General features: G+C 36.1%; 112 protein-coding genes, 3 pseudogenes and 1 other annotated feature (1 of these 116 running past the window's edge). Of the genes and pseudogenes, 77 read left to right on the top strand and 38 right to left on the bottom strand.

Annotated elements, in window-relative coordinates; translation table 11 throughout:
• Window positions 1-264 (top strand): LPXTG cell wall anchor domain-containing protein (locus FS802_RS08495; RefSeq protein ID WP_144525011.1); only part of this gene is annotated, 264 nt, incomplete at its 5' end.
• A gap of 203 nt (window positions 265-467) precedes the next feature.
• Here the strand turns inward: FS802_RS08495 and FS802_RS08490 are convergent.
• Window positions 468-1,211, bottom strand: coding sequence for a transposase (locus FS802_RS08490; RefSeq protein ID WP_098654784.1), 744 nt, complete (start codon window positions 1,209-1,211; stop codon window positions 468-470).
• A gap of 254 nt (window positions 1,212-1,465) precedes the next feature.
• Between FS802_RS08490 and FS802_RS08485 the strand changes: the two genes are divergently transcribed.
• From FS802_RS08485 to FS802_RS08470, 4 genes are all read left to right on the top strand, one after another.
• Window positions 1,466-1,576, top strand: coding sequence for a YjcZ family sporulation protein (locus FS802_RS08485; RefSeq protein ID WP_000540371.1), 111 nt, complete (start codon window positions 1,466-1,468; stop codon window positions 1,574-1,576).
• A 282-nt stretch (window positions 1,577-1,858) separates the two neighbouring features.
• Window positions 1,859-2,320: a CarD family transcriptional regulator gene (locus tag FS802_RS08480; RefSeq protein WP_176545820.1), complete on the top strand. Its 462-nt coding sequence runs from the start codon at window positions 1,859-1,861 to the stop codon at window positions 2,318-2,320.
• A gap of 552 nt (window positions 2,321-2,872) precedes the next feature.
• Window positions 2,873-3,019 carry a BC1881 family protein gene (locus FS802_RS08475; RefSeq protein ID WP_000738547.1) on the top strand — a complete coding sequence of 49 codons (147 nt, stop codon included), beginning with the start codon at window positions 2,873-2,875 and terminating at the stop codon, window positions 3,017-3,019.
• A gap of 265 nt (window positions 3,020-3,284) precedes the next feature.
• A complete protein-coding gene (locus FS802_RS08470) occupies window positions 3,285-3,518 on the top strand; it encodes a hypothetical protein (RefSeq protein WP_000340042.1) in 234 nt (77 codons plus the stop codon).
• A gap of 345 nt (window positions 3,519-3,863) precedes the next feature.
• Here FS802_RS08470 and FS802_RS08465 read toward each other — a convergent pair whose 3' ends face one another.
• The gene (locus FS802_RS08465) at window positions 3,864-4,139 is read right to left on the bottom strand and encodes a hypothetical protein (protein ID WP_001087727.1); all 276 of its coding nucleotides are present in this window, start codon (window positions 4,137-4,139) and stop codon (window positions 3,864-3,866) included.
• 938 nt (window positions 4,140-5,077) lie between these two features.
• Between FS802_RS08465 and FS802_RS08460 the strand changes: the two genes are divergently transcribed.
• From FS802_RS08460 to FS802_RS08445, 4 genes are all read left to right on the top strand, one after another.
• Window positions 5,078-5,926 carry a hypothetical protein gene (locus FS802_RS08460; RefSeq protein ID WP_098654786.1) on the top strand — a complete coding sequence of 283 codons (849 nt, stop codon included), beginning with the start codon at window positions 5,078-5,080 and terminating at the stop codon, window positions 5,924-5,926.
• 247 nt (window positions 5,927-6,173) lie between these two features.
• Entirely contained in the window at window positions 6,174-6,470 is a 297-nt protein-coding gene (locus tag FS802_RS08455; protein ID WP_098654787.1) for a protoporphyrinogen oxidase, read from the top strand.
• 74 nt (window positions 6,471-6,544) lie between these two features.
• A complete protein-coding gene (locus FS802_RS08450) occupies window positions 6,545-7,021 on the top strand; it encodes a PH domain-containing protein (protein ID WP_001182715.1) in 477 nt (158 codons plus the stop codon).
• On the top strand, window positions 7,014-8,432 hold the full coding sequence (locus FS802_RS08445; RefSeq protein WP_098654788.1) for a PH domain-containing protein: 1,419 nt from the start codon (window positions 7,014-7,016) through the stop codon (window positions 8,430-8,432). Before FS802_RS08450 ends, FS802_RS08445 begins: the two co-directional genes overlap by 8 nt.
• A gap of 110 nt (window positions 8,433-8,542) precedes the next feature.
• Here the strand turns inward: FS802_RS08445 and hmoB are convergent, their stop codons facing one another.
• A complete protein-coding gene (gene hmoB / locus FS802_RS08440; RefSeq protein WP_098654789.1) occupies window positions 8,543-9,046 on the bottom strand; it encodes a heme-degrading monooxygenase HmoB in 504 nt (167 codons plus the stop codon).
• A 127-nt stretch (window positions 9,047-9,173) separates the two neighbouring features.
• Here hmoB and FS802_RS08435 point away from each other — a divergent pair, with 127 nt between their 5' ends.
• The 4 genes from FS802_RS08435 (at window position 9,174) to hemY (ending at window position 14,919) form a co-directional block, all read left to right on the top strand.
• Complete coding sequence (locus FS802_RS08435; protein WP_098654790.1) at window positions 9,174-11,291, top strand: transglycosylase domain-containing protein; 2,118 nt, start codon at window positions 9,174-9,176, stop codon at window positions 11,289-11,291.
• A gap of 189 nt (window positions 11,292-11,480) precedes the next feature.
• Window positions 11,481-12,527 carry a uroporphyrinogen decarboxylase gene (hemE, locus tag FS802_RS08430; RefSeq protein ID WP_000252609.1) on the top strand — a complete coding sequence of 349 codons (1,047 nt, stop codon included), beginning with the start codon at window positions 11,481-11,483 and terminating at the stop codon, window positions 12,525-12,527.
• Window positions 12,528-12,541: 14 nt separating this feature from the next.
• Window positions 12,542-13,477 carry a ferrochelatase gene (hemH, locus tag FS802_RS08425; protein ID WP_144524964.1) on the top strand — a complete coding sequence of 312 codons (936 nt, stop codon included), beginning with the start codon at window positions 12,542-12,544 and terminating at the stop codon, window positions 13,475-13,477.
• A 20-nt stretch (window positions 13,478-13,497) separates the two neighbouring features.
• Complete coding sequence (gene hemY / locus FS802_RS08420; RefSeq protein WP_098720273.1) at window positions 13,498-14,919, top strand: protoporphyrinogen oxidase; 1,422 nt, start codon at window positions 13,498-13,500, stop codon at window positions 14,917-14,919.
• 39 nt (window positions 14,920-14,958) lie between these two features.
• Here hemY and FS802_RS08415 read toward each other — a convergent pair whose 3' ends face one another.
• The gene (locus tag FS802_RS08415) at window positions 14,959-16,311 is read right to left on the bottom strand and encodes a DUF4026 domain-containing protein (RefSeq protein ID WP_098654793.1); all 1,353 of its coding nucleotides are present in this window, start codon (window positions 16,309-16,311) and stop codon (window positions 14,959-14,961) included.
• 241 nt (window positions 16,312-16,552) lie between these two features.
• Between FS802_RS08415 and FS802_RS08410 the strand changes: the two genes are divergently transcribed.
• Together FS802_RS08410 and FS802_RS08405 are read left to right on the top strand one after the other, a co-directional pair.
• Window positions 16,553-18,919, top strand: coding sequence for a DUF6359 domain-containing protein (locus tag FS802_RS08410; protein WP_098654794.1), 2,367 nt, complete (start codon window positions 16,553-16,555; stop codon window positions 18,917-18,919).
• 99 nt (window positions 18,920-19,018) lie between these two features.
• The gene (locus tag FS802_RS08405; protein ID WP_016088982.1) at window positions 19,019-19,318 is read left to right on the top strand and encodes a hypothetical protein; all 300 of its coding nucleotides are present in this window, start codon (window positions 19,019-19,021) and stop codon (window positions 19,316-19,318) included.
• Between the two features lie 113 nt (window positions 19,319-19,431).
• Here the strand turns inward: FS802_RS08405 and FS802_RS08400 are convergent, their stop codons facing one another.
• Entirely contained in the window at window positions 19,432-20,286 is an 855-nt protein-coding gene (locus FS802_RS08400) for a hypothetical protein (RefSeq protein WP_098720272.1), read from the bottom strand.
• A gap of 231 nt (window positions 20,287-20,517) precedes the next feature.
• Between FS802_RS08400 and FS802_RS08395 the strand changes: the two genes are divergently transcribed.
• The 4 genes from FS802_RS08395 (at window position 20,518) to FS802_RS08380 (ending at window position 26,815) form a co-directional block, all read left to right on the top strand.
• Window positions 20,518-20,919, top strand: a complete 402-nt coding sequence (locus tag FS802_RS08395) for a BlaI/MecI/CopY family transcriptional regulator (RefSeq protein ID WP_098654795.1) — start codon at window positions 20,518-20,520, stop codon at window positions 20,917-20,919.
• A 2-nt stretch (window positions 20,920-20,921) separates the two neighbouring features.
• The gene (locus tag FS802_RS08390) at window positions 20,922-22,820 is read left to right on the top strand and encodes a M56 family metallopeptidase (protein ID WP_141545985.1); all 1,899 of its coding nucleotides are present in this window, start codon (window positions 20,922-20,924) and stop codon (window positions 22,818-22,820) included.
• 213 nt (window positions 22,821-23,033) lie between these two features.
• Window positions 23,034-23,606, top strand: coding sequence for a TetR/AcrR family transcriptional regulator (locus FS802_RS08385; RefSeq protein WP_016088979.1), 573 nt, complete (start codon window positions 23,034-23,036; stop codon window positions 23,604-23,606).
• Between the two features lie 215 nt (window positions 23,607-23,821).
• Complete coding sequence (locus FS802_RS08380; RefSeq protein ID WP_098654796.1) at window positions 23,822-26,815, top strand: YhgE/Pip domain-containing protein; 2,994 nt, start codon at window positions 23,822-23,824, stop codon at window positions 26,813-26,815.
• A 47-nt stretch (window positions 26,816-26,862) separates the two neighbouring features.
• On the opposite strand, the gene FS802_RS08375 is transcribed toward FS802_RS08380, so the two are convergent.
• Window positions 26,863-27,576 (bottom strand): hypothetical protein, encoded by a 714-nt coding sequence (locus FS802_RS08375; RefSeq protein ID WP_098654797.1) that lies wholly within the window; start codon window positions 27,574-27,576, stop codon window positions 26,863-26,865.
• 182 nt (window positions 27,577-27,758) lie between these two features.
• On the opposite strand from FS802_RS08375, the gene FS802_RS08370 reads away from it, so the two are divergent.
• Together FS802_RS08370 and FS802_RS08365 are read left to right on the top strand one after the other, a co-directional pair.
• A complete protein-coding gene (locus FS802_RS08370; RefSeq protein ID WP_002096814.1) occupies window positions 27,759-27,971 on the top strand; it encodes a hypothetical protein in 213 nt (70 codons plus the stop codon).
• A 38-nt stretch (window positions 27,972-28,009) separates the two neighbouring features.
• Window positions 28,010-28,326 (top strand): annotated as a pseudogene (locus tag FS802_RS08365) (DUF2087 domain-containing protein).
• A gap of 34 nt (window positions 28,327-28,360) precedes the next feature.
• On the opposite strand, the gene FS802_RS08360 reads toward FS802_RS08365, so the two are convergent.
• The gene (locus FS802_RS08360; protein WP_142336894.1) at window positions 28,361-28,714 is read right to left on the bottom strand and encodes a PH domain-containing protein; all 354 of its coding nucleotides are present in this window, start codon (window positions 28,712-28,714) and stop codon (window positions 28,361-28,363) included.
• Window positions 28,715-28,838: 124 nt separating this feature from the next.
• On the opposite strand from FS802_RS08360, the gene FS802_RS08355 reads away from it, so the two are divergent.
• Together FS802_RS08355 and FS802_RS08350 are read left to right on the top strand one after the other, a co-directional pair.
• Window positions 28,839-29,348 carry a GNAT family N-acetyltransferase gene (locus FS802_RS08355; RefSeq protein WP_064476871.1) on the top strand — a complete coding sequence of 170 codons (510 nt, stop codon included), beginning with the start codon at window positions 28,839-28,841 and terminating at the stop codon, window positions 29,346-29,348.
• A 237-nt stretch (window positions 29,349-29,585) separates the two neighbouring features.
• Window positions 29,586-30,602, top strand: coding sequence for a LacI family DNA-binding transcriptional regulator (locus FS802_RS08350; RefSeq protein ID WP_000103724.1), 1,017 nt, complete (start codon window positions 29,586-29,588; stop codon window positions 30,600-30,602).
• A gap of 39 nt (window positions 30,603-30,641) precedes the next feature.
• Here FS802_RS08350 and yhfH read toward each other — a convergent pair whose 3' ends face one another.
• Complete coding sequence (gene yhfH, locus FS802_RS08345; protein WP_000567010.1) at window positions 30,642-30,770, bottom strand: protein YhfH; 129 nt, start codon at window positions 30,768-30,770, stop codon at window positions 30,642-30,644.
• 179 nt (window positions 30,771-30,949) lie between these two features.
• Here yhfH and FS802_RS08340 point away from each other — a divergent pair, with 179 nt between their 5' ends.
• The 6 genes and pseudogenes from FS802_RS08340 to FS802_RS08315 form a co-directional block, all read left to right on the top strand.
• The gene (locus FS802_RS08340) at window positions 30,950-31,684 is read left to right on the top strand and encodes an MBL fold metallo-hydrolase (protein WP_098666251.1); all 735 of its coding nucleotides are present in this window, start codon (window positions 30,950-30,952) and stop codon (window positions 31,682-31,684) included.
• 9 nt (window positions 31,685-31,693) lie between these two features.
• Complete coding sequence (gene lplA / locus FS802_RS08335) at window positions 31,694-32,683, top strand: lipoate--protein ligase (protein WP_098654800.1); 990 nt, start codon at window positions 31,694-31,696, stop codon at window positions 32,681-32,683.
• A 173-nt stretch (window positions 32,684-32,856) separates the two neighbouring features.
• Window positions 32,857-33,282: a hypothetical protein gene (locus FS802_RS08330; RefSeq protein ID WP_098654801.1), complete on the top strand. Its 426-nt coding sequence runs from the start codon at window positions 32,857-32,859 to the stop codon at window positions 33,280-33,282.
• Window positions 33,283-33,443: 161 nt separating this feature from the next.
• Window positions 33,444-34,976: a fatty acid--CoA ligase family protein gene (locus tag FS802_RS08325; RefSeq protein ID WP_098654802.1), complete on the top strand. Its 1,533-nt coding sequence runs from the start codon at window positions 33,444-33,446 to the stop codon at window positions 34,974-34,976.
• A 112-nt stretch (window positions 34,977-35,088) separates the two neighbouring features.
• Entirely contained in the window at window positions 35,089-35,340 is a 252-nt protein-coding gene (locus FS802_RS08320) for a hypothetical protein (protein ID WP_144524962.1), read from the top strand.
• A 99-nt stretch (window positions 35,341-35,439) separates the two neighbouring features.
• Window positions 35,440-35,640: pseudogene (locus FS802_RS08315) on the top strand (S-layer homology domain-containing protein); the annotation flags it as partial.
• Window positions 35,641-35,712: 72 nt separating this feature from the next.
• Here the strand turns inward: FS802_RS08315 and FS802_RS08310 are convergent.
• Entirely contained in the window at window positions 35,713-36,258 is a 546-nt protein-coding gene (locus tag FS802_RS08310) for a TetR/AcrR family transcriptional regulator (protein ID WP_098720269.1), read from the bottom strand.
• Between the two features lie 168 nt (window positions 36,259-36,426).
• On the opposite strand from FS802_RS08310, the gene FS802_RS08305 reads away from it, so the two are divergent.
• Together FS802_RS08305 and FS802_RS08300 are read left to right on the top strand one after the other, a co-directional pair.
• Complete coding sequence (locus FS802_RS08305) at window positions 36,427-37,344, top strand: alpha/beta hydrolase (RefSeq protein WP_098720268.1); 918 nt, start codon at window positions 36,427-36,429, stop codon at window positions 37,342-37,344.
• Window positions 37,345-37,490: 146 nt separating this feature from the next.
• Window positions 37,491-38,597 (top strand): metallophosphoesterase, encoded by a 1,107-nt coding sequence (locus FS802_RS08300; protein WP_098720267.1) that lies wholly within the window; start codon window positions 37,491-37,493, stop codon window positions 38,595-38,597.
• 138 nt (window positions 38,598-38,735) lie between these two features.
• Here the strand turns inward: FS802_RS08300 and FS802_RS08295 are convergent, their stop codons facing one another.
• On the bottom strand, window positions 38,736-39,626 hold the full coding sequence (locus tag FS802_RS08295) for a CPBP family intramembrane glutamic endopeptidase (protein WP_098654824.1): 891 nt from the start codon (window positions 39,624-39,626) through the stop codon (window positions 38,736-38,738).
• A 181-nt stretch (window positions 39,627-39,807) separates the two neighbouring features.
• Window positions 39,808-40,161, bottom strand: a complete 354-nt coding sequence (locus FS802_RS08290; RefSeq protein ID WP_098654806.1) for a DUF5412 family protein — start codon at window positions 40,159-40,161, stop codon at window positions 39,808-39,810.
• Window positions 40,162-40,487: 326 nt separating this feature from the next.
• On the opposite strand from FS802_RS08290, the gene FS802_RS08285 reads away from it, so the two are divergent.
• The gene (locus FS802_RS08285; RefSeq protein WP_098654807.1) at window positions 40,488-41,465 is read left to right on the top strand and encodes an HD domain-containing protein; all 978 of its coding nucleotides are present in this window, start codon (window positions 40,488-40,490) and stop codon (window positions 41,463-41,465) included.
• Between the two features lie 32 nt (window positions 41,466-41,497).
• Here FS802_RS08285 and FS802_RS08280 read toward each other — a convergent pair whose 3' ends face one another.
• Together FS802_RS08280 and FS802_RS08275 are read right to left on the bottom strand one after the other, a co-directional pair.
• Window positions 41,498-42,616 carry an anti-sigma factor gene (locus FS802_RS08280; protein ID WP_098654808.1) on the bottom strand — a complete coding sequence of 373 codons (1,119 nt, stop codon included), beginning with the start codon at window positions 42,614-42,616 and terminating at the stop codon, window positions 41,498-41,500.
• Between the two features lie 5 nt (window positions 42,617-42,621).
• Complete coding sequence (locus tag FS802_RS08275) at window positions 42,622-43,107, bottom strand: RNA polymerase sigma factor (protein ID WP_098720265.1); 486 nt, start codon at window positions 43,105-43,107, stop codon at window positions 42,622-42,624.
• A 137-nt stretch (window positions 43,108-43,244) separates the two neighbouring features.
• Between FS802_RS08275 and FS802_RS08270 the strand changes: the two genes are divergently transcribed.
• Window positions 43,245-44,147 (top strand): AraC family transcriptional regulator, encoded by a 903-nt coding sequence (locus tag FS802_RS08270; protein ID WP_046956984.1) that lies wholly within the window; start codon window positions 43,245-43,247, stop codon window positions 44,145-44,147.
• 158 nt (window positions 44,148-44,305) lie between these two features.
• Here the strand turns inward: FS802_RS08270 and FS802_RS08265 are convergent, their stop codons facing one another.
• Complete coding sequence (locus FS802_RS08265) at window positions 44,306-46,048, bottom strand: sensor histidine kinase (RefSeq protein WP_144524960.1); 1,743 nt, start codon at window positions 46,046-46,048, stop codon at window positions 44,306-44,308.
• Window positions 46,049-46,057: 9 nt separating this feature from the next.
• Window positions 46,058-46,762 (bottom strand): response regulator transcription factor, encoded by a 705-nt coding sequence (locus FS802_RS08260; protein WP_098654811.1) that lies wholly within the window; start codon window positions 46,760-46,762, stop codon window positions 46,058-46,060.
• Between the two features lie 134 nt (window positions 46,763-46,896).
• Here FS802_RS08260 and FS802_RS08255 point away from each other — a divergent pair, with 134 nt between their 5' ends.
• The 12 genes from FS802_RS08255 to aceA all read left to right on the top strand — a co-directional run bounded on the left by FS802_RS08255 (window position 46,897) and on the right by aceA (window position 58,873).
• On the top strand, window positions 46,897-47,751 hold the full coding sequence (locus FS802_RS08255) for a CPBP family intramembrane glutamic endopeptidase (protein WP_098654812.1): 855 nt from the start codon (window positions 46,897-46,899) through the stop codon (window positions 47,749-47,751).
• A 1-nt stretch (window position 47,752) separates the two neighbouring features.
• Complete coding sequence (locus tag FS802_RS08250; protein WP_141545987.1) at window positions 47,753-48,109, top strand: hypothetical protein; 357 nt, start codon at window positions 47,753-47,755, stop codon at window positions 48,107-48,109.
• A 31-nt stretch (window positions 48,110-48,140) separates the two neighbouring features.
• Window positions 48,141-48,440, top strand: coding sequence for a hypothetical protein (locus tag FS802_RS08245; protein ID WP_098654813.1), 300 nt, complete (start codon window positions 48,141-48,143; stop codon window positions 48,438-48,440).
• A gap of 11 nt (window positions 48,441-48,451) precedes the next feature.
• Complete coding sequence (locus FS802_RS08240) at window positions 48,452-48,640, top strand: hypothetical protein (protein ID WP_000949426.1); 189 nt, start codon at window positions 48,452-48,454, stop codon at window positions 48,638-48,640.
• Between the two features lie 134 nt (window positions 48,641-48,774).
• A complete protein-coding gene (locus FS802_RS08235) occupies window positions 48,775-50,043 on the top strand; it encodes a M48 family metallopeptidase (RefSeq protein WP_141545988.1) in 1,269 nt (422 codons plus the stop codon).
• Between the two features lie 137 nt (window positions 50,044-50,180).
• The gene (locus tag FS802_RS08230) at window positions 50,181-51,908 is read left to right on the top strand and encodes a methyl-accepting chemotaxis protein (protein WP_098654815.1); all 1,728 of its coding nucleotides are present in this window, start codon (window positions 50,181-50,183) and stop codon (window positions 51,906-51,908) included.
• A 212-nt stretch (window positions 51,909-52,120) separates the two neighbouring features.
• Window positions 52,121-53,023 carry a DMT family transporter gene (locus tag FS802_RS08225; protein WP_098654816.1) on the top strand — a complete coding sequence of 301 codons (903 nt, stop codon included), beginning with the start codon at window positions 52,121-52,123 and terminating at the stop codon, window positions 53,021-53,023.
• A 120-nt stretch (window positions 53,024-53,143) separates the two neighbouring features.
• Window positions 53,144-53,800: an S-layer homology domain-containing protein gene (locus tag FS802_RS08220; protein ID WP_016088938.1), complete on the top strand. Its 657-nt coding sequence runs from the start codon at window positions 53,144-53,146 to the stop codon at window positions 53,798-53,800.
• A gap of 399 nt (window positions 53,801-54,199) precedes the next feature.
• On the top strand, window positions 54,200-54,856 hold the full coding sequence (locus tag FS802_RS08215) for an S-layer homology domain-containing protein (protein WP_000727108.1): 657 nt from the start codon (window positions 54,200-54,202) through the stop codon (window positions 54,854-54,856).
• 245 nt (window positions 54,857-55,101) lie between these two features.
• Window positions 55,102-55,767: an S-layer homology domain-containing protein gene (locus tag FS802_RS08210; protein ID WP_255291343.1), complete on the top strand. Its 666-nt coding sequence runs from the start codon at window positions 55,102-55,104 to the stop codon at window positions 55,765-55,767.
• A gap of 215 nt (window positions 55,768-55,982) precedes the next feature.
• A complete protein-coding gene (gene aceB, locus FS802_RS08205) occupies window positions 55,983-57,572 on the top strand; it encodes a malate synthase A (RefSeq protein ID WP_098654817.1) in 1,590 nt (529 codons plus the stop codon).
• 23 nt (window positions 57,573-57,595) lie between these two features.
• Window positions 57,596-58,873 (top strand): isocitrate lyase, encoded by a 1,278-nt coding sequence (gene aceA / locus FS802_RS08200; protein ID WP_098654818.1) that lies wholly within the window; start codon window positions 57,596-57,598, stop codon window positions 58,871-58,873.
• A gap of 91 nt (window positions 58,874-58,964) precedes the next feature.
• Here the strand turns inward: aceA and FS802_RS08195 are convergent, their stop codons facing one another.
• A complete protein-coding gene (locus FS802_RS08195; protein ID WP_098654819.1) occupies window positions 58,965-59,756 on the bottom strand; it encodes a phosphotransferase in 792 nt (263 codons plus the stop codon).
• Between the two features lie 374 nt (window positions 59,757-60,130).
• Between FS802_RS08195 and cspA the strand changes: the two genes are divergently transcribed.
• Window positions 60,131-60,334 (top strand): RNA chaperone/antiterminator CspA, encoded by a 204-nt coding sequence (gene cspA, locus FS802_RS08190; protein WP_000301522.1) that lies wholly within the window; start codon window positions 60,131-60,133, stop codon window positions 60,332-60,334.
• A gap of 251 nt (window positions 60,335-60,585) precedes the next feature.
• On the opposite strand, the gene FS802_RS08185 is transcribed toward cspA, so the two are convergent.
• A complete protein-coding gene (locus FS802_RS08185) occupies window positions 60,586-60,771 on the bottom strand; it encodes a hypothetical protein (protein ID WP_000391440.1) in 186 nt (61 codons plus the stop codon).
• A 283-nt stretch (window positions 60,772-61,054) separates the two neighbouring features.
• On the opposite strand from FS802_RS08185, the gene FS802_RS08180 reads away from it, so the two are divergent.
• The 6 genes from FS802_RS08180 to FS802_RS08150 all read left to right on the top strand — a co-directional run bounded on the left by FS802_RS08180 (window position 61,055) and on the right by FS802_RS08150 (window position 71,532).
• Window positions 61,055-61,636, top strand: coding sequence for a competence protein ComK (locus FS802_RS08180; protein ID WP_000444423.1), 582 nt, complete (start codon window positions 61,055-61,057; stop codon window positions 61,634-61,636).
• Between the two features lie 887 nt (window positions 61,637-62,523).
• Window positions 62,524-63,117 carry a TVP38/TMEM64 family protein gene (locus tag FS802_RS08170; protein ID WP_000347517.1) on the top strand — a complete coding sequence of 198 codons (594 nt, stop codon included), beginning with the start codon at window positions 62,524-62,526 and terminating at the stop codon, window positions 63,115-63,117.
• Between the two features lie 197 nt (window positions 63,118-63,314).
• Complete coding sequence (lepB, locus tag FS802_RS08165; RefSeq protein WP_000751908.1) at window positions 63,315-63,878, top strand: signal peptidase I; 564 nt, start codon at window positions 63,315-63,317, stop codon at window positions 63,876-63,878.
• A gap of 116 nt (window positions 63,879-63,994) precedes the next feature.
• The gene (addB, locus tag FS802_RS08160) at window positions 63,995-67,510 is read left to right on the top strand and encodes a helicase-exonuclease AddAB subunit AddB (RefSeq protein ID WP_000058581.1); all 3,516 of its coding nucleotides are present in this window, start codon (window positions 63,995-63,997) and stop codon (window positions 67,508-67,510) included.
• A complete protein-coding gene (gene addA, locus FS802_RS08155) occupies window positions 67,507-71,232 on the top strand; it encodes a helicase-exonuclease AddAB subunit AddA (protein ID WP_098654822.1) in 3,726 nt (1,241 codons plus the stop codon). The genes addB and addA overlap by 4 nt, the downstream gene beginning before the upstream one ends.
• Window positions 71,233-71,244: 12 nt before the next feature.
• On the top strand, window positions 71,245-71,532 hold the full coding sequence (locus FS802_RS08150; protein ID WP_000447115.1) for an RNA polymerase alpha subunit C-terminal domain-containing protein: 288 nt from the start codon (window positions 71,245-71,247) through the stop codon (window positions 71,530-71,532).
• Between the two features lie 79 nt (window positions 71,533-71,611).
• Here FS802_RS08150 and gerPF read toward each other — a convergent pair whose 3' ends face one another.
• The 7 genes from gerPF to FS802_RS08115 all read right to left on the bottom strand — a co-directional run bounded on the left by gerPF (window position 71,612) and on the right by FS802_RS08115 (window position 73,872).
• Window positions 71,612-71,827 carry a spore germination protein GerPF gene (gerPF, locus tag FS802_RS08145; RefSeq protein ID WP_001141570.1) on the bottom strand — a complete coding sequence of 72 codons (216 nt, stop codon included), beginning with the start codon at window positions 71,825-71,827 and terminating at the stop codon, window positions 71,612-71,614.
• A gap of 42 nt (window positions 71,828-71,869) precedes the next feature.
• The gene (locus FS802_RS08140) at window positions 71,870-72,256 is read right to left on the bottom strand and encodes a spore germination protein GerPE (RefSeq protein WP_000902339.1); all 387 of its coding nucleotides are present in this window, start codon (window positions 72,254-72,256) and stop codon (window positions 71,870-71,872) included.
• Window positions 72,257-72,271: 15 nt separating this feature from the next.
• Entirely contained in the window at window positions 72,272-72,466 is a 195-nt protein-coding gene (gene gerPD / locus FS802_RS08135) for a spore germination protein GerPD (RefSeq protein ID WP_001102341.1), read from the bottom strand.
• A gap of 6 nt (window positions 72,467-72,472) precedes the next feature.
• Window positions 72,473-73,087, bottom strand: coding sequence for a spore germination protein GerPC (gerPC, locus tag FS802_RS08130; protein ID WP_001070745.1), 615 nt, complete (start codon window positions 73,085-73,087; stop codon window positions 72,473-72,475).
• Window positions 73,088-73,155: 68 nt separating this feature from the next.
• Window positions 73,156-73,362, bottom strand: a complete 207-nt coding sequence (gene gerPB, locus FS802_RS08125; protein ID WP_001055456.1) for a spore germination protein GerPB — start codon at window positions 73,360-73,362, stop codon at window positions 73,156-73,158.
• A gap of 14 nt (window positions 73,363-73,376) precedes the next feature.
• On the bottom strand, window positions 73,377-73,598 hold the full coding sequence (gene gerPA / locus FS802_RS08120) for a spore germination protein GerPA (protein ID WP_001111187.1): 222 nt from the start codon (window positions 73,596-73,598) through the stop codon (window positions 73,377-73,379).
• 94 nt (window positions 73,599-73,692) lie between these two features.
• Entirely contained in the window at window positions 73,693-73,872 is a 180-nt protein-coding gene (locus tag FS802_RS08115) for an aspartyl-phosphate phosphatase Spo0E family protein (protein WP_000462847.1), read from the bottom strand.
• Window positions 73,873-74,195: 323 nt separating this feature from the next.
• Here FS802_RS08115 and FS802_RS08110 point away from each other — a divergent pair.
• Together FS802_RS08110 and FS802_RS08105 are read left to right on the top strand one after the other, a co-directional pair.
• A pseudogene (locus tag FS802_RS08110) lies at window positions 74,196-74,387 on the top strand (zinc ribbon domain-containing protein); the annotation flags it as partial.
• Between the two features lie 172 nt (window positions 74,388-74,559).
• Complete coding sequence (locus FS802_RS08105; RefSeq protein WP_176545830.1) at window positions 74,560-75,459, top strand: fumarylacetoacetate hydrolase family protein; 900 nt, start codon at window positions 74,560-74,562, stop codon at window positions 75,457-75,459.
• A 34-nt stretch (window positions 75,460-75,493) separates the two neighbouring features.
• Here FS802_RS08105 and FS802_RS08100 read toward each other — a convergent pair whose 3' ends face one another.
• Together FS802_RS08100 and rocD are read right to left on the bottom strand one after the other, a co-directional pair.
• The gene (locus FS802_RS08100; protein ID WP_098654948.1) at window positions 75,494-75,778 is read right to left on the bottom strand and encodes a hypothetical protein; all 285 of its coding nucleotides are present in this window, start codon (window positions 75,776-75,778) and stop codon (window positions 75,494-75,496) included.
• Between the two features lie 110 nt (window positions 75,779-75,888).
• Complete coding sequence (rocD, locus tag FS802_RS08095; protein ID WP_000616651.1) at window positions 75,889-77,079, bottom strand: ornithine aminotransferase; 1,191 nt, start codon at window positions 77,077-77,079, stop codon at window positions 75,889-75,891.
• A 150-nt stretch (window positions 77,080-77,229) separates the two neighbouring features.
• Here rocD and FS802_RS08090 point away from each other — a divergent pair, with 150 nt between their 5' ends.
• Window positions 77,230-77,595 carry a YisL family protein gene (locus FS802_RS08090; RefSeq protein WP_000233492.1) on the top strand — a complete coding sequence of 122 codons (366 nt, stop codon included), beginning with the start codon at window positions 77,230-77,232 and terminating at the stop codon, window positions 77,593-77,595.
• Window positions 77,596-77,724: 129 nt separating this feature from the next.
• On the opposite strand, the gene FS802_RS08085 is transcribed toward FS802_RS08090, so the two are convergent.
• Window positions 77,725-78,279, bottom strand: a complete 555-nt coding sequence (locus FS802_RS08085; protein WP_000616065.1) for a DUF2777 domain-containing protein — start codon at window positions 78,277-78,279, stop codon at window positions 77,725-77,727.
• A gap of 239 nt (window positions 78,280-78,518) precedes the next feature.
• On the opposite strand from FS802_RS08085, the gene asnB reads away from it, so the two are divergent.
• From asnB to FS802_RS08065, 4 genes are all read left to right on the top strand, one after another.
• A complete protein-coding gene (gene asnB, locus FS802_RS08080; RefSeq protein ID WP_098720264.1) occupies window positions 78,519-80,366 on the top strand; it encodes an asparagine synthase (glutamine-hydrolyzing) in 1,848 nt (615 codons plus the stop codon).
• A gap of 187 nt (window positions 80,367-80,553) precedes the next feature.
• Window positions 80,554-81,513, top strand: a complete 960-nt coding sequence (gene hemH / locus FS802_RS08075) for a ferrochelatase (protein WP_098720263.1) — start codon at window positions 80,554-80,556, stop codon at window positions 81,511-81,513.
• Between the two features lie 59 nt (window positions 81,514-81,572).
• Window positions 81,573-83,039 (top strand): catalase KatB, encoded by a 1,467-nt coding sequence (katB, locus tag FS802_RS08070; RefSeq protein ID WP_001069193.1) that lies wholly within the window; start codon window positions 81,573-81,575, stop codon window positions 83,037-83,039.
• 117 nt (window positions 83,040-83,156) lie between these two features.
• Window positions 83,157-83,465, top strand: a complete 309-nt coding sequence (locus tag FS802_RS08065) for a hypothetical protein (RefSeq protein ID WP_260989059.1) — start codon at window positions 83,157-83,159, stop codon at window positions 83,463-83,465.
• Between the two features lie 186 nt (window positions 83,466-83,651).
• On the opposite strand, the gene FS802_RS08060 is transcribed toward FS802_RS08065, so the two are convergent.
• Window positions 83,652-84,884 carry an ammonium transporter gene (locus tag FS802_RS08060; protein WP_144524957.1) on the bottom strand — a complete coding sequence of 411 codons (1,233 nt, stop codon included), beginning with the start codon at window positions 84,882-84,884 and terminating at the stop codon, window positions 83,652-83,654.
• 213 nt (window positions 84,885-85,097) lie between these two features.
• Here FS802_RS08060 and FS802_RS08050 point away from each other — a divergent pair, with 213 nt between their 5' ends.
• Window positions 85,098-86,399: an alpha-amylase family glycosyl hydrolase gene (locus tag FS802_RS08050; protein WP_098720262.1), complete on the top strand. Its 1,302-nt coding sequence runs from the start codon at window positions 85,098-85,100 to the stop codon at window positions 86,397-86,399.
• A gap of 381 nt (window positions 86,400-86,780) precedes the next feature.
• Window positions 86,781-87,668: a helix-turn-helix domain-containing protein gene (locus tag FS802_RS08040; protein ID WP_000397904.1), complete on the top strand. Its 888-nt coding sequence runs from the start codon at window positions 86,781-86,783 to the stop codon at window positions 87,666-87,668.
• A gap of 530 nt (window positions 87,669-88,198) precedes the next feature.
• On the opposite strand, the gene FS802_RS08035 is transcribed toward FS802_RS08040, so the two are convergent.
• The gene (locus FS802_RS08035) at window positions 88,199-88,690 is read right to left on the bottom strand and encodes a YajQ family cyclic di-GMP-binding protein (RefSeq protein ID WP_001040146.1); all 492 of its coding nucleotides are present in this window, start codon (window positions 88,688-88,690) and stop codon (window positions 88,199-88,201) included.
• 238 nt (window positions 88,691-88,928) lie between these two features.
• Between FS802_RS08035 and FS802_RS08030 the strand changes: the two genes are divergently transcribed.
• Window positions 88,929-89,783, top strand: a complete 855-nt coding sequence (locus FS802_RS08030; RefSeq protein ID WP_000281275.1) for a CvfB family protein — start codon at window positions 88,929-88,931, stop codon at window positions 89,781-89,783.
• Between the two features lie 52 nt (window positions 89,784-89,835).
• Here FS802_RS08030 and prsA read toward each other — a convergent pair whose 3' ends face one another.
• Window positions 89,836-90,693, bottom strand: a complete 858-nt coding sequence (prsA, locus tag FS802_RS08025) for a peptidylprolyl isomerase PrsA (RefSeq protein ID WP_098654953.1) — start codon at window positions 90,691-90,693, stop codon at window positions 89,836-89,838.
• A 130-nt stretch (window positions 90,694-90,823) separates the two neighbouring features.
• Window positions 90,824-90,955, bottom strand: a complete 132-nt coding sequence (locus tag FS802_RS08020) for a DUF3941 domain-containing protein (protein ID WP_001120852.1) — start codon at window positions 90,953-90,955, stop codon at window positions 90,824-90,826.
• Between the two features lie 100 nt (window positions 90,956-91,055).
• On the opposite strand from FS802_RS08020, the gene FS802_RS08015 reads away from it, so the two are divergent.
• Entirely contained in the window at window positions 91,056-91,913 is an 858-nt protein-coding gene (locus FS802_RS08015; RefSeq protein ID WP_141546004.1) for a YitT family protein, read from the top strand.
• Between the two features lie 25 nt (window positions 91,914-91,938).
• Here FS802_RS08015 and FS802_RS08010 read toward each other — a convergent pair whose 3' ends face one another.
• From FS802_RS08010 to FS802_RS08000, 3 genes are all read right to left on the bottom strand, one after another.
• Window positions 91,939-92,136, bottom strand: coding sequence for a DUF3813 domain-containing protein (locus FS802_RS08010; RefSeq protein WP_046957006.1), 198 nt, complete (start codon window positions 92,134-92,136; stop codon window positions 91,939-91,941).
• Entirely contained in the window at window positions 92,137-92,277 is a 141-nt protein-coding gene (locus FS802_RS08005; RefSeq protein WP_000516816.1) for a hypothetical protein, read from the bottom strand. It abuts the gene before it with no gap.
• A 104-nt stretch (window positions 92,278-92,381) separates the two neighbouring features.
• Window positions 92,382-93,191, bottom strand: coding sequence for a Cof-type HAD-IIB family hydrolase (locus FS802_RS08000; protein ID WP_098654955.1), 810 nt, complete (start codon window positions 93,189-93,191; stop codon window positions 92,382-92,384).
• Window positions 93,192-93,683: 492 nt separating this feature from the next.
• On the opposite strand from FS802_RS08000, the gene FS802_RS07995 reads away from it, so the two are divergent.
• Together FS802_RS07995 and clpB are read left to right on the top strand one after the other, a co-directional pair.
• Window positions 93,684-93,863: a YjzC family protein gene (locus FS802_RS07995; RefSeq protein ID WP_000531420.1), complete on the top strand. Its 180-nt coding sequence runs from the start codon at window positions 93,684-93,686 to the stop codon at window positions 93,861-93,863.
• 211 nt (window positions 93,864-94,074) lie between these two features.
• Complete coding sequence (clpB, locus tag FS802_RS07990; protein ID WP_098720261.1) at window positions 94,075-96,675, top strand: ATP-dependent chaperone ClpB; 2,601 nt, start codon at window positions 94,075-94,077, stop codon at window positions 96,673-96,675.
• Between the two features lie 37 nt (window positions 96,676-96,712).
• Here the strand turns inward: clpB and FS802_RS07985 are convergent, their stop codons facing one another.
• Window positions 96,713-96,895, bottom strand: a complete 183-nt coding sequence (locus tag FS802_RS07985; RefSeq protein ID WP_001211113.1) for a YjzD family protein — start codon at window positions 96,893-96,895, stop codon at window positions 96,713-96,715.
• Between the two features lie 156 nt (window positions 96,896-97,051).
• On the opposite strand from FS802_RS07985, the gene FS802_RS07980 reads away from it, so the two are divergent.
• From FS802_RS07980 to FS802_RS07950, 7 genes are all read left to right on the top strand, one after another.
• Window positions 97,052-97,786: a lipase family protein gene (locus tag FS802_RS07980; protein ID WP_000028696.1), complete on the top strand. Its 735-nt coding sequence runs from the start codon at window positions 97,052-97,054 to the stop codon at window positions 97,784-97,786.
• 29 nt (window positions 97,787-97,815) lie between these two features.
• The gene (locus FS802_RS07975) at window positions 97,816-98,688 is read left to right on the top strand and encodes an NAD-dependent epimerase/dehydratase family protein (protein WP_141546005.1); all 873 of its coding nucleotides are present in this window, start codon (window positions 97,816-97,818) and stop codon (window positions 98,686-98,688) included.
• A 53-nt stretch (window positions 98,689-98,741) separates the two neighbouring features.
• On the top strand, window positions 98,742-98,918 hold the full coding sequence (locus tag FS802_RS07970; protein ID WP_001986215.1) for a ComZ family protein: 177 nt from the start codon (window positions 98,742-98,744) through the stop codon (window positions 98,916-98,918).
• Between the two features lie 231 nt (window positions 98,919-99,149).
• Entirely contained in the window at window positions 99,150-100,082 is a 933-nt protein-coding gene (fabH, locus tag FS802_RS07965; RefSeq protein WP_001100551.1) for a beta-ketoacyl-ACP synthase III, read from the top strand.
• A gap of 31 nt (window positions 100,083-100,113) precedes the next feature.
• Entirely contained in the window at window positions 100,114-101,352 is a 1,239-nt protein-coding gene (gene fabF, locus FS802_RS07960) for a beta-ketoacyl-ACP synthase II (protein WP_000412643.1), read from the top strand.
• Between the two features lie 106 nt (window positions 101,353-101,458).
• Entirely contained in the window at window positions 101,459-102,247 is a 789-nt protein-coding gene (locus FS802_RS07955; RefSeq protein ID WP_098720260.1) for a DUF2268 domain-containing putative Zn-dependent protease, read from the top strand.
• Between the two features lie 143 nt (window positions 102,248-102,390).
• A complete protein-coding gene (locus tag FS802_RS07950) occupies window positions 102,391-103,137 on the top strand; it encodes a YjbA family protein (protein ID WP_000966120.1) in 747 nt (248 codons plus the stop codon).
• A gap of 281 nt (window positions 103,138-103,418) precedes the next feature.
• Here the strand turns inward: FS802_RS07950 and trpS are convergent, their stop codons facing one another.
• Together trpS and FS802_RS07940 are read right to left on the bottom strand one after the other, a co-directional pair.
• Complete coding sequence (trpS, locus tag FS802_RS07945) at window positions 103,419-104,408, bottom strand: tryptophan--tRNA ligase (protein WP_000110999.1); 990 nt, start codon at window positions 104,406-104,408, stop codon at window positions 103,419-103,421.
• Window positions 104,409-104,482: 74 nt separating this feature from the next.
• Window positions 104,483-104,699, bottom strand: a binding site (T-box leader).
• A 105-nt stretch (window positions 104,700-104,804) separates the two neighbouring features.
• Complete coding sequence (locus FS802_RS07940) at window positions 104,805-105,185, bottom strand: DUF3899 domain-containing protein (protein WP_087979785.1); 381 nt, start codon at window positions 105,183-105,185, stop codon at window positions 104,805-104,807.
• A gap of 319 nt (window positions 105,186-105,504) precedes the next feature.
• Between FS802_RS07940 and FS802_RS07930 the strand changes: the two genes are divergently transcribed.
• From FS802_RS07930 to FS802_RS07910, 5 genes are all read left to right on the top strand, one after another.
• Window positions 105,505-107,136 (top strand): peptide ABC transporter substrate-binding protein, encoded by a 1,632-nt coding sequence (locus FS802_RS07930; protein WP_098654958.1) that lies wholly within the window; start codon window positions 105,505-105,507, stop codon window positions 107,134-107,136.
• Window positions 107,137-107,263: 127 nt separating this feature from the next.
• Window positions 107,264-108,193, top strand: a complete 930-nt coding sequence (gene opp3b / locus FS802_RS07925) for an oligopeptide ABC transporter permease (protein ID WP_000534165.1) — start codon at window positions 107,264-107,266, stop codon at window positions 108,191-108,193.
• Window positions 108,190-109,206: an oligopeptide ABC transporter permease gene (opp3C, locus tag FS802_RS07920; protein WP_098654959.1), complete on the top strand. Its 1,017-nt coding sequence runs from the start codon at window positions 108,190-108,192 to the stop codon at window positions 109,204-109,206. The genes opp3b and opp3C overlap by 4 nt, the downstream gene beginning before the upstream one ends.
• Window positions 109,207-109,224: 18 nt before the next feature.
• Window positions 109,225-110,268, top strand: coding sequence for an ABC transporter ATP-binding protein (locus tag FS802_RS07915; RefSeq protein WP_000854346.1), 1,044 nt, complete (start codon window positions 109,225-109,227; stop codon window positions 110,266-110,268).
• Window positions 110,261-111,196: an ABC transporter ATP-binding protein gene (locus FS802_RS07910; protein WP_000166353.1), complete on the top strand. Its 936-nt coding sequence runs from the start codon at window positions 110,261-110,263 to the stop codon at window positions 111,194-111,196. Before FS802_RS07915 ends, FS802_RS07910 begins: the two co-directional genes overlap by 8 nt.
• A gap of 131 nt (window positions 111,197-111,327) precedes the next feature.
• On the opposite strand, the gene FS802_RS07905 is transcribed toward FS802_RS07910, so the two are convergent.
• Window positions 111,328-111,827, bottom strand: partial view of an MATE family efflux transporter gene (locus tag FS802_RS07905; protein WP_141546006.1) — the 3' end only. 946 nt of this gene lie beyond the right edge of the window; 500 of the gene's 1,446 nt are visible here — the last part of the coding sequence; its start codon lies beyond the right edge, outside the window; it ends in the stop codon at window positions 111,328-111,330.

The following is a 111,827-nucleotide window of genomic DNA, read 5'->3' as shown; positions in this document are numbered from 1 at the left end:
AAACCAGAAACGACGGATCCAGAGAAACCAGAAACGACGGATCCAGAGAAACCAGGAACAACGGATCCAGAGAAACCAGGAACAACGGATCCAGAGAAACCAGGAACAACGGATTCAGAGAAACCTGGAACAATGAATCCAGAGAAGCCTGAAAAAGAATTACCGAAGACAGGACAGAAAATGCCTGTGGAACCATATATGGGAGCACTTCTTATTATGATGAGTTTTGGATTGCTCATATTAGGTAGAAAACAGCAGAGATAATAAAAATGAAAAAGGTATCCTCAAAGTATTGGAGGATACCTTTTTTATTTGGCATAAAAAAACATTTAGCAAAAGGGGTAGCAGCACATGCCCATCAAGCTAATCAAGTAATTTACTAGATATGAAACGATCCTTGGTTCAAAACTAACAATTGATAGAAAAGTAGGCATACTAAAGAAGCCTATTAAAATCTGATTTTTTCGCTAGGCAGTTTGTCTATGCTTCACCGTCGTTTTATACACAATCCCTAGAATATCAAAGACGGTCATTTTCTTATACCGATGACATTTACGACCGTTCTTTTTGAGTAATAGATAAAGACGATGCAAAATTTTCAAAAGTTGTTCTGTGCCAATGGCTATCGCTTGAAACAGTAACGGAAAGTAATCTTTAATCATATAAATCGCCTTGTATTCACTTAGCTCCTGATTTGTTTTTTCAAGCAGAAACTGTCGCATTTGAAACATCGTAGAAGAACAGAGGAGAATACCGATTAGTTGTCCATATAAATGGCACTCTAGGCGCTCTCTTTTAATGTTTTTACATTCATCAATTTCAAAAAATGACTTCCACGTTTTAAACAAAATTTCAATCTGCCAACGAAGTGAATACAGTGAGTGATTTGAACAGAGTTTTTGTGTGAGAAGAGAAGTAAAGACTTCTCGAAGAAATGCGACAGCTGCTGGATTAAAGCGTTGATTCAATCCTTCTGATCTCATCAGTACTCCAGTTGAAGCTTCTAACTGACTACACAAATGTGTAAGTGATGCGCTGGCTACTTCTTGACTGATCCATACGCAAAGGGCAATGAGTTCGTTCGCTTGATACTTACTAGATCGCTGTACAAAGCCAACTTGTTTGGTGATATCTTGTAGGACTACTGAAGATAAAAAGTATTGTAGCTCTTGTGCGAAAAGATTCAGCTCATTTGAAATAATAGGATTCATTAAAAACACCATCCTTTCTCATAAACTTCTTACGATAAGCATAGCGTTTTTTTATTTTGAGGATATGATTTTAACTTCGCTTGATGGGCATGGGGTATCGCCAGCATTTTGGAAAAGGCACCTTTGGGTGTCTTTTCTTTATTTTCAAAAGGACCTGCTCAATTCATTCTTCAAAACATAAGGTAAAGTGAACCCATTAAACGTATGGAATGAACCCTAGTTTTACCCTCTGATCTAAAGGGGGCACTATTATTATGGGATATGGTGGTAGTTGCGGCGAAGGCTGCGGTTTCGCTGGAGGATTTGCTTTATTAGTTGTATTATTTATTTTATTAATCATTATCGGATGCAGTTGCTTCTGTTAAAAAACTATTGGAAAAGACACCTTTATATGGGTGTCTTTTCTTTATGGAAAAATCCCTACATAAAATGTAGAGATTTCAGAATATAAGCAGGGAAATTCCCCTTCCCTTTATGCGGAATCTGACACACTCCCTATCGTTTTTTGGGGGTCTTTTTTACTTAATTTAATTTTTTTCAAAAAAGAAATTGACTACGAAAATATTTTTATGATATTATAAAATATTTGATAAAAAAACACACATATGTTAAAGTTAAGAAGGTTACCATATATGGAGGTGGATTATATGTTTCAAATTGGCGATAACATTGTTTATCCAATGCACGGAGCAGGTATAATTGAAGCCATAGAAGAAAAAGAATTCTCAGGAAAAAAACAACAGTATTATGTTATAAAAATGTCAATCAGTAATATGAAAGTCATGATTCCTATGGGGAAAATATTAAGTTCGAGTATACGCCCAGTTACTGATATACTTGCATTAAAACACATTATACACATTTTTCAGCATGGAGAATCAGATAGATTATTACCGTGGAAACAAAGGTATAAAGTGAACACGGACAAAATAAAAACGGGTGAAATACAAGAAGGTGCTGAAGTTGTACGTGATTTAATGCGTATGAAGAAAGAAAAGGCACTTAATACAAGCGAAAAAACAATGTTGGATAACGCACATGAATTTTTGATTAGTGAACTAGGATTAATTAAAGGGATCACTGAAAATCAAATAAAAAGTTTCTGTTAGGATTCATTATAGATAATGTATTACATCCCCCGAAAATATCCTGAATTTTTTGGGAATACGATGATTATTAAAAGTAAATCATTTCAAAGACATTCAACTTCTTCAACTCACTTTTAGAGTAGGAACCTCTTTTGTTATTACTTCAATCTAATCCATTTTTATTTTTAAATTTCTTTTACGAACGTTCGAAGTTTCATCAAATAACTCGATTAAATAGTCACTTGATTTTTGCAATCCTGATTCACACTGGCACGGACAAGGATCCGTAAGGATGAAAGAGAGGTAGGGCTTTCATTGTTTTAGGTAATATATTATCTAAGTCATTATTTCTAGAAGAAAAAACAATCGATCTCACCGCTATCTCTTTAAGAGTTCCTTATATCTACTGAGACAGTGAATAGGTAATTGTTTATCTCTTCTTTACGTAAAATTGATAAACGAACTGGTAACACCATATGGTCAACTACAAAAAAATGGTTTCCAGACCAGGAAACCATTTTTAATTTCATTTACATAACAATAATAAATTAAGAAGTAAAAAGGAGTGCACACATGAAAAAAATGTTAACAAAAGAATTAAGTAATGAATTAAAGAAGCGGGAAGGGATCATTTCTATTACAGTTGAGCCTTATGAAAAAATCGAAGTTGGTGGCATTCGTGTAGATGGACCGGCTGTTATTCTAATTAATCAAGAATAGTTGAATGCATGAAGAAAAGGATCAACCTTTAAAAGAAGGGAGGATCCTTTTTGTTTGCTACTTTTATCTGATGTGTTGGAGTTAAAACGGAAGGAGAGGGTCGGGATTATCATGGTGGAAAGCTTAATATTGGTAGGATTTCTTTTTACGTTATATAAATTAGTTGATAAAAAAATAAGCTAATTATTTAAAAAGATATATTCTTTCCCTTTTAAGGGCGAGATTTATTTGATAGTGAAATGGATAATGTAAAGGAGGAATTTAGATGGATGCAAGGAAAGAACGCATAAAATACAAGAAGATGTCAAAGAACTATGAACATATTTATTTAGTTTCGTTACTACTACTAATTGTACTTGTTTGTAGTAGTGTGGTTATCATAGGAGCAACAGGGGGAACATATGGAGTGTTTTTGTTGTTAGCAATTTTACTTAACGCACGTATTACGAAAGAATCTCAAAAAAAGTATGAGCACTATTCTAATAAAGGGCGTATTTAAAATGATACATAGCCTGAAAGGAACAACCTAGATGTACATGCAAAGTATCCCTATATCATTACCTATTAACTAGTAAAAAAAGAATCGTATATAAATAATTTAGGAATAGAAAACGTAACTTATTAAAATGTTATTTTCATTCATATAATGAATTATCCTTCTAGCATATTTATAGGATTTATATCATATAGTAAGAGAAAGAATGTAAGCTAGAAAGAAGTCTTATAGAATGAGTTATTTGGAAGGAAATGACTTTAGTGAACAAAATATGGTAAGTGTACCCAATCCCTTAATTTGATTTATAACAGATTGGCGTCATAGACGACCAAATAAAAACACAGTGTTTTATCTCTGTGTTTCTTCAAATTTTCGTTTTTGAATATATGCTTGGGCATGAATAATTTCTTCCTGAAGCTCTTTTAATTCTTTTATAGATTCTGATTCAATAGCCATGTAAGTAATAACTAAACTGATCATCATATCCATCTTGTCTACTATATTTTGAATGACCTGTTCAGAATGCTCTTTTTTAGGGTGTTGTATTGCCTTTAATACATTTTCCATATAATTGTTTTTTCTTTGCTGGATATCATAAATAAACTGTTTTGTGTTTGAGTTCATTTGTTGTTCCTCCGTTTTGGATATACTTCTATTCTATCATATTTGAATAGAAAATATTGGATTCCCTTAAATTCACACCTGTCTCGTACATCTCCTCAAATATACAAACTAATTCCTTAACTTACAGGGAACAAATCAAAAGTTGTCAATTTTATGTCTAAACATACAATTTTCTTTTTTAGGTATAGTGCCCCTATTATATAATTTCACGTACTATATCAGATGTGTAAAATCTAATTCTTCAATAAGGGGTAGCACCAAAAGAACTCGATGCAAATAGAAACAAAAAGGAAGAAAAATTTCGTCCTATTTTTAATATTGTTATATTTAAAAATAGGTATATATAATGTAAAAACAAAAGGTTAAAGGCCTTCGTAATGTTTGGGTGAAAAAAGAGTTATCTATGTAATTAATTTGAGTACTTTAAGAAAGAGGGCTTTTTCCTAAAGTATCTAAAGGATGATAGTCCAATAGCAGGTGGGAGATGAAACTCGTTTTAGCACTGTATTAACACCTTAAAATATAGATAGGGGAAAATAATGTAAAAAAACTATTGTATGTTTAAAAACCTTGTGTTACATTTATGTTACAAATTGTAACTTATATTACGATTTGTTTTCTTTTGCTTTTCAACATGTTACGATTTGGAGTTCATATCCAATCAACCGAGAATATGTAAAGTTAAAAAAATAGCAACCTAAAAATAGTTTTTCTATGTGTATAAGAGTGTGTGTAGTAAAGAGTCTGGTGAGAGCTTTACGCACATTATTAAAATTCCTTTCTGTCTTAAAAGAAGAAAAACAAATACCAACTATTTAGGTGTTTTAAGTAATGATAGTAAATGAAATGTACAGTACATATTTACTTTCAGTCTAATTACTACACAGGCTTTTATACATATGCTGTTATTGTTTTAGGAACACATAGGGGGAGAAAGAATGAGGAAGTTATTAACGGTAATTGGAATTACATTTTTAATGTTAGCTGGATGTAGTAATGGGAATTTTGAAAAAGAAATGGATGCAGGGAAGACCGCGTTAACGAATAAAGAATATAAAAATGCCTTATCATCATTTGAAAAAGCGCTAGATGAGAAACAAGACAATTCAGATGTAATGGTGCTTGTAGAACAAACGAAAATAATGATTGAAGCAGTGAAGTTAAAAGAAGAAACAAAGGTAGAAGAATCAATCAAGTCATTTGAAAAAGTAGAGAACATGAAGGATGGGAATAATACACTTATAAAGCAGGCAAAGGAAGAACGAACAGCATTACTAGCTGTGTTAGAACAAAAAAAGAAGTATAGTGAGCAACTGACGAAAAGTGAAGAGTTAATAAGTAAGAAAAATTATGCAAAAGCGAAAGAGATGTTAAATAAGTTAGTTGCAGAAACAAAAGATAATAAGAACCTTGAAGAATATAATAAAAAAGCAGTAGGATTAGTTACTAAAATGAATGAAGAAGAAAAAAATGCAAAGAGTGAAGTAGCAGCGAAGGCACAAAAAACAAAAGTAGTAACAAATCAAAAGGTAGCAACAGAAAAGAACGAAAAAACTGAGACAGAAAAGAATCAAAATGCATTTACTTTTGAGAAAGCTAAAGAATATATCAAAAATGAATATAAAGAAGAATATGATTACACGCTAGAAGATACGCAAGTAGAAAATGGAAAGAAATATTATAAAATTAGAGTGCGTACGACATATAAAATAGAAGGCGCAGCTGGATCAGGATTTACTGGCGTATTCAAAGTATTCGAAGATGGTACGATTATTGAAATGCACTAAATCGATGAAAAAGGTATCCTCAAAGTATATGAGGGTACCTTTTTAGCATAAAAAAAGCATCTAGCAAAAGTACTAGATGCAAATAAAAACACAAGGGAAGATAAATATCTTCCCGTTTCCCGTAAGTAATTATATCAAAAAATTTATAAAAAACTAGCTTTATTTTTTATATAATTGAAGTGTAAAGCCATGAAAGTATAAGATTACACTATTTTCATAGTGTTTTATTAAAAAAGGAGCTGCGTATATGATTAATTTTAAACCAGAAAATTTGAACCAACTATTAAAAGTAATGTTAATTAGTGCGAATAAGTCTTATGATGCGATTAAAGATTATGAATTTACAGGAGAAGCAGTAGTATTCCGTGTAGATTTCGAATATATTGACGTTTCTCTAATGATTGTAGATATTTTAGGAGGATCTGCTTCTAAATTTAACATTTTGCCATATGCCCGTCCGAATACGAATGAAATAGATTACATTCAGTTTCAAGTGTATTCGATTAATGAAGGGAATTTTAAAGAAGTAATGGATACGATGTAGAAAACTATAATTTTACAAAAATGTATATACCAACTAATATATAATTAATAAATTCATATAATTGGAGTGATGAGATGCAGCCGTTAGAAAGGGAGATTCATTCTAATATGCTGAAAGTGTGGAGAATTCACGCTTTAATTGGGGCGGCAGTTATACTAGCAGTCGTAATTGCGTATTTCTTTTTTATGATCAATTTTAACTGGTGGGGCTGGTTGTTTGGCTTGCTAGTAACAGGAGCTATTACATTTATCCCGCTTGATTATTTTGTGTTTCCAAATTTACGTCAACGTTATTATAGTTACAGATTAAATGAAGAAGAGATTGAGATTCAAAAGGGAATGTTCGTTGTAAAACGCGTACTCATTCCGATGATGCGTGTGCAGCACGTAACGATTGAACAGGGCCCGATTATGAGAAAGTATAATTTAGCAGAATTACATATTTCAACAGCGGCAACTTCTCATAGTATTCCAGGCTTAACGAAGGAAGAAGCAGAGCAGCTGAAAAGACAAATTGGAGAACTTGCGAAAGTGAGTGATGAGGATGTATAAGAGGCAACATCCAATCACGATATTGTTAGGTATTCGAATTGCGACTTTGTTGCCTTTTATTTTTCTTGTTTTATTTCGATCTGATGGTCAAGTGAAACCTTGGTATCTCTTACATCTTGTTCTTTTATTTGTATTATTTATTATGGCAATTTTCTCAGCGATAAAATGGTATTTCAAAGTGTACTGGGTTGAAAATAATATTTTACATATTAAACACGGCGTTTTTGTAAAGAAAGAAAGTTACTTAAATAAAGAACGTGTGCAAAATATTAGTACATCTTCTAACATCATTTATCAAATACTTGGGCTTACAAAGTTAAACATAGAAGTAGCGGGCGGCGGTAGTGATCCAGAAGTGATGTTAGCTGGCATTAGAGAAGAGGAAGCGAAGGAACTGATTGCCTTATTACATAAAGAAAGAAGTGTTGTGACTGAAGAAGTACCCATGGCAGAAGAAAGTAAGACGATTTATCAGTTAACGATGAAAGAGATTTTAGCAGCTTCCATTACGTCTGGTAGATTCGGATTAGTGTTTTCAGGATTACTTCTTATTTACACAGAGTTTAATCAATTTCTTCCAGAATGGCTCATCAATAAAGTAGAAGCGTATGTGATGGATAACGGTGTATATGAATTAATCATTATGGCCGCGATTTTAATGGCGGTTTCGTGGGTCATTTCAACAGCTGGTTATGCGTTAAAATATGCGAACTTTAAAATTGAGCGAAACAGAAATGAAATTCGCATCGTGCAAGGGTTATTTGATAAGAAAGAGTTTGTTTTAAAACTACACCGCATTCAAGCAATTACAGTGAAAGAAGGAATTCTTCGCCAGCCTTTCGGTTATTGCTCTGTCGAAGTGGAAGTTATTCAAAGTATAGAAGCAGCAGGGCATGAAGTGATGTTACATCCTTTTATGAAGAAAAAAGATGTCCAGCAGTTACTTACATATTTGCAGTTGCCGTATGAAACGGAAGAGGAAATCGTTCATTTAACGAAGGCCGCATTACGTCGTTACGTAATAATGGGCTGGATTACAAGTGCCATACTCGCTGTGCCGATCGTCGGTGCGAGTATATATTTTAAACAAAATATGGCGTTATTCACTTTAATACCACTATTTATCGCATTTATGCTACTTGCATATGCCCGGTATAAAAGTGGTGGATATATGATACGAGACAATCAGTTAGTCATGGTATACCGCGGCCTTGCCAAATATACAGGAATCATGCGAAGAAGGCATGTTCAAGCAGTAGGATACAATCAATCATATTTTCAAAAGAAAGACGAGTTATGTACAGCTGTCGTATCAGTGGCGGGGCATAGATATGAAGTGAAGCATATGCGAAAAGAAGATGCACTTTGTATATATAATTGGTACAAAGAAAAAGGAGACACCGGTGCGTAATGGTGTTTCCTTTTTTCTGTCGTGATTTGTCGATAAGTCGATATATCTCAAAAATCGCTTATATAATTTCATGTACCGCATCTCTGGAGGAACTACAGTACAAAAACCCCTTAAACTAACACATCAAAAGTAGTCACAAATGACGGACGAGAGAAGATACTTTTCTGCTGTTCCGCATGTGGATGTGCCTGAGATGGAGCTTGTCCTTCTGCTTGTGCAGGGCGTTTTTTGTGAGCGTTTTCGAATGAACGTGATTCTGTCCAGTCTTTAAAGTTTTGCTCCGTTTCCCACATCGTTAAGATGACATATGTATCGTTACTTAATGGGCGTAGAACGCGGATCGCTTGGAATCCTGGTTCGTTTTCGATAAGGCCTGCGCGGTTTTTAAAACGGTTTTCAAATACTGGGCGACCTTCGTCTGTTACAGAAATGTTGTTACAAACGATGTAGCCAGGTTGTCCTCTAAATTCGCCCACAGCGTCTAGTACGTCATACTGAAGAGAACCTTCTACTGATTCTTCTGTATTTTCTTTATAAAACATATCTTTTTCATTATTTTTTGCAGTGAAATGTGCTTGTTCTAGAGGTGTTTCGTATGAAATAATAGCCTTCATTTTAATGCCCCCTTAATTGTTTGTTTCTATTATATCAACTCTCTTAAAAAACTTCGAAGATTATATACATAAAGATACTTCTTTTTCAAATAATAAATGTACCATCATTTGGAAAGAAGGCCGATGTATGAAGAAAGTAAAGTGGACTTTATTAGGTGGATTAGCAACGCTTGTATTAGCGATTGTACTTTATAAACTTATTGTGTTAGCTGGTGGCTATATGATGGATGAAAAGCAGCTCGTTTTCCACTCTTCATCACGTATCGTTGACCAGAAAGGGAAAGAAATTACGAAATTATACGTAGAAAATAGAGACCTCGTACCAATCGAGCAAATTCCAAAATACGTGCAGCAGTCATTTATTGCGGTGGAAGATTCTCGCTTTTATGAGCATCAAGGAATTGATTACCCGTCTATATTCCGGGCTCTTTATAAAGATACGTTAGCTGGAGAAAAGGTAGAGGGCGGTAGTACGATTACGCAGCAACTAGCGAAAAACGTCTTTTTAACTCGTGAAAAAACAGTTACGCGTAAATTGAAGGAAGTCGCAATTTCCCTTCAATTAGAGCAAAAATATACGAAGCAACAAATTCTTGAAATGTATATGAATCATATTTATTTTGGGCATGGGGCTTACGGTATTCAAGCAGCAGCAAAGTTGTATTTTAATAAAAATGTAGAAGATTTAACAGTAGAAGAAGGTGCAATGCTTGCAGGTCTTCCGAAGTCACCAAACGGATATTCACCTTATTTCTCTCCAGAGAAGAGCAAGGAGCGCCGTGATCTCGTATTGTCACTGATGCATAAACAAGGCTATTTGACTGCCGAAGAGAGCGTACGTTATCAAGGAAAGACCATTGCTCTTTACAAAAACTTAGATGAGAATGAACTCGCATATATGCCGTATATTGATATGGTTATAGATGAAGCAGCTCGTTTATACGGATTGTCTCATCAAGAAGTACTTCGCGGAGGATATACGTTTGTCGTTCCGATGGATGAAAAAGTTCAAAAGGTAGCGTATAACCAGTTTCAAGATGCGAGGAATTTCCCTGGTAAAGAAGAGGGGGCGCAAGGTGCTTTTTTATTAATGGATAATCGTACGGGCGGAATTAAAGCGGCGATTGGCGGAAGAAAGTATGTCCCGAGAGGCTTTAATCGTGTTTTTGCAAAAAGACAGCCGGGATCTGTGCTAAAACCACTTATTGTCTATGCACCAGCACTCGAAACGAAAAAATATAATCCGTATTCTTTATTAACGAATGAAAAAACTTCTTTTGAAGGTTATGAACCTCGAAATTACAATCGTCAATATACGAAAGAAATGACGATGTATGATGCGATTTTAGAGTCAGCAAATGTACCGGCAGTTTCTTTATTAAATGAGTTAGGGGTAGAAGAAGGAAAGCAATATTTAGAGAAAGGAAATGTTCCTATTGCCGATGCTGGTTTAAGTACAGCACTTGGCGGGCTGAAAAATGGTGTTTCAACATTTGATCTTGTGAAAATGTATCGTGCATTTTTAGCAAATGGCGCTATTATTGAGCCGCACGTGATTGATAAAGTGTTAAATAGACACGGCGCAGTCATTGGAGAATCGCCAAAAGTAGAAACGAAAATTTTCTCGAAACAAACGGCATGGTATATGACGAAAATGTTAGAAGGGGTTGTGAAGGAAGGGACAGCGAAAGCAGGCATATATAGCGGTGCATTAGCTGGGAAAACAGGTACAACTTCCTTACCAAATGACGATAATGGAGCTAGAGATATGTGGTTCGTTGGCTATACGCCAAATTTAGTAGGCGCTGTTTGGATTGGTTATGACCGTACGGATAAAGAGCATCAGTTGCAAGGAGAAAGTGCGTCAGCAACGAAATTGTTTAAGAAAATTTTAACGAAGGCAAATGTAGAACAGAAAGAGCAGTTTATGAAACCAGAAGGTGTGGAAACAATCGGTGCTCCGATTCGTTTGCGCAAGATTGAAGATGTGAAAGTGAAATTAGCGTTTAGCCCTTTCGGTTTATTTAAAGCAAAATTAAGCTGGACACCACTTCCAGATGAAAGAATTATGTATCGCATCTATAGAGTGGAAAACGGAATTCATACGCATGTAGGTACTGTAAATGGTGCCGGAGAATATGAAGAAAAGTTCGTTAACATCTTTTCAAAACCGAGTTTTTACGTTGTACCATATAACACACAAACGAATCGTGAGGGAGAAAAGTCAAAAGTAGCTAAACCATAGTTTTTCTCTGTGCTATAATAAGAATGTTGTGAAAATAGTAAGCGGTTTTACGAATGTTTGTGTCAATTTCATGAACAACGTACATAATGTTATGCATTTTGTTTTTACAAGCTGTATAGTAAAAAAAGATAAATATCGGAATAGAACGTATTTAGAGCAAAAGCATTGGCAAGGAAGGGAGCAAGGGTCTTGGTAAGAACTATAAATGAGACATTTTTAAAAGCATGTAGGGGGGAACGTACTGATTATGTACCAGCATGGTATATGCGTCAAGCAGGTCGTTCGCAGCCGGAATATAGAAAGATAAAAGAAAAGTATTCTTTATTTGAAATTACACATAATCCAGAGTTATGTGCTTACGTTACAAAGTTGCCAGTTGATCAATATAACGTAGACGCAGCAATTCTTTATAAAGATATTATGTCACCACTACCTGCAATTGGTGTGGATGTAGAAATTAAATCAGGTATTGGCCCAGTTATTGATAATCCAATTCGTTCTTTACAAGACGTAGAAAAACTAGGGGAAATCAATCCAGAAGATGACGTGCCGTACATATTAGATACGATTCGTTTATTAACGACAGAAATGTTAGACGTACCGTTAATCGGTTTTTCAGGAGCTCCATTTACACTAGCGAGCTATATGATTGAAGGCGGTCCATCTCGTAATTATCATAATACGAAAGCGTTCATGTATGCAGAGCCGAAAGCTTGGTTTGCTTTAATGGATAAGCTAGCAGATATGGTTATTACATATTTAAAAGCGCAAATTAACGCAGGAGCAAAAGCTGTTCAAATTTTCGATTCTTGGGTTGGAACAGTAAATGTAGCAGATTACCGCGTATTTATTAAACCAGCAATGGAGCGTATTTTTGCAGAAGTTCGCCCGATGGGTGTACCGATGATTATGCACGGCGTAGGAGCTGCACACTTAGTAAATGAATGGCACGACTTACCGCTTGATGTAGTAGGCTTAGATTGGCGCTTACCGATCGAAGAGGCGCGCGCGCGCGGCGTTCATAAGGCGGTACAAGGAAATATGGATCCTTCATTCTTACTTGCACCATGGTCTGTTATTGAAGAACATGTAAAAGGTATTTTAGATCAAGGGATGAAACAGCCTGGTTATATCTTTAACTTAGGACACGGTGTATTCCCAGAAGTAAATCCAGATACATTAAAACGTTTAACTACATTTATTCATGAATACTCTAAAGGGCAGTTAGCGAAGTAAAGGAGAATTGCTGTATGAAAAAGAAAATTGGTTTGCTTGTAATGGCATACGGAACGCCATATAAAGAAGAAGATATTGAACGTTACTATACACATATTCGCAGAGGAAGAAAGCCAAGTCCTGAAATGCTAGAAGATTTAACAGAGCGTTACCGTGCAATTGGTGGTATTTCTCCTTTAGCTACTATTACATTAGAGCAAGCTAAAAAGTTAGAACAGCGTTTAAATGAAGTACAAGATGAAGTAGAGTACCATATGTATCTTGGCTTAAAACATATCGAACCGTTCATTGAAGATGCAGTGAAAGATATGCATAACGACGGTATACAAGATGCAATCGCACTTGTTCTTGCGCCGCACTATTCTACATTTAGCGTGAAATCGTATGTAGGACGAGCACAAGAAGAAGCTGAGAAACTTGGAAACTTAACAATTCACGGCATTGATAGCTGGTATAAAGAACCGAAATTCATCCAGTACTGGGTTGATGCAGTGAAAGGTATATATAACGGTATGTCAGAAGCAGAGCGTGAAAAAGCAGTATTAATCGTATCTGCACATAGCTTACCAGAAAAAATTATCGCACTTGGCGATCCATATCCAGATCAATTAAATGAAACAGCTGACTATATTGTAAGAGGTGCTGAAGTAGCAAACTATGCAGTAGGTTGGCAAAGTGCAGGAAACACGCCAGATCCTTGGATTGGTCCAGATGTACAAGATTTAACGAGAGAACTAAACGAAAAGTACGGTTATACTTCATTCGTATACGCACCAGTTGGATTTGTTGCGGAACATTTAGAAGTTTTATATGACAATGACTTTGAGTGTAAAGTTGTGACAGATGAAATTGGAGCGAAATATTATCGTCCAGAAATGCCAAATGCATCGGACGCATTTATTGATTGCTTAACCGATGTTGTATTAAAGACAAAAGAATCTGTATTGTAAAAAGAAAGGGGGGAGCATGCTTGAGGAAAAAAGTTGTAGTCATCGGCGGTGGCATCACAGGATTAACAACAATGTATAACTTGCAAAAAGAAATTCATGACAAGAACTTGCCGATTGATACATTACTGATAGAAGCATCGGGTAAACTTGGCGGGAAAATTCAAACCGTTCGAAAAGATGGATTTACAATTGAACGCGGGCCGGATTCTTTCTTAGCACGAAAAGAAAGTGCAGCTAGATTAGCGCGAGAATTAGGTCTTGACGATGAACTTGTAAATAATAAGGCCGGTCAATCATTTATCCTCGTAAACAATCGGTTACATAAAATGCCGAGCGGATCGATGATGGGAATTCCAACGCAAATTACGCCGTTTCTATTTTCCAGGCTGTTCTCCCCAATTGGTAAACTAAGAGCTGGTTTTGATCTGTTAATGCCGAGATCAAAGCCAGTATCTGACCAATCACTCGGGCATTTTTTCAGACATCGCCTCGGAAACGAAGTGGTTGAAAATTTAATAGAACCATTACTATCGGGTATTTATGCAGGGGATATTGATGAAATGAGCTTAATGTCAACATTCCCGCAAATGTATCAAATTGAGCAGAAGCATCGCAGTATTTCACTCGGTATGCGTACACTTGCCCCGAAAAAAGAGACATCTGAACCGAAAAAAGGAATCTTCCAAACAGTGAAAACAGGTTTAGAATCTATCGTAGAATCTCTCGAAGTGAAGATGCATGAAGGTACGATAATAAAGGGAACACGCATTGAAAAAATTGCAAAACTTGGTGATGGCTATACGATTACTCTTAGTAACGGAAAAGAAATAGAAGCGGACGCGGTCGTAGTGGCAACATCACATAAAGTATTGCCATCTATGTTCGCGCAGTACAAGCAGTTTCGTTTCTTCCGCAACATTCCGTCCACATCAGTTGCGAATGTGGCAATGGCTTTCCCGAAATCAGCCATTCAGCGGGATATTGATGGTACAGGATTTGTCGTATCTCGAAATAGCGATTACACAATTACAGCATGTACGTGGACACATAAAAAATGGCCACATACAACGCCAGAAGGAAAAACGCTTCTTCGTTGTTACGTTGGACGACCTGGTGATGAAGCAGTTGTAGAACAAACAGAAGAGGAACTTGTTAGGCTTGTACTAGAAGACTTACGAAAGACGATGGATATTACAGAGGATCCAGAGTTTACAGTCGTAAGCCGCTGGAAAGAAGCAATACCCCAATATACAGTAGGTCATAACGAGCGAATGAAGAAACTCACAACATTTATGGAAAAAGAGTTGCCAGGAATATACTTGGCAGGTAGTTCTTACGCTGGTTCTGGTCTTCCGGACTGTATTGATCAAGGTGAGAAAGCTGCAAAGCGTGTACTATCTCATTTGGAGAAAGTAATGGATACCGAATTAATTGCACAATAAAGTGAAACGCCTTCAATCACATTGAAGGCGTTTTGTTACTTATTCACCAATAAACATATATAAATTATTTGGCTTTATAACGGTATCCCCTGCATAAATAACCCACTCTGTTAAGTTAGCAAAATCTAACTGATAACTATTTCCTTCACTCATATCTTTTATAAAATATGGTTCATTAATGAGTATTCCTTGAATGAAATCTTCCGTAATGTTTTGCATTTCAAACCACATATGTTCACTTTTTCCTTCTTCGTAGGAGACACCAAACTTAGCGAGGAAACGAAAATCTTCATTCGATTGTTCAATGTGAAAAATGTTGCTGAAATACCCAAAAGTATTTTCCGCATTGTAAGCCATACGATCGGTTTCACTATTTGTTTTATAGAACATGAGCCCTGTAGCTTCCTCGTGTTCTTTGAAAAAACTTTCAATATATTCTTCTGAAGCATTTAATTTGAATAAGAGAACGGATGGAGATTGATGGTATTCATCTCGGTCATCCATTCCGCCAAGAAATATATTTTGTGCATCTATTGGTTGTAGTTTCACTTCTTCATCCTCAATTGAAGATAATTGATCCATACTCGTTTTATGCCCAATATAAGATAATCCTTTTTCCCATGGAACAGCTACTGTATGTATAGAACCTTGCTGACTATGCGCGATCACGATAGGCTCATTCATAGGGACTTGTCCATTCTCAACGGCATTATTAGCAAATGTTTGAAAAAGATCGCCAATGCCGTAGTAGGACGAAATGCGATTTGGAATAATTAATTCTATTTCTGTTACACCTGCTCTTAAAAGGCCGTGTGTATGAAACCAATATTGCGTAGGCCCACCGTCTTTATCGTCTTCATAAACAGAATGAATAACGTACAAGTCAGGAATGTCAGGTAATAATTCATTTTCAACGTGATATTCAATATAACTTCTAGATATTACTTTCATTGCTGCACTTGAATCGATTACAAATAACAAGTCTGGAGCGAGGTTCCATAAAAACTGTAACTGCTGGAAAAAGCAGTCCAGCACATCCCCTACAAATAGTGTACGAGTGAAAATTTCAGTGCCATAAGCAGCATCTTCAAAATTACGATCTACGATTGTAGAATCTTGTCTATTGTACATTTTATATTCTTCTGGATCGCTCGTTTCATCAATATGCAGTTCATACGGTATGATTGTTTCATCCATATGTAACTCAACAATAAGGCTTGTCTCATCACTGTAAACAATTTTTAATTCATCCACTTTAGTAGAGATAGTCTCTAGCCGCTGTTTTAACTGTTCAATCGCAATTCTAGTTGGTATAACAGCAATCATATCTGAAAAATGACGTTCTAATGTTCCATTCATAGCTGCGCGGTATGTTTCTGTTTGCACTTCCATCCAATCACTCCTATTCAAGTGAATCCATTTTACATGCCAATGAAATTTCGATATTTTCTGTTTTCTCTCTCTAACATTATAGAGCGCATTCGTAGAAGGTGTAAAATTATTATTTTGTATTATAGTTTGAAAGCTTGTAAATTAAATAAATTTTTTGTAAAACTTGTCGAAATGTAGTTCTATATAACGAATCATTTGATATGATAGAAATGCTGAGAAAATATGAAATAGGGAGAGGAAAATGACTGTGAAGAAATTGTTAAGTGTCTTTTTATCATTCATACTATTGCTTTCATTTACTGGAACTTTAGTACAAGCAGAAGAAACTACTTCTATGTCAGTAGAAAAAGCAATTCAAGTATTTAAGCAGCAAGGGAAAACGAAGGGGATAGTGGAAGGATATATCGTTGGATATACGCAAAGTCCTTCTAAATACACGAAAGATCCAGCTAAGTTTGATGATACAAACGTAGCAATTGCGGATTCGCCAAATGAAACGAATCCAGACAAAATCATGCCTGTTCAGTTGCCAAAGGGTGATGTGAGAGCGGCAGTAAACGTGAAAGATCATCCTGAAAATATCGGGAAGAAAGTTAGTTTAACAGGGACGCTTGAATTATATTTTAGTAGCCCAGGTTTAAAATCGGTAACAGCTCATAAGTTTCAAGGGGAAGGACAAAACCGTGTTAGCGATGTAGTAGCTTCGCCTGGTAGTGGAGAAGTTGCGAAGGGAACAGCGGTAACATTAACAACGAATACAGAAGGAGCAACAATCTACTATACGTTAGATGGCTCTAACCCTACAAATAAGAGTGTTCGTTATAACGGACAAATTGTAGTGAATGAAAATAGTGTGATTAAAGCAATCGCAGAGAAAGAAGGGCTTACTTCTTCAGCGGTTTCAACATTTTCATTTATTATCGTAAACAATGAACCAGTTCGTATTCATGATATTCAAGGGAAATCACATGTTTCTCCTTACAAAGGGAAGAAAGTATACAATGTGGAAGGCGTTGTAACAGCACTTGATAAAAATGGTTTTTATATAGAAGATAACCAGCCGGATAATGATCCAGCTACGTCAGAAGGTATGTACGTATACAAAAAAGATGCGAATGTAGCGGTAGGAGATCTTATTCAAGTTGATGGAGAAGTAGAAGAATATGTTGGACCTGGGTATGCAGAAAGGTTTGACACAGATTTAACGACGACGGAAATTAAAGCGAGCCGCGTTGCTGTAATCGCAAAAGATCAACCTTTACCAGCACCGATTGTACTTGGAGAAAACGGTGTGAAAATCCCTGATCAAATTATCGATAATGATGCATTCGGTTTATTTGATCCAAATGAAGATGCAATCGACTTTTATGAAAGTATAGAAGGTATGCGCGTTACGATGCCAACGCCAAAAATTATTGCACCTCAGAAAAACGGAAATTTATATGTAACAGTAGAAAATGGCGGAAATAAAGTCGTAACGAAATACGGCACACCTGTATTAGATGAAAATCAATTAAACCCAGAGCGTCTTTCTGTAAAAGTACCTCGTGATTATGTAGCAAAAGTAGGAGATACTTTCACTGGAGATATAACAGGGGTAGTCGGATATGATTACGGTTCGTTCCGCATTTCGCCAATAACGGAATTACCATCTGTAGTGGACGGTGGATTTAAGCAAGTAGGCGCGAATATTCAGCCTCGTCTTGATAAGTTAACAGTTGCTACATATAACATTGAAAACTTCTCGGCGAATAAAAAAGAAACAACAGATGAAAAAGTAAAAGCGTTAGCGTATTCTATTAAATACAATTTAAAAATGCCAGATATTATCGGTGTAGAGGAAATGCAAGATAATAACGGAACGATTAATGACGGTACAACAGATGCTTCATTAAGCGCAAAACGTATCATTGATGCAGTTCTAGAAATTCGTGGACCGAAGTATGAGTATGTAGAAATTGCTCCGAATAATAATCTAGACGGAGGAGCACCAGGAGCGAATATTCGCGTCGGTTTCTTCTACAACCCATCACGCGTGAAATTAGCAGCAGTACCGAAGTTACTTGATAAAAATGTCGTTCGCATTGGAGACGAAAATCAATTATTTGAAAGTACACGTAAACCGCTTGCGGCAGAATTTACGTTCCAAGGACAAAACGTTGTTGTCGTTGCAAATCACTTAAACTCAAAAATAGGAGATGCAACGCCATTTGGAAAAGTGCAGCCGCTCGTATTAAAGAGTGAAGAAAAACGAATTCAATTAGCGCAAGAAGTAAATCAATTCGTACAAGAAATTCAGAAAAAGAAAACGAATGCACCAGTTGTTGTGTTAGGAGATATGAACGATTTTGAGTTTGCTAAACCACTAAAAGCACTAGAAGGAACAATCTTGAAAAATATGTTAAACACAGTGCCGAAAGAGAACCGCTACACGTACATTCATGAAGGAAATGCACAAGTGTTAGATCATATTTTAGTAACAAACAACATCGCACCGCACACAATTGTAGATCCAGTACACTTAAACTCAAACATTATGAAAGAACATGGACGTGTAAGTGACCACGACCCAGTACTTGCTCAAATCGATTTGAAGAAAGCTTCTTAAATAGTTGAAAAAGAGCGCTTAATATACTAAGCGTTCTTTTTCTGTAAAAATCATGTTAAAATTGATTAAAAATTCAGTTTTTTAACAAGGAGGTTAAAGATGCAAGCAGGAATAAATGGAAAGTTAATGAATCAGCTTGCAATATTTTTTAGTACAATTGTCATGCTCCAATTTGTAGCGGAGATAACAGGACTTACTCAAAATTTGGACATTACGTATAACTTAATACATACAGCATCGTCCTATGTAACATTTAGTTTGGCAGTGATTTTTACTTTAATAGGTGCAAGAAGAGAATTAAGTAAATATGCAATTATTTTATTATGTTCAGTTGTAGGTATTAAAGCGATTTATTTTGCGGCGGTCGTTATTTTATGGGGATTGGCAGGTACGCCGTAAAGGGGGGATGATTATATGAGTATTGAAAATATAAGATTGATAAATGTAAATGAGAATAAGAGCGTAATTCTCTAAGCTAAATTAGGGAATTACGCTCTTATTCATATCATCATTTAGTCTGAAATTGCTTGGAACGCTTTTCTACACCGATCTCTTTTTTGCAGTCTTCTTCTATATTTTTTTCGATCCCGTTTTACTCCTTGTATATACATAAATAAGCTAACGAGAAGGAAGAAAGTACATTGCATCGTTAAAATATACGGTGACATGCCTTGCAATGGTTGTTTCGGATCATATAAATGAAAAGGTGCTCCGCCTATTGAAGGAAGTATTGTATTTAGCAGGACGTACGGAATGGAGGCAACTGCAAATGGAAAGAGAATTGCCATATAGTCCTTTTGTGACCATACAGATGCAGCAAGTCCTAAAAGGGCCATTAAACCTGCAAATAAAAAATTAATTCCGATATATACAGTAATGTAAGTGAGAGGTGCATCAAAATATAGATTTGCGAACATTCCCTCATCATTTATGATGCCTGAACCAGCTGTAGGTTCTCCGTCTGGAATGGTTAATTTGCAAAATAATAATGATAAGATGAATGGAAGCGTATAAAGAAATCCTCCGCAAAAAAACGTAACGATATATTTCGTTACTGAATAAGTAAAGATAGAAATCCCCTTACTCACAAACGGTTTAAAACCATCTGACTTATCCGAATTGTAACTTGTACTAAAGGGAAAACTCGCAATAACTGGCATTAATAACAAATAAACGTCCATTTCATTGTCGTGAAATCCAATCCATTTCATATCTGTTGAAATAGGTCCACTCGCTGGATCTCCTAAATAACGAATTACATAATAATAGTGATAAATACAAATAAGAACGAATCCACTAAACATAATAATTAAAGAAACACGATTACAAAAAGCTTGCTTTATATTTAAACGAAGCGCACGCATCATGACTGAAAAAGCCTCCACTATTTTGATAAACTTGTCTATTTTCTATATTACTATTAAATGTAAAGATTTTCTTGGTTTTTTTATTTGATTATTTGAAAAAAGGGGAATTTGTTGTTGTTAAGTAAGGTTTAGTTGAAATTAGTTTTTTCTAAAATTTGGTTGACAATTAAGTATTACATTTGTAATCTTAGTTATAGATTACAAATGTAATACAAGGGAGTGAAATATACTATGACAAATCAATTACCTAAAATATCTGAAGCAGAATTAGAAATTATGAAAGTACTTTGGTCGAAATCTCCACAAACAGCGAATGAAATTATAGAAGAACTGGAAGATGCAATGGATTGGAAACCGAAAACAATCCGGACATTAATTAATCGGTTAGTACAAAAGGAAGCCGTTTCTTACCATCAAGATAAAGGGCGTATGTATGCTTATTATCCGTTAGTATCACAAGATAATTATTTACAAGTTGAAACGAAATCTTTGCTAAAGCGTTTTTGCGGCGCAGCGTTTAAACCATTACTTGTTAATTTCTTAAAAGAGGAAAAACTGTCTTCAGATGATATTAATGAACTGAAACGCATTTTAGATGAGAAGACTGAGGAGAACAAGAGGAAGGATAGATAACAATGATGGACGTGCTTATAAATGTATATCTTTCTCACTTTTTTGATTGGCTTATAGAAACGTCACTTATGGCCAGTATATTAGTTGGATTTATTCTATGTATAAAAGTGCTATTTAGAAATAAATTAACGCCCCGGTGGCAATATATGCTGTGGATCGTACTAATGATAAGACTTCTTTTACCATGGTCACCAGATAGCTCTTATAGCATTTATTCATTACTTTCTTATAGTTCTAGTGTGTCGGAAGTTATTCCCAAAAATACATCTTCACCTGAGAATACAGTGAATAATGAGATGAAACATACAGTGGAATTAGAACCAAATTCTAAAATTGTAACAAAAAATAGCGAGCAGAAAGTAAGTACAAATGCGGAACAACAGACTGCATTTTCTTTATACAAAATCGCTCTATATGTTTGGTTAGCTGGGGTAATCATATTAGTAGTCATAACGTTTATTACAAATAGACGGTTATATTCGTACATAAAGAAACAACCGGATATTACGGATGAACAGGTCGTTACAGTGTTTAACCGCTGTAAGCAGTCTATGAAAATGAAGAAGGCAGTTTCATTACGTTTAGCAGGAAAGATTGCGAGTCCAACTGTGTTTAGTTTCTTACGCCCAAAAGTATTACTATCAAAAAAACATATGAAAGTATTAAATGAGCAACAATTACAATATGTCTTTTATCATGAGTTAGCTCATATTAAGAGAAATGACGTAGCGATAAATTGGATGATGTATAGTTTACTCCTATTAAATTGGTTCAATCCGATTCTTTGGTACGCCTATTTCTGTATGCGAGAAGATCAAGAATTAGCCTGTGATGCATATGCGCTTACTTTTATAGATAAAGAGGAGCAAATTGCATACGGTCATACAATTATTACCCTTTTAGAACATTATTCCTATCAAGCCCCAAGTCTAGCAAGTTTAAGTAGAAATAAACGAACACTAAAAAGGAGAATCGTTATGATTAAAAAGTTCCAAAAGAAATCGTATCGTCTTTCTTTACTTGGAGTTATTGCGATAGTTGCTATAGCATCCCTTTCTTTATTCAACGCACGTGCAACGGAAGGGCAAGAAAAACAAGAGGATAAAGTAGAGCAGTCGAAAGATGCTTATCAAAGTGCAGTAGATATGTTATTTGGTACAGAAGAAAATGCGAAAAAAGAATATCGTTATTCAGCAAGAGTGTATGAACAAAAGACAGATTACTTATATTTAGCTGAAAAGGCTTTAACAAAAGATGAGTTCCAGCAGTACATAAAATTATATAAAGAAATTATTAATATACAGAAAAAAGGTGCTCCGAGAGATTCTGATTACGAGTCAATATTTTTTAGAGAAGAACGTTTAACAGAAGCTGATCGTGAAAAATTATATGCACTTTATGATCAGTCAAAACCATTTGATGACAAAGTATACGAATCTTTAAATTATACGGTAAAGGAAGCGCAACAACATGTCGATTTTCAAATTAAGAAGCCAACTTACACAATTGAAGGATACAATCTGAAGGATGAAAAGGTAAGTTATTTTATTAAGAGAAGACCTGAGTTAATTATTGAATTAGAGTATACAAACGGAAAAGGAAACTATACAACTTATCAATCACAAGTGTTTGGAGAAAGTAAAGATCCATTCCATGCTTTGTTTGCTGTAGAAGAAAACATTGAACAGTACGAATTAGAAGGTAATCAAATATTCTATGCGACCCATAACTCGGATAGTAATTTACAAGGTATGAAGCTGATCGTTCCAGCAAAAGGGAAAAATAGTGCATACCAAATCGTTATTATTAATCATAGTTTAGAGAACCCAGGAGAAGCAGTATTCGATAAGAATGTAAATAAAGAAGAGTTAGAGAAGGTTATGCTTTCTATGTTGAAATAGTAAAAAGGTGTTCTTGAGATGTATATCTCAAGAACACCTTTTCCTTTTCTCTTTTCTTCTGATACACTATGGACAGTATGATATAACTTGACTGGAATTTTTTATACTGGAAATAATAAAAAAGAGAACTTGTATAGAATGTAAGCGTGTGGTAATATCAAAGATGTACTGATTGACTATATTATCCAATTGGTCATTTTTGGAGGTGACGATGTGGCAATAGATCGAAAGCGTTCTATTATTGAAGCTGCAACAAAGTCTTTTTCAGCGTTCGGTTATAAAGCAACAACGATGGATCAAGTAGCGAAGTTAGCGAATGTAGGAAAAGGAACGATTTATACTTTTTTCAAAAATAAAGAAGAGCTATTTGGTGAAATTATTTCTAATTTAATTACAGAAATGAAGCAAGTTGCAGAACATGCAATTCGTTCAGATGTTTCATTTTTTGAAAATGTACATAGAGCATTATATAGCATATTAGAATTCAGAAAAGAACATCAGCTCATGATTAAGTTAATTCAAGAAGAGCGTGATATGGGAACGAAAGAAGTACAAGAAGTGATGCAACAAGTAGATGTGGAAATCGTTTCTGTCATTCAATCGTATTTAAAGATTGCGATTGAAAAAGGTGAAATTAGCAAATGTGATCCAGAAATTACAGCATTTATTATGCTTCGCTTATACGTATCGCTTATTTTTGATTGGGAAAAAAATCATAAACCGTTAGAAAAAGAAAAAATCGCAGAATTATTTGAACTTTATTTATTAAAAGGATTGTCAAACTAAGATAATCCTTTTATTATTATAAAAAGTGACCACTTGAACAAAATGGTCATATATTTATTTTAGGAGGGATAATAGACATATTTACTTCATAGTAAGGAACAGTTGCATAGTATAAATTCGGGGATAAGGCATATGTATGAATAAGTATAGCCTTTTTATTTGGGTGAAAATGACCAAATGAACATTTTGGTCATTTTGAAAAAGGGGGAGAAATGATGAAAGGAAATCAGTTACTTCGTAAAGAGTTCACACAAATTATAAAAAGTAAAAAAATATTAATTCCAATTATCGCGGTTTTATTCGTACCAATTTTATATGCAGGTATGTTTTTATGGGCCTTTTGGGATCCGTATAAACAGTTAGATGATTTACCAGTTGCGGTAGTCAATTTAGATAAAGGTGCAGTATTTGATGGGAAACCAATTGAGGTCGGAAAAGGGCTCGTTGATAACTTAAAAGATAATACAAGTTTTAAATGGGAATTTGTAAGTGAAAAAGAAGCGAAAAAAGGAATGGAAGGTAGAAAGTATTACATGTTAGTACGCATTCCAGATGACTTCTCAAGTAACGCTACAACGTTATTAAAAGATGATCCAAAACCATTAAACTTAGAATACATTCCAAACGAAAGTTTAAACTTCTTATCTTCACAAATTGGCGGAACAGCCATTGAAAAAATTAAAGGTGAAGTATCAAGTACGTTAACGAAAACATATGCAGAGAAAATGTTTGATTCCATTCAAGACGTCTCAAAAGGATTAGCAGATGGAGCAGAAGGGGCAAATAAACTACACGACGGATCAAGTGAGCTGCAGGATGGTTCAAGTAAAGTGACGGATGGCCTTCATACACTGCAAGGGAAGTCTGGGGAGATGAAGGATGGAGTAGGGAAACTATTTGATGGATCTGGGAAAGTGACAAATGGTTTAAATACGTTAAACAGCAAAACAGGTGAGATGCAAATAGGTATCGGAAAATTAGTAGATGGTTCCGGAAAAGTAACGGACGGTTTACATGTATTAAATAGCAATGCAGGTATCGGGAAATTAGTAGACGGATCTGGAAAAGTAACAGATGGTTTACATGCACTAAATAGCAATGCGGGTATCGGGAAATTAGTAGACGGATCCGGAAAAGTAACAGACGGTTTAAATACGTTAAATAGCAAAACAAGTGAGATGCAAACAGGTATCGGAAAATTAGTAGATGGTTCCGGAAAAATAACAGCAGGTTTAAATACGTTAAATAGCAAAACGGGTGAATTGCGTGATGGATCTGAGAAAGTGACCGGTGGCTTGAACCAATTAGTAAGTAAATCCGGTGAATTAAAAACAGGAACAACTGATTTATCAAATGGTATGGGAAAACTTGCTGAAGGGCAAAGGCAATTAGAAAAAGGATCTAAAGAAATTCAAAAGGGATTGCAAGATTTAAATAGTAACGTACAAAAATCTGCTGCAGGCTTGGAGGAAATGCAGTCGAAAGTTCCTTCTATATTGAATACAGTAAATGAGAAAATAGATGGAGCTGGGGCGAATGTAAATCAGTTAAATGAACTTACACAATCAACAGCAGGAGATGCCAAAAACGCAGCGCAAGATGTAGCGAATTTACAAAAGCAAATTGAAAGTTTACCAAAAGAATATCAAGAGCAGTTACAACCATTCATAACAAGTGCTGTAAAAAGTACAGCGACAGTTCAGCAAAAAGCTGCCGGAGTAGCAGGTGGAACAAATAAATTAAATGAAGAAGTAAAACAATTAACAGGCGAAATACATCAAACAACAAATGGAGTGCAAAAACAATTACCAAATCCAGCAGGGGTGAAAACTCTGGCGGGTGGTGTTGAGAAACTAACGAACGCACAAAATGAATTTGTTAGTAAGTTTCATGGATTTGGTGAGGGATTAGATAATGCAAAAATAGGTGCTGATAAATTAAAAGATGGATCGGTTCAATTAATTGATGGCGTAACACAATTACAAAGCGGCTCAGGAAAAGTGACAGCAGGATTAGGTCAATTATCTGCCGGAGTAAATCAATTAGCAGATGGCTCAAGCCAAGTAACAGGCGGTTTAGGTCAATTATCTGCAGGAGCAAACCAAATGGCAGGTGGAGTAAATCAATTAGCAGATGGCTCAAGCCAAGTAACAGGCGGTTTAGGTACATTATCTGTAGGCGTAACGAAATTAGCGGATGGCTCAAGCCAAGTAACAGGCGGTTTAGGCACATTATCTGGAGGCGTAACGAAATTAGCGGATGGCTCAAGCCAAGTAACAGGTGGTTTAGATACATTATCTGCAGGAGCGGGCCAAATGTCAGGCGGAATAACGCAATTAGCAGATGGATCCGGTCAAGTAACAACAGGCTTAGGTACATTATCAACTGGTTCAACCCAGCTAATCGACGGCGTAAATAAACTAGCAGACGGCTCAGGAAAAGTGACAGATGGCCTCGTAAAAGTAAACGACGGTTCAGGTGAACTTGCTGAGAAACTTGGCGAAGGGGCAGAGAAAACGGGTGAAGTAAAAGGAACCGATAAAACGTATGATATGTTTGCAAGTCCTGTAAAAGTGAAGACGGAGAAAATGGCGGAAGTTCCAAACTACGGAACAGGATTCACACCATATTTCTTATCACTCGGTTTATTCGTTGGGGCATTGCTACTATCAATCGTATATCCATTACGTGATACAGTCGGCGTTCCGAAATCAGGATTTAGCTGGTTTATTAGTAAGTTCGGTGTTTTACTATCAGTCGGTATTATTCAAGCGATAGTAGCAGATATTATATTACTATTCGGATTAGGTGTAGAAGTACAAAGTATTCCGTATTTCATACTCTTTAGCATCGTTACAAGTTTAGCGTTTATCGCATTAATTCAATGTTTAGTAACAGCATTCGGTGATGCAGGGCGTTTCATTGCCATCATCACATTAATTATTCAGCTTACAACAAGTGCTGGAACATTCCCACTAGAATTGATTCCGAAGTTTTTACAACCATTCAATGCTTGGTTGCCGATGACATACTCTGTATCAGGATTGAAAGCAGTCGTATCAAGTGGAGACTTTAACTTCATGTGGCAAAACGTAGGAATGCTCATGATTTTCATCGTGGTATTATCACTTGGAACAATCGCATCCTTAACTTGGATGCACAAACGACAATTTAGAAATATTGCGGAAAACCAATCGGTTGAAGCGTAAATAAGACCAATAAAAAAGGCACTGAAAAGGTGCCTTTTTTATCGGTTTTATTTTATTGGATGAGAAATTTTATTTGTTTTTTTATTTTTACGGAACAAGTGTATAACAACACTTATGAGGAGAATAGTAGCTACAATCCAAACAAATGGACCATATCTTTCAGCAAAAGTATATAGTTTCATGTTCCTGGCAATATCCTCTTTTGTTTTTCCTATTAGAATTTCTGAGCCACTATAGCCTTCAAGTGTATCGCCTTTTTTTATACCAAAAATAAGAGTATCTGATTTGTTTTCTATTCCTGTATATCGGTAGCCCTTACCTTTAATTGTTAATTGAGTATCATCCTTTTTTAGTGAGTAATCTTCGGCAGAAATATCTTTTCCTAACAGTGTAATTGGCTCCATTGAAAAACGGGTTTCTTTTAATGTAGGAAGAGTTTCATTGTTTAATAAGAGTTGCTTTGCAATATGCTGCTCAGTATCAATGTTTATCCAATTTGCCTTTCGGCGTTTATACGTATTAATTTCAAGGAGTGCGAATTCTTTATTTTGAAGTTTTTTTTCTGTAATAGGTTGCGCAGTAGTTAACGTCCCTTTTAATAAAATTACACCGTCTTTTGCAGATTGGAATGAAGAGACTTCTTCCGTTTTTTTTAATGTATTGATAGCACTTCTATAATCTTCTTTTCCTAAAAGAACAGCTCCTGTATGTACAGTTAAAATCAGATATAGGATGCTTAATACTATAATAGCTTTTTTCACTATGTACCCTCCAAAGTATGTATAAGTTAATTATAACATAATTTACCATATGAAATTATTGATTTGAATAATAAGTTACAAGTATAAAGATGATGAATAAATTAAAAAAGTGTGGAGGAGAGGATTAAAAGTGAAAAGGAATTACAACAATTTACAGAGAAACATAGGGTAGAGGAGCTGATATGATGAGAGGAAATCTTACTTATTATTTTATCGTAAATCCGCTAATCATCTTTCTTGTTTACGCCCTTTCACCTATCTTGTTTCACAAAGAAAAATATATAAATATGAAAGATGCACTAGGAATACTTTTAGTTTACTATGTGCTAATTAGCGGGTATTACCTTATGGATGTTATAAGTGAAAGAATGAAGAAAAACGGTAAAGACAAATAAAAAGTTTTAGTACATAAAAACAGATGGAGGATAACAAAATGACCGAAAGTGAAATGAAATTCAGGGATACGACGATTCGTAAACGATTCGTAACTTTTTCGATAAAGAGGACCGCCTAAAATCGATTCCAGGTCAAAAGAAGAAAAAACTAGTATTGTTAGAGCATTTAGTTAGCAAGTTAAATACTGAAAATCAATATACAGAAACAGAAATTAATACATTTATAAAACAATATCATGATGATTTTTGTACAATTAGACGCGAGTTTATTGTGCATGGGTTTATGGATCGAGAGGATAATATGTACCGTATAAACGGGAGAGAAGTGTGGACGAAGTGGGAGGAGTTAAAATAATGAATCAGCGGGGAAATCCCCACTGATTACGAGTTTAAGTTAGTTGTGCATTTTTTTTTAGTAAGTCTAAGAACTCTTCAATATTTAAACTTGTAATGTATCCTAACGTTATATATTCATCTTCATAGTAAAATATTATTTTTTTATCAAAGATTCTTTTCTTCGTTTCTATAGATACAATTTTTTTATACTCGAATTCGGCAATGAATGTATTTTTAGACTTTCCATAAAAGAGAAGCCTTCTATCAGTAGCCAGTAGCATGCCTGGATGCGGAACTTTATGCGTAATCATATAGCCAGTAAGTGAACAATTTAAAGTAGATATAATAACTTCGTCTTTATGTAATAGTTGTTTTGCAGCTGTTAAGATTGGATTCATTGTATGCATTCCTTTTATTTTGATATATGAATATTGTATCAAGAGTAAAAAGATTCTCAATATGTAATATTGCATATTGAGCGTTTTATAGTTGTAATATTATTTTTAAAAAGAAAAAGTACGAGGTGATTCAATGATACGGTTAGCAAAAGAGGTTGATGCAGAATCAATTATAGATATTAGAAAAGAAATTATATTATCGGAAACTACTACAAAGTTTTTCATAGTATCTCCAAAGAAATTACCAAATGATATGAATGCAGAAAGAGAAAAGATACGGAAAAGTAATGAAAAAGGTAATCTTTACATAGTTTATGAAGTAGATAAAAAAGTGGTTGGCTTTTTAATTTTCAATCGATATGAACTAGAACGCTTACGACATGCAGGTACAATGGGAATGGGGATTAGGGAGGCGTACTGTAATCAAGGCATTGGTACGAAACTAATTGAATTTCTTATTAGTTGGGCTAAAGAGCAGAAAGGTTTAGAGAAAATTTGTTTAGGCGTAGTTTCTGTTAATGATAGAGCGATTAAGGTGTACAAACGTATGGGATTTGTAGAAGAAGGAAGACAAAGAAAACAAATTAAATATGAAGATGGATCGTATGGAGATGACGTATTGATGGGTTTTTATATAGATTAAAATTTGATTTTATAAAGGACGTATTAATAAGCTGATGTATATACGTAATGTTATGTACATCTTTTTTTATGCCTACTGTAAACTTCTAAAAGTAGTATAAACTCTCCTCCCATTAACAGACTTTTCCCTATGTATAATATTAATATAGTAAAATCATAACAACCCATATTGCAGTTTCCAATAATATACTATATAATCAGTTTAAGAAAACGTTTTCATGCAAAGGGGGAGAATTTCGTGTCGACTATAGAGGACGTGGCGAAATTAGCGGGGTTATCAAGGACAACGGTTTCTAGGGTGATTAATAATCATCCATATGTTTCAGATGAGAAGAAAAAAAGGGTTCAATTAGCAATGAAGCATTTAGGTTTCGTTCCTAATTCTGCGGCGAGAAGGCTTCGTAAACAAAAGACGGAAACAATTGCGGTGCTAGTTCCAAGGATTACAAATCCTTTCTTCAGTAGATTTATCGAAGCAATTGAGATTGCTGCTTCTGAACATAAATATAAACTGATTATTTGTCAAACAAGATATTTACCGGAAAAAGAGATGGAGTATTTACAATTATTATCTACGAAACAAGTAGATGGGATTATTCTATGTTCACTAGAAAATCCTTGGGAAGATGTAGAGCCATACTTACAGCACGGTCCAATCGTGTTATGTAATGAATATATTGAGGAAGCAAATGTTCCAACAGTGAAGTTTGATCATGCGCAAGGAGCATACATAGCTGCTAAGCATGTGTTAGAACAAGGATATCGTAATCTTATTTTTTGCCGTGGTAACGAAACCAAAGTGGTTAGTCAGCAGCGAAAAATGGGCTTTTTACGTGCCATAACTGAGAAGAGCCGCCAAGTAGAAGCGATCGATTTTCTTGAAAACGCTTTCTCTTGGGATGATGGAAAGAGAATATTCCATGAAGTATTAAAGGACAAAAAAAATCCTACCGCGATTTTGGCAGGAGGCGACGAGGTTGCAGCTGGAATCATTTCAGAGGCAAAACGCCATGACTGGAGCATTCCAGATGATCTCGCTGTTATCGGTTTTGATAATCAAATATTATCACAGATTACTGAGCCAGGTATTACGACAATTGAACAGCCAATCGATGAGATGGCCCGAAAAGTTGTCGACCTGATGATGGATAAAATCCATACGAAAAATTATCGACAAAAAGAATTGTATGAGTTTGAATTGGAGCTCTTGGTGAAAGGTTCAACGATGAAGAAGGATACGATGTTATTAGCCTAGTAGACTATGTCTGCTAGGTTTTTTTATGTTCATAAATTACTATTCTTCGTGAACGCAGTCATCACATTTGTTATGGTATGCTTCGTGCTGCTCATCAATTTCTTTCCCACAGTGCGCACAAGTTTTCGTCGGTAAATTTCTGAAAAACTCCATTGGTTGATCGATCATGTCAATCCCTCCATTTCCATTTCTTACTATCATTGTATTAGTACAAAAAACAAAAGTCAACAACTGTTTTATAACAAAATGAAAATTAATGAAAAAGTTTAGGAAATGGATTATAGTTAACAATGTAGAATGTAAGTGAAACATGCATTCCTACTCGGTTTTAGAAAGGATGGATACATATGAAAATGACTGTTGTCGGCTTTTGGGGCGGCTTTCCAGAAGCGGGAGAAGCAACGTCGGGGTATTTGTTTGAACACGATGGTTTTCGTTTACTTGTCGACTGTGGTAGTGGTGTACTAGCACAGCTTCAAAAATATATAACACCATCTGATATAGATGCAGTTGTACTGTCACACTATCATCATGATCATGTTGCAGACATTGGGGTATTGCAATATGCGAGATTAATTACGAGTGCGACAAAGGGACAACTACCGGAATTACCAATATACGGTCATACGTTTGACGAGAATGGATTCCATTCTTTAACGCATGAACCACATACGAAAGGAATCGCGTACAACCCAGAAGAAACACTTCAAGTTGGACCGTTCTCGATTTCATTCTTAAAAACTGTTCATCCTGTTACATGCTTTGCGATGCGTATTACAGCTGGTAGTGACGCTGTAGTATATAGCGCTGATTCCAGTTATATTCCTGAATTTATTCCATTCACAAAAGATGCTGATCTTTTCATTTGTGAGTGTAATATGTATGCACATCAAGAAGCTGCAAAAGCAGGGCATATGAATAGTACAGAAGTAGCAAGTATTGCGAAAGATGCGAATGTAAAAGAACTTTTATTAACGCACTTACCACATACAGGCAACACATCTGATTTAGTAACAGAAGCAAAACAAATTTTCAGTGGCCACATTACGCTAGCGCATAGTGGTTACATTTGGAACTCATGAGGTGATATGATGTTATTTATTGATAATAAAGGGATTACAGATCCTAGAATAAACTTAGCAATTGAAGAATATTGTGTGAAGAATTTAGATATTAACGAAACATATTTACTGTTCTACATTAACAAACCTTCGATTATCATTGGTAAAAACCAAAACACAGTAGAAGAAATTAATGCAGATTACGTAAAAGAACAAGGAATTCATGTCGTTCGTCGTCTATCAGGCGGAGGCGCAGTATATCATGATTTAGGAAACTTAAACTTCAGCTTTATTACGAAAGATGATGGAGACAGTTTCAGCAACTTCAAAAAATTCACAGAACCTGTAACGAAAGCGCTTGGTAAATTAGGTGTAAATGCAGAACTAAGTGGTCGTAACGACATTTTAGCTGAAGGCAGAAAAATTTCAGGTAACGCGCAGTTCTCAACGAAAGGTCGTATGTTCAGTCACGGTACGTTACTATTTGATTCTGAAATCGATCACGTCGTATCAGCGTTAAAAGTAAAAATGGATAAGATTCAATCAAAAGGCATTAAATCAATCCGTAGCCGCGTTGCGAACATTACAGAATTCTTAAACGAAAAAATGACGACAGAAGAGTTTAGACAACTTCTTCTAGAAACAATTTTCGAAGGGGAAACAGAAATTCCAACGTATGAATTAACAGAAAATGATTGGAAAGAGATCCATAAACTTTCTGAAGAACGTTACCAAAATTGGGACTGGAACTACGGAAAATCTCCGAAGTTCAACTTACAACATTCACACCGCTTCCCAGTTGGACAAGTTGACGTTCGTCTTGAAGTGAGAAAAGGAACAGTAACAGAATGTAAAATTTACGGTGACTTCTTCGGATCACTAGATGTGCATGACATTGAAGAGCGTCTAACAGGCGTACAGTTTGATAAAGATGCATTCACTGTAGCTTTAGAAGGTGTAGATATCGCACGTTACTTCGGTAATATTACAACAGAAGATTTCTTACATTTATTCTTCTAAAAATAAGGGAGGCTGCCGTAACTGGCAGCCTCTTTCTTTTTGCGTAGATTGTCACGTTTTGTCGGTAAATCGATATATTCAAAAAAACATCGATATAATTTCATTCACCATAAAATCACAGGACATTTGCCCCTCGTAAAGGAATATATATATTCAAAAGGAGGCGGATCGAAATGAAAAGGGTAATGTACGTCGTATTATTGCTCAGCTTTGTCATCGGAATGACAGCTTGTAACGATGAAACGTCCTCAAGTCGAACACTTTTATCTATTGGAAAGCCTGCGAAGGATAATGTCATATATTTTACGCATACAGATAACAAACGAAAGATAGATGATATACAAACTATGTTTAAAAATAAGAAATGGAAAAGGAATGAAACGTTTAGCACTGTGAATAAAACACCAGATCTTGTCTTTTCGATAGATGACAATAAAGGGTTACCGACATTGTATGTTACATTGTTCTTTCATGAAAATGGAGCGGATGCAATCAACTTGTATGGAGAGCATACGAGCTTGAATAAAGAGGAACTAGAAAAACTTAGTGAAAAGATGAGTGCATATTATCCTGAAATGATTTTAGCCTTAGTTTCATAATGTGTAGGTGAATAGAATTCCCTTATCTTTCCAAAGTGAATCAACAGGAGGTGATCGTTGTATATGCAGTTAATGGAATATCACTTGCTACTTTAATTTTCTTTTAATATAATTAATTTAGAATTTTTAAATATTCTAAATTTTATAAAGGTGGGGTTTGTGTGAATCTCGTTCAATCTTTGGCTGAAACGGCGAAAAAGAAGGGGGATAAACCGGCTTATATATTTATGGATCAGTCGGTCTCGTATGACCAATTAAACAAAATGGTCACAAGGTTTTCTAGCAATTTAGCAGAAATGGGCATTGGAAAAGGGGACAATGTCGCATTAGTTGTTGGAAACTCACCACATTTTTTGGTCGGTTTATACGGAACAATGAAAGCTGGAGCAACTGTCATTCCAGTTAATCCAATTTATACAGCAGACGAAATGCATTATATTTTACAAAATGGAGATGTAAAAACAATCATCGTACTCGACGTCCTTCTACCTGTTATACAATCTCTTACAACAAGACTTCCTTCACTTGAAAATATCATCATATGCGAAACCTCATCAGATTTTAACCATACAGAAACCGAAAAAATGAAAACGTTTACGAGAATGATAGGGGCTGGAGATTTAACTTACGAAGGCCCAGAACTAGATGAAGAAGATGTAGCGGTTATTCTATACACTTCAGGCACGACTGGAAAACCAAAAGGTGCGATGTTAACACATAAAAATTTATATAGTAATGCGAGCGATGTGGCGTCGTATTTACAATATACGGCTGATGATCGCGTCGTTGCGGCACTGCCGATGTTCCATGTATTTTGCTTAACAGTGGCGGTCAATGCGCCAATTGTGAACGGGGCAACTATTTTAATGTTACCGAAATTTAGCCCGAAAGAAGTATTCCGTATTTGTCGCACGTACGAACCAACGATTTTTGCTGGTGTGCCGACAATGTACAATTATTTATATTTATTTGAAGAAGCAAGCGCAGAAGATGTGAAGACGCTTCGCCTTTGTATTTCAGGTGGTGCGTCAATGCCAGTTGCTCTTCTGCAAAACTTTGAAAAACGTTTTGACGTAATCGTTTCAGAAGGATACGGTTTATCAGAAGCATCACCAGTTACTTGTTTTAACCCATTAGATCGTCCGCGTAAACCTGGGTCGATCGGTACAAATATTTGGCATGTAGAAAATAAAATTGTGAACGAACTTGGGGAAGAAGTACCTGTTGGCGCAGTCGGTGAATTAATTGTTCGCGGGCCTAACGTTATGAAAGGATATTATAACGCGCCAGAAGATACAGCAGCGACATTAAAGGACGGCTGGTTGTATACAGGAGACTTAGCGAAAAGGGATGAAGAAGGTTACTTCTATATCGTTGATCGTAAAAAGGATATCGTCCTAGTTGGCGGTTATAACGTATACCCTCGTGAAGTAGAGGAAGTGTTATATACACACGAATCCGTAGCAGAAGTTGTCGTAATCGGTGTTCCTGATGAAAACTTAGGAGAAGCAGTGCGAGCTTACGTCGTTCTGAAACAAGCTAACGTAACAGAAGAAGAACTTATGCATTATTGCACGTTACATTTAGCAAAATATAAAGTGCCAATGAGTATCGAATTTTTAACAGAATTGCCGAAGAATACGACGGGTAAATTGTTAAGAAGAGCGTTAAAAGAAAAAGCGATGCAAGTTTAAAAATGGGGGCAACCATCTTTACGAAGGTGGTTGCCTTTATATTTTTTAGAATTGGTTAAGCTATAGCCCCATATATTTAAACCGTAATATGACTAATAAGGAGGAGATATACGTGGAGAAAAAGGAATTACGTTTACGGAGAGTTCAATACCTTATTTGTGACATTATGGATGAAATGAACGTTGAAAGTGAGAAGAAAAACTTAGAAATACTGCCGCAAGTAATCGATCATCTTTCAGGTGCGATAGGTGATTTAGTCGATCCATCAAGCTCGTATTCTATCGATTATTTAGAACGGAAAGTTCATACGGCACATTATTTACTGTTTAAAAATGAGCGAAAGGCGTATTTGTGTAGGAAATGATATTTTTTGTGCTTTATTGATAATTATTATCAATAAAGTGGTTGTGTTGCGTATATTCATATAAAAGTAGCTGATACATACGATGTTATTTTTAAAACTTATAAAGAGCAAACAAATGAAAATATGAAACTACCAAAAGAATTTGCTGACTTAAACAATCATTGGGGTGCGAAGTATGCCAATATTTTAATCCAAGAAAACATTTCAGTTGGAACAGATAATGGCGGGGCTCCAGATAAAGCGGTAAGCCGCGCGGAAGCAGCACAATTTATTGCGAAGACGGATAAGTTGAAGAAATAAATTAAAACGTATACTAGATTTAGCATAAATAAAAAAGGAAAATTTGAACTTCAAATTTTCCTTTTTGCATTGTTATATATTCCTCCTCATCAACTCCCCAACTTGCGTCGCAACATACTCAACATCATTATCAATCTCATCCAACACGTAAGATTCTAGAATGCCCATGACAGCTGTTCCTAAAAATTTTAAAACGATGTGTTTATCAATGTTTTTATTTACTGACGTATTCGTGTTTAGTTTTTTCTCTAGTTCCCCCATGATGAACGTTAGGAACTTCTTTTGAAATAATAATGTGCTGTTGCTTCTAAATAACGCTGCGAAAAATGGTTTATGTTCTTTGAAGTATTCAAACCATATGACAGTTCCTTCTATATAGCCTTTTGTTTGTTTTATATCGCATATTTCTCTTAATTGATTTAAATGATCGTCCACAATTTTGTCTAATAAATTGTATTTATCTAGGTAGTGTAGGTAGAAAGTTTTTCTTCCGATGTTTGCTTTTTCTGTAATGTTTTTTACTGTAATTTCGTCAAAGCCATCTTCAATTAACATTTCGATAAATGCGGATTGAATGGCGTTTTGTGATTTTATAATTCTTCTATCGATTTTCTCCATATGATGTTCCTCCGTTATTGATACACATATTTCTTTATGTGTGTATTATCGCCCAAATGTGTAAATGTGGTCATTGAAACAAGTGGTTGCTCGCTTTATTATAAATATACACGTGAGTATTAACTCTCACAAGTGTAAATTGAAAATAAAGTAAGGGTGGTTTTATATATGGCAGTTACGAAGAAAAGTGTACGTTTTTATGCAAGAGGGTTACAAGTTGCAGGTATTATAAATATCCCTGTAGGTGCGGAGGAAAAGAAACAAAATGCAGCGATTGTTTGTGTGCATCCAGGTAGTAGCTGTAAAGATCAAACAGCAGGATTGTATGCGGAGAAGTTAGCAGAACAAGGTTATGTAACGCTTGCGTTTGATGCATCGTATCAAGGTGAAAGTGAAGGTGCACCGAGATATATTGAAGAACCAGCTGCGCGCGTTGAAGATATTCGCTCAGCGGTAGATTATGTAACTACTCTTCCTTATGTAGATGAAGAACGTATCGGTGTGTTAGGTGTTTGTGCGGGCGGAGGATATGCAGTAAGTGCTGCAATGACAGAGCGCCGTATTAAAGCAGTTGGCACGGTTGTTGGTGCAAATATCGGCCGATTAAATCGTGAAGCTGATCCGATTGGGGTGTTAGAGGCGATTGGTAAACAACGTACTGCTGAAGCACGCGGAGCAGAGGCGATGATTACGAACTGGATTCCTAAAAATCAGGAGGAATTAAAGGCAGCAAGTATGACGGATATAGATATTGTAGAAGCAGTTGAGTACTATACAACACCGCGAGGGCAAAGTGTTAACTCTCCAAATAAGTTAAACTTTACGAGCATGGGATCGGTAATTGGTTTTGATGCGTTCCATTTAGCAGACACGTTATTAACACAGCCGTTGCAAATTATTGTTGGCAGCAAGCAAGGTGCATTCGGTTCTTATAAAGATGGTCATGAGCTTTATGAGAAAGCAGCATCAGAGAAAAAAGATTTACTTGTTGTGAAAGGTGCGAGTCATTACGATTTATACGACCAACCAGAACCAGTAAAAATTGCAGTTGAAAAATTAACAAGTTTCTATAACGAAAATCTGTAAAAGTAATTTTGTTTTGAATTGCACCTCTAATTGTTAGATTTGCATCTAGCAGTTAGAGGTTTTTATTGTAAAGATTGCTGTGCTTAATATTTACGTTAAACGTGCATAACAAGATATAATAGAAGAAATCAAGAAGGAGGCTATCTGTGAAGAATTTTCGTTATTTCAATATATTTACTATTTTAATTGTATACACACTACTCATGTTTTACATCGGCTGGAACGGTTGGGTTTGGCTCAGTGCGGTGTTTGGCTGGGAATCTTGGGGATATTACGCTTTCGTAGTCGGTTTTATTTCATATGCGTACATTCTCGTGCAAGTGTTTAAGTTCTTGCCATTTCTACGAACGATAGGTTCAATTTGGTTTGCGGTCATACAATATGCGCTTATGTTATTGCCGTTAGCAAATATTACGGTCTTTCTTTTACAGTTTTCAGTGGAGAAAGATGCGGCAATTATTTGGACAGGAACGGCCGTGTTACTTGCGTTTATCTTTATTTTTGCATATGGGGTATTCAACGCATATAGCCCAGTAGTTAGAAAGTACGAGGTGCACATACCGAAAAAAGTAGAGGGACGTAAAAGCTTACGCATTGCGATGGCTTCTGATATGCATTTCGGTAAATTATCTGGCGTTTCGCATTTAAAAAGACTTGTCCGTCATGTAAATGAGATGGAGCCTGATATTATTTTACTGCCAGGTGATATTATCGATGATCATCCAGGTGTGTTCATTCAAAAAAATATGGGGCCAATTATGAAACAAATGAAAGCTCCACTAGGCGTATATGGTGTGTTAGGAAACCACGAATATTACGGGCGAGCAGTTCCAGAATTTTTACAAGAGATGGATAAGATTGATATTCGTATTCTGTTAGATGAAGTGATTACAATTGAAGATCATTTTTATATCGTTGGAAGAAGAGATAAAACAGAGCGAGATCGCCAAAGTTTTGAAAGTTTAATGAGTACGGTAGATAAATCCATGCCAGTCATCGCAATGGATCACCAACCATTTGAGTTGAAACAAGCAGCGGATGCTGGCGTGGATTTACTATTATCCGGTCACACGCACCGCGGACAAATGGCGCCGAATCATATTGTAACGAGAAGAATGTACGAATTAGACTGGGGATACGCACAAAAAGGTGCATTCCACGCGATTGTTTCTTCTGGTTTCGGATTCTGGGGACCACCGCTTCGACTTGGAAGTAGATCTGAGATTGTGCAGGTGGAAGTTACGTTTGAATAGTGTTATAAAATTTTATTTAGAAGTAGAATCACACACGCATTAAGCTGAAAATTTCATCCGTTACTAGGATTTGAATTGGAAAAAAGGATTATACATGACTAATATGTATAATCCTTTTTTGTTTCGCAATCGCGCCCGTTACGTGAATGAAATTTCAATTAGTTGTAGTGGATGTGCATTAATTAGTCCATGGACAATAATAATTGCCCATACTTTACGATAACGTGCCCACAAATATCCGAGGAATAGACCTACGATACCATGGTTCACAATAACCGTAGCGGTATCAATATCCCAATGACCAGAGCCGTGTAATGCGATATGCCAGCTCGCCCATAACAATGATGTAAGAAGGATAGCCGGCCAAGTACCTAGTAATAATTCCAAACGTGTTTGCAACCAAACCCTATAAAAAAACTCTTCAAGTACACTATTTATAAGAAATCCTACAAGTAAAATTAATATTAATACCGTGGGTTCCATTCTAGCTGAAACAAAAGGTGTAGAGAATGTAGAAAAGAAGTTGAAGTAACCCCAGATTATAATGACAATAAGTGGTGTAAAACGATACCATCTATTATTCTCTATTGCTTTTACAGATTTTGGTCGTTCTTTTTTGGAGTTACTTTTATAAAACAAAAGAAGCATAAATGGGGTGAATAATAATAAAATAATTTTAAATATCATAAACCAAAATTGTAATTCCATTCCTTCAAAGTTCGTGGTGAGAAGACTAATTGTGAAGAGGGATCCGCTCAAGAACAAGACGATAGCTTGAATCATGATGCGCTTTGGTTCAAACTGTTGAAGAGGATTATAGTTTTTATGATGAAACGGTAAGAAACGGACAAGGAGTATACCGACCATAACAGGGATCCACTTGTTCCAAAAAGGCATTGTGCCCTTATGATCTCCACTATAACGAATATTTGTTTCCCCAGTCCATATAAGCCATAGAGATGAAAGCAAAATGAGAAGTACACATAATCCACCAATTAACTTCCCCATTTTTGGAAAATAACTGTCCATAGATTCCCAACCTTTCGTACTATAACTGTAAACTGCTTTACCTTTAACTCCATTCATTGCCTTACATCTATCAGTATTTAGGCAATATGATTAAATAGATTTGAATATTTTTCAAGGAAGTAATTTTATAAAGCATTGTACGTTAAAAAACGCTTCTCTAGTATTGAGTACGATTGTAAAACTAGTTTTTTCTAAAATCATACGTGTCCGTCTCTACATGTAATTTATGTTTATTAATCATCACTGTATGATCGTCTAACCATTGTACAGTTGCATCTCCTTCACGATAATTCCAGTATAGATTTTTCGTGTTCATAAATTTTTTATTATTTGCTACAAGCTCTCCTCTTATAGCAAAGCTAGTCGTTGCGCCGCCATTATGCCTGTATATATGTAAAGTATACGTTTTATCTGGTGAGTGGATAGATTGAATCTTTTCACCACCTGAAAGCCCAGATAAAGTGAAGAATTTCCAATATCCTAAACTAATTAATACAATAATGATGAATAGAATGGTGAAGAAAATTTTTCTTATGTTTCCCCTCTTTCCCTTAATAGCTATACCTGTATTAAATCAAAATAGAATAAAACTGGCAATGTTATCCTTTTTCTTGCCTGAATATGTACGTTTTTATTTCTAGCGTCCTGTTCACGATTTGGAATGAAAGTCCCCATATTTTTCAATAAAAAAAGGCTCCATATAAGGAGCACTCAATAAAAAATGAATTAAAAGAAATAACAGAAATAACAGACATGTATAATATATAATATCAATATATTTAGATCTATAATATATATTGATATCGATTTTATAAAAAAGGTACGATTAGAAGACTCTGCTGAAATAAAGGGGGATTATAAGTGGTTATATCAGATGTTATTTACGGTGAGTTTAAAGTGGATCAAGTAGTAGAAGAATTAATTTTAAGTAAGTCTGTGCAAAGATTAAAAGGTATTCATCAAAATGGCGCAAGCTACTTAATAAATGAGAAATGGAATGTAACACGCTTTGATCATTCAGTTGGTGTTATGTTGTTAGTGAAAAAACTAGGTGGTTCAGTAGAAGAGCAAATTGCAGGTTTACTGCATGACGTATCACATACTGCTTTTTCACACGTGATTGATTACGTTTTTCATAATGAGGGTGAAAGTTATCATGAAGAGATATTTAGTTCTGTCGTGAAAAACTCAGAAATTCCAGCGATTCTTTCAAAGTATGGTTATAACTATGAGGACATTTTATTAGATGATTCGAAGTGGACGTTACTGGAAAGGTCAGCACCAGAATTATGTGCAGACAGAGTGGATTATACGTTACGAGATATGTATACATATGGGTATATTTCTTTAGAAGAAGTTCACAGTTTTTTAGAAGATGTCATCGCAGTAGAGGGGAAAATGGTTCTTCAAAGTGTCGAAATGGCAGAGTGGTTTACAGAAACGTATTACAAAGAAGTAATCGATTTCTTTATGAAACCAATGAATATTTACGGAAATGATATGTTAGCGAAAACGTTAAAGTTAGCTCTTCATAAAAGGATTATTCATGCAGATGATTTTCTTCTTGAAGATGATGAGCTAATTTCGAAATTGCAGCAATGTAGTGATCCAGAAGTACATGCTTTATTAAGAAAAGTTCATCCGAATGTAAAAGTAAAAGAAGATAGAAACGATTATGATTTGTATCAGAAAAATAAAGTCCGACTCATTGATCCTCCATTACTTCGTGAAGGTGAAGTTGTTTCATCGTCTGTCGTATCAGAAAACATAAGACAGATGAGCGAAATTGCTTATGAAAAAGCGGTGAGAGGGATGTATGTGAAAGTGATTTCGGATTAAAAAAGGAGAGCATCTCGCCCTCCTTTTTCTCATTAATAATCAAACCAATTCCAAACCTCGATATCCCCAAGAGTCGCATAACGAATATGAGGTGAGTTTTGTAATTTTAATAACTCTTTTGACGGGCCAGTAATGACCATTCCGTATACTTTGACACCGTTATCTTTTACATACTGATAACGCTTATCTAAGTTCAGCTCTTTTTCATAAGTCCGAGTAGCTTCACTCACAGTTTTTTTATGTTCAGAAAGAATGCGCATCATTTCGATTACTTTATCTTCATTTGTCTTCGGTCGTTCTGCTTCACTATCAGGAAGATCTATATGTTCTCGAAATCCGATAACCTCTCCGCTATGCAAGATAAAATCGTCTTCATTTATTCTTTCTTGTCCTGTGTCTAAAGCGTACCATAAAGGAGTTGGCGGCATTTCTTGTGCTTCAAATGCGCTATATAGAATTGATTCGACTTCTTGTAAAGTGTAAGCTTTATCGAAAGATATCGCTACTTCTGCAACGGTCCCCTCATGTATCTTTCCAAGTGTATCCCAAACTTTTTTAGATGATTCTTTCAAAGAAGCTTCTTCCTTGATTTTTGGATGAACAAAGGAAAGTTTTTTTGAATAGGCTCTGTTTGCCCAAGGTTGATTTGTGATAGCTACAGATGATAAGAAACTACGCGTTGTTACTGTCCCGATTGGAAATTCTTTTTTGCCGACCGTTTTAAATAAATTCATTTCATTTTCTGTACGAAAAAAGGGTTTAACCTTCGTACTTCCTCCAGCGGAACGACTATTTGGCATTGTCGCTTCTAGAGCGAGTGCTGGAATCTCATCTACTTCAGCTAATTTTTTCATATTATAGAAGTAAAAAGAAGATGAAAAATGACCAACAAAATAGATTGCTATACAAACAGCGAGGACAAAACTAACGGTTTGCCAACGCTGTTTCCATTTTATTTTCCAAAACGGGACTTTAAGATTTTGTGGTGGTAGTCTTTTCTTTATCGGTTCACTCTTCGAAAGCAACGCATCTAAGTAAACTTCACATTCTTCACATGTCTCAATATGACTTTCTAACTGCTCTTGTTCATCATGCGTGAGCGTTCCGTTTTCGTACTTCTCCCATAGTTTTTTAAACTCTGTACAACCCATCTCTATCACTCCTTTATGATTTTCGTTTCTTTTCGTCCCCGGTGTAATTCAATTTTCACTTTCGCTAGTGAGAGACCGGTCATTTCTGCTATTTCCTTATACGAGAATCCGTAGTAATCTCGTAGTAGTAATACATTTCTTCTTTCAAGGGGAAGAGAAGATAAACTGTCTAACCAACTAGCAATCTCGTGTTTTACGAAATAAGAGTGCTCTGTACTTGGTACGTTTGGTAAATGGAATTCTGTAATTGTCGTTGTTTTATATCTTTTTTCTTTTCGATACCAATCGATAAAGGCGTTGTAGGCAATTGTAAATAACCACGGCCTAATTTCTTCTCCTTTATAATAGTCAATATGGACGAGCATTCGGTAAAATGTTTCTTGCATGAGATCTTCCGCGTAGTGGGAATCTCCGGTTAGGGAGAGAAGATAGCGAAATAAATCTTGCATATGTTCGGAGTAAATTTCTTCTAATGATTGTTTGCGTTTCACTACATTTCCCTCCCTTCATACATAACAACGAAATACATATAAAAAAGTTACAATTTTTCATGAAATTATAGTAAAAAACGTCAAGAATTGGATAGGATTCTCTTTTATCATAATACATATAAGGCGGGTGAACAGAGATGGAAAGCTATGAGACACAAATTCAAAGGTCAATTGATTATATTGAAGAAGATGTAATGGAAAAACAGACGCTGCGTAATTTAGCGCGTATTGCAGGTTTTTCTGAGTCGCATTTTCATCGTGTATTTCAGGCGTTAGTAGGTGATACAGTAATGGAGTATGTTCGAAAGAGGAGGTTAGCCCGGGCAGCTTATCAACTTTCTCATACGGATGAAAAAGTTATTGATATTGCATTTGAGCATGGCTTTCAATCTCATGAAACGTTCACGAGAGCCTTTAAAAAAATATTTCAAATGACACCGAGTGAATATCGAAAACAAGAAATTGAAACACCGATGTATTACAGCGTGAATGTAAAGCAAAGAAAATTAAATCCGTATTTAGGAGGCATACAAATGGAATATCGTATTGTAAATAAACCAGAATTTTTAGTGGCGGGTTATGAGCTGAAGACGACAAGTAAAGAAGGGAAAAACCATCAAGACATCCCAGCATTTTGGCAAGAATATTTACAGAAAGATCTTGGAACGACAATTCCGAATCGTAAAGATACGAGCCAATGGGTAGAGCTTGGATTATGTACTGATTTTAATTTAGAAACAGGGGACTTCACTTATATAATTGGAATGGAAGTTACAGGATTTGAAAATGTACCAAATGGAGTTGCGAAGCGTACTTTCCCAGCAGCGACATATGCTGTATTTACAACGCCGAAAGTCCCTCATGAAGAAATGGTATCGTCTATTCACCAAACGTGGAATGCTGTATTCTCAGAATGGTTCCCGCATTCAGGATACGAACATTGCGGTGTTAATGAGTTTGAACTATACGATGAGCGTTCCCATGCAGATAAAAGTGAGTTCGCTCAAATTGAACTTTGGATACCGGTGAAGAAGAAGTAATAGAAAGAAAAGCGAGCCACTGAGTGGTTCGCTTTTTTCATATAGGTTGCTATATTTGATGATTTTTGTCGGTAAGTCGATATATCTTGAAAATCGCTGATATAATTTCATTTACCGCTGAACTCCGCAAAAAAAAAAGACGCCACTTAGCGTCTTTTCTACGAACGAAACGGAAACACAAGTATAATCGTTGTTCCTTTTCCTAGTTCGCTATCGATAGAAATCGTTCCGTTATGAGCATGAACGAGCTGTTTCGTAATGGCGAGGCCAAGCCCCGTTCCGATGTTGCTTTCTTCTGTATTTGTTCCTCTGTAATATCGCTCAAATAGAAGTTCTTTCGTTTTGTCATCCATTCCTTTTCCGTCATCTGAAATGGAGAGTGTGAATGAAGTAGCGTTTTGGGAAAGTTTTACGATTACATTTGTTGTTTCATTATTATGTTTTACAGCGTTTACGAGTAAGTTTTCGATAATACGCTGGAACCATTTTTCTTCAATGAAATATTGAATTTTATTTGAGCTCGGTACGAATTCAATATTTTGATTTTGAAGTGTCGGATTATTAATAAATTGCAATAATACTTTTTGGACGAATTGATTCATTTCAATGTTTACGTGCTGCGCAGGAAGACTGTTATTTTTTAATTGATACGTTAAGCTTAAGTCATCAATTAATGTAGTCATATATTGAGATTTCTCTTTCATAACGCTGCCGAACTGCTGGATGTCTTGATCGGTCCAGTTGTACTGCTTTGATTCTAGTAATAATGCGTAGCCATATATAGAGCTAAGTGGTGTTTTTAAGTCGTGTGTGAGACCGGTAATCCATTCCTCGCGTGTTTGTTGCAGTACTTGCCTCATCGCATCATTTTTTTTCAGTGTAATAGAAAGGTGATCTAGTGAACTTGTAACGTCTCGAAACAAGCGGAATGACCATTTTTCTTTACCAGATCGCCGGAACCTGACAGGCTTCCCTTTTTTACTAACGGGCTCTTCGTACTTTCCACCAGCGATATTTTTAAGCCAGCGCATCGCATGTAATAACGGTTTTCCAAATTTATTACCGTACCAAATAGAAAGAATGACTAAATAAACAAATACGATAAGAAGGATTAATCCGCATCCAATTAGAAACTTTTTAGTAAATACATCGTCTATTTCATCATCTGGGTAGTAGTGCTCATTTTTTGCAGTTATAACAAGAAGATGATTGCTATTTGTGTCGTAAAAGCTAGACGTGTTTTCTTTATGATTCCACGGTTCCTTTTCGTTAAGAGCAGCTTGTATGGCAGAAAACGTTTTTTTCTTTTCGTTTGGATAGGAGAATACTTCTTCGCCGCCACTATTAAAGATTTGAAGCGTTGCTTTTTCTTTAGAAAGTAACTGTTTTTCTTCTTCTGTTAATGTGAACGTATCCGTAGATACAGAAGGGTGTTCTTTCTGGATCGTTTTCAGTAATACAGTGCTTTTTACCGTACCGCCGTAAATAACAAGTACGTTCTTTTCTTCTAATTCAATTTCCCAATATGTAAATGTATAAGGGGTTTCTATATGATTCTGTATATACGAGAATAAAGATGTTTTCGTATAAGATGTTGGTACGTCGCTAGGTGTATTAAAGTGATAGAGAACTTTTCCGTCTTCCTCTACAACTTGAATCCAATCATTTTTCTCTTTAATTAAGTCTTTTACTTCAGCTTTTAACGAAATATCGCCATCTTCTGAAGAGATATATCTGGAAATCGTAAAATTATCAGAATCTGGAATGTTCGGTTCGTATGAAGTACTCGTAACAAGAAAAAATAGATAAGTGAAAGCCGCTACTACAGCAATCAGTAATGTAACTAAAACAAATACGTGTTGCAGAATAAACTGGATAATAAGTCGTTTATTAAAGTTCATATCGTCACCCTACTTTGTAATGAACTTATAGCCAAGTCCGCGAACAGTTTTTATATATTCTGGTTTACTTGGGTCTTGTTCAATTTTTTCACGTAGTTTTCGAATGTGGACCATAACGGTATTGTCATCGCCATTGTAGGCGGGTGCTCCCCAAACTTTTTCGTATATTTCTTCTTTCGAAAATACGTAGTTCGGATTCTCGCAAAAGAAGAGTAATAGCTGAAATAGCTGGGCGGAACATTCGACAACATGTCCACCTACTGTAAGCTCTGCGGAATATCGATCAATTTCAAATCTGCCAAACGAACTGGAGTGTGCTTTTTGTTCATTTGGTACTGCTTGTTTCATATGTCTTCGGAGTTGTGCTTTCATACGGGCTACTACTTCAAGTGGATTAAATGGCTTCGTAATATAATCATCTGCACCGTGTGAAAATCCAGATATTTTATCTACATCAGATGTTTTAGCTGTGAGGAAGAAGATAGGGCAATCTGTTTTTTGGCGAATGATTGGACAAATATCAAAACCAGATTGTCCAGGAAGCATGACATCTAAAATAATTAAATCGTAATCGTTTTGCTGCGTGAGAGATAACGCCATTTCAGCTGATGTTGCAGTTGTAATATGAGAAAAACCTTCTTTTTCAAGAATGGTAGTTAATAATTGTAAAATTGCTGTTTCATCATCAACGAGCAAAATATTTGCTTCATACATAAAAATCCCTCCTAATTTCCTCGAATATCATATCACCTTTCTGTAACTTATGGAATTTTTAAGGAAATTTTAAGGTTTTCTTTCGCAAAAAATTAAGAATCAAATGATATGATAAAAGTAACATAGGGGAGGAGATGAGTGTGAATCCGTTTCAAACGATGCGAGCTAGATATTTTTTAATTGTATTTGCACTATTAACTTTAGTTGCAAGAGTCAGTAATGAATTAATAGAAAATACATTTCATATGCAAAATTCTACTTTTATAAATATTCTTATATTCTACATCCTTCCGATTACATGGATTTTTTATGAGTATAGAAAACACCGTGTTTCCTTTTCATTATTTGTTAATAAAAATGAAACATTTAACCTGGTGCAAGTTTTATACATTGCGATTATGTTATGCGTATTTAGTTACGGGTATCTTATTTTGTACATGTATAGCTTTGCGTGGATTACACCGGAATTTATTATGAACGCATTACGTGAACCGATTATAGATAGTACAGGGGGCTATGTATATCAAGTTATTATAGTCGTATTCATCGCACCAATTATTGGTGAATTTGTTTTTCGCGGATTTTTACTGCAACGCTTTGCAGCAAAATGGGGAACGAGTATAGCGATCATTGTAGTAGCGATGTTGTTTGCGTTGCTACATGTTGATTTCCTAGGCGCAGTAGTATTTAGTGTTGTACTATCAATCGTATATATTCGTACAAATAGCTTACTCATGCCAATTGCTATTCACATGTTAAACAATGCATTTGTAATCGGTGCTTCTTTTCTAATAAATAAAGAAGAGATAATGAGTTTTGCAGATTTCTCAAATTATACGACGTTCTTTCCAGGACTTATTATTTTTATGACGGGATTAAACTTAGTACTCATCTTTTTATTTGTTAACCGCAAATATTGGAGTAAAGAAATGCCAGCTATATATGTAGAGCAAGAAAAGAGTTTTTCAGACGTAGTGGGGGATAAGTAAGATGAAGAAAACGTTTGAAAAAATATTGAAAGACATTATAGAATCTACGTCTCTTACAGATATGTGTGATAAAAGCGTTTGCCATTGGTTGCAACCTGTAGTAGATACGATTGTATTTCCAGAGTATTACTTATTTTCTAGTACTCATTTAAAAGAAAATATTATTTCTCTTCTTATTGTGTTAGGGGCTTTACTAATATTTGGTTTAATTGTAGAAGAAATGATGAAGCGCATCTTCAAAAAAAATGAAGAGAAGTATATGTGGGTTCATAAAGTATTCGAGAAAGTAATAGTGGCTTTCCTTTTGTTTTATAGTATGAAAACTATCATTTACTTTATAGCTTTGAAACATCATTAATTCGAAATTTGAAAGGGATGTATAAAATTATATGAATGAAACAATATCATCAAATAAGTTTTTTTATTTGATTTTGCTTAGTATTGTGCTGATCACGACAGTCAATGTTATTCTTCGCTGGGAGGAAGCTTATTTCTTTATGTATTTAGCACTCCATTTGTTAGGAATATTATGTATAAGCGGCGGAATAGTTGCTGAAAAAAAGAGTGAAGAAGGCATAAATTATATGTGTGTGACTGGTCTTATTTTACTTTTAGCAGTGCAAGGTATTATGAAATATAGTTCTTTTTCTTTACAAGATTTTAGTTTATTAGTGGATGTACTTCCTTAAGGAGACACGTTATGTTATCTAAAAAGCAACTAGGATACGTACTAGTTTTAATTGGATTTTTTACACTTATTGTAACGACGTTATTTTTTCAGGACTATGAATATATACGCTATATAAAAGGCGCTGGTTTAATATGTTGGGTTGTAAGTACGTTTCTTATCCCAGAGTATGAACCGAAGAAAGTGTCTAAAGGTAGGTAAAACTCTTCTTTTTGTAGAAGAGTTTTTTTATATAAATAAAAGGATCTCGAGCAATTCGCGTAATAAGCTTGTTCTAATTTAGCATGTACGAACTTACAATAATAATAGACAGGCAGCATAGAGGAGGGAATAGCGTGAGGAAGGTTATTGGGTGGTCGCTTTTTTTGTACGTTGGGTTTGCGTTGCTTATATATTGGTATTTATTTGGATGGAATCATGAACTGATTCCGGAAATATATAAAGGAACAAAGGCAGATCCAGAAACGTTTATGAATGCAAGGGAGCTTACGCTAAGCCAAGATTATTCGCGCGTGAAAAACTTACTGTACTTTTTAGCGACGCCTCTTGAATGGATTATTTTATTATTTGTACTTGTGCTCGGTGTTTCAAGAAAGTTTGAGAAATGGTCGAAGGAAACGACGAAAATAAGTGTCCTGCAAGTTGCGATTTATTTCTTTTATTTATCACTACTCACAACAGTTCTAGCCCTGCCGATGCAATGGATTAGCCGAAAAGTATCCGTTGATTATGGCATTTCAACGCAAAGTACACAAAGCTGGATAAAAGATCACGTTATCGGTTTTTGGGAGAGTTATGCGACGATGTTAATCGTAGTTACTGTTCTGTTATGGCTCATTCGTAAATTCCCTAAGAGATGGTGGCTAGCGGGATGGGCACTCTCTGTTCCATTTACAATCTTTTTAACATTCATACAGCCTGTCGTTATTGATCCACTGTATAACGACTTCTCGACGCTGAAAAATAAAGAATTAGAAACGAAAATTTTAGCGATAGCAGAAAAAGCTGACATTCCAGCTAAACATGTATATGAAGTAAATATGTCGGAAAAAACGAATGCATTAAATGCATATGTAACAGGAATTGGCCCTAACGCTCGTATTGTAATGTGGGATACAACGCTTAAGCAATTAAAAGATAAAGAGATTTTATTTATAATGGCCCATGAAATGGGGCATTATGTTATGAAACATATATATTGGGGCGTTGCGAGTTATGTGTTGCTATCGTTTATAGGGATGTATCTCATTAGCCGTATTATAAATATGTGTATTCGAAAATGGGGAGATACGCTGCAAATTTCAAAAGTAGCATGTTTTTCGATTTTACCTTTATTTTTCTTAATTTCTTCTGTACTCTCTTTTGCATCACAGCCAGCAACAAACTATGTTTCTCGTATAGAAGAACGAGCGGCAGATCAATATGCTTTAGACATGACGAAGGACGGGAAATCTGGTGTAAAAACGTTTCAATATTTATCAAAAACGAGTTTAAGCCAAGTAAATCCGCCTGCGTTAGTGAAGTTTTTCTTATACACACATCCACCGATTTTCGAAAGAATTCATACGTTTGAACAATATGAGAAACAAAGCAAAAAGAAGTAGCTATTATGCTACTTCTTTTTTTTATAGAGATATAAGTTCGATATTGGGAATATTTATCATTGCTTTTTATTGCGATTTTGTAAATAATAAGCTATAAAATTCTTAAAATCTATATATAAAGGAATAAAGGTGAAAAAATGTATTTTTTAAAAAATTTAAAAGTGAAATATAAATTATTATCGCTTATTTCATTAGCAGTATTGAGCATGGTAATTATGAGCTGCGTAGCAATTAATTCTATTAACAAGATTAAGCATGATACAGAGATTGTAGTCGATGATTATCAATATTCTGCAATTTTATTAGAAGGAATGCTTCGTACACAAAATTCACTAGAATATAACTTGCTAGAATTAATTACAGCGTCACAAAATGAGGGGACAAATAAAGAAGGTATTATTGGTAATATTGAAAAGGACCTTAAAAAATATGATTCTTTATTAAAAGAATATGATGATGGCTTCAATTTAAGTAAGCAAGAGGATGAACTATTTCAGAAGATGAAGAAATCTTTGCCAAGTTATATGGAGACATATAAGAAGTTATTTGATAAAGCGAAGGTAACAAATGAATCTCAAATGGTAAACGAATTTCATAAGGAATTAAAACCGAAGGGAGTAGAGTTAGCTGGCTATGCGGTGGATCTAGAATCATATGTTTCAAACTTAGCTGATCAAGTATTTAAAGATTCTCAAAAAATGATAGATCGTTCCGTTATTACTTTTATCATTCTTGTAGTAGTTACTACAGTCATTATATGTATAGTAAGTTATATTATTAGCAGGCTTATAGTTGCTCCTTTACAAACGGTTAGTCGTATGATGGAAAGAGCAAAAGAAGGGGATTTAACTGTACATGGTGAGTATAATGCTAAAGATGAATTAGGTGTATTAGTAAGTGATTTTAATGAGATGATTACAGGGCTAAGAACAAATATGAAAGAAGTAGAGAATAATATTCAGCTTTTATTCCAACATGCAGACGGAGTAGTATCTGCATCGGAAGTATCTAGTGGTGCAGCGAAGAAAATCACTATAGATATTGAAGAAGTTGCAAATGGCGCAGAGAGTCAAATGCAAGCAATGGAACAAACTGCGGGTGCGATGGAAGAGTTGACACAAGGAATGCAGAGTATAGTGAATACATCATCCTCTGTAAATGAATTGTCTGCTCAGTCAGCATTAGATGCAGAGAGTGGTAATAAGTTAATGAAACAAATGATTCAACAGATGGATATAATCCAAAATTCAGTACATAGCGGTGTTAAACAAGTAGAGACTATGAAAGAACAATCAGAAGAAATTGTTAAAATCATTGATGTTATGCAAGGTATTGCCTCTCAGATTAACTTATTAGCATTAAATGCCGCAATTGAGGCTGCCCGTGCTGGGGAAAGTGGTAGAGGGTTTGCAATTGTGGCAGATGAAGTGCGGAAATTAGCTGAACAATCTAGTAATTCTGCAAAACAAATTGAGAAGCTTATTACTCAAGTTATGGGAACAACGAGCCACACGGTACATATGATGGGTGCAGTAGATAATGAGGTACAGGCAGGTACACAAGTGGTAATACATACAGAAAAAGTATTTGGAAAAATTACAGAAAAAGTACAGCAAGTATCTGAGCAAATTCAAACTGTATCTATGTCAACAGATGAAATTGCAGCGAGTAGTGAAGAGATTTCTGCTTCTGCAGAAGACATGGCTCAAATTTCCCAAAGATCATCTGACCGAACTGATAGGGTAAAAGAGTCTATTCAACAGCAAGAAAAATCTGTTCAAGAGATCTCGGCTTCAATTGAACATATGCATAACGCAGCAGGAGAATTAAAACAAATAGTTGCCCAATTTACTCTTCAAAAGTAGTAGTATATTTAAGTTTTAATATAGAGAAATTCTTCTCAATGAATAAAAAGATCATCCTATGTAAAAAAGGATGATTTTTTTATGGGAGTTTTGTGAGGATGCTATTTTGTATATTCTAATTTTTTACAATTTTCCAATTCTAATATATAATAATACGTAATGTTTTGGAGATTTTTCGTTTGTAAAAGGTAGGTTATAGGAGGAGAGAAAGGGTGTTCAATAAAAAATCAATGCCAGCTATAAAAATGATCCTTTCGATGTCTATTTTCGGATCAATTGGATTTTTTTCTACTCAAACAGGTTTACCGTCTTTTGAATTAGTATTCGTTCGTTGCATTTGTGCGACTATATTTTTAGCATTATGTTGGCTCGTAACAGGACAGTATAAAAGTGAGAAATGGAATAAAAAAGAAGTAATGCAAATATTAGCATGCGGTGTATTTCTCGTTTTTAACTGGGTATTTCTATTTAAAGCGTTCGAAGCTATGTCAATTACAATTGCGATTTCAGTTTACCATCTTGCACCAATTATCGTATTAATGATTGGTAGTATTGTATTTAAAGAGAGACTTACAGTATTTGCGGTTATGTCCATTGTCATTTGTTTTATCGGTACAGTTTTAGTCGCTGGAGTAGACGGTAGTATGTCGTTAGAGAAATTAATGTCATCTGGAATGGTATGGGCACTTCTTGCAGCCTTATTTTATGCTTTTACCACTTTATTAGGAAAAGGAATTCAGCATACGAGTGCATATGCGATGACATTTTTACAAACATTTTTAGGTATATTTTTATTACTACCATTCGTAGACTTTGGAAAGTTTCAAGGGTTAACAGAGATGAACTGGATGATGATCACAGCAACAGGACTTATACATACGGGATTTGTATATTACTTATTTTTTGACAGTTTAAGAGGTTTATCGACGAGATTAATTTCGGTATTAGTGTTTTTAGATCCTGCGGTTGCAATATTATTAGATACAGTCTTTACCGGCTTTAGACCGACTAGTATGCAAGTAGTAGGGATTGTACTTATATTTGTAGGGATGGCGCTAACTTTTCGCAAGGGAACAGAGAAGGAATTGTCGGTAAAGGAAAGTGCTACTTCTTAATTTTAGAAGATATCATTTTCATTTCAATAAAAAGATATTGCTATTTATTTACATGTTTTATACAATAAATTAGTAAATAAAGGGAAAAAGAGAGAAAAGAAAAAAGGGTGGATGGACGTAATGAGACAGCACGTATTAAAAGGAATCACAGCGATGACTTTATTAAGTGGAGTATTTGTGAGTGCAAATAGTACTAGTGCAGAAGAATGGCCAGTGCATGAGCCAGAAATGATTGTATTTACTGATGTAGCCGAGGATCATTGGTCGAAGGATGCAATCTATGATTTAGCATACCATAAAATCATGGTTGGTTATGGAAATGGAACATTTGGTGCTAAAGATAATGTAACACGTGAGCAAGCGGCAGCTGTAATTGCTCATGCTCTTAAAATACCAAATAATCTAGAACTATTAGACAATCCATATACAGATATCAATGAAAGCACAACAAATTTTGCTTATGAAATTAAAGCATTAACGACTCGTCGAATTTTCGCAGGATACGAAAATAACACATTTCGTCCGAAGGATCCAGTAACTCGTGCACAGCTGGCACAAATTATTGTGAACGCCTATGAATTTAAAGTGAAACAGAAGCATACATTTACAGATGTACCAGATACCCATTGGGCAACAGATGCAATTAGTGCGTTGCAATCTAATGATGTTGTTAAAGGGATGGGTAATGGACAATATGAGCCGAATACTTTTGTAACACGTGAGCAATTTGCGGTGTTTTTAAAAAATGCAATGGTAATGAAAGCATTAAATAATTAATCTAGTTTACTATTTGTGCTAGATTTGGACAAAATCGTTATTAATTCATATAGAATTACAAAAGACGCAAATATATACTATTTGCGTCTTTTTGTGTCAATAAAGTGAAATTTAAAAATGTAAAGGAGTTCACAAAGAGATTGTAGAATTTTTAATATATAGCACCTTAGATGTGACAGCTTCCTTTTTGAAATAAGAAAGAAGGAGGTATAAAGCAGAAAGGTAGTCGAAATGGTTCTTCTAGAAGATTTGCATTTTATCTTACATTCACCAACAAATTAATACTCCTGAAATAATGAGGTTCATTTTATTTGAAGATACTTCATATGTAGTATGGATAACTTCGTATTATCTATTATTTTTCTATTTAACATAAAATAGAAATAGGGAGAGAGGACAATGAAGAAAAAAATATTGGGTGTAATGATGATTGCGACAATGGTAGGCGGTATATTTGCAGGAACGAATGTGGCGCCTGTAAAAGCGGAAGAATATCCGGAAATGATTGTATTTGATGATGTTCCATACGGATTTTGGGCATATGATGCTATTTTAGACTTAGCTTATAATAAAATAATAGTTGGATACGGAAATGGAAAGTATGGTGTTGGAGACCTTACAACACGTGAACAAGTGGCTGGAGTTATTTACAAAACACTTGAAATGAAAGACGAAGGGGCAATAGCGAATCCATACAAAGATATTTCTGGCAGTTCAACTGATTTCCAAAAGGAAATTTTGGCACTAACAAAACGTGGTGTTTTTAAAGGTGATGCAAACGGAAACTTTAGACCGAAAGCACCAATTACTCGAGCTGAAATGGCAGTAGCGCTTCAAAAGGCATATGCTTTCGAAGCAAAACAAAAGCACACATTTAAAGATGTACCAAAAGGACATTGGGCAGAAGCGGCAATTAGTGCACTGCAATCTAATCAAGTTGTGACAGGAACTGGAAAAGGTATGTATGACTTAAATCGCCCTGTACCGAGAGAACAATATGCTCAATTTATAAACAATGCGATTATTAATTATCATTTGAAAGAGGATTGGAAATAGCGTGAAATAGGAAAGCACAAATAGAACTATTTGTGCTTTTTTTGTTTGCTTATAAAAGAATTATTATTCGTTTTTATGTATTTTTATTGTTGTACATGGGCTTTATAATTAACCCTGTAAAAAGGACATGATGTGTAATATGATTCACAAAACCGTCATGAAATATGTCGAAAAATATATTGTCACTATACCATTTGTTATGTATATTTTTTAAAAAAACATATACATATTGGGGAGATAATTTGATGAGCAAAAAATTATTAAAAACAGCTACGGCATTAACAATTATGGGTGGGGTGTTGTTCTCAGCAGAGAGTAACAATGTAAAAGCAGAAAGTACACCGTTACAAAATACAAATCCAATTGTATTTAAAGATGTACCAAAAGGACATTGGTCAGAAGAGGCAATTCATAATTTAGCGACAAACGAAATTATTTTTGGATATGGGGATGGAATTTTCGGTTTTGGAGATGACGTAACACGTGAGCAAGTTGCAGCTTTAATTTATCGTGTATTTGATATAGAAGAACAAGATGAATATGAAAACCCATATGGGGATATCGATGAAAACTCAACAAACTTTATTGAAGAGATATTAGCTTTAACGGAACTAGAAATTTTTATGGGAGACGAGCATGGAAACTTTAGACCGAAAGCAACGTTAACTCGTGCGGAAATGGCGCAAGTTCTTACGAATGCTTTTGATTTACAGGCGAAGGGATCTCATACGTTTAATGATGTTTCAGCAAATTCATGGGCAACAAATGCAATTAGTGCAATTCAAACAAATGGTATTACGGCGGGAATCGGAGATAATAAATTCGGCCCATCCATGAAAGTAAAAAGAGAACAATACGCACAGTTTTTATACAAAGCAATTTTGCATGATATGGAACAAGGACAGCAATAAGGTTTAACTAGTAAAGTGAAATTTGAAAAATAATACAAAAGGTCATTGTTGTATAACAGTGGCCTTTTTTGTATGGAATAAAGCGCGAAAGAAAGGCATTTTGAAAAAAAGTGAAATGAATCTTCAGAAAAAACTTCCTTTTCTGAAGATTTGTTATATAATATAAAACATAAAATCAAATCTGTTATAAAACAGTTTAAGAAGGGGATGCTAATATGTCGACGCAAACTTCACGGGTTACATTGCCCGGAGAAATGTTACCGGCGTACAACGAAATATTGACACCTGAGGCGCTTAGTTTTTTAAAGGAACTACATGAAAATTTTAATAAGCGCCGCATAGAACTTTTACAAAAGCGTGCGGAGAAACAAAAGAGAATTGATGCAGGAGAATTTCCGAAGTTTTTAGAAGAAACAAAGCGCATACGTGAAGCGGATTGGACAATTGCTCAATTGCCAAAAGATTTAGAGGATCGCCGCGTAGAGATCACAGGACCAGTAGATAGAAAGATGGTTATTAACGCTTTAAATTCAGGAGCGCATCTTTTTATGGCAGATTTCGAAGATTCGAATTCACCAACTTGGGAAAATACGATTGAAGGTCAAATAAATTTACGAGATGCAGTGCAGGGAACGATTTCACATAAAAATGAAAATGGAAAAGAATATCGTTTAAATAGTAAAACAGCAGTATTAATTGTGCGTCCAAGAGGATGGCATTTAGAAGAAAAACATATGCAAGTTGATGGGAAGAATATGTCTGGTAGCTTAGTAGATTTCGGACTTTATTTTTTCCATAATGTGAAAGCTCTTTTAGCAAAAGGAAGCGGTCCATACTTTTACTTACCGAAAATGGAAAGCCATTTAGAAGCAAGGTTATGGAATGATGTTTTCGTATTTGCTCAAAAATATATCGGTATTCCAAACGGAACGATTAAAGCGACGGTGTTACTGGAAACGATTCACGCTTCGTTTGAAATGGATGAAATTTTGTATGAGCTTAAAGATCATTCTGCTGGGTTAAATTGCGGAAGATGGGATTATATTTTCAGCTTTCTAAAGAGTTTCCGTAATCATAATAAATTTTTACTTCCAGATAGAGCGCAAGTCACGATGACGGCGCCGTTTATGCGCGCGTATTCTTTGAAAGTCATTCAAACGTGTCACCGCCGTAATGCACCAGCTATTGGAGGAATGGCAGCGCAAATTCCGATTAAAAACAATCCAGAAGCGAATGAAGCAGCTTTTGAAAAAGTGCGTGCAGATAAGGAGCGTGAAGCTTTAGACGGTCATGACGGGACTTGGGTTGCCCACCCGGGACTTGTACCAGTCGCGACGGAAGTATTTAATCACATTATGAAAACACCGAATCAAATTTTTAGAAAACGTGAAGAAATACATGTTACAGAAAAGGATTTATTAGAAGTACCAGTGGGAACGATTACAGAAGAGGGGCTGCGCCTAAATATTAGCGTAGGCATTCAATATATCGCATCTTGGTTAAGCGGACGGGGAGCGGCACCAATTTATAACTTAATGGAAGATGCGGCAACAGCGGAAATTTCTAGGGCACAAGTATGGCAATGGATTCGTCATGAAGGTGGAAAGCTAAATGACGGCCGTAATATTACGCTTGAATTGATGGAAGAGCTAAAAGAAGAAGAATTAGCAAAAATAGAAAGAGAGATTGGTAAAGAGGCCTTTAAGAAAGGGAGATTCCAAGAGGCGACAACGTTGTTTACAAATCTCGTTCGAAATGATGAGTTTGTACCATTTTTAACATTACCTGGTTATGAAATTTTATAAAAAATGAAAAGGGGATGGAACAAATGAAAAACGAAAGAATCGAGAAATTACAAGAGAGCTGGGAACTAGATACGCGTTGGAAAGGGATTACACGTCCGTATGCAGCAGAAGATGTAATTCGCCTGCGCGGGTCAATTGATATTGAACATACACTAGCGCGCCGCGGTGCTGAAAAGCTTTGGTCATCGCTTCATACGGAAGATTACATTAACGCACTTGGCGCATTAACAGGAAACCAAGCGATGCAACAAGTGAAAGCTGGGCTAAAAGCAATTTATTTAAGTGGATGGCAAGTCGCTGCGGATGCGAACCTGTCTGGACATATGTATCCAGACCAAAGTTTATATCCAGCGAACAGCGTACCTGCTGTAGTAAAACGAATTAATCAAACGCTGCAACGTGCGGATCAAATTCAGCATATGGAAGGAAGCGATGATACAGATTATTTCGTGCCGATTGTAGCAGATGCAGAAGCAGGATTTGGCGGACAATTAAACGTATTTGAACTGATGAAAGGAATGATTGAAGCAGGTGCATCAGGTGTGCACTTTGAAGATCAATTATCTTCAGAGAAAAAATGCGGCCATTTAGGCGGAAAAGTATTACTACCGACGCAAACAGCGGTACGTAATTTAATCTCGGCACGCCTTGCAGCAGACGTAATGGGAGTGTCGACAATTATTGTTGCAAGAACAGATGCGGATGCAGCAGATTTAATTACGAGCGATATCGATCCAGTTGATAAAGCATTTATTACAGGTGAAAGAACACCGGAAGGATTTTACCGTACGAAAGCAGGTCTTGATCAAGCAATTGCACGTGGTTTAGCATACGCTCCTTATGCAGATCTTGTTTGGTGTGAAACATCTGAACCAAATTTAGAAGATGCAAAACGATTTGCGGACGCAATTCATAAAGAACATCCAGGGAAATTGCTTGCATACAACTGTTCACCTTCATTTAATTGGAAACAAAAACTAGATGAGAAAACAATTGCAAGCTTCCAAAAAGAAATCGCATCTTACGGTTATAAGTTCCAGTTCGTAACACTAGCTGGATTCCACTCGTTAAACTACGGCATGTTTGAATTAGCACGCGGCTATAAAGAGCGCGGCATGGCAGCGTACTCTGAACTACAACAAGCAGAATTCGCAGCAGAAAAACACGGCTACTCTGCAACTCGTCACCAACGCGAAGTAGGAACAGGCTACTTTGATGAAGTAGCGCAAGTTATTACAGGCGGTACTTCATCAACGACAGCGCTAAAAGGATCTACAGAAGAAGCACAGTTTACGAAATAAAAGGAAGGGGCCCCTTTTTGAAGGGTGCCCCTTATTATTTTCGGAACGATTTTTCACATATATCGACTTACCGACAAAAAAGACGATATTATCAAATCCACTCAGCTCTATGATCACGAATAAACTTCATATCTTTCTCATAATGCTCTAAATGTCCTTCATCAATCATTCTTTGGAAATTCAAGTCGCCTTCTTGTGCTTTTCTTTTCATATATGTACATAATGCTTCTAATCGTAGTAACACTATTCCTAAGTAATCTTCGTCCATACTTTTACCGTAGGACTGGACAAACAATTTCACTCTTTCTTTCATACGGCTAGCATGTTGTTCCGATTCATAATGAACTGCCTCACCCGATTCTGTATAATACACTCTACTTAAAGGTACACAAGTGTAAAGCGTATAAGCGATATCCCAAATTCTTGGACCAGGAGCAGCAACATCGAAATCAATAATACCTACTGGTTTCTCGTCATGAAAAATAATGTTATATATGGCAAAATCGTTATGGCAAATAACCTCAATGTTATTTGGAGTAAGATCCATCGGTTGCCATTCATCTGATAAGGGAAAGTCACTTATCGCATCATGATAAAGGCGGAGCATCTTTGCTAGTTCCTTTAAAACATCATTAGATCGCATATATTCTTTTAAGGGATAATTCCCAGCGTCTCCTTCTATAAAAGATAAAACCTCTCTATTTTTTTCATCTACACCTAAAAACTTTGGAGCATGATGAAACCCTTTGTTTTCTAAGTGCTGTAATAATGTATGAATTTTTGCACTGCCTGGCTTTAATTCTCGCCGAACAGTATTTTCAGAACGATACACATTTGATACATTTCCCCCTGTAAGCTTTTCTTCGTTGGCGTAGTTTGACATATAATCCCCCTCCAATATAACGACTGTACGATTATATTGTAACACTTCAGAACAAGGGATGTAATCGTATTCAAATGATGTTTGTGCTCACTTCATAGTGAAATCTGCACATACTAAAATCAATTATTTACGAATGTACAATCAATTTAATTTGTCAGTTATTTTCAAAAAAGATTGTACATTTTATTTTAAGTGTGCTATGATGAAGTCAGTTGAATAGTTAAATTAAGCAATCCATATATTATCAAGTGCCGAAAAACGAACGAGAAAAAGTATGTGAGAACTAGTTTATGTTTCGTGTTTGATAATGTGTGGATTCTTTTTTTATACAGGAAGACTAAAATAAATTGTGTTTTCTTTAGGAGGAAATAATTATGGCAGTAACAGGACAAGTAAAATGGTTTAACAACGAAAAAGGATTCGGTTTCATCGAAGTTCCAGGCGAAAACGATGTATTCGTACATTTCTCTGCAATCGAAACTGAAGGTTTCAAATCTTTAGAAGAAGGTCAAAAAGTTAGCTTCGAAATCGAAGAAGGTAACCGTGGACCTCAAGCTAAAAACGTAATCAAACTATAATTTTATAGTTTATTATGGAAAAAAGGGATGGCTGCTGCCATCCCTTTTTTATTGTAATATACGAGCATAATGATTATATTTGAGGGAAAAGTATACAAATGAAGTCATACTCGATGTCCGTAGCGGGAATAAAGAAGATCTACACAATACGATTGAAGAAATCTCATTCGCTCGTTTTAGATGAATAAGAAAAAATAGTCGTTTTTTTGAGGATGAAGAAGAGTAAAAGGCTTTCCAAAATGGAAGGCCTTTTACTCTTCTTTTCCAATCTTTTTCTTTTCGCGTTTCTTACATTCAGAGCATTTCGATTTACGAAAAGGCTTTGCAAAGAATAGTAGAATGAAAAATAAGCCGAATATAATGCTGGATGAGTTTTTCACGATCACAATGCTGCTATTTTTCATCTGAATCGTTGGTTGCATTTCTTTTTCTTCCATAGTAGACCTCCATATATTGGATTTTCCTTTTAATTATAGCAAAGTTAATTGTTGTAATGATGCGAAATGAGGAAGTAGTTGTAAATATTTATCGGTAGTATAAATACATTTTGTAGAGGTTTTTATTACAAAAACACTATATTGTTATTTTTAAATTTAAAAGATGTTTGATAAATGATAAAGTATTGTAAAAAAGCGGAATCTGTAAGCAATTTCCTTTTCATAGATGCTAAAATTATATATGCAGCTGCTAATATAAATGGAAAAAAGGAGACAGTAGAATATGGAAAGTAAAGTAGAACGCTATGTCGAAAACTATGTGGTAAATAAAAATACAATGGCCTTACTTCCTGTTATTCTAAGTGAGAAGAAAATTGTTACACGAGTTGTTGAGATGGAAGATTCTTTTTTCGTATTTCAAAAGCCCCTAGATATTATAGAAAGAAGTTGCCGCAAGCATGGCTCTAGTTTCTTAGGTAGAAAAGAAGGAACGAAAGAGTTAACTCATATTACACATAAAGCACCGATTGCGATTAGTCCGGCAGATCAACTTTATTTTTTCCCTACTTATTCTTACTCTAGAAAAGAATGCTCTTGGTTGTCTCAGTTTTATATTGAAAGTAATAAAGAGTTAAAAGATGGAAATGTTATTGTTAGATTTATAAATGGCTTTGCTGTGAAATTAGAAATATCAAAAAGTAGTTTTGAAAATCAACAAAATCGTACAGCGAAATTGCGTACTGAATATGAAGATCGTAGAAAAAAACAAGGAAACCCTTGTTTTAAAGAGATTGATCAAAGGGATGAATCGACATTAAGACCAGCTTATGAGAGAGTGTATGTTGTTAGAGAAGAGGATGTGTAAAAAGGATTTTAGAAGTAGTTTAAAAAATAGTATTGAGTCTTTTAATATATGCGTCTTTCCGAAAAATACATTTCGGAAAGACGCATATATTTTTCGGAAGAATATATATATTTATAATATAATATTAAAAGAGATTATATCGATTTCAAATTATAGAATTAAAAAATAGAAAGTGGGTATTAAGTATGAAAAAAGCAGCAAGTGCAGCGGGACCAGAAGCTAAACAAGCGTTGCTAGAGTTCTTTGCTTTAGGGAGTATTTATTCTGCTTGTTTTGAATAATGATATAGGAGTGAAATATGACTATCATCAGTACGATTTTCTTCTTTAGTTTTTCAGTATTTTTTGTAATTCGTTACTTAAAATTAAAAAAGACATACGATTTATTAATGATATTTGTAAGCTTGTATGCAGGGGTTATGAGTGTGGAATTAATAAGTTTAAGTACAACGGTATCATATGTTTTAGATACCATAGTTATTGTTCTAGTAATAATTTCTGTAATTCTTTTTCTTAAAGATAAAAAGAATCATTAAATTTTATTATTAAAATTATATTGAAATTCAAAAAGAGTTTGACCTAAAAGTAGCTGAATAGCTACTTTTAGGTCAAACTCTTTTTTATTTATAGGGTGTATTGTTGATATAAAAACAGCATTATGCACAGCAAATTTATTTTTGAAAAGTACTGAGTGTCACTATGTATATTATTCCTTTCTAAATATTGTCGAATATTGATAGATTATCATAGCGTAATAATGAAGGAATTCTCATGGAAGGTATGGAAACTTAATAATTACATCTCCATATGTCGTATCTACTATTTCCTCTTTCATATAAGCAATGATACAGTAGAGGTAGTACTTAGAGTAAAGGGGTAAAGTGTAGAATGGATTTTCAGACAATCAAAGAGTATTTTTCACCAGAAAATATGGATCATATTGTTGAAAGCTATAAAGCGTTCGGACCACTTCTTGGTATTGGTTTACCGATGATAGAAGCGTTGATTCCGGCATTGCCACTCATCGTATTTGTACTGGCGAATGCTGTTGCATTTGGATTTTGGCTCGGTTTTCTTTATTCTTGGCTTGGATCAGTAATGGGCGCCTTACTTGTCTTTTTCATTATCCGCCATTTTGGTCGAAGTCGTTTCTTTTCTTTTGTAAATAAGCATGAGAGAGTACGAAAGGCAATGGGGTGGATTGAAAGGAAAGGCTTTGCGCCAATTTTCGTCATATTTTGTTTTCCGTTTACACCGTCTGCGCTTATAAATGTTGTCGCTGGTTTATCTCGCATTAGTGTAAAGCAGTTTGGACTTGCGCTCGCGTTCGGAAAGCTTGTGATGATTTTTATTTTAACGTATATCGGTCATGATTTAATGTCATTTATTCATAATCCGGTGAAATCAGTCATTGTAGCAATTGGTATTTTTATTTTATGGTATGTCGGTAAGAAAATCGAAGTAAAGTTAGAACTACATTAAGAATAGTCTTCTTTATTCAGCTATTTGAGGGCAGTAAAACTCCCACCTCAAAATTCGGTTGGATAGGTGAGAGCCTTGTTGCTCGTAAATGCTAGATTGGTGTGGCTGATAAGGAGTGGGGATGAACAAAACTCCCGCCGATTCAGTTTCACTTTATAAATGCAGGCTTCATTATTAAAGGATAAGGGGAGAAGCTGATGAAGAAAACTTTGAAAAAAGAAGGCATAGAGTGGATACGAACAATTTTAATTGGTGTATTATTAGCTGTATTTTTTCGAACGTTTTTCTTTTCAACGTATGTTGTAGAGGGGAAGTCAATGATGCCGACATTGCAAGATGGCAATATGCTCGTTGTAAATAAGGTGAGTTATCAAGTAGGGGACTTGAACAGGTTTGATGTTGTTGTGTTTCATGCGAATAAAAAAGAGGACTACGTAAAACGAATTATCGGTCTACCTGGGGATCAAATTGAATATAAGCATGATAAACTGTATATAAATGGACAATTCGTGGATGAACCTTATTTAGAGACATATAAGAAAGAGATAAATGGACGACAACTAACGGGTGATTTTAAACTAGAAGAGTTAACGAAAGAAAATTCGGTGCCGCCTGGATATATTTTTGTAGTAGGTGATAATCGCCTCGGGAGCTGGGATAGTAGACACTTTGGATTTGTAAAAGCTGATACAGTTGTCGGTAAAGTTGATTTACGATATTGGCCAATTCAAGAGGTGCAAACGAATTTTTCAAAAGGTTGATATAATAGGTAGAAGTATAGAAAAAGACAAACTACTCTGTTTGTCTTTTTTCGTGTACTATAATACAATTATAGTAGCAAACTAACGTTCGTTCTGTAAGTGAAAGGTGGGGTTACATGTCACTTCGATTTGTGATTGGTAGAGCGGGAAGTGGAAAAAGTACACTTTGTTTACACGAAGTGCAGGAAGAGTTAAAGCAACGCCCAAGAGGGAAAACAATATTATATCTTGTGCCAGAACAGATGACATTCCAAACGCAGCAGGCGTTAATCGGGAGTGAGGATGTAAGAGGTTCTATTCGGGCACAAGTTTTTAGTTTTTCACGATTAGCGTGGAAGGTGCTGCAAGAAGTCGGCGGAGCGAGTCGTCTTCACATTGATGAAGCGGGCGTACATATGTTGCTTCGTAAAATTGTTGAGTCTCGTAAAGAGGGATTATCGGTGTTCCAAAAAGCAGCGGAGCAAAACGGTTTCTTTGAACATCTTGGTAGTATGATTGCGGAGTTTAAACGTTACAATGTGACGCCATCTAACGTATATGAAATGTGGCAACAATTAGACGCACATAGTAGCAGTGCAGAACAAAAGCTATTAGCGAATAAAGTGTATGATTTACAACTATTATATGATGATTTTGAACGTGCTTTAATCGGAAAATATTTGGATTCAGAAGACTACCTACAATTGTTAGTCGAAAAGCTTCCACAGTCTGAATATGTAAATGGGGCTGAAATTTATATAGATGGATTTCATTCGTTCTCACCGCAAGAACTAGAAATTTTAAGACAGCTTATGATTTGCGGCGCGAGAGTTACGATCACGTTAACGATAGATGAAAAAACGTTAGCGCAGCCAGTAAATGAACTAGATTTATTTTATGAAACGACGTTAACGTATGAAAAAATAAAGCAAGTGGCGCGTGAAGAGAAGATAGAAATTGAAAAAACAATTCCACTTATGGAACAACCGCGCTTTCATTCGCAAGCATTAGCGCATTTAGAAACTCATTACGAAGCACGTCCAAATGAAAAGTTTCACGGAGAAGCAAGTGTAACGATTAGTACAGCAGCGAATTTACGAGCTGAAGTAGAAGGTGTTGCGCGTGAAATTCGTAGACTTGTGGCGGATGAAGACTATCGTTACCGAGATATTGCAGTCCTTCTTCGTAACGGAGAAAGTTATTACGATGTGATGCGAACGCTATTTACAGATTATAATATCCCGCACTTCATCGATGAAAAACGCCCGATGTCACATCATCCGCTAGTAGAATGCATTCGTTCTGCACTCGAGATTATTAGCGGAAATTGGCGTTATGATGCAGTGTTCCGCTGCGTGAAAACAGAGCTTTTATATCCACTAGACGTAAGAAAAGAAACGATGCGCGAAGAGATGGATGAGTTTGAAAACTACTGTTTAGCGTACGGTGTACAAGGGAAGAGATGGACTTCTGAGGATCCGTGGATGTATCGCCGCTATCGTTCTCTTGACGATACGGACGAGATGATTACAGACAGTGAACGTGAAATGGAAGAGAGAATAAATCGACTGCGCGACGTTGTAAGAACGCCTGTTATTCGTATGCAAAAAAGACTGAAGCGAGCGGGAACAGTTATGCAAATGTGCGAAGCTGTTTATTTATTTTTAGAAGAGCTAGACGTTCCAAAAAAACTAGAAGCATTACGTATTCGTGCAGAAGAGAGCGGAGATTTCTTATTTGCGACAGATCATGAGCAAGTATGGGAAGAAGTAATGAGTCTTCTTGATACATTCGTTGAGATGCTTGGCGAAGAGAAAATGTCACTTTCTATGTTCACAGATGTTATGTCGACAGGTCTTGAGGCGCTTCAATTTGCAAACATTCCGCCGTCATTAGACCAAGTGTTAATTGCTAATATTGATCGTTCAAGATTATCAAATGTGAAAGCAACATTTGTCATTGGCGTGAATGAAGGAGTTATTCCAGCAGCACCGATGGATGAAGGGATGCTTTCTGATGAAGAAAGAGATGTTCTTAGCGTTGCAGGTATCGAATTAGCACCAACGACGAGACAAACCTTATTAGAAGAACAGTTCGTTATGTACCAAATGGTAACGAGAGCAACTGAGAAATTATATATTTCATGCCCGCTTGCAGATGAAGAAGGGAAGACGTTACTTGCGTCTAGCTTTATTAAGAAAGTAAAAAGAATGTTCCCTGATGTGAAAGATACATTTATTACAAATGACGTAAATGATTTATCACGTTCGGAACAAATTTCATACGTAGCAACGCCAGAAGTAACGTTGTCATATGTTATGCAGCAACTTCAAACGTGGAAGCGATATGGATTTGAAGGGAATTTAGATTTTTGGTGGGATGTATATAACTTCTACGTAACTTCAGATGAATGGAAACAAAAAAGTAGCCGCGTATTATCAAGTTTATTCTACCGAAATCGTGCGCAAAAGCTAAGTACAGTTGTAAGTAGAGATTTATACGGAGATAAAATAAAAGGAAGCGTATCTCGTATGGAACTATTTAACCGTTGCGCATATGCTCATTTCGCGCAGCACGGTTTATCCTTAAGAGAGCGTGATATTTTCAAACTGGATGCGCCAGATATCGGGGAACTATTCCATGCAGCGCTGAAGAGAATTGCGGACAGGCTATTACGTGAAAACCGTACTTGGGCGGATTTATCAATAAAAGAGTGTGAGCATCTTTCGGCTGTAGTAATAGAAGAGATTGCACCGTTATTACAAAGACAAATTTTATTAAGTTCAAATCGTCATTTCTATTTAAAACAAAAACTACAACAAATCATTTTCCGTACATCAATCATTCTTCGTGAACATGCGAAGTCAAGCGGTTTCGTACCAGTTGATTTAGAAGTGCCATTCGGTATGGGCGGTACAGGATCGCTTCCGCCGATGGAATTCTCATTACCAAATGGTGTAAAGATGGAAGTAGTTGGTCGTATTGACCGTGTTGATAAGGCGGAAGATGAAAACGGAACGTTCCTACGTATTATTGACTATAAATCAAGCTCAAAAGCGTTAGATTTAACGGAAGTGTATTACGGATTAGCACTTCAAATGTTAACGTATTTAGATGTTGTTACTTCAAATGCACATACGTGGATGAAAAAAGGCGGCACGGCATCACCGGCTGGTGTACTGTACTTCCATATTCATAACCCGATCGTTGAGATGAAAGGTGACGCATCTGAAGCAGAAATTGAGAAAGAGATTTTAAAGAAATTTAAAATGAAAGGTCTCGTACTAGGAGACGCTGATGTTGTGCGTTTAATGGATAACAAACTTTCAACAGGAAGTTCTGATATTATTTCTGCTGGTTTGAAAAAAGACGGTAGCTTTAGTGCGCGTTCAAGCATTGCAAGTGAACAAGAGTTTAACGTACTGCAAAAATACGTACACCATACGTTTGAAAATATCGGAAAAGACATTACAGAAGGCGTTATTGATATTGCTCCTTATAAGAAGGGGAATAAAGCGGCGTGTACGTTCTGTAACTTCAAATCTGTTTGTCAGTTCGATGAATCACTTGAAGATAACCAGTTCCGTACGCTAAAAGATATGAAAGATAGCGAAGCGATGGAGAAAATTAGAGAGGAGGTTGGCGGAGAATGATTGAAAATTGGCCTAAAAAACCAGAAGGTAGTCAGTGGACAGATGACCAGTGGAAAGCGGTTGTAGCGAATGGACGTGATATTTTAGTCGCAGCAGCAGCTGGATCAGGGAAAACAGCAGTATTAGTTGAACGTATTATTAAAAAGATTATAAATGAAGAAAACCCAGTCGATGTCGACCGCCTGCTCGTTGTAACATTTACGAATGCAGCGGCGCAAGAGATGAAAAACAGAATTGGGGAAGCGCTAGAAAAAGTATTAATTGATGAGCCAGGATCGCAGCACGTAAGAAAGCAGCTTAGCTTATTAAATAAAGCTTCTATTTCGACGATCCATTCCTTTTGTTTACAAGTAATTAGAGGATACTATTACATGCTTGATGTGGATCCTCGTTTCCGCATTGCGAATCAAACGGAAAATGAACTGTTAAAAGAAGAAGTATTAGATGACATATTAGAAGAAGAGTACGGAATTGAAGATAATAGTATTTTCTTTGAACTCGTTGATCGTTATACGAGTGACCGTAGTGATGATGACTTACAGCGTATGATTTTAGCGCTTCATACAGAATCAAGAGCGCATCCAAATCCGGAAAAATGGCTCGATAAATTAGTAGAAGCATACGACGTGGAAGGAAAGACAATTGAAGATTTAGTGTATGCTTCTTACTTATTAGAAGATGTGAAATTCCAGCTTGAAACAGCAGAGGCACATATTCGTAAAGCGACTGAACTCGCAATGCTTCCTGACGGTCCGGCGCCCCGCGTTGAAACCCTGCAAGCAGATGCAGTTTTACTTGGAACGTTGTCATCAGCTGCTTGTGAGTCGTGGACAAGTGTGTATGAAGCGATGCAAAATGTATCGTGGCAAACGTTAAAGCGTATTAAGAAAAGTGATTACAACGAGGATGTTGTAAAACAAGTAGACTCTCTTCGGAATAAAGCGAAAGATGAAGTGAAGAAATTACAAGAAGAGTTATTTAGCCGCAGACCTGAAAGTTTCTTACGAGATTTTCAAGATATGCATCCTGTATTAGAAAAACTCGTACAGCTTGTAAAAGTATTTACAGAGCGTTTCCAAGCGATGAAACGAGATAAAGGAATGGTCGATTTCACAGATTTAGAGCATTTCTGTTTACAAATTTTAAGTGAACAAAGTGAAAACGGTGAAATGAAGCCGTCAGCAGTAGCGCTTCAATATCGTAATAAATTTGCTGAAGTACTAGTCGATGAATATCAAGATACGAACTTTGTGCAGGAATCCATTATTAAATTCGTAACGAAAGATTCTGAGAGTGAAGGGAACTTGTTCATGGTAGGTGACGTGAAGCAGTCAATCTATCGTTTCCGACTAGCAGAACCAGGACTATTCTTAGGAAAGTATAAACGCTTTACGCAAGAAGGATTAGGCGGCGGAATGAAGATCGATTTAGCGAAAAACTTCCGTAGTCGTCATGAAGTGTTAGCAGGTACGAACTTTATTTTCAAACAAATTATGGGCGAAGAAGTCGGAGAAATCGACTACGATGCTGACGCTGAATTAAAGTTAGGTGCTAGCTATCCAGAAGGTGAAGATGTAGCGGCTGAACTACTATGTATTCAGCAAACAGAAGAAGAAGTGCAAGACGGAGAAGAAGGTGCGGAAGTAGAAAAAGCACAACTTGAAGCTCGTCTTATGGCGCAGCGTATTAAAGCGATGGTTGATTCAGGTTATGAAGTGTATGATCGTAAAACGGATAGTATGCGCCCTGTACAATACCGTGACTTCGTTATTTTACTTCGCTCTATGCCGTGGGCGCCGCAAATTATGGAAGAGTTAAAGCTGCAAGGAATTCCAGTATACGCTGATCTTGCGACTGGTTACTTTGAAGCGACAGAAGTAAATATTATGATGAACGTATTCCGCGTGATCGATAATCCGATGCAAGATATTCCGCTTGCCGCCGTACTTCGTTCACCAATCGTTGGACTAAATGATGAAGAACTTGCGACGCTTCGTGCTCACGGAAAGAAAGGTTCGTTTTATGAAGTAATGAGCTCATTCTTAAAAGGGGCACCGCTTGAAGAAGAACAAGAATTACATGATAAATTACAGTGGTTTTATAACTTACTGCAAGGATGGCGTGAATTCGCGCGTCAACAGTCACTTTCTGATTTAATTTGGAAAGTGTACGGTGAGACAGGTTATTACGATTTTGTCGGCGGTTTACCAGCCGGAAAGCAAAGGCAAGCAAACCTGCGTGTACTTTATGACCGTGCAAGACAATATGAAGCAACATCGTTTAGAGGATTATTCCGCTTCTTACGCTTTATTGAGCGTATTTTAGAACGCGGTGATGATATGGGAACGGCGAGAGCTTTAGGTGAACAAGAAGATGTCGTTCGTATTATGACGATTCATAAAAGTAAAGGACTTGAGTTCCCAGTCGTATTTGTAGCGGGACTAGGTCGTCGTTTTAATACACAAGATTTAATGAAACGTTTCTTACTGCATAAAGACTTCGGTTTCGGTTCACAATTTATCGATCCTCGTAAACGAATTAAATATACGACATTATCGCAACTAGCAATTAAGCGTAAAATGAAAATGGAATTAATCGCGGAAGAAATGCGCGTGTTATACGTAGCGTTAACGCGTGCGAAAGAGAAGTTAATTTTAATTGGAACGGTTAAAGATGCCAATAAAGAAATGGAAAAATGGCTCGATGCAAGGGAGCATAGTGAATGGTTATTACCAGACCATATACGTGCCGGAGCGTCTTGTTATTTAGATTGGATTGCACCTTCATTATATAGACATCGTGATAGTGAAATGCTTCTTGAATTAGGGCAAGGAAGCATTCCGGGTGAAATTTATGGATATGACACGAGCTGGAAAGTAGAAGTTGTTGACGGCAAAACGTTACTTGCACCGGAACCGGTTCAAGAAGAGAAACAAGAATTGTTAGAAGCACTTCGTGAGAAAAAAGCTGTTCCGTTAGAAAGTGAACGAAAAGAAGAAGTGCATAACAGATTAATGTGGAAGTACGGATATGAGGAAGCAACATCTCACCGTGCGAAACAGTCTGTGACAGAAATAAAGAGAAACTACCAATCAGAAGAAGGTAGCGATAATGCCTTTATTAAAAAACTGCGTGCACCAATTAAAACACGTCCTCGTTTTATGGAGAAAAAAGGATTAACGTATGCTGAAAGAGGTACGGCAGTTCACGCTGTTATGCAGCATGTTGATTTGAAGAAGCCGATTACAGAAGAAGTGATTCGGGAGCAAATTAATGGCATGGTTAATAAAGAATTATTAACATTCGAACAAGCAGAAGAAATAGCAATTGAAAAAGTGATTTCATTCTTTGACAGTGACCTAGGTAAGAGGGTATTAGCGGCGAAAAGTGTTGAGCGTGAAGTACCATTTACGATGATGCTTGCAGCAGAAGAGGCGTATCAAGATTGGCAAGGTAAGAGTGATGAAACGATACTTGTCCAAGGGGTTATCGACTGCATGATTGAAGAGGAAGATGGTATCACTTTAATTGATTTTAAAACGGATACGATTGAAGGAAAGTTCCCAGGTGGATTCGATCAAGCAAAACCAATTTTAGAAGATCGATACAAAGTGCAGCTTTCGTTATATGCAAAGGCACTTGAAAAAAGCTTACAACATCCTGTGAAAGAGAAATGCTTATACTTCTTTGATGGCAATCATGTTGTAAAAGTTGAGGAATAGAGGGACTTGAAAATGGAAACGGAAAAAACGTTAAGAACGTGTGAAAAAGGACATGAATACTATAAAAGTAGCGATTGTCCAACTTGCCCAGCTTGTGAGAAAGAAAAGAAACCAACAACAGGGTTTCTTTCACTTCTTTCATCACCAGCACGAAATGCGTTGCAACATCATGGAATTCACACTATAGAAGAACTCTCAAAGTATAGTGAAAAAGAAATTTTAAAACTACATGGTATGGGACCAGCATCTTTGCCGAAGCTTAGAAAGGCTTTGGAGGAGAGCGGATTATCATTTAAATAAATGAAACAGTAAACAGTGTTTTTTTTGATAATCTTGAATGAGATAAAAGAAAAAAGTAGGAGAATATCTCCTACTTTTTTTACGCTGTTCCAATCTGATCTTGATCGGCCACATCAGAATCAAACGTATTTGTTGCACTAACGCCGCTAAAAGTGTTTACGACAAATCCAACATTGGAAGCTCCGGATCCATTATAAGCTTTCGTATTCTCTTTCGGAGACACGTTATAAAAATCCCCTAAATTGAACGAACCATTACTGTTTTGAACGACGAGATTTCCAACAACAGAAGGCATACTATCCACCCACTTTACTAAGCTTTTTAATTACTATATGAATTATTGTGCGGAAGGTTCATCCGTAATATATTGGCGGATTTGCATAATACGAGAGTTATTAAAAACATAATCAACATTTCCAATTTGAAAGCAACCAGAATTTAAAAGTGTTCGCAATTCAACATTGTTTACTTCAATAAAAGGGCATTCATTTACAATGTTTAATTTTACATCTGTCGTTCGTTTTGGGATTGTGATGTGTTCATCTGTAAAGATTTCAAATGCGTCTAAGCGGCCTTCGTCTTTTATATAACAAGGAATTTCCCTGTGGACGGCAAGAGCCCTACTTTTTAACTCCATTTGATTTGCATCTCCAACTTGAAATACAGCAGTAATCCCTAAAGAAATAATAGAAACATTTTGGACAACAGAAACATGATGTAACATAATTTCTCAGTCTCCTTAACCTGGAGTAGGAGGGACATCTGTGACTAATGGTACAAATGGACCCTCTGTAACAGTTTCAAATGGTGTATCAAGAATAGAAGATAGTATGAGGAAATTTGCATCCCCAATTAAAAAGAGTGCGGATGATGATACACCGTTCATTTTAATCTGTCCGACTTTTAACTCGCGATTTACAACGTTAACATTCATACATACTTACTCCTTTCGGAAATTGCCCGGTATGTGTTGAATAAAAGATAGAAAGGCTTTGTCGATATCATGTTTCATTGCTTGGAGAATGATATCGCGTAAATAATCTGGATTTGTTGAAGAACCTTCGTATGATTGTGCTTGTGATAAATAATAAGGAAGCCTATGCTCCATCTGTTTTTTTATGTCATCAACCATCATTTGTCGATACATTTCATCGAGCGGCGTTCTCTCTTCTTGTTCAAAATGGAGAATTCGATTATATGCTTCTTCATCTAAGTAACGATGCATTTCTTGAAGGATACCTTGGTAAAAATCAGGGTTTGTATCTGTTTCAGGATTTACTTTTAACGTTTCTGTATCCACTTGAAAATCTTCAATTTGCTGTCCTTTTGCTGAAAACGGATTTAAACCGATATTTAAAGTGCCATTTAAATTTTCTACTTTTAATTGATCGAATTTGTATTCCACTTTTCCTACAGAAGAGGAGGGGCGATTTTTTAATTCGGTAAGCTCTTCTTGTAATAGACGCACTTGATCTTCTAGATGAAGGATGGTTGCTTGTTGTGCTTGAAGAGCTTGTTGAAGTTGGTGTAAGTAAGTATATATATCTTGATTCATTTTGTGAAACCTCCTTTTCAGTAGGGAGGGTAAAAATATTCCTGCTATATATTTATGACAAGGATGTCTTAAGAAGAACTAGTTGATGGTTTGATAGAAATAATTTGTCCTTTCGCCTGCAATGGGCGAAGGGGCTCTGTAAATCCGCCAGTATTTGAGAATTTAGATAGAGCTTTAATACTTCCTGCAGTACCAATTTGGAATACAGAAGAGGTTGTAATGCTATCAATTTTAATGCTATTAATGATGATGCTTTGGTTTACATAAAGATTCAATGCAATCGCCTCCTCTAAGTTGAACCAATTATCGCTTGATCAATTACATCTGAATCATTGACAGTCGTTGCGCTTTGATAATTGTAGACAGAAACGTTATCTCCCACATTAAAAGAGCCGGCCCCGGCGAAAGCGCGTGAATAACTAATAGGCCTAATCGCAAATACATCTCCAATATGAAAAATACCACTTGATCCAATATTGACGATACGAATATGTCCGACCATAGCTGGCATACAAAACACCTTTCGTTTTTTAAATTTTCTTTTCTACTATTGTATGGGCGTTTTCAATAAAATGTGTTTTTTTTTTATAAAAGAAACACACACGTTATTGCGTGTGTGTATTGAGTGTTTGATTAGGGTGAAAATCCGTATGTACATGCCAAATTACATTTAAGAGCCTGTCCAGTTCTTGGCTGCAATCCACTGTTTTTTGAGAAGTCATTCCGTAGCGTTCAGCAAAATAAATCATTTTTTCACGTTTTTTTTCAATCGCTTGCTCAAACATTGAAATCGGCTCCATCTCTAAATGAAATTTTTAGTATATATGTAGTACATATTATACAAAAACCCCATAAAAAAGAAATACCTTCGCTAAAAAAAGTAAAATTTCTACATTTTATGCCAAATATAAAGGAGTGACGAATAGGATAGGAGAAGAATATTGTAAAAATTAGCGTGCATGAGAAGGTTTTTTTCTTATTGATGCGAATACAATTAAAGGGTAACTAACTGTTACGATTTATTTAACCAATTATAACCAAAGCTAATTAAATATATCAGTAAGCCCTGCTAGTCAAGTGATTGGCTAGTAGTGAGGGTTAACTGCGGGCAATCCCTAAAGCTGATAAATGGTTCGCCTCAAGCAAGATTTGCTCATGTTGTAGCGTTAAATACGACCGTTCAGTTCAACCAGAAGGACAGTGGAGTTTAAAAATACGTGAATGGCGTTGTGTTGGGTGCAATAGCCATCACGATAGGGATGTAAATGCTTCGATAAATTTATCAAGATGGGTAAAATAAATGCTTGATAATAGGAGGTAACGATACTGCCTCGTGTGGAGTGTTATACCCCTCGTCCCTTCGGGGTTGCGAGAACACGATGAAGCACTAACTTGTGTAAATTTGATTGAATTGTATAGATTTAGTTAAGTTTATCGTATCGATATGAGTTTTAGGATGGAGAGTGGAAATATTGCGTTTGGTAACGGCGAAAAAAGAAGAAAAGGTATTTGTAGGTGTTGTGGATGAAGAGGAAGAAAAGGTATTGCATGTAAGAGAAGCGCAAAGACAAAAAGGGGAAAAGGTTACAATTCCGATTACAATGTTAGAGTGTATTGAAAGAGGAACCGAATGCTTTGAAAAAATATGCGATATTTTAAATTGGGCGAAGGAACATGAAGGGGCAGCGTATTATCCGTTAACTGAGGTGAAAATATTAGCGCCAATTCCAAGGCCAAGGAAGAATATTCTTTGCGTTGGGAAAAATTATCGTGAGCATGCGATAGAAATGGGCGGAGTAGAGTCAATTCCAGAAAATATAATGATCTTTACGAAAGCGCCGACGACAGTTATTGGAATGGATGAAAAAATTAATAGTCATCCCCACGCAACGAATGAACTAGACTATGAAGGAGAACTAGCTATCATCATCGGTAAGCGAGGGAAACAAATAAAAAAAGAAAAAGCGCTTGAGCATGTTTTTGGTTACACCATTATAAATGATATAACTGCTCGTGACATTCAACGGAAGCATAAACAATTTTTTCTTGGAAAAAGTTTTGATACATTTTGTCCGATGGGACCGTATTTAATTCATAAATCAATGGTCAGTTCGCCAAATGCGTTACACATTGAAACGGTAGTAAATGGGGAAGTAAGGCAAACTTCAAATACAAATAAAATGATTTTTTCAATAGAAGAAATCATTTCAACGATAAGTAAAGGAATGACGTTAGAGCCAGGCGATATTATCGCAACAGGAACGCCGGCTGGTGTCGGAAAAGGTTTCACACCACCGAAGTTTTTGCATGCGGGTGATGAAGTGGTCATTACAGTAGAAGGAATTGGTACTTTGCGAAATGTAGTGAAATGAAAAAAGAGCTATCTTGTGAAAAGATAGCTCTTTTCTATGGTCTTGGATGATAGAGGTAATCGATAACCGAAAAAGTGTAAAGACCAACGAATGCAAGTGTACAAATACCAAATAGTATAACCGTAAGTGCGCTTTTTTCTCGTCCAAAACCAATGATAGTAAGAATAACAGCGGTCCAAAATGATGCTTTCAGTAGTGTGAATGTAGTAGAAGTGGAGTAGTGGCTAAGCAATTTTACGGAAATTAGGAAGCCAAAGAATGTAACTAAAATAAAAGATGTAGCTAAATAGTTAATATGTTTACCATATCGTAATAACATATTGCACCTGCTTTCTAAAATGAAAATACAGAAAATTACAATTTCATTTTAGTATAAATCAATATAAAAAGAAAGAGGTTGTCCCAACATGTAGGACAACCTCTCTATTATTACGATAATACCGCTTTAATTTTTTGGAACGCCCACTCTAAATCTTCTTCAGAGATTACTAGAGGTGGTGCGATACGAATTACATTTTCGTGTGTTTCTTTACATAATAGACCAGCTGCTTTTAGTTGTTCACAGTAAGGACGAGCTGGCTCGTTTAATTCGATACCGATGAATAAGCCTTTACCACGAATATCAGTAATCATTGGGTTATCAATTTCTTTTAATTGCCCAACTAATTTTTCGCCTAATTGAAGAGAACGCTCTGTTAATTTTTCTTCCTCTAACACTTCAAGAGCTGCGATAGAAACAGCACATGCAAGTGGGTTACCACCGAATGTAGAACCGTGAGAACCTGGCTCGAATACGCCTAAAATGTCGCGGTTTGCTGCTACGCAAGAGATTGGGAATACGCCGCCGCCAAGTGCTTTACCAAGTATGTACATGTCAGGAGTTACATTGTCCCAATCACAAGCAAATACTTTACCAGTACGGCCTAAACCTGTTTGGATTTCATCTGCTACAAATAAAACGTTTTCTTTTTTACATACTTCAAGAGCTTCTTTTAAGAAACCAGCTGGTGGGATGTTAATTCCTGCTTCACCTTGGATTGGCTCTAAAATGAATGCAGCTGTATTTGGTGTAATTGCGGCTTTTAACGCTTCTAAATCACCGTAAGGAATTACGATAATGCCAGGAAGCATTGGACCGAATCCACGCTTGTACTCTTCGTTTGAAGACATAGAAACAGCACCCATTGTACGGCCGTGGAAGTTATCTTCGCAAACGATGATTTCAGCACGGTTTGCTTCTACTTTCTTCACATCATAAGCCCAGCGGCGAGCTGTTTTAATTGCAGTTTCAACAGCTTCTGCACCTGTATTCATTGGAAGTACCATTTCTTTATTAGTTAGTTTCGCAACTTTTTCGTACCAAGGACCTAATTGATCGCTATGGAAAGCACGAGAAGTTAACGTAACACGATTAGCTTGGTCAATTAAAGCGTTAATAATTTTTGGGTGACGATGACCTTGGTTTACTGCAGAATATGCACTTAATAAGTCCATATAGCGGTTTCCTTCAGGATCTTCTACCCAAACGCCTTCTGCTTTAGAAATAACGATTGGAAGTGGGTGATAGTTATTTGCCCCGTATGTGTCTGTAAGTTCGATAATATCCTTAGTTTGAATCATGATTGTTCCCCCTTTTGTTATTACAAGAAGTTTGTAAATACTCTAAATATTATATCATTTAAATGTAAAAAAGCGAAACATTTCCTGAAAATAAATGAACATGTTATCATATAGAGTGAAAAAGTGTGAAAAGAGGAGGTAGGGGATACGATGGTACATATGCATATTACAGCATGGGCGTTAGGTTTAATTTTATTCTTCGTTGCGTATTCACTTTATTCAGCAGGAAGAAAAGGTAAAGGTGTACATATGGGGCTTCGTCTTATGTACATTATCATTATTGTGACAGGTTTCATGTTGTACATGGGTATTATGAAGACTGCAACAAGTAACATGCACATGTGGTATGGTTTAAAAATGGTAGCTGGTATTTTAGTTATCGGTGGAATGGAAATGGTTCTTGTAAAAATGAGCAAGAACAAAGCAACAGGGGCAGTTTGGGGACTATTTATTGTTGCACTAGTAGCAGTATTTTACCTTGGACTGAAATTACCGATTGGCTGGCAAGTATTCTAATAAAAAATAAAACCACCTTATAATCTCAAAGACTTGGGAGATAAGGTGGTTTTTTATTTCATCCCGTAAACACCCGATTGGTGAAGGCTAATAATCAGTGGGGGATACCCCACTGATTAAAGTTTCACTTTATGTTGCATCGATATGCAACTCTTCTCCGTTTACTTTCGTAAAACGAAACATGTTTTTATTTGACGTAGCGTGACGGACGAAATGGTGCTGTAGTGTACAAATCATTTCTTCGTTATCAAACAAAAGAATATTTACTCCTTCGCATGCTTCCTCTTTCGGTAAGAAAGATAAATAATTATGACAATACATGCAATCATATAAAGAGTAGTGAAGGGATTGCAATGATTCGGTTAATAACGTAAAGACAGAGTCAGGTAATTCCTCAAGCCATTCCGTATAGCTAAGAAGTAATTTCTTTCGAATTCGTATCATTTCTCCGTTTTGCAAATGGTGCTGTTCGTTGGCGATTTGTAATACATCTTGTTCATAGAAACGAGCTGGTAGCCAGTTGTTGTGATACAAAATCTCAAAGCCATCTTCGGCAATATCTTCTAATAAAAATGCTTCATCATTTTCATCATCAAAGAATACCCATTCATTGTTTATATATTCTACATTACCGACTGTATGAGCGCGTGGCTGGTTATATAAAATATGGTTACGTTGTATCATATATGATTTCTCCTTAATAAAAAGTAGTTATTTCTGTTATAGACAGTTCGTGCATTCTTTATAACCAGACACATCTAGACATAGGTGGGCATACAATAACACACGTTTTACTGAGTGAAAATGCTATTCCATATGTGGATAGTAGGTTATCGTCAAGTTTTTCATTTTTTTGATCCGCACCTCTAAGGTGGGGATTACTGCTCGTTTAGGAAAAGAAATAAGATGGAAGGATGATTCGTATGTGCGGGATTACAGGATGGGTGGATTATAAACGCTCATTAGAAGGAGAACGGGACGTCGTTACGAAGATGGCTGAGACGTTAGCAAAGCGTGGCCCAGACGATAATAAAGTTTGGATTAAAGGAAATGTCGCATTTGGGCATAAACGGTTAATTGTTGTTGATCCTGAGGGTGGTAAACAACCGATGACTTGTTTAAAAGACGAAACGAATTATGCAATTTGCTATAACGGTGAACTGTATAATACAGAAGATATTCGAAAGGAATTATTAAGAAGAGGATATACGTTCAAAGGTCATTCGGATACGGAGGTGCTATTAGCGTCGTATATTGAATGGAAAGAAGAATGTGTCGATCATTTAAACGGTATATATGCGTTTGCTGTATGGGATGAACAGAAAGAACAAGTATTTATTGCGCGAGATCGACTAGGTGTAAAACCGCTATTTTATAAATATGATAGTGGGCGATTACTATTTGGTTCAGAGTTAAAAGCGATATTAGCGCATCCAGATGTGAATGCGGAAGTAACGTTAGAAGGTTTATCCGAAATATTCGGTCTTGGGCCGTCTAGAACACCTGGTCATGGCATTTATGCTGGTATAAAAGAATTACGTCCAGGGCATGCGATGACATTTTCAAAGAACGGTTTATGTATATGGAGATACTGGAATGTGGAAAGCAAAAAACATGAAGACTCTTTTGAAGAAACAGTAGAGAAAACACGCTTTTTATTACAAGATGCGATTACAAGGCAGCTCGTTTCTGATGTACCACTATGTACTTTTCTATCAGGAGGTGTAGATTCGAGTGCGATTACAGCAATTGCTGCGAAAGAATACGCAAGGTCAGGAAAAGGGCAATTACACACATACTCTGTTGATTATGAAGATAATGACAAATACTTTAAAGCGAATGCGTTTCAGCCGAATTCAGATGCGCCATTTATTCATTTGATGACTGAGACGTTCCAAACAAACCATCATCGCTGCGTCATTTCAAATGAACAATTAGCACAGTATTTAACAGAAGCGGTACTCGTTCGTGATTTGCCTGGTATGGCAGATATCGATTCGTCATTATTATGGTTTTGCCGCGAAATTAAACAAGATTTTGTCGTCGGTTTATCTGGGGAATGTGCAGACGAAATATTTGGTGGTTATCCGTGGTTTTATAGAGAAGATGATTTACAATCGAGTGCATTTCCGTGGATGCGCTCTACAGAGGAGCGTGAACAACTGCTAAAGAAAGAATGGAGAAATAAATTAAACTTACAACAATATGTACAGCAACGTTATGAAGAATCTATTCAAGAAGTTCCTGTTTTAGAGGGGGAAAGCCCAATTGAAGCAAAGAGACGACAACTATTTTACTTGAATATGGTATGGTTTATGACAACATTATTAGACAGAAAAGACCGTATGAGTATGGGGGCAAGCTTAGAAGTACGTGTTCCATTTGCGGATCACCGACTTGTCGAATATGCGTGGAATATTCCTTGGGAAATGAAAATGTATAAAAACCGCGAAAAAGGTCTATTGCGTAAAGCGTTAGAAGGGTTACTTCCAAATGACATCCTATATAGAAAGAAGAGCCCATATCCGAAAACGCATAATCCGCACTATACGAAAGCAGTAACAGTATGGCTACAAGATTTATTAACGGATAAAGGCTCAATTTTGCACGAACTATTTGATAAAGAACAGCTGAGCGGATTAATTGAGTCAGGCGGTAGTGCATTTCAATCGCCTTGGTTCGGTCAATTAATGACTGGGCCGCAACTTTTAGCTCACTTAGCGCAAATTCACGTTTGGTTTAAAGAATATGGGGTAAATATTAAAGAATAGAAGAAAAGCGACTTACTTTTATGTAAGTCGCTTTTTATTAAAGAAATTGTCAAATAAAATTCAAAATTATATTAGAAACAATACTTATTTAGAATAATTATTTTGACGTACTTATTATTAGTTGTTATAATTGGAAACAAATGTTCTTGAAAAAGCTTCTCATTTATAAAATTGAGGTGTTATATAGATGACCAAGAAAAAAATAGGTTTACTCGTAATGGCGTATGGAACGCCAGAATCATTAGATGATGTAGAAGTGTACTATACACATATTCGCCACGGGCATAAACCTTCAGAAGAAGCACTCCAAGACTTAATCGGGCGCTATAAAGCGATTGGCGGAATTTCACCACTTGCAAAAATTACGAAAGAGCAAGCGCATAAATTAACAGATTCTATGAATAATATATTTACAGAGTATGAATTTACTTGTTACTTAGGATTAAAACATATAGCCCCATTTATAGAAGATGCAGTAGAAGAGATGAAGCGCGATGGAATTGAGCAAGCGATTAGTATCGTATTAGCACCGCATTATTCTACATTTAGCATTAAAGCATATAATGACCGTGCTATTCGTCTTTCGGAAGAAATCGGTGGTCCTGTTATTGAACTGATTGAACAATGGTACGATGAACCGAAGTTTATTTCGTATTGGGTAGATCAAATAAAAGAAACATTTACAAAGATTGAAGATAAAGAGAAAGCAGTCGTAATTTTTTCAGCACATAGTTTGCCAGAAAAAATTATTGCAGCAGGGGACCCTTATGTGGAGCAATTGCAGCATACAGCAGATTTAATTGCGAAGGCTGCCAATATTCAAAACTATACAACGGGTTGGCAAAGTGCTGGAAATACGCCTGACCCATGGATTGGTCCGGATGTGCAAGATTTAACGAGAGATTTATATGAAGGGCATGGATATGAATCTTTCATATATTGCCCAGTTGGCTTTGTAGCAGAGCATTTAGAAGTTTTATATGACAATGATTACGAATGTAAAGTTGTAACTGATGAATTAAATGTCGCATATTTTAGACCAAATATGCCAAATTCACAATCTGTATTCATCGATTGCTTAGCTGAAATTGTTTCCAAAAAAATGAAGGAAATGGTTGACAAGAATTTAGTTTTGAATAATAATTAGTTTATAATAATTTTAAATAAATAATGATTACTATGAAAGAAAGAGGAGGATCCCCCTAGATGAATCCAAATAATCGCTTAACAACAAACCAAGGTGCTCCAGTTGGAGACAACCAAAATTCTCGTACAGCTGGTCGCCGTGGGCCGGTATTATTAGAAGACTATCATTTAGTAGAAAAACTCGCGCACTTTGATCGTGAACGTATTCCAGAGCGTGTTGTGCATGCGCGTGGTGCAGGTGCTCACGGTGTATTCGTAACGAAAAACAGCATGAAGCGATATACGAAAGCAGCATTTTTACAAAATGAAGGAACTGAAACGCCTGTATTTGTTCGTTTCTCAACGGTTATTCATGGTCAAGGTTCTCCAGAAACAGCTCGTGACCCACGTGGGTTTGCTGTTAAATTTTATACAGAAGAAGGAAATTACGATATCGTAGGTAACCATTTACCGGTCTTCTTCATTCGTGATGCAATTAAATTCCCTGATATGGTGCATTCTTTAAAACCAGCACCTGATACAAATGTTCAAACACCAGATCGTTACTGGGATTTCATGACGTTAAGTCCGGAATCTACACATATGATGACGTGGGTATTTTCTGATTACGGTACACCAGCAAGCTATCGTGAAATGGAAGGTTTCGGTGTCCATTCATTTAAATGGATTAATGCAGAAGGTAAAATCGTCTACATTAAATATCACTGGAAACCACAGCAAAGTGTACGTAACTTAAGTGCAAAAGAGGTGCAAGAAGTACAAGGGAAAGATTTCAACCATGCAACTCGTGACTTGTTCGATGCAATCGAAAAAGGAAATTATCCGAAGTGGGATTTACACGTACAAGTGATGCAACTAGATGAAACGGATTCTTTAGACTTTGATCCGCTAGATCCAACGAAAGTATGGCCAGAAGATCGCTTCCCGTTAATTGAAGTAGGGACAATGACGTTAAATCGTAACCCAAAAAACTTCTTCGCTGAAGTAGAACAAGTGGCGTTCTCTCCAAGTGCAACTGTAAATGGTATTGAACCATCTGAAGATAAATTATTACAAGGTCGTTTATTCTCTTATCCAGATACACAGCGTTACCGTCTTGGTGCGAACTACTTACAAATTCCTGTAAACTGCCCGTACGCAGCTGTTCATAATCAACAACGTGATGGTGCGATGCAAATCAATCAAAACCCATCTACAATTAACTACGAACCGAGCCGTCATACTGAAAATCCAGTTGAAGACAAAGCTTACCGCGATTCAACTATGAAAGTAGAAGGCTATGTATCTCGTGAAAAAATTGACAAACCAAATGATTTCAAACAAGCAGGTGAGCGTTACCGTTCATTCTCTAAAGAAGAGCAAGACAATTTAATTGCAAACTTAACAAATGACTTAAAAGACGTAAATGAGCGCACGAAATTACTGGCTATTTGTAACTTCTTCCGTGCAGATCACGATTACGGAATGCGTTTAGCGCAAGCTTTAAATGTTGATATTACGCAATATGTGGGAAATGCTCCGAAATAAGTAGGAAAAGACGACTGTTAAACGGTCGTCTTTTTTTATGTGTAAAAGATGTTTTACATACAGGGTAAAAGATGTTATACTCTTGTCAAATAAGTTTTACATATATGAGGTGTATTTTTGAGGGATGTTTTGATTTTTATTATTGCGCTAAGTGTCTTTTTGTTTGTGGTGTTTGCTATTATAAAAAAGTTTATAGCAATTGGAAAACAAGGTGATGAGCGTGCTACGTTTATAAAAAATAAAGCGATGGCTGAGACATTTAAAATTGCGATGGGGCTAATGGTACTTGAGATAATCCCTTTTATTTATCATCGTTTTAATGAAACGGTAGGAACGCCGTTTAATCCGGTTCGTTTTTTAGCTGTAATAGCAATTGCGTTTCTTATTATATTAAGTTTGAATAAAAGTAAGTATGGTGATTCGTAAGTTATACCGGAGTATTCTTCAGTTTCGTCATGTCGGAATTTGTTGGTAAATCGATATATTTAAAAAATCGTCGATATATCCGGAGAATCGCCGATATATTCACCGGAATACTGGGTGGGGTATCCAATGCTAGCAAGTACAATAAAAAGAGATGCAATCTACTACTAATAGATTGCATCTCTTTTTTTAGTTCACTCGCTCTGTATACTCATAAGCTTTCTCTCCGTGCATCGAAATATCAAGTCCCATATGTTCCTCATGCTCATCTACCCTAACAGGGAGGAAGAAGTTAATCGCTTTAATAATGGCGTACGTCATTATGATTGTGAATGCGTATGTTGCGCCGATTGCTACAAGTTGTTTAAACAGTAAAGCAGCGTTTCCGTAAAATAATCCGTTCGCGCCATCAGCATTTACAGTAGTAGTTGCAAATAGTCCTGTCGCAATACCGCCCCAAGTTCCGCCGATACCGTGGCATCCGAATGCATCAAGTGTATCGTCGTATCCGAATTTTGTTTTTAAGAAAAAGACCGCTCCGAAGCATAATACGCCGCCAATTGCTCCGATAAGAAGAGCGGAGAAAGGTGTAACGAACCCACAAGCTGGTGTAATAGCGACTAGACCGGAAACTACACCACAAGCAGCTCCCATCGCAGTCGGTTTTGATTGGAATAACCATTCTGAAAGCATCCAAGTTAATGCAGAGGCAGCAGCGGCTATATTTGTATTAATAAATGCAGTTAAAGCTACGTCGTTTAAAGATAATGCACTTCCGACGTTAAAACCGAACCAGCCGAACCATAGTAAGCCTGCGCCTAACATTGTGAATGGTAAATGGTGAGGAGAAGTACCGTTTATGTTTTTTCGTTTTCCAAGGAAAATAGCTAATACAAGGCCGGCCACGCCAGATGTAATATGAACGACGTTACCACCAGCGAAGTCTAACGCGCCAAGTTCTCTTAGCCACCCGCCAACGCCCCATACCCAATGAGCGACAGGGTTGTAAACGATTGTTGTCCATAGGAGGATGAAAATAAGGAAAGCAGAAAATCGCATTCTTTCGGCGAATGCACCTGAAATTAAAGCGGGAGTTAAAATAGCGAACATGAGTTGGAACATCATAAATAAATTGTGAGGAATAGTAGATGAGTAGTCTGGATTTGGTGCGTAGGTAACTCCGTTTAAACCGAACCAATCGAGTGTACCGATAAGTCCGTGCCAATCTGGTCCGAATGATAAAGAATAGCCGATCACAATCCATTGAATCGAAACGATAGCCATTGCGCTATAACTATGCATTGTCGTACTAAGTACATTTTTACTGCGAACCATGCCCCCATAAAAAAGTGCTAATCCTGGTGTCATTAACATGACCATTACTGTCGTTACAAACATAAAAACCGTATCTCCCATATTCATTCTCTCTCCTCCTATAATGTTAGAAAAAATAACATCAACTTGTTATGTTTCATATCATATTCGAAACGAAATGAAAAATCAACTAAAAATTCAGAAAACTTTATACTTCATGTTAGAAAATCTGACATGAAGTATTTTGAGGGGAATGAAATCAACGTATGCGATTCGTTCGGAAAATTGGTATAATATTCTTACAATTAAAAAACATGGGGGATGCGTGTGGAAAAAATACGGACTAGGAAACTATTCATTTGTTTTTGTTTAGCTGTCGTTTTGTTTGTACCAATACATACGTTTGCAGATGAAAAAAGAGAGTGGCGAGACGAAGTCATATATTCCATTATGATTGATCGCTTCAATAATGGAGAACCGAAAAATGACAAACAGTTAGAAGTTGGCAATTTAGAAGGATATCAGGGCGGAGATATAAGAGGGATTATAAAAAGACTGGATTACATAAAAGAAATGGGCTTTACCGCTGTTATGCTTTCTCCGCTTTTTGAAAGTGGAAAGTATGATGGGTTAGACGTGCGTAATTTTCAAAAGGTAAATGAACATTTCGGAACAGGAAATGATGTGAAAGAACTTGTACAAGAAGCGCACGCAAAAGGAATGAAAGTTGTACTTCAATTTCCACTTGGGGAAAACGAAAAACAAGTCATCGACGCGATGAAATGGTGGATCAAAGAAGTCGATTTAGATGGAAGTTATGTGATACATAGTGAAAAAAAGTCGCGTTCTTTCTGGGATGACGTGCAAAAAGATATGCAAGTGATAAAGAAAGATTTTCGTATTATGACAAAGGAAGATAGTGAATATAACGAAAAAATAGTAGAATCGTTTTCTAAAGTGAATGTATCGGTGAAACCTTTATATGATGTGAGTAAAAAAGAAGGGGAATCCGTTACATTTTTAGATAATCAAGATACAAAAAGGTTTGCCCGTATTGCAAAAGAGAATATGAATTATCCACCATCTCGTTTGAAACTAGCCCTTACATATTTATTAACATCACCAGGTATTCCGAATTTTTATTACGGGACTGAAATTGCATTAGATGGAGGGGATACTCCGGATAATAGACGATTAATGGATTTCAAATCAGATGAAAAATTTGTGCAGCACATAACGAAACTCGGTGAGCTTAGACAAGCGAGACCATCTCTACGCCATGGAACGTTTGAGCTTTTATACGATAAAGATGGAATGAGTATACTAAAACGAAAGTATAAAGATGAAGTAACATTAGTAGCGATTAATAATACGAAAGAAACACAAAAAGTTGCTTTGCCTGTAAGTGCGATTGGTGAAAAACAAGAGTTAAGAGGATTGTTAGAAGATGAAATTATAAGAGAAGAAAACGGAAAATTTTATCTTGTTTTAAAGCGCGAAGAATCAAATGTGTATAAAATTAGCGGAGAAACAGGTGTGAATTGGTTATTTATCTCCTTAATAGTCGGTGTGAACGTATTATTTATTGCGTTTTTAATTGCGGTTAAAAAGAGACGGAAATGAGTAACGGATGTGTTGTTCTTAATAAGTACGAAAACTCCTCTAATGAGAGGGGACAGGCTAAGGAGAAGACTATCTCCCTAGCCTGTTTTTGTGTGAGAACCGATAAAAAAAGAGAAGAAGTTCCTTATGATGGATATGTATTAGTCTCTATAGAAAGATTAGTTTCGCTAAATCATTTTCTTCTTATGAGTGAGGTGACAGTTCGTTTTCATTGTATTCTACTATTTTTGTAAAGGAAGAATCTCGCCTCGAAATGCAGCTGAGCAAAGAAGTGAAAAGACCTATAGAACAAACAATAATTGCAACTATACTAATTTTACATTACATTAAAGGGTGAAAAATATTCTGTTACTCATTGAGGGCTATATTTGAGGAGGAAAAATGGAATTTTACGATTTGGGTATTACCATTAAAGAACTTAGAATGAAAAAGAATATATCACAATCTGAATTGTGTCATGGAATATGTTCGCAAAGTCAAATTAGCAAAATAGAAAAAGGTATGATTTATCCATCTAGCATATTGTTATATCAATTATCTGAAAGACTTGGTATTGATCCAAATAATATTTTCGCACTAACTCAAAACAAAAAACTAAAATATGTAGAAAATGTAAAATATGTAATGAGAGATTGTACAAAGCAAAAACAATATAGTGAACTTTATGAAATAGTGAAACAAGAGAAAAACGAAAGTAATTTCCAGTTAAAAGAAGATAAACAATTTCTAATATGGCATGAAGCAATTGCTATATTTCATGTGAATAAATCAATAAAAACTGCTTTAAATCTTTTAAATAGTGCATTAAAACTAACTGTAACGAATGGTGATTTTTTATCAGAAAGAGAAATAGATATTATGCAGTCAATGGCTATATTTTATGGGGAAAATAAAGAGTATGAAAAGAGTATTAATATACTAAGAAGATGTTTAACTAATTTTAATAAGTTAGATTTCCCTAGAGATAAAGAGATTAAATTAAAAATCATTTTTAATTTAGCCAAAATTTTAGGTCATGCAAATCAACATGAAGAGGCAATAAAATACAATGATATGGGTATCAAATTAGCTATTAATCTAAACACGTTATATTTATTAGGTGAATTATATTATGGAAAAGGTTGGAATTTACTAAAGCTGAAACAATATAATGAAGAAGATGTAGCTGATAACATGAAAAAAGCATTATTTATCTTTGAACTAACAGAAAAAGAAAATCTGATCAAAATAGTTAAAGAAAAATATTTTGAAAAACAAAATAAAAAATGACTCATAATTTCTGATGAATATCTTATTAATTTCTATAAAAAAAGGCACCTTATGGTGTCTTTTTTTATAACTTATATCATCAATTATTACATTTTATAGGTTTCTTATACCAAGCTTTGTTGATGTATTTACACTTCGCAGGTGTTGAAGTTTTAGGTGTATCCCCGGGTGTAGTTATATTATTAGAACACCCTGCAATATATAGACAGAATGTAGTTAATAAAAAACATAGTATTAATTTCTTCAAATAACCACTTCTAACTCTTGTTTAATTAGCATTTTTTCGAAAAATAAATTCCTTACTAATTTTACATTACATGAAAGGGTGGAAAATATTCTTATACTCATAAATTGTTACATTTGAGTGGGGGGAGGTTTTTTGCGCCGATTATTAAAAGGACCTTCTTCGTTTATGCATAATAATTAAATACCCATTCTAAAAATCTGATTGCTCATAAGCTTAGACTTTGTAATATTTTCTCTACAAGCTAAAAAGAAAAACACCCTCTGCACAGAGGATGTTTTTCTTTTTAGCGGTAGTTAATAAATTGTACGTCAATCGGTAAGTCAGCACTGCGAACTGCTGCGATAACTGCTTGTAAGTCATCACGGCTTTTCGCTGTAACACGTACTTGGTCATCTTGTACTTGTGTTTTTACTTTTAATTTCATTTCTTTAATGATGTTGTTAATTTTTTTCGCGTTATCTTTATCGATACCTTGTTGAAGTGTTGCGCGTTGGCGAACAGTGTTACCAGTCGCAGCTTCAACTTTTCCGTAATCCAAGTTTTTAATTGGAACGTTACGTTTTACAAGCTTAGAAATTAGAACGTCTTTTACTTGGTCTAATTTGAACTCATCGTCAGAAGTTAAAACTAGTACTTCTTTTTCTAATTTAATATCACTTTTACTTCCTTTAAAGTCATATCGGTTTTGGATTTCCTTTAATGCGATGTTAATTGCGTTTGTTACTTCAGGTAATTCTACTTTCGAAACGATGTCAAAAGAACTATCTTTTGCCATAGTTAGCACCTCCAAATAAATTTCTAATCTTTTTATGTACTGTACATACTAAAGTATAGCTGAAAACGAGTCTGGACTTAAGTGTTTTCATACTTATATTTATGTAACCTCATTTTATTATAGTGAATTTTGGGCAGTTGGACAAATAAAGGAAAAATCGTGTTATAATTAACTTTTGTTTGGAATGATAAAAAGATAAAAAAGTTAATTTTATATATATAGAAGGGAATTAAAAAATATGTATTTACAATTAGGAGCGATTGAACAGGTAACTGTTTTACGCGAAACGGAAATCGGATATATGGTTGGGAATGAAGAGGAAGAAATTTTCCTACATAAAAACGAATTAGTTGGAGAAATTGAAGAAGGCGATACGATTGATGTATTCTTATACCTTGATCATCAAAATCGTGTTTCAGCAACAATGAAGGAGCCACTTATTACAACTTTTGATTGGAACTGGGTAAAGGTTGTAGAAGTTATTCCAAGTTTGGGTGTGTTTGTTAATATTGGTGTATCAAAAGATATACTAATCCCAGCTGATGAGTTCCCGATTTATATGCCAGTATGGCCTGAAGTTGGAGACGAATTATATTGTACGTTAAAATTAACGAATCGAGATCGCCTTATCGCTCTTCCGGCAAGAGACAGTGATATGCAAGAAATTATCGTAGATGCGACGCCATCTATGCGTAATAAAAACGTAAATGGACGTGTGTATCGTTCACTTCAAGTTGGTTCATTCATACTAACTGATGAGCATTTCCGTGCTTTCTTACACCATACTGAAAGAAAAGAACAAGTCCGCATCGGTGAACGTGTAACGGGCCGTATTATTGACGTGAAAGATGACGGTACAATTAACATTTCACTTCTTCCTCGTAAAGAAGAAGGAATGGAAGATGATGCTACTGTAATTTATGCATATATGGAAGAACGAGGCGGAGCAATGCCATTTTGGGATAAGAGCAACCCAGAAGACATTAAAGAACGTTTCAACATGAGTAAAGCTGCATTTAAGCGCGCGCTTGGTAAGTTGATGAAAGAAGAAAAGATTTATCAAGAAGAAGGTTGGACGTATTTTAAGAAGTAAATTAAATAAAAAGCACCGCCTTATTTTGCTGTAAAAATAAGGCGGTGCTTTTTTAATTCCCTTGCTCATGCGCAAGAGTAAACGTATCTTCCAAGTCAATATCATTTATTTTAATATTTGCCTTTTTTAATTCCTTTTGTAGTAATTTGTGACTAAATGTAGGATCGGCAATACGTTCTTCTTCTAAGTTTTTACGAATAGAGTCTTTCACTTCATCATAGGGTTTTAACTCTTTTTTATCAGTTAATTTAATAATATGATAACCGTTTGGTGATTTAACGGGATTGCTAATTTGTCCGACCTTTAGTTTATAGGCAGCTGTTTCAAATTCAGGCGCCATTCTGCCTGAATTGAAGTATCCGAGGTCTCCGCCTTTTTCTTTTGATAGTAGATCTTGTGATTCTTGTTTTGCTAATTCTTCAAATGAAGCACCGGTATCTAATTTTTTCTTTATTTCTTTCGCTTCATTTTCGTCACTTACTAAAATATGACTCGCTTTAATTTCTGGTTTATAGTGGTCTTTCACGTCTTTTTCTGTAACACTTTTCTTGATCGCTTCATTCATAGCTAGTTTAAACTTAATTTGATTTTTGAAATCAGCTTCATCTTTTAAACGATTGTTTTCTAGTACTGCTGTGAATTGATCTCCGTATTGATTTTTCGCTTTTTGTACTTCTTTATCTACATCATCATCAGATACTTTATATTTTTTCGTGATAACGTCTTGTGCCATCATTTCGTATAACATGTCTTTTCCGTAACGATCTTTCAGCTGCTTTTCGAAGTCGCTCTTCGTAATGGTTGAGTCTGTTGCGGTAGCGACTGTAGCTGAGCTGTTTTTTTGTCCACAAGCAGCTAGCATTAATATACTTAGTAGTGCAGTAATAATGAAAATGTGTTTCCCTCTCATGCCAACACCTCATCCGAATATGTTATCGCTATTGTAGAATATAGAAGTGAACATGAAGTGAATTTTTAATGTTTTTTCCCTGTAAAATGTAAAAAAAGTACATCAACAATATTGTTGATGTACGATGGGATCAAAGGTGATCGGTCTTTTTAGAATAGGAACGCTTACCTTGCTGAATATTTTTTTGTTCTTGCTCATTTTTTTGCGTACGCTTTGCATTATTATCGCGTGCTTTTTTGTCGTTATCACTCGTATGTGGCATATGTATCAACTCCATTTCTACACGTTGTACGTTTATCATTTCCTTTTTCGTAAAGACTATGTATAGCAGTGCATTCATGAATAATAAAGGTGGATTAGAAATGGATTTGAAGTTGAATTATACCGAACTTATAAAGAAGTTAATCGTTGTAATTGTCGCAGGTTTGTTAAACGCGATTGGAATGAATTTATTTTTAACGCCAGCGAAAGTGTACGCGAGTGGCTTTGCTGGATTGTCTCAATTGTTATCACAAATATTAGGTGACTTTTTATCTATTCACATATCAACGGGGGTATTGTTTAGTTTGTTTAATATTCCCGTCGTTATTTTAGCATGGAAAAAGGTTGGAAAGGCCTTTACTTTCTTTAGTTTTCTTTGCGTTGTATTTATGACTTTGTTTCTAGAAATTATCCCGGTTAGAGCAGTCTCGAACGACATCATATTGAATGCGATTTTTGGCGGGATTATTTCGGCGATTGGAGTAGGAATTGCTTTAAAGTGGGGGGCTTCTACAGGTGGTTTAGATATTATCGCCATGATTTTATCAAAGATTAAAGACAAGCCTGTCGGTACGTATTTTTTCTTCTTTAATGCACTGATCATTATTGCGGCTGGCTATGTGTATGGATGGGAAAAAGCATTATATACTTTGGTGACTTTGTATGTGTCAACGCGAATTATCGATGCGATTCATACACGTCATGTGAAGATTACAGCATTAATCGTTACGAAGAATGGGACAGATGTACGAAAGGCGATTCATTCACGTTTAGTGAGGGGGATTACAACTATACCAGCAACAGGCGCTTATACAAATGAAAATAAGGAAATGTTAATGATTGTTATTACGCGTTATGAGTTATATGAATTAGAAAGGGTTATTAGGCAAGTGGACCCAAGTGCATTTACAAACGTATTACAGACGGTTGGGGTGTTTGGCTTGTTTCGAAAAGATTAAAGAGGACCAAAGCTGGTCCTCTTTTTTAATGTAAATTCGTAATGTTTTGCAACTGCTCCTGCATTTCACGTAGCTGAACTTTTTCAGCTGTTGAAGAGTTTGCATAAGCAGAGTGCAAAGCGTTTTTTGCTCTATATACGAGATCTTGTTGCTCAGTACCGCTTGAACAAGTGACGGCATTTGCAACGGCATCTCTAGCTTGTTGGAATAGTAAGTTCCCCATTTAAACCCCTCCAAAAGAAGAGTTACTTCTCGCTTTTTCTGCCTCAGCTAATGTACCACGGTACGGGAATCTTGCATCATGCTTCATTACAGCATCGGCTCCTTGTTGGATAAAACGTTTTGATTTGTTCTTTTTACCCATTCGAAAAACCCCCTTTATTTAGCTGAAAACAATCGACGCGATAATCCGGCGTCTAATTATAGTATGAGCGTTTGGCGAAAAACTATAAGCAGGGAATTTTTAGATTACAACCCAAGAACCTCTTCTAAATATAGCGCAATACCATCTTCTTCATTCGTTAATGTCGTATGATTTGCGAGTGATTTTAATTCAGGAATTGCATTACCCATTGCGATGCCATGACCAGCAAATTCAATCATTTCAAAGTCGTTATCTTCATCACCGAAAGCGATAATTCGCTCTTGTGGAATGTTGTAATGACTAGAAATTTTTTGTAATCCGACAGCTTTATTTAACCCGCTTTTTACAATTTCAATAATCGGCCAAGGTGCGCCCCATTTTCTATGGTCGATTACTTCAGCATGCATATCAGTTAAATGTTGACGAATTGCACTGGAATGCTCGTCATGTGCGTCAATTAATAAGCAGGTTGGATGATCGTTTAGAGTATTTAATAAGTCTCCTGTAAAAATATTTGGAGAACCGAATTCGAAAATATGTTTTTTATCTTCATCAATTTCACGAACATACACATCGTCCATTACTTCAGCGTATATATTTTTCACACCGAAATCAAAGCAAGCTCGGACAATTTCTTGCGCTGTTGCTAGCTCAAGAGGAGAGTGATGTATTCCCCATTTTGAATCAAGAGGATGATGTACGTAAGCGCCGTTAAAGTTTACGATTGGTGTATTAAGACCGAGTTCTTTATAGTAATCAAAACTAGCACGGAATGGACGTCCTGTTGAAATAACGACAATATGTCCTTGTTCCTTTGCTTTTGCAATAGTATGTTTTGTTCGAGTGGAAATTATTTTGTTGTCTGTCAATAAAGTGCCGTCTAAGTCTAATGCGATTAAATGCTGTTTATTCATAATTTCACCTCTTATAATAATTTTTTTGTTTCTATCTGTATTTCCGTTTTTAATATGCAGAAATAAGAGGTTAAACTGGGTGAGAACACCAAAGATGGAAAGTTCACTATATATCCATCTTACGTCGCAAAGTGCTGCGGTGTCTACTATTTCTCGCTGGAAATTAAGAAAAGTCAATATCTTTTTAGAAAGTTCAAACAATGTTTCTTTCATTATGTACAAATTGTGAAAAGGGTTACATTGCTCGTATGATGAGGCTTATAATGAACATGTAATCTTCTCGTATATGTTTGACTCTCCTTTGAAGCTGGCCTATAGTAGGTTGGTTTCTTTTTTTTCTACAAATAGGAAAGAAATCCCTTCCTATGCTTGTGTCATTCATGTATATGTACGAGAACGAAATGTAGTACTTGTTTCCTAAACATGACAGAAAAGCTTTCTTTTAAAATGGATATACTAATGAGGCAAAGACGTTATGGAAGGAGAATGGAAATGGGACAAAATCGCAGGTTTCGTTCTGGACAAAAAGCGCCAAACGATGGCATTTACGTAGAAATTGGTGAAACAGGAAGTATGGTAAAAGATCCGCAAATGGTGAAATTAACTGCGGGTGAAAAGTTTCCAGATAACGCGAATCATAACCGTCAGTGGACGTATAAAAGAAAACCGTAACAGGAGCCGCAATCATTATTGCGGCTTTTTTGTCGTTACAAATTATAATTTCATTTACCGTATATTTTTCAACTGTATAATGAATGTTCCTTTTTGCTTTTTCCAATAATAAGTTTGAAAATACATAAGCAAAATTATTGTGTAAAAAAGTCAGTTGGCGTATAATCAAATCAAAGGTCAAAGAAAGTCAAACGTTTGGGGGGCTGTAAAGATGGACTTAAATCAAATGACAACAAAAACACAAGAGGCGATTATGAGTGCCCAATCTTTAGCGGTATCTCATCATCATCAAGAAGTAGATACTATTCATCTCTTGTTTGCATTATTAGAAGAGCAAGATGGGTTAGCAGTGCGTATTTTTCAAAAAATGAATGTCGATATAGAAGCGTTAAAGCAAGGTGCCGAAAGTTTAATTAAGAAAAAACCTTCTGTAACGGGAAGCGGTGCAGAAGTAGGAAAATTATATATAACAGGTGCTCTGCAACAACTACTTGTAAGAGCAGGAAAAGAAGCAGAGAAATTGCAAGATGACTACATTTCAGTTGAACATGTATTGCTTGCTTTTTCAGAAGAAAAAGGCGATATAAATCAATTACTTACAAGATTTCACATTACAAAAGATAACTTATTACAGTCTTTAATGACAGTTCGGGGGAATCAAAGAGTGACTAGTCAAAATCCAGAAGCAACTTATGAAGCGTTAGAAAAATATGGTCGTGATTTAGTGGCGGAAGTGAGAGCAGGGAAAATTGATCCTGTTATCGGTCGCGATAGTGAAATTCGACGTGTAATCCGCATTCTTTCACGTAAAACGAAAAACAACCCGGTTTTAATTGGTGAACCCGGTGTTGGTAAAACAGCAATCGTTGAAGGATTAGCACAGCGTATTGTGAAGAAGGATGTACCAGAAGGATTAAAAGATAGAACAATCTTCGCATTAGATATGAGTGCACTTGTAGCTGGAGCGAAATTTCGTGGTGAGTTTGAAGAGCGTCTGCAAGCTGTATTAAATGAAATTAAAAAGAGTGAAGGCCGCATTTTATTATTCATTGATGAACTTCACACAATCGTCGGCGCTGGTAAAACAGAAGGTGCGATGGACGCAGGAAATATGTTAAAACCGATGCTTGCGCGCGGTGAACTGCATTGTATCGGGGCGACAACGTTAGATGAGTATCGTAAATATATTGAGAAAGATCCAGCGCTAGAAAGACGTTTCCAACAAGTATTAGCAGAAGAACCAACTGTTGAAGATACAATTTCCATTTTACGTGGTTTAAAAGAGCGCTTTGAAATTTATCACGGTGTAAATATTCATGACCGCGCGATTGTAGCAGCATCCGTTTTATCAGATCGATATATTTCGGATCGTTTCTTACCAGATAAAGCGATTGATCTTGTTGACGAAGCGTGCGCAACGATTCGAACAGAGATTGATTCTATGCCAACAGAATTAGATGAAGTAACGCGTCGTATTATGCAGTTAGAAATTGAAGAAGCGGCTCTTGGAAAAGAGAAGGACTTTGGTAGCCAAGAACGCCTGAAAACGTTGCAACGTGAATTATCGGATTTAAAAGAAGTTGCAAGTGGTATGAGAGCGAAATGGGAGAAAGAAAAAGAAGACATTCATAAAGTGCGTGACTTACGTGAACATTTAGAGCGCTTGCGCCGTGAGTTAGAAGAAGCAGAAGGAAATTACGATTTAAATAAAGCAGCAGAACTTCGTCACGGGAAAATTCCAGCTATCGAAAAAGAATTAAAAGAAGCAGAAGAAATGGGCGCACATAATAAACAGGAAAATCGTTTATTACGTGAGGAAGTAAGTGAAGAAGAGATTGCTGATATTGTTTCACGCTGGACTGGTATTCCTGTCGCAAAACTCGTTGAAGGTGAACGCGAGAAATTACTACGCTTAGAGAAAATTTTATCAGAGCGTGTTATCGGTCAAGAAGAAGCGGTAAGCCTTGTATCAGACGCAGTTCTTCGTGCGCGCGCTGGTATTAAAGATCCAAATCGTCCAATTGGTTCATTTATTTTCTTAGGACCTACAGGTGTTGGTAAAACTGAGCTTGCAAAAACATTAGCACAAACGTTATTTGACAGTGAAGAGCAAATGATTCGTATCGACATGTCTGAGTATATGGAGAAACACGCTGTGTCACGCTTAATTGGTGCGCCTCCTGGATATGTTGGATATGAAGAGGGCGGTCAATTAACAGAAGCGGTAAGACGTAAACCGTATTCAGTTATTTTGTTAGACGAAATCGAAAAAGCACATCCAGAAGTATTCAACATTTTATTACAAATGTTAGATGATGGACGCATTACAGATTCTCAAGGACGTACAGTAGACTTTAAAAACACGGTTATTATTATGACTTCAAATATAGGATCTGCTCATTTGTTAGATGGATTAGAAGCAGATGGCTCAATTAAAGAGGAATCAAGAGAACTTGTAATGAGGCAATTAAGAGGACATTTCCGACCAGAGTTTTTAAACCGTGTCGATGAAATTATTTTATTCAAACCTCTTACAACGAATGAAATTAAAGGTATTGTTGATAAAATTGTAAAAGAATTACAAGGTCGTTTAGCTGACCGTCATATTACGGTAGAATTAACAGACGCAGCGAGAGAGTTTGTTGTAGAAGCTGGCTTTGATCCGATGTACGGAGCTCGTCCATTAAAACGATATGTACAGCGTCAAGTTGAGACGAAATTAGCACGAGAATTAATTGCAGGAACGATTACTGATAATAGTCACGTAGTTGTTGATGTAGAAAATAACGAATTAGTCGTTCATGTAAAGTAAAATAGAAAAAGAGTTCGGATAAATCCGGACTCTTTTTTTAGTGTTGTTCTACTGGCTCGTTTGGAATTGTAGCTGAAATTGCTAGTACTAATACCGCAAGAACAACTGAGAAAATAGACGCTTGGTTAAAATCGTATGTACCGCCAGTCATAGAGCCGATTACGTAGCTCATCATATGTACAAGCGCGAACGACCAAATTAATGCCCAAATGAAACGCATATTTTACACCTCTATTCGTTCAATCTGTCCTTATTGTAACACAATTGAAAAAAGAATATAGAAAAATATTTGTAGATTTTTCAACGCAAATTTGCATTCCGTTCATACATTATAGAAGAGTACTTTTATACGTTTAGAAAATAAGGCGGGGGAAAAATGAGTATTACGGAACGTTTTTTTTATTTAGAAAAAGAACCATGTGTCATTTATTTACCGGAGAAACCAAATGGATTTTCTGTTATGCTTCTCGGTGATTACAACTACTTTATTGAGAATGGTACAAGTTTATGGACACAGCATGCAGGAAGATCTTATTTTTTACATGGCCTTATTGCGGAAGGCTATACGGTCTTTTCCTCTAATTTATATGGAAGGCATTGGGGAAACGATCAATCTATTCGTCTAGCAAAACGCTTATATGACGTTGTTTTGAGAAAAGAGACATTAAATACGAAAATGCACATTATGGCAGATGGTATGGGTGCACTTGTAGCACTTGAAATGATGAACAAATACCCTGAATGTATACGCTCTGTCATTATGTTAAATCCGTGTTTAGATTTACCAGAATATGTGGAGTTTGAAAAAGAGCATAAGTTTTTTTACAAAAGATTAGTGAAGGAATTAAGTTTGGCGTATGATTCCAAAGAAGAAGAATTAGAATCCAAAATAAATAAGAAATCATTTACGCTTCTTCCGTCTTGTGTACCTGTTAAAGTTTTCGTATCAACACAAGAAAAAAGAGGAAGAAAACAGTTGTTACGTAAATATGAGAAAATGAGGCAATTCAATCAATGCGATACTTCTGTCTTATTCCATCTGCAAGATGTGAAATATAAAATGGTTAGGCAAACGACTGATTTCTTTAAAAAATATGAAGAAGAATTGTGAAGCTCCCATATACATAAATGAGGAGCTATTTGTTTCAAGGAGAAAGGGTTGGTGGTATGGAGCGCGTGCTAATTATAGGTGCACTTACGTTTGTAGGTTATCACCTTGTGAATAAAATGATTGCAGAAGAAGTAGAAGTGTACGGTCTTGATTTTGATGAATTCGAGAATATGACAAAAATTAATGAGGAGAAGTTATTGTTAATTGGGCGAAATGCGTTATTTACGTATTATTCGATAAGAGATGAAGATGGATGGAGATCAGTAGAAGGAGAGAAGTTCGATACGGTTTACTTTTGCTTATATGAGCCAAATCAACAAAGTGGTTTTCGGAATGAAAGAGTTATATTACAGTATTTAAAGCGGATTATAAGACTGTGTGCAGAACAGAAAGTGAAGTTAAATCTAATTTCTTCTATTGAAGTAGAAAACGCAGATCAATCTGAAAATAAACGTTTATTTTCGAAAGTGGAAGAAGGATTGAAAAAAGGAGAGGCACCATATAGTGTATTTCGAGTTCCTACATTATATGGGCCATGGCAACCATCTTTTATGATGTATCATCAGCTCATTTTATCAGAACTGGATGAGAAAGAGTGCCATTATGCGAGTGAGGAAAACGGAAGTGATCTATTGTACGTGGAAGATGTATGTGAATACTTATGGGAAAATGGAATGAACGAGGAGCATCTCGGCATATACAATTTACTTAGTGGTAAAAAGTCATTATGGAAAAAAGGTATGAACCTTTTACGTGCAGCGGATAAAGTGAATAAAAAGAATGAGGAAGAACGAAATGATGCTGTCGAGGTTATTTCGATAAAAAGAAATACCCCGTTAGAATACGGTTTAAATAAACAATTGGCACATATGAAAAAATATAAAGAGTTATACGAAGGATAGCGAGCGTGTTACACTATGTATGTGAAAGTTTTAATGGAGAGGAAGAACATAATATGAATGAGAAAAGCATGCAATTTTTACAAATCGCAATGAAGCATTTACCAGAAGCAAAGGCCATTTTAGATGATAATGGAATTGCGCTTGATATGGAGAAAGCACAACCAGTATTAGAGTTATTGATGAAAGTTATGAACGAAGCATATGAGCTTGGGAAAGCAGATAAAGAATAAAACCTTCTTTTTTGGAAGGGAAGAGAGGCTCGAACCGTGGATAGAAGCGGTTCGGGCCTTTTTATATTTCAAAAGAAACAGGAAAGGTATGTTTCTGTTTCTTTTAATAAACAATAAAGTGAATAATGCTGGATTTATGTTTTAGCTGAAATATATTCTAGACAAAAATACATTTATGTTTTAAAATTAGTACCAAGTCATAATAATTGATATAAAACGGAGGGCTGCGATGTGAACGTGGGCATTTTAGGAATCGGAAGATATGTGCCAGAAAAAGTAGTCACAAATCACGATTTAGAAAAAATCGTAGATACATCTGATGAATGGATTCGTACGAGAACGGGAATTGCAGAAAGACGCATTGCCGATGATACAATAGATACTTCATATATGGCGGTAGAGGCTTCTAAAAAAGCACTTGAAGATGCCGGGATTAGCGGAGAGGATATCGATCTGATTTTAGTGGCAACGGTAACACCAGATCGCGCATTCCCAGCAGTAGCTTGTGTCATTCAAGAAGCCATTGGCGCAAAACACGCAGCTGCAATGGATTTAAGTGCAGCGTGTGCTGGTTTTATGTACGGAATGATTACAGCGCAGCAATTTATTCAAACGGGAACTTATAAAAATGTATTAGTAGTTGGTAGTGATAAACTATCTAAAATTGTAGACTGGAATGATCGAAATACAGCAGTACTATTTGGAGACGGAGCCGGTGCTATCGTAATGGGGGCTGTTTCAGAAGGAAGAGGCGTTCTATCTTTCGAATTAGGAGCAGATGGAAGCGGCGGTAAGCATCTTTATCAAGACGAGTATGTTATGATGAACGGCAGAGAAGTCTTTAAATTTGCTGTTCGCCAACTTGGTGATTCCTGTCTTCGCGTGTTAGAAAAAGCGGGACTTACGAAAGAGGATGTGGATTTTTTAGTACCACATCAAGCGAATATTCGTATTATGGAATCTGCAAGAGAGAGATTAAATTTACCACAAGAAAAAATGAGTATGACAATTGAAAAGTTTGGTAATACATCAGCTTCTTCAATTCCAATTGCAATGGTAGAGGAATTGCAAAATGGACGTATTCAAGATGGTGATTTAATTATACTTGTTGGTTTCGGCGGCGGATTAACATGGGGAGCAGTTGCTCTTCGTTGGGGTAAATAAGGACTGAGAGAAAAAAAGGAGTGTATTTTGTATGGAGAAAAAGAGGGTCGTAATTACAGGACTAGGAGCTGTTACACCGATCGGAACAGATGTTGAAACAGCGTGGGAAAACATTAAAAAGGGTGTATCTGGAATCGGACGACTTACAAGAATTGATCCGGAACTATTTCCAGCAAAAGTAGCAGCAGAAATTAACGACTTTGAAGTCGAGAAATATATTGATAAAAAAGAAGCGCGCCGTATGGATCGCTTTACACAATATGCAGTAGCAGCAGCGAAAATGGCAGTTGCAGATGCAAAGCTTGAAATTACAGAAGAAAACGGACCTCGAATTGGGGTATGGATTGGTTCTGGTATTGGCGGTATGGAAACATACGAAGAACAATTTAAGATTTTTACTGAGAAAGGTCCGCGCCGCGTGAGTCCATTCTTCGTACCAATGATGATTCCAGATATGGCAGCAGGTCAAGTATCGATCGCAACAGGAGCAAAAGGAATTAACACTTGTTCTGTAACGGCTTGTGCATCTGGTGCAAACTCAATTGGTGATGCATTTAAAGCAATTCAACGCGGTGATGCTGATGCAATGATAACAGGCGGAGCAGAAGCGCCGTTAACAAGTATGGCATTTGCCGGATTTAGTTCAGCGAAAGCATTAACATTTAATGAAGATCCAGCAACAGCTTGCCGTCCATTTGATAAAAACCGTAGCGGTTTCGTAATGGGTGAAGGTTCAGGTATTTTAATTCTTGAAGAATTAGAGCACGCATTAGCTCGTGGTGCTCACATTTATGCGGAAATCGCTGGTTATGGTGCAACTGGTGATGCATTCCATATTACAATGCCGGCTCCTGGCGGTGAAGGCGGCGTGCGTGCAATGCGTCAAGCTTTAGCGGATGCAGGTCTACAGCCAGAAGATATTGATTACATTAATGCGCACGGTACAAGTACGGATGCGAATGAAAAGTATGAAACGATGGCAATTAAAGAAACGTTCGGTGAGCATGCGTACAAAGTAGCAATTAGCTCAACGAAATCAATGACAGGTCACTTATTAGGAGCAGCTGGTGCTGTTGAAGCGATCTTCTCAATTAAATCAATTACAGACGGAGTAATCCCTCCAACAATTAACTATGAAACACCAGATCCAGAATGTGACTTAGATTACGTACCGAATAAAGCGAGACAACAAGAAGTAAATGCAGTATTAAGTAACTCACTAGGATTCGGTGGTCATAACGCAGTATTAGTATTTAAATCGTATAAATAATAGATGAAATAAGGAGTTTTTTCGTAGCATATTATGAAAAAACTCCTTATTTATTTTTACGCCTTTTTCTCCTTTTGCATATACATAAGAAAAAGGAGGGATAAAGATGGGGATTGTTGAAACTGCTGAGTGGTTACATCTATATTATGGACGGCCAGAAAAGCTGTGTGAGAAGTTTACGAAGTATATCCCGCTGCCAAAAGAAAGATTGTATCGCTTTTTAATTTCTAAAGGTATGTACCGCCCAGTTATACGAGGAGAACAAGAAGTTAAAGAGTTAGAGAAAAAGGAAGTTTGGAAAGAGTTACGTACGGAGTATGAGAAACTAAAAAATTGGTTAAAAGGTCCGGATGTCCCTGTCTTTATTTTATTATCAGATTCATATAATCGAACTGTACAAGAAGAGTATAACGGTAGGGCTGGATTATCTATGCGTCACGTTATTTTCTTATTCGTATGTGGACGGAATTCGGTGGAAGAATTAAAGGTGTTATTGGCGCATGAATATCATCACATATGCAGGTTACATCAAGTTGAGACGAAAGAAACAGAATATACATTACTTGATACGATGATTATGGAAGGGCTAGCTGAGCAAGCGGTAACGGAAAGATATTCAGAAAAAAACAATGCACCGTGGACGACGTATCTTTCAAAAGAAGAGGCTATTTATTATTGGAAAAATGTTGTACATGAAAGAATAAGTATAAAACGAGGAACAAGGGAGCACGACATCTTATTAAATGGATTTCACTCTTATCCGAAGATGCTTGGTTATGCGCTTGGATTTCATATTGTCAAAGATTGTGTAACATTGGAAGGAGAAGATACACTTTCTTTATTATCTATAGATGCAAAAGAAATATTGAATAAAGCAAATACATTTCATATATAAAAAACAGGAGCTCTATTTCCTGTTTTTTTTAGTATTAATAGAAGAAAAAATAATAATTAGAATATATTTCCTTAGGTGGAATAAAGTTAAGAAAAATTGAACATAATGATTGATACAAACAGTAGTGAAGTGAGGGGTAGTGAATGTTATATCTACATGATGTATGGGTAAATTGGTTTGAAGGTGAAGAGAATGGGTATAACGTTTGTCATTTTTACGAATGGCGGAAAGATGATACGATTGAGCTATTAGATCAAGTGCCATTATTAAAAGTAGATGCCACATTATATCATTACATCGAGGACGAATTGTTAGAGCTTCCGCAAAAAATGTTGGAAGACGTACATCATAAGGCATATATTCGTAAAAATCATGAACGTTTGCAGCAAGAGTATTGCTTTGTTGTTACAGATGGAAAAGGAATTATTGCGATCGACACAATTGGTTACAATGTACCAATTCGAAAGAGCAGACTTATACCGCGCCAAGAGCAGATGGTATATGAGATGGTAGAAAACGTACAAGCAGAAAAGTATGAGTTCCAAGTAGAAGAAATGGAAAAAGAACATCATATTTTATCACCATCACCTTTCATTATGAATGGCTTAACTCGTAAAGAAAGACAGCTGAAACAATTATTATTTATGGCGTTAGATCAATTACATACAACGAAAAACACAGCAGAAATTCGCTATTGGTTCACAGAGTGGGATCCATCAGCATACGGAATGGTTCAACATATGGAATTTGAAGATATTTGGGCTAAACTGTATGATGAAGCGAAAACAGGCTGGTCTGAGAAGCACGAACAATTATGCGAACGTCTCGTAAAAGGACAGCCATTTTTTGAAAAGTTATGGGAAATGGAAAACGAGCAAAAGGTAAATTAAAAAAACCGCCAATTGGCGGTTTTTTTAATTTGTTGTAACTTATTTCCGGCTCCTAGCCCTTCGCGTCTAAGAACCTTCCCCACGAGAAGGTAAAAAGCACCTTCTGTGGGATAGAACCTTAGCCGTCAGGGCTAAGCAGTCGCCTCCGCTTTATATAGTAATCCAGCTCCAGCGGCAAGAATGTTCGGTGGCTTCTCGCCTTCCTGCGAGGCAAAAAGCGCCTCGCAGGAAGGAGCTCCATCCCCCTCACATTCTAAGCGAGCCGCTTCCGCTTTATACCATTACCTACGTTTTCTACTTAGTCCCATTGCGTTTTCTACTTTGCGTAGTTGTTTGAATGCAACGCGGTTTGCTTTTTCTGCACCTTTGTCTAGAATTTCGTCTAGTTCTGGTGAGTTGATTAGTTCGTTATATTTGTCTTGGATTGGACGAATTGCTTCTACGACTACTTGTGCTAGGTCGCCTTTGAAGTCGCCGTATCCTTTTCCTTCGTACATTGCTTCGATTTCTTCAACTGTTTTTCCAGAGAATGAAGAGTAGATTGTTAATAAGTTAGAGATGCCAGGTTTGTTTTCTTTATCAAATTTCACGATACCTTCAGAATCAGTTACAGCACTTTTAATTTTCTTTTCAATTGTTTTTGGTTCATCAAGCATACTGATCATTGCTTTTGGGTTCGGATCAGATTTACTCATTTTTTTCGTAGGTTCTGTTAATGACATAACGCGAGCTCCTACTTTTGGAATACGAATTTCAGGAACAGTGAACACTTCACGGAAGCGTTTGTTGAAACGCTCTGCTAGGTCGCGTGTTAATTCCATATGTTGTTTTTGATCATCACCAACAGGTACGATTTCAGTGTTGTAAAGTAAAATATCAGCAGCCATTAATGGTGGATACGTTAGTAATCCAGCTGGAACTGAATCTCTACCAGAAGATTTATCTTTATATTGCGTCATACGCTCTAATTCTCCAACGTAAGCAACTGATTGCATAATCCATCCTAGTTGAGCGTGTGCTGGTACTTCTGATTGTACAAATAAAGTAGCTTTTTCAGGATCGATGCCGCATGCTACATAAAGTGCAGCAAGACTGCGAATGTTTTTACGAAGTTGTACGGGATCTTGAGGTACTGTAATCGCATGCTGGTTTACAATACAGAAATAACAGTCGTGTTCATTTTGAAGCTCTGTAAATTGCTTCATAGCTCCTAAATAGTTTCCAAGTGTAATCGTTCCACTCGGCTGAATACCAGAAAAGATAACTGACATAAGTAATTCCTCCTAAATTTGAATGCGTGATGGGGAAGAGAAGGCAAACAAAAAAGCCCATTCATCCCAAAAACTATAGGGACGAATGGACCGCGGTACCACCCTAATTATTTCACTACTGTGAAATCTCTCTAATCCATAATAACGTTTGGATATAACGCCAAAGCCTACTACTTTCGGTTCGGTTTGGTGCTCAAAAGCCCATTCCATACTGCGCAATTACTTGTTCACACCAGCCACAAGCTCTCTGAAATTGCCTCAATATGTACTCTTCTTTATCATCGCATACATATAAATTTATTTATTGTTACCTAAGCTCTTTTAATATGAAAGAACTAAAGTTTTATAACAAAATGTTTTGCTGATTATTATATCATATGGGATAGTGTTTGCAAACTACATCAAAATAGTAAAGCTAATGAGGGTCGAAAACAAACCAAGAACGATACCGGTAATGCAAATTGGATACGTCCATTTGAATGAATATGTTTTATAAATACGTTCTTTCTTATCGGCAGGTTCCTCTACTTCTTCAATTAAAGACTCAATTTTTTTGTTCGTACCAAATACTCTTTGGAAGGCGTAAATTGTTACGTTAAAAAATCCATTTTGAAATATGAATAAAAAACCGCCTATAAGAATAAAAAATAGTGCGACATAAAACGATATATTGACAAAATTCAACAAAAATTGCGATGAAACGAGGAATGCGCCAATACTAGAAGCAATTATCGCTATGAAAATTAGTATACAAGTATGAAAAAAAACCTTATTCAAAATGTTCCCCTCCGTCAAAATATTACTAGAATTATTATACTATAAAAGCTATAATATGTACTAGAATTAATTTTTTGAAAATTATACGCAATTAAAGGTCTGATTTCAAGATGATGGTAGCAATGTTAACGTATCCCTTTACAAAAAAATAAAAAAATAAACATTTTATTAAAAATTTTAACAAAAAAACAAAAAACTATATTCACAATTGTTATATTATATGTATAATGAAAATTGTAGAAACTTGGAGATTATTCTTTCAATTCTACTTTTTTACAAGTGAGGGTACAGGAAGTGCAATTAGGGGAGGCAACACAACATGAAGAAAAAGATACCGTTATTACTTGCATCGACGCTGACAGTCAGTATGTTAGGAGCTTGTAGTTATCAAAAAGAGGATAATAAAGCAGGTGCAAAAGAAAAATCCTCAAACAAGCAAGCGTTAAATCTAACTGAGACAGCTGAAATTCCAACTATGGATACGACGTTATCAACGGATGCAACATCTTCTAACATCATGAATAACACAATGGAGGGATTATATCGTCTGGGGAAAGACGATAAACTTGTTCCAGGTGTCGCTAAATCTTATGAGAAATCAGAAGATGGCAAAAAGTATGTGTTTAAGTTACGTGAAGATGCGAAATGGTCTAATGGTGAACCTGTAACAGCGAAAGACTTCGTTTATTCTTGGCGAAGAGCTGTAGATTCAAACACGGGTGCCAAGTTTGCTTACATACTATTTGATGTTAAAAATGCGGAGAAAGTTAACAAAAAAGAATTGCCAGTTGAAGAGCTTGGTGTAAAGGCAATTGATGATCATACACTTGAAGTGGAATTAGATAACCCTGTTCCTTATTTTGTAAGTTTAACAGTCTATCCAACATTGTATCCTTTGAATGAGAAGTTTGTAACAGAACAAGGAGCAAAATTTGGATTAGAATCCAATACGACACTTTATAATGGTCCATTCGTATTAAATGAATGGAAGCATGAACAAAGTTTCCAACTTAAGAAGAATCCAACGTATTGGGAAAATAAAGAAGTAAAACTTGAGGAAATAAACTTCAATATTGTTAAGGATCGTTCAACTGCTATAAATTTATATGAAACGAAAGCAATTGATCGTGTAGTCTTAACATCAGAGTTTGTAGACAAATACAAATCAGATGCTGACTTTAAAACGATTAAGAGACCATCTACACAATTTATTCGCTTAAATGAAAAGAATAAATTTTTAGCAAATAAAAATATCCGAAAAGCAATTGCAATGTCCTTTGAGCGTGAAAATATCGGGAAAGTTATCTTAAACGATGGTTCAGAGGGTATATATGGTTTTGTTCCGAAAGGCTTAGCAAAAGGTCCGAATGGAAAAGACTTCCGTGAAGAGAACGGAAAGCTTATAAAAGAGGATATGAAAGAAGCTCAAAAATATTGGGAAGCTGGTAAAAAAGAACTTGGTGTAGACAAAGTAGAGTTAGAGCTATTAAACTTTGATACTGATGATGCTAAAAAAATCGGAGAGTATTTAAAAGGTCAATTTGAAAAGAACTTACCAGGTTTAACAGTTTCCACAAAAATGCAGCCATTTGCACAAAAATTAAAACTTGAAGCAAGTGGAGATTATGCAATGTCATATGCGGGATGGAGTCCAGATTATATGGATCCAATGTCATTCCTTGAAATGTATACGACAGGTAATGCGCAAAACAAAGTAAATTATGCAAACCCAGCGTATGATGATTTAATTAAAAAAGCGAAAACAGAAGTTGATGTACAAGCACGTTGGGATGCATTATTACAAGCGGAAAAACAACTGCTTGAAGATGCAGCGATTGCTCCAGTATATCAACCAGGAAAAGCTTATTTACAACGTGGCTCAATTACTGGCCTATTAGAACATAAATATGGCGGAGAATTTAGCTATAAGTGGGTTGAACTCAAAAACTAAAAATGGTTTCCATCATGAATAAGGGTATATGCCTATGATGGGCATATGCTCTTATTTTAAAAAAATAAAAGTAAGAATATTTTAAACTATCTTATTGCTTTTGAGAAAAACGGGGAGGTGCTTGACTATGGGACGTTATGTATTAAAACGTTTCGTGTACATGGCTTTGACATTATTTTTAATTACTACACTGACTTTCTTTTTGATGAAATTACTTCCGGGTTCTCCGCTTAAAAACCAGGAGAAACTATCACCGGCACAAAAAGAAATCATTCTTGAAAAATATGGTTTAAATGATCCAGTACCAGTTCAATATGCACGTTACTTAGGTAACTTAGCAAAAGGTGATTTAGGGGTATCATTCCAATATGATAACCGTCCAGTAACAGATATGATTGTGGATCGCATTGGACCATCAGCACAACTTGGTTTACAAGCGATTATATTAGGAACATTTATCGGTTTAATTTTAGGAATCGTTGCGGCACTTCGTAACAATACGTGGGTCGATTATGGGGCGACAATTATTTCCGTACTCGGGATGTCGGTACCATCTTTCGTATTCGCCGCATTACTACAATATTTCGTAGGGGTAAAACTTGGGTGGTTCCCAGTAGCATTCTGGAAAGGACCAGAGTTTACCGTAATGCCTACAATCGCTTTATCGATGGCAGTTATCGCAACAATCGCACGTTTCGCTCGTGCAGAGTTAATTGAAGTTATGCAAGCTGACTACATTTTAACAGCGAAAGCGAAAGGAATTAGCCAAGGCGTTATCATTATCAAACACGCACTTCGTAACGCGTTAATTCCAGTTGTAACAATTTTAGGACCAATGGTTGCAGGATTAATTACAGGGACATTAGTTATTGAGCAAATATATGCTGTACCAGGACTAGGGGAACAGTTCGTTAAATCTATTACAGTGAATGATTATACAGTTATTATGGGAACTACAATTTTCTATAGTGCGATTTTCATCTTAGTTATTTTCATTGTTGATATTTTATACGGAATTATTGATCCTCGTATTCGTTTAGCGGGAGGGAAAAAATGATGAAAGATGTACAAAAATTATCTCCAGATTTATTTCAACAAGCCAATCAAAATAATGTTGATAATGAAGTCATTGCCCGTCCAAGCTTAACGTTTTGGCAAGATGTAAGAAGACGTTTGTTCCAACATAAAGGAGCGATGTTTGGTTTCGTTTTATTAGCGCTTATTATATTACTAGCAATTTTAGGACCGATGGTAAGTAAGCACTCGTATAAAGAGCAAGATTTAGGTCGTGCGAAATTACCACCGAAAATTCCTGTTATTGAAAATGTTCATTGGCTACCATTTGACGGTACAGATCAATATGGTGTTGATCAATATGAAAAACGTGATATTAAAGAGTATTTCTGGTTCGGTACAGATGATCTTGGACGCGATTTATGGACAAGAACATGGGAAGGTACGCGCGTATCATTATATATCGCTCTTTTAGCAGCAGCAATTGACTTAGTAATTGGGGTTGCATATGGAGGTATTTCAGCGTTCTATGGCGGTAGAGTAGATAATATTATGCAACGTATTATGGAGATTATTAACGGTATTCCATACTTAATCATCGTTATTTTAATGGTAATCATTATGGGATCTGGTATATGGTCAATTACACTCGCAATGGCGATTACAGGTTGGATAGGGATGTCGCGTATCGTTCGTGGACAAATCCTGAAATTAAAAAATCAAGAATACGTATTAGCATCTCGTACATTAGGTGCAACAAATACACAGTTAATTGTAAAACACTTAATCCCGAACGTAATGGGACCAATTATCGTAATGACAATGTTTACAATTCCAACAGCAGTGTTTGGTGAGGCGTTCTTAAGCTTTATCGGTTTAGGTATTCAGCCACCATTCGCATCACTTGGTTCTCTTGTAAACGATGGTTATAAATCAATTCAAACGTATCCACATATGATGTTCATCCCAGCGGTTGTCATCAGTATGTTAATCTTAGCATTCAACTTAATGGCAGACGGATTACGCGACGCGTTAGATCCAAAAATGCGTAAGTAAAAGAGGGGAGAAGTAAAAATGAAAACATTGCTAGAGGTAAAAGATTTGCAAGTCTCCTTTGATACACATGCAGGTGAAGTACAAGCTGTACGCGGTGTTACTTTTGATTTGAAAAAAGGAGAAACATTAGCGATTGTAGGAGAATCTGGTTCTGGTAAATCAGTTACTTCTAAAGCGTTAATGGGATTAATTCCGAATCCTCCAGGACGTATTAAAAACGGTGAAATCGTATTTGAAGGTCGTGACTTAACGAAACTAACAGAAAAAGAAATGCAACAAGTGCGCGGTAAAGATATCGCGATGATTTTTCAAGATCCAATGACATCATTAAACCCAACGATGACAATTGGAAATCAAATTATGGAAGGCCTTATTAAACACCAAGGGATGAGTAAAGCAGATGCACGTAAAGTTGCGTTAGAATTAATCGACCTTGTAGGTATTCCAAATCCAGAAGCGCGCTTAAAACAATATCCTCACCAATTCTCAGGTGGTATGAGACAGCGTGTAGTTATTGCGATGGCGTTAGCTTGCAACCCAAAATTATTAATTGCCGATGAGCCGACAACAGCGCTAGACGTTACAATTCAGGCGCAAATTTTAGAGCTTATGAAAGACATTCAGCAAAAAACAGAAGCGGCAATCATTTTCATTACGCATGACTTAGGTGTAGTGGCAAACGTTGCGGACCGCGTAGCAGTTATGTACGCTGGTAAAGTTGTTGAAATTGGAACGGTTGATGAAATTTTCTACAATCCAAAACATCCGTACACTTGGGGTTTAATCGCGTCTATGCCAAGTTTAGATGGTTCAGAAGAAGAGTTATATGCAATCCCTGGAACGCCTCCAGATTTATTAAAGCCGCCAAAGGGAGATGCTTTTGCACCACGTAACCCACAGGCACTGAAAATTGATTTTGAAATGGACCCACCTTTATTTAAAGTAAGTGATACACACTATGCGGCAACTTGGTTACTTCACGAGCAAGCTCCAGAAGTAAAACCGCCGGCAGTTGTTGAAAAACGCATTCTTCAAATGAAAGCAGGTGAACAACATGACTAAACAACGTGAGAAATTAATTGAAGTAAAAAATGTAAAGCAGCACTTCGACGTGAGTGGTGGTGTTGTCAAAGCGGTTAATGATATTTCATTTGATATTTACCGCGGAGAAACATTTGGTCTTGTAGGAGAATCAGGTTGTGGTAAATCAACAACTGGAAGAACGATTATTCGTTTATATGATGCAACTGCTGGTGAAGTATTGTTCGATGGTGAAAATGTACATGGTAAAAAATCACGCGCACAACTGAAGAAGTTCAACCGTAAAATGCAAATGATTTTCCAAGATCCATATGCATCATTAAACCCTCGTATGACAGTAGGGGATATTATTGCAGAAGGTATTGATATTCACGGACTAGCAAAAGGCAAAAAAGAGCGTATGGACCGTGTTCATGAATTATTAAACACAGTTGGTTTAAATAAAGAGCACGCAAACCGTTTCCCTCATGAATTCTCAGGTGGACAACGTCAACGTATCGGTATTGCTCGTGCACTTGCTGTAGAACCTGAATTTATCATTGCTGATGAGCCAATCTCAGCACTTGACGTATCAATCCAGGCGCAAGTTGTAAACTTACTGAAAAAGTTACAAAAAGAAAAAGGTTTAACATACTTATTCATTGCCCATGATTTATCAATGGTAAAATACATTAGTGACCGCATCGGCGTAATGTACCGTGGTCAAATCGTTGAGCTAACAACAAGTGAAGAGTTATATGCGAATCCAATTCATCCATATACGAAATCACTATTATCAGCAATTCCGCTTCCAGATCCAGATTATGAGCGCAATCGTAAACGTATCGTATACGATCCATCTCAGCATGATTATGCTAGTGAAGCACCAACAATGCGTGAAATTCGCCCAGGACATTTCGTATTATGTTCTGAAGCAGAGTATAAGAAATATAAAGAGATTTATCAATAAGAAAAAGAGCCATTCTTCCGCTACAGAAGGATGGCTCTTTTTCTATTCTATAAACAGTTGTATTGTTAACATTTGTCGGTAAGTGAATATAAATGTTATTTTCCGATGAATGCATTTTAATTAAACGAGTATTACTGTGCCTGAACAGAAACACTCTCCTCTTGTTCTTCAGGTTTAACGAGTGCATAACGTTCCCACGCTCTACTTTTCCAGCGGAAGAACATAATGATGGCACGTGTCCATTCATCAATAGCAATCGCTAGCCAAATACCAACGAGCCCCATATCTAAATGGAAGGCGAAAAAGTAGCCGAGTGGTAAACTCATTAACACCATAGAGAATGCACCGATTAAAACGGGGTACTTTGCATCACCAGCTGCGCGAAGTGAATTTATAATGACGATATTCATTGTACGTCCCGTTTCAAGTAGTACACTTAGTAAAAGAACTGATGCACCTAACGTAATAATGTGCGGATTATCTGTAAATAGTCCCATTAATTGTGTACGGAATGTAATAACGAGAGCGACCATACATAAAGTGACTCCAATTGCCCACTTTACACTTTTCCATACGCGTTCATACGCTTCGTCTTTTTCACCACCGCCAACGAGGCGTCCGATAATAATGG

It is taken from the genome of Bacillus sp. DE0042 (assembly GCF_007680225.1).
Lineage (GTDB): Bacteria > Bacillota > Bacilli > Bacillales > Bacillaceae_G > Bacillus_A > Bacillus_A wiedmannii.
This window is presented reverse-complemented; position numbering and strand designations above follow the sequence as displayed.

Excerpts from the sequence above, each read along its gene's own strand:
- gerPF (WP_001141570.1), bottom strand. The coding sequence starts at position 71,827 with ATGCCTTCTGTTGTTGGAAATCTCGTCGTTCAAAACAGTAATGGTTCG.
- asnB (WP_098720264.1), top strand. The coding sequence starts at position 78,519 with ATGTGCGGGATTACAGGATGGGTGGATTATAAACGCTCATTAGAAGGA.
- FS802_RS08010 (WP_046957006.1), bottom strand. The coding sequence starts at position 92,136 with ATGGGGAACTTACTATTCCAACAAGCTAGAGATGCCGTTGCAAATGCC.
- FS802_RS08115 (WP_000462847.1), bottom strand. The coding sequence starts at position 73,872 with ATGTTTGAGCAAGCGATTGAAAAAAAACGTGAAAAAATGATTTATTTT.
- FS802_RS08060 (WP_144524957.1), bottom strand. The coding sequence starts at position 84,884 with ATGAATATGGGAGATACGGTTTTTATGTTTGTAACGACAGTAATGGTC.
- FS802_RS08270 (WP_046956984.1), top strand. The coding sequence starts at position 43,245 with ATGGAAAGCTATGAGACACAAATTCAAAGGTCAATTGATTATATTGAA.
- opp3b (WP_000534165.1), top strand. The coding sequence starts at position 107,264 with ATGGGACGTTATGTATTAAAACGTTTCGTGTACATGGCTTTGACATTA.
- FS802_RS08040 (WP_000397904.1), top strand. The coding sequence starts at position 86,781 with ATGGAATTTTACGATTTGGGTATTACCATTAAAGAACTTAGAATGAAA.
- hemH (WP_144524964.1), top strand. The coding sequence starts at position 12,542 with ATGAAAAAGAAAATTGGTTTGCTTGTAATGGCATACGGAACGCCATAT.
- FS802_RS08455 (WP_098654787.1), top strand. The coding sequence starts at position 6,174 with ATGATTAATTTTAAACCAGAAAATTTGAACCAACTATTAAAAGTAATG.
- FS802_RS08390 (WP_141545985.1), top strand. The coding sequence starts at position 20,922 with ATGATGGACGTGCTTATAAATGTATATCTTTCTCACTTTTTTGATTGG.
- FS802_RS08140 (WP_000902339.1), bottom strand. The coding sequence starts at position 72,256 with ATGTTACATCATGTTTCTGTTGTCCAAAATGTTTCTATTATTTCTTTA.
- FS802_RS08415 (WP_098654793.1), bottom strand. The coding sequence starts at position 16,311 with ATGGAAGTGCAAACAGAAACATACCGCGCAGCTATGAATGGAACATTA.
- FS802_RS08020 (WP_001120852.1), bottom strand. The coding sequence starts at position 90,955 with ATGCCACATACGAGTGATAACGACAAAAAAGCACGCGATAATAATGCA.
- gerPC (WP_001070745.1), bottom strand. The coding sequence starts at position 73,087 with ATGAATCAAGATATATATACTTACTTACACCAACTTCAACAAGCTCTT.
- FS802_RS08245 (WP_098654813.1), top strand. The coding sequence starts at position 48,141 with ATGAATGAAACAATATCATCAAATAAGTTTTTTTATTTGATTTTGCTT.
- aceB (WP_098654817.1), top strand. The coding sequence starts at position 55,983 with ATGTCGACGCAAACTTCACGGGTTACATTGCCCGGAGAAATGTTACCG.
- FS802_RS08250 (WP_141545987.1), top strand. The coding sequence starts at position 47,753 with ATGAAGAAAACGTTTGAAAAAATATTGAAAGACATTATAGAATCTACG.
- FS802_RS08360 (WP_142336894.1), bottom strand. The coding sequence starts at position 28,714 with ATGCATACAATGAATCCAATCTTAACAGCTGCAAAACAACTATTACAT.
- FS802_RS08100 (WP_098654948.1), bottom strand. The coding sequence starts at position 75,778 with ATGTTATTACGATATGGTAAACATATTAACTATTTAGCTACATCTTTT.
- FS802_RS08370 (WP_002096814.1), top strand. The coding sequence starts at position 27,759 with ATGATGAGAGGAAATCTTACTTATTATTTTATCGTAAATCCGCTAATC.
- addA (WP_098654822.1), top strand. The coding sequence starts at position 67,507 with ATGATTGAAAATTGGCCTAAAAAACCAGAAGGTAGTCAGTGGACAGAT.
- rocD (WP_000616651.1), bottom strand. The coding sequence starts at position 77,079 with ATGATTCAAACTAAGGATATTATCGAACTTACAGACACATACGGGGCA.
- yhfH (WP_000567010.1), bottom strand. The coding sequence starts at position 30,770 with ATGATCGATCAACCAATGGAGTTTTTCAGAAATTTACCGACGAAAACT.
- FS802_RS08230 (WP_098654815.1), top strand. The coding sequence starts at position 50,181 with ATGTATTTTTTAAAAAATTTAAAAGTGAAATATAAATTATTATCGCTT.
- FS802_RS08295 (WP_098654824.1), bottom strand. The coding sequence starts at position 39,626 with ATGGACAGTTATTTTCCAAAAATGGGGAAGTTAATTGGTGGATTATGT.
- FS802_RS08305 (WP_098720268.1), top strand. The coding sequence starts at position 36,427 with ATGGCAGTTACGAAGAAAAGTGTACGTTTTTATGCAAGAGGGTTACAA.
- FS802_RS07910 (WP_000166353.1), top strand. The coding sequence starts at position 110,261 with ATGACTAAACAACGTGAGAAATTAATTGAAGTAAAAAATGTAAAGCAG.
- FS802_RS07930 (WP_098654958.1), top strand. The coding sequence starts at position 105,505 with ATGAAGAAAAAGATACCGTTATTACTTGCATCGACGCTGACAGTCAGT.
- FS802_RS08030 (WP_000281275.1), top strand. The coding sequence starts at position 88,929 with ATGTATTTACAATTAGGAGCGATTGAACAGGTAACTGTTTTACGCGAA.
- prsA (WP_098654953.1), bottom strand. The coding sequence starts at position 90,693 with ATGAGAGGGAAACACATTTTCATTATTACTGCACTACTAAGTATATTA.
- FS802_RS07950 (WP_000966120.1), top strand. The coding sequence starts at position 102,391 with ATGTTATATCTACATGATGTATGGGTAAATTGGTTTGAAGGTGAAGAG.
- FS802_RS08195 (WP_098654819.1), bottom strand. The coding sequence starts at position 59,756 with ATGTCAAACTACGCCAACGAAGAAAAGCTTACAGGGGGAAATGTATCA.
- FS802_RS08260 (WP_098654811.1), bottom strand. The coding sequence starts at position 46,762 with ATGTATGAAGCAAATATTTTGCTCGTTGATGATGAAACAGCAATTTTA.
- FS802_RS08435 (WP_098654790.1), top strand. The coding sequence starts at position 9,174 with ATGAAGAAAGTAAAGTGGACTTTATTAGGTGGATTAGCAACGCTTGTA.
- FS802_RS08180 (WP_000444423.1), top strand. The coding sequence starts at position 61,055 with ATGGAAAGTAAAGTAGAACGCTATGTCGAAAACTATGTGGTAAATAAA.
- FS802_RS08035 (WP_001040146.1), bottom strand. The coding sequence starts at position 88,690 with ATGGCAAAAGATAGTTCTTTTGACATCGTTTCGAAAGTAGAATTACCT.
- FS802_RS07915 (WP_000854346.1), top strand. The coding sequence starts at position 109,225 with ATGAAAACATTGCTAGAGGTAAAAGATTTGCAAGTCTCCTTTGATACA.
- FS802_RS08330 (WP_098654801.1), top strand. The coding sequence starts at position 32,857 with ATGAAAAGGGTAATGTACGTCGTATTATTGCTCAGCTTTGTCATCGGA.
- FS802_RS07980 (WP_000028696.1), top strand. The coding sequence starts at position 97,052 with ATGAGTATTACGGAACGTTTTTTTTATTTAGAAAAAGAACCATGTGTC.
- opp3C (WP_098654959.1), top strand. The coding sequence starts at position 108,190 with ATGATGAAAGATGTACAAAAATTATCTCCAGATTTATTTCAACAAGCC.
- FS802_RS08000 (WP_098654955.1), bottom strand. The coding sequence starts at position 93,191 with ATGAATAAACAGCATTTAATCGCATTAGACTTAGACGGCACTTTATTG.
- FS802_RS07970 (WP_001986215.1), top strand. The coding sequence starts at position 98,742 with ATGAATGAGAAAAGCATGCAATTTTTACAAATCGCAATGAAGCATTTA.
- FS802_RS08380 (WP_098654796.1), top strand. The coding sequence starts at position 23,822 with ATGAAAGGAAATCAGTTACTTCGTAAAGAGTTCACACAAATTATAAAA.
- FS802_RS08485 (WP_000540371.1), top strand. The coding sequence starts at position 1,466 with ATGGGATATGGTGGTAGTTGCGGCGAAGGCTGCGGTTTCGCTGGAGGA.
- lplA (WP_098654800.1), top strand. The coding sequence starts at position 31,694 with ATGTTATTTATTGATAATAAAGGGATTACAGATCCTAGAATAAACTTA.
- FS802_RS08310 (WP_098720269.1), bottom strand. The coding sequence starts at position 36,258 with ATGGAGAAAATCGATAGAAGAATTATAAAATCACAAAACGCCATTCAA.
- gerPD (WP_001102341.1), bottom strand. The coding sequence starts at position 72,466 with ATGAATGTTAACGTTGTAAATCGCGAGTTAAAAGTCGGACAGATTAAA.
- FS802_RS08220 (WP_016088938.1), top strand. The coding sequence starts at position 53,144 with ATGAGACAGCACGTATTAAAAGGAATCACAGCGATGACTTTATTAAGT.
- hemH (WP_098720263.1), top strand. The coding sequence starts at position 80,554 with ATGACCAAGAAAAAAATAGGTTTACTCGTAATGGCGTATGGAACGCCA.
- cspA (WP_000301522.1), top strand. The coding sequence starts at position 60,131 with ATGGCAGTAACAGGACAAGTAAAATGGTTTAACAACGAAAAAGGATTC.
- FS802_RS08490 (WP_098654784.1), bottom strand. The coding sequence starts at position 1,211 with ATGAATCCTATTATTTCAAATGAGCTGAATCTTTTCGCACAAGAGCTA.
- aceA (WP_098654818.1), top strand. The coding sequence starts at position 57,596 with ATGAAAAACGAAAGAATCGAGAAATTACAAGAGAGCTGGGAACTAGAT.
- FS802_RS08170 (WP_000347517.1), top strand. The coding sequence starts at position 62,524 with ATGGATTTTCAGACAATCAAAGAGTATTTTTCACCAGAAAATATGGAT.
- FS802_RS08450 (WP_001182715.1), top strand. The coding sequence starts at position 6,545 with ATGCAGCCGTTAGAAAGGGAGATTCATTCTAATATGCTGAAAGTGTGG.
- FS802_RS08150 (WP_000447115.1), top strand. The coding sequence starts at position 71,245 with ATGGAAACGGAAAAAACGTTAAGAACGTGTGAAAAAGGACATGAATAC.
- gerPA (WP_001111187.1), bottom strand. The coding sequence starts at position 73,598 with ATGCCAGCTATGGTCGGACATATTCGTATCGTCAATATTGGATCAAGT.
- FS802_RS08475 (WP_000738547.1), top strand. The coding sequence starts at position 2,873 with ATGAAAAAAATGTTAACAAAAGAATTAAGTAATGAATTAAAGAAGCGG.
- FS802_RS08210 (WP_255291343.1), top strand. The coding sequence starts at position 55,102 with ATGAGCAAAAAATTATTAAAAACAGCTACGGCATTAACAATTATGGGT.
- FS802_RS08015 (WP_141546004.1), top strand. The coding sequence starts at position 91,056 with ATGGATTTGAAGTTGAATTATACCGAACTTATAAAGAAGTTAATCGTT.
- FS802_RS08355 (WP_064476871.1), top strand. The coding sequence starts at position 28,839 with ATGATACGGTTAGCAAAAGAGGTTGATGCAGAATCAATTATAGATATT.
- FS802_RS08445 (WP_098654788.1), top strand. The coding sequence starts at position 7,014 with ATGTATAAGAGGCAACATCCAATCACGATATTGTTAGGTATTCGAATT.
- FS802_RS07995 (WP_000531420.1), top strand. The coding sequence starts at position 93,684 with ATGGGACAAAATCGCAGGTTTCGTTCTGGACAAAAAGCGCCAAACGAT.
- fabF (WP_000412643.1), top strand. The coding sequence starts at position 100,114 with ATGGAGAAAAAGAGGGTCGTAATTACAGGACTAGGAGCTGTTACACCG.
- FS802_RS07985 (WP_001211113.1), bottom strand. The coding sequence starts at position 96,895 with ATGCGTTTCATTTGGGCATTAATTTGGTCGTTCGCGCTTGTACATATG.
- FS802_RS08340 (WP_098666251.1), top strand. The coding sequence starts at position 30,950 with ATGAAAATGACTGTTGTCGGCTTTTGGGGCGGCTTTCCAGAAGCGGGA.
- FS802_RS07955 (WP_098720260.1), top strand. The coding sequence starts at position 101,459 with ATGGGGATTGTTGAAACTGCTGAGTGGTTACATCTATATTATGGACGG.
- FS802_RS08050 (WP_098720262.1), top strand. The coding sequence starts at position 85,098 with ATGCGTGTGGAAAAAATACGGACTAGGAAACTATTCATTTGTTTTTGT.
- FS802_RS08410 (WP_098654794.1), top strand. The coding sequence starts at position 16,553 with ATGACTGTGAAGAAATTGTTAAGTGTCTTTTTATCATTCATACTATTG.
- FS802_RS08215 (WP_000727108.1), top strand. The coding sequence starts at position 54,200 with ATGAAGAAAAAAATATTGGGTGTAATGATGATTGCGACAATGGTAGGC.
- FS802_RS08255 (WP_098654812.1), top strand. The coding sequence starts at position 46,897 with ATGAGTGTGAATCCGTTTCAAACGATGCGAGCTAGATATTTTTTAATT.
- FS802_RS08470 (WP_000340042.1), top strand. The coding sequence starts at position 3,285 with ATGGATGCAAGGAAAGAACGCATAAAATACAAGAAGATGTCAAAGAAC.
- FS802_RS08085 (WP_000616065.1), bottom strand. The coding sequence starts at position 78,279 with ATGATACAACGTAACCATATTTTATATAACCAGCCACGCGCTCATACA.
- addB (WP_000058581.1), top strand. The coding sequence starts at position 63,995 with ATGTCACTTCGATTTGTGATTGGTAGAGCGGGAAGTGGAAAAAGTACA.
- FS802_RS08005 (WP_000516816.1), bottom strand. The coding sequence starts at position 92,277 with ATGGGTAAAAAGAACAAATCAAAACGTTTTATCCAACAAGGAGCCGAT.
- trpS (WP_000110999.1), bottom strand. The coding sequence starts at position 104,408 with ATGTCAGTTATCTTTTCTGGTATTCAGCCGAGTGGAACGATTACACTT.
- katB (WP_001069193.1), top strand. The coding sequence starts at position 81,573 with ATGAATCCAAATAATCGCTTAACAACAAACCAAGGTGCTCCAGTTGGA.
- FS802_RS08280 (WP_098654808.1), bottom strand. The coding sequence starts at position 42,616 with ATGGGTTGTACAGAGTTTAAAAAACTATGGGAGAAGTACGAAAACGGA.
- hmoB (WP_098654789.1), bottom strand. The coding sequence starts at position 9,046 with ATGAAGGCTATTATTTCATACGAAACACCTCTAGAACAAGCACATTTC.
- FS802_RS08265 (WP_144524960.1), bottom strand. The coding sequence starts at position 46,048 with ATGAACTTTAATAAACGACTTATTATCCAGTTTATTCTGCAACACGTA.
- FS802_RS08480 (WP_176545820.1), top strand. The coding sequence starts at position 1,859 with ATGTTTCAAATTGGCGATAACATTGTTTATCCAATGCACGGAGCAGGT.
- lepB (WP_000751908.1), top strand. The coding sequence starts at position 63,315 with ATGAAGAAAACTTTGAAAAAAGAAGGCATAGAGTGGATACGAACAATT.
- FS802_RS08465 (WP_001087727.1), bottom strand. The coding sequence starts at position 4,139 with ATGAACTCAAACACAAAACAGTTTATTTATGATATCCAGCAAAGAAAA.
- FS802_RS08460 (WP_098654786.1), top strand. The coding sequence starts at position 5,078 with ATGAGGAAGTTATTAACGGTAATTGGAATTACATTTTTAATGTTAGCT.
- FS802_RS08395 (WP_098654795.1), top strand. The coding sequence starts at position 20,518 with ATGACAAATCAATTACCTAAAATATCTGAAGCAGAATTAGAAATTATG.
- FS802_RS08400 (WP_098720272.1), bottom strand. The coding sequence starts at position 20,286 with ATGATGCGTGCGCTTCGTTTAAATATAAAGCAAGCTTTTTGTAATCGT.
- FS802_RS08185 (WP_000391440.1), bottom strand. The coding sequence starts at position 60,771 with ATGGAAGAAAAAGAAATGCAACCAACGATTCAGATGAAAAATAGCAGC.
- FS802_RS08240 (WP_000949426.1), top strand. The coding sequence starts at position 48,452 with ATGTTATCTAAAAAGCAACTAGGATACGTACTAGTTTTAATTGGATTT.
- FS802_RS08090 (WP_000233492.1), top strand. The coding sequence starts at position 77,230 with ATGGTACATATGCATATTACAGCATGGGCGTTAGGTTTAATTTTATTC.
- clpB (WP_098720261.1), top strand. The coding sequence starts at position 94,075 with ATGGACTTAAATCAAATGACAACAAAAACACAAGAGGCGATTATGAGT.
- FS802_RS08405 (WP_016088982.1), top strand. The coding sequence starts at position 19,019 with ATGCAAGCAGGAATAAATGGAAAGTTAATGAATCAGCTTGCAATATTT.